Origin of the sequence: Clostridium perfringens, from assembly GCF_016027375.1 — a bacterium.
Classification (GTDB): Bacteria; Bacillota; Clostridia; order Clostridiales; family Clostridiaceae; genus Sarcina; species Sarcina perfringens.
This window is the reverse complement of sequence record NZ_CP065681.1, coordinates 437754-542500: the sequence shown is the minus strand read 5'-3', so window position 1 is coordinate 542500 and position 104747 is coordinate 437754. Positions and strand designations below refer to the sequence as shown.

Sequence of the window (104747 nt, the reverse complement as noted above, 5' to 3'; positions counted from 1 at the left end):
GTTAATCTATCTAAATAACCTTTTCCAAGTTCTAAATTTACTCCTAATATTTCAAATTCTTTTGAAATTCCACCTAACTCCTCAGCTGATTTCATATCAAAAGCAGTTACTTTAGCTCCTAGTTTAACTAAAAACTTTATAAGAGGTATGTTACTTACCCCAATTCCTACAACTGCTACATTTTTTCCCTTTATAAATTCTTTAAACTCATTAAAGTCTCTCTTCATTTTGTGGCCTCCAAAATTTTTACCAATATTAATAATGGTTCTTTATAAATTGTATCCCATTTCTTTCTAATTATAACACTATGGAATTTTCCATTCCATATTATTATAACTTATTCAGAATTCTTCTATTTTGTTCTAGTGATGATTTTCTAAAAATATTCATGTTATAATAAATTATTAATCTATTTTTAACTATATTGTTTAAAAGAGCTTGTTAAATTATAATTATTAATTAATAATTATTTTAGGATAAAAAGAGTAATTTTTAATATCTAAAATCCTTATACCCAGATTAATTAGGAGGATTAATATGAATACTATTATACAAAAAGCAAAAGAAACTCATGAACTTTCAAGAGATGAAATTATAGCATTATTAAAAGATGATTCTATAAATGATGAACTTTTTAAAGCTGCTGATGAAGTTAGAAAAAAATACCTTGGTGATGAAGTACATTTAAGAGGACTTATAGAATTCACTAATATATGTAAAAGAAACTGTATGTATTGTGGACTTAGAAGAGATAATAAAAATCTTAATAGATATAGACTTTCTCACGAAGAGATTATAGATTTTGCAAAAAAAGCCGTTGGTTATGGATATAAAACCTTGGTTCTTCAAGGCGGTGAAGATGATTATTATACTGTTGAACGTTTGGTTCCTATAGTTAAAGATCTTAAAGCCTTAGGAGTTGCTTTAACATTAAGCATAGGCGAAAGACCTTTTGAAGAATATGAAGCCTTAAAAAAAGCTGGTGCTGATAGATTCCTTTTAAGAATTGAAACAACAGATAGAGAATTATATGAAGAACTTGATCCAGGTATGAGTCATGAAAATAGAATTCAATGTCTTAAAAACTTAAGAAAACTTGGATATGAAGTTGGAAGTGGCTGTCTTGTTGGTCTTCCTGGTCAAAAAATAGAATCCTTAGCTGATGATATTTTATTTTTCAAAGAACTTGATGTAGATATGAATGGTATAGGACCATTTATTCCAAATGAAGATACTCCACTAAAAGATGCTGAAGGTGGACAATTTGAACTAGCCTTAAAAGTAATGGCTATAGTTAGATTACTTTTACCTGATATAAATATTCCTGCTACAACAGCTATGGAAACATTAAATAAACAAGGAAGAGTAATAGCTCTTCAATGTGGAGCAAATGTAGTAATGCCTAACGTTACTGAAGGTGAATATAGAAAACTTTATGCCTTATATCCAGGTAAAATATGTACAGGCGATACACCTGCTCATTGTAGAGGATGTATCTCTGGAAAAATTAGAGGTATAGGTAGAATAGTTTCTGACGGACCTGGATTTAGAGCTAATGGATTTAAAACTAAAACTCGTTAATAAAATATAATATAACCAATATTTATAAAACTCTAGAACAATTTAGTAAAATCTAAATTAGATTCTAGAGTTTTTTATTTAGAGTTAAATAATAATTTCTTTTCCTGCACAAGCTTAATCTCATCACCAATTTAATGCTTAGCTCTTTTAATTACATAAAAAAACTGTAGGAAAATTTATTTTATATAAACTTCCTACAGCCTTATGAATTATTTAATTCAATATTAAAATTAATTACTTTTTAATTATTTTTACAAAATTCATCTATAGCATGAGCAACCTTTTTACTATTTGCAACTGCCTCAACTACAGTCTTAGGCCCACTTACCACATCTCCTGAAGCAAAAACCCCATTAAGTGTTGTTATTCCCTTTTCGTCAGTTACTACTAAGCCATATTTATCTGTTGAAAGATCTCTACTACTAGATACTATATTAGTTCTAGGAGCCTGACTTATAGCAACTATTATTGAATCGCATTTAAACACACCTTCACTACCTTCTAAGGTTTTAAATGATACTCTTCCATCCTCAGAAATTACTCTCTCTGTTTGTATGTATTTTACTCCATCCTCATAAATCTCTAAAGGAGACTTATAAAGTTCAAATTTTACGCCATCTTCCTTAGCCTCTTCTATTTCAACCTTAGTAGCTGGCATATCTTCAAAGCTTTTTCTATAAAGCACATATGTATCTGCACCATTTCTCTTCGCAGTTCTAGCAGCATCCATTGCAACATTTCCAGCCCCAATTACAACTACTCTCTCTCCAAGATTATATGATTTTGGTGCTTTTAAATAATCTATAGCATAGTGAACATTGCCTAAAGTTTCTCCCTTAACATTTAAAGTCTTAGGATTCCAAACTCCAGTTGCTATAAATATCGCTTTATAACCATCACTTTTTAACATATCTAAAGTTATAACTGTTCCTATTAAAGTGTTAGGTCTTATTTTAACATTTAACTTAAGAAGTGCCTCTTCATATTTATCTATTATATCTCTAGAAAGTCTAAATTCTGGTATTCCATATCTTAATACTCCACCAATTTTATCATTTTCATCAAATATTGTTACTTGATATCCCTTTTTAGCTAATATAAATGCAGCTGTTATTCCCGCAGGACCTCCACCTATTATAGCAATTTTATCTTCTAAAATAGTATCTTGAGTAAGTTCTAGATTATCTAAAAACTCTTCTGATATTTCTCTCTCTATTTCACTAAAGTTTACTGGTGTTTCCTTTATTCCTTTTATACAATTCCCCTTACATTGATTTTCATGAGGACATACTATGGAACAAACTACTGATAAAGGATTGTTTTCAAATAAAATTTTCCCAGCCTCTTTTATTTTATCTTCTTTAAATAATCCTATTACCTCTGGAATAGGTGTACTTATTGGGCAATTAGCCTTGCATCTTGGATTTTTGCACATTAAGCATCTTAAAGCTTCTTCTTTTAAGTTTTGCTCATTTACTGTCATTTTTAATAAACCCCCTGATTTCTTAACAACCTATAAAAATTCTTCATTGTTTCATAATATAATATATTATCAAAATAATTTAATAAAGTCATTTATTTAAAGATTAAATATTTTCCTATAGGAATACATTTAGCATCTGCACCATGTCCAAGGTCTCTTGTTTTTAATATTGGAATATTAATTTCTCCTATAACTCTCTTTAATATTTCTACTATATCAGGCTTTAAATTCTCTCTTTCCATTTCAGTAAACTCACCTAATATTATTCCTTTTACCTCATTAAAAACACCTAAGTTTTTATATTGAGTTATATAGGTTACCATCTTAGCTGAATTTCCACTAAAACTTTCTAAAAATAATATTTTATCTTTAAAATTAGGCATATATTTTGTACCTGCTAATTTTAATAAACATCTTATATTACCACCAACAACTATTCCTTCAAGATAACTTCCATTTATCCATTTATAATCTAAGTTAAATATATCTTCTTTTCCTTCTATAAAAGAAGCCTTAAAATTTTGCATTTGCTCTTCTTTAAATTTACCAATTAAATTTCTTAATTGATAATTATAAGTGGTTATATCACACTGAGAATATATAGCATTAAGCAATACTGTTAAATCACTATATCCAAAGAAAGGTTTAGGATTTTCTTTTATTAAATTAAAGTCTAAAAAATCTAGGACTTCATTAGCTAAGTCTCCACCAGAAATATCAAAAATCATTTTTATATCTTTATCTAAGAATAATTTTTCTAAGGCTCTAGCTTTTTCTTCTCCTGTCCCACTAAAAAGATTATATTCTTTTGCATATAGTGTATCTCCTTCAACCATATCTATATATAAACTTTTTAAATTAAGTTTTAATTCCTCTATTATGTTTTTATTTTTTATGCTAAGTCCATTTGAACAACTTATTATCCCTATTTTATCTCCTTTATTTAAAAAACTCATACTCATAGCAACCTCCCAAATAAAAATAATTATTATATATAATACCACTTATTTTCATAAATTTATCTATTTTAAAATATTATTGATTATAATTAATTTTTTAAATCCTTCAAAATAAATATATACTTTAAAAACTTATGAAAAAGGATGAAGAAAATTCTTCATCCTTAAAATTAAAATTATTTATTTATACTTTCTTTAACTAATTCAAGAACCACTTTTGATATTGTTCCTAAATCTTCAATTTTCATATGTTCCTCTAAAGTATGAGGCTTTCTTTCACCACTTGAAAGATTGACAGCCTTTATTCCATTACAGTTAAATATATTTGTATCACTTCCACCACCTGAGGCTTTAGTTTCTCCATTTATTCCCAACTTTTTAAATGCTCTCTTTGCATGTAAAACTATATCTTCATTATCATCTATAACAAAAGCACCATACATTCTATTTACTTCTATATTAACTTCTCCACCAAATTTTTCAGCAGAAGCTTTAAAAGTTTCTACCATATGTTTTGTTTGAGCATCTAATTTTTCTGTAACGGTACTTCTTGCTTCCGCATCTATTATTACTTCAGGACAAACTACATTATTAGCAACTCCTCCTGAAATTTTTCCTATATTAGCAGTAGTATCTTTATCTACTCTTAAAAGTTTCATGTTTGCTATAGCATCTGAAGCTATGGAAATTGCACTTATTCCATCTTCAGGTGAAACTCCAGCATGTGCAGGTTTTCCCTTTATAGTAACCTTTAAAGTATCATGAGCAGGTCCTATTGTAGTTATAAATCCTGGGTCTCCACTTGTATCAAAAAGGAATGCTTTTTTTGCACTTATTTTTGAATAATCTAAATTTTTAGCTCCTAAAAGACCTGTTTCTTCAGCTATTGTAAATACAACTTCTATATTAGCATGGTCTATGTTGTTTTCTTTTATTACTCTTAAAGCTTCAACTATAGCAGCTATTCCACCTTTATCGTCTCCACCTAATATAGTTGTCCCATCACTATATATAACTCCATCTTTTATTATTGGCTTTATTCCTTTACCAGGTTTAACAGTATCCATATGACATGCAAAAAGAATAGTTTCTCCTTCTACATTACCTTTTAATTTAGCTATTAAGTTTCCTGTATTTGAACCTATTTTTTCTCCACTGTTATCAAATTCAACTTCTAATCCAGCTTCCATTAAATCCTTTTCTAATCTTTTAGCAAAATTACCTTCTTCATAAGTTTCGCTATCTATTTGGATATAATCTAAAAAACTTTCTAAAACTCTTTTTTCATTTATCATAATATTTTAGTCTCCCTTAAAGCATTTTAATAAATTTCATATAAAATTATATCACGAAAAATACATTTGTCCGTAATTGTAAAACAAAATTCATAACTATGTCCTTTAGTACTTTAAAATCATAAATAAAAAAAACTTATAAATATATGTGGAATATATTTATAAGTTTTTATTTTTACTTTTAAACTAGAATTCTAAGCTCTTTTCTATTATAGCTCTTACATCTTCTATTTTAACTCTTTGTTGTTCCATGTTATCTCTGTCTCTTACAGTTACACATCCATCTTCTAAAGTATCGAAGTCAACTGTTATACAGAATGGAGTTCCTATTTCATCTTGTCTTCTATATCTCTTACCGATACTTCCTGTTTCATCATAATCAACATTGAAGTGTTTGCTAAGTTCTGCATATACTTCATCAGCTTTTTCTGATAATTTCTTAGAAAGTGGTAATATAGCAGCCTTAAATGGTGCTAAAGCTGGGTGTAAGTGCATAACTGTTCTTACATCTACTTTTCCATTAGCTCCTTCTAATTCTTCCTCATCATAAGCTTCAACTAAGAATGCTAATGCAACCCTGTCTGCTCCTAATGATGGCTCTATAACATATGGTACATATTTTTCATTTGTTGTTGGGTCTAAGTAAGTCATGTCTTGACCTGAGTGTTCAGCATGCTTATTTAAGTCATAGTCTGTTCTATCAGCTATTCCCCAAAGTTCTCCCCATCCAAATGGGAATAAGTATTCTATATCTGAAGTAGCATTTGAGTAGAAGCTTAATTCTTCTTCTCCATGATCTCTCATTCTTATGTTTTCTTCTTTCATTCCTAAGTTTAATAGGAAGTTCCAACAACTATCTTTCCAGAAGTTGAACCATTCTAAATCAGTTCCTGGTTTACAGAAGAACTCAAGCTCCATTTGTTCGAACTCTCTAGTTCTGAAAGTGAAGTTACCTGGAGTTATTTCGTTTCTGAAAGATTTACCAATTTGAGCTATACCAAATGGTACTTTCTTTCTTGTAGTTCTTTGTACTGATTTAAAGTTTACGAATATACCTTGAGCAGTTTCTGGTCTTAAATATACTTCGTTTTTACTGTCTTCAGTTATTCCTTGGAAAGTTTTAAACATTAAGTTGAACTTTCTTATATCTGTGTAGTTTAATTTTCCACATTTTGGACAAACTATGTTATTCTTAGTTATGTAGTCCATTAACTCTTCATTGCTCCATCCATCAGCTGTAGCAACTTCTGCTCCGTTTGCAGTCATATGATCTTCAACTAATTTATCTGCTCTGAATCTAGCTTTACATTCTTTACAATCCATTAGAGGATCTGAGAATCCACCAACGTGACCTGATGCAACCCAAACTTCTCTATTCATTAATATAGCTGAATCTAATCCAACATTATATTTGCTCTCTTGAACAAACTTTTTCCACCAAGCTCTTTTTACGTTATTTTTGAATTCAACTCCTAGTGGGCCGTAATCCCATGAGTTTGCAAGTCCACCGTATATTTCTGAACCTGGGAATATAAATCCTCTGTTTTTACATAAGGCTACTATTTTATCCATAGTTTTTTCTACTGCCATTACAATTACCTCCATTTATATTAAATAACTTATTTTATATTAATTCTTCACTTTATAAAGAACTTTAAACTTCCTTGAGAAATATTTCTAACAGTTTTATTCACTGCTAGAAATACTCATCTAGATTAACAGCCTAAGGGCTTTATATAAATAAAAAAAGCCATTACATTCAAAGGGACGAAATAAAATTCCGCGGTTCCACCCTTTTTAGCAAAAGCTCATCTCTCAAAATAATTGTACTCAAAAGCTCCCTTCATTTTAAACCTTTAATAACTTTCACCAACCGTTATCTCTCTAAAAAAGATTTTAAAATTACTCTTCTTCATCATAGTACATATTTAGTTATACTCTTAATTTTATCAAAACTAAATTATATGTCAATAAAAAAAGAATTTATAAACATACAAAAGCTTATATATTTATAAATTCTTTCTTAATTAATTTTAGATAAAAAAAATGGCTCCTCGGAGAGGACTCGAACCTCCAACCTATCGGTTAACAGCCGAGTGCTCCACCATTGAGCTACCGAGGAACATTTACAAATTTATTATATCATATTTCAAATAAAATACAATAGTTTTTTTAAGTAGATTTTAAAAATAATCTAGAATTTTTTTAAGCTTTTTCTCTTCAAATAAAATAAAAAAATAGAAGTCTACTTTTTAGTAAACTTCTACTTTATATAAACTATTTTTGTGGTTTCATTGTTGGGAATAATATAACGTCTCTTATTGATGAAGAGTCAGTTAAGAACATTATCATTCTGTCTATTCCTATTCCTAATCCACCTGTTGGAGGCATACCAGTTTCTAAAGCACTCATGAATTCTTCATCTAACATGTATGCTTCATCATCTCCGTATTCTCTTTCTCTAGCTTGTTGTTCAAATCTTTCTCTTTGAACTATTGGATCGTTAAGCTCTGAGTATGCGTTACATACTTCTCTACCATATACAAATCCTTCAAATCTTTCAGTAAACATTTCGTTTCCTCTTTTCTTTTTAGTAAGAGGTGAAATTTCTACTGGATAATCTACTAAGAAAGTAGGTTGGATTAATTTATCTTCACCATATTCTTCAAATAACATATTTAGAACTTCACCTTTAGTAACCTTATCTAATGGTTTAGGGAATTCTAAGTTTTTCTCTTTAGCTATAGCTTGAGCTTCTTCATCACTCTTAATTTCGTTGAAATCTATACCAGCAAATTCTTTAACTGCATCAACCATAGTAATTCTTCTCCATGGTGGTGTGAAGTCTATTTCAGTTCCTTCATAAGTAACTTTAGTTGATCCATTTACTTTCTCACAAACATAAGCAATCATGTTTTCCATGATTTCCATCATGTCATTGTAATCAGCATATGCTTCATATAACTCTATAGCAGTGAATTCTGGATTATGTCTTACTGAAACCCCTTCATTTCTGAAGTTTTTACCCATTTCATAAACTTTTTCAAATCCAGCAACTATTAATCTCTTTAAGTATAACTCAGTAGCAATTCTTAAATACATATCTATATCTAAAGCATTGTGGTGAGTTATGAAAGGTCTAGCAGCAGCTCCACCAGCTATCGGTGAAAGAATTGGTGTGTCAACCTCTAAGAATCCTCTATTATCTAAGAATTCTCTTATTGCTTTTACTATTTGTGATCTCTTAATAAAAGTATCTTTAACTTCTGGGTTTGTTATTATATCAACTTCTCTTTGTCTGTATCTTAAGTCTGGGTCTTTTAAACCATGCCATTTTTCTGGTAATGGTTTTAAAGATTTACAGATTAATTCAAATGAAGTTACTTTTACTGAAACTTCACCCATTTTTGTTTTAAATACTTCTCCAGTTGCAGCAACCCAGTCACCTAAATCGAAAGTTTTAAATTCCTTTAAAGCTTCCTCTCCAACGTTATCAATCTTAATAAATAATTGAATTTTTCCTGGTAAATCTGCTAAATCAGCGAATACTACTTTACCTTGACCTCTTTTTGACATAAGTCTTCCAGCAACTTTTACTTCTTTACCTTCTAACTCTTCAAAATTATCTTTTACATCAGCAGAAGAGTGTGTTCTCTCTACCTTGTATACATCAAATGGGTCCTTACCAGCTTCTTGTAATTCAACAAGCTTTTGTCTTCTTAACATCTCTTGTTCACTTAATTGTTCTTCTGCTTCGTGAATATTTATTTCCTCATTTGACATTTAAAAATCCCTCCATCTATATTATCTATCTTCTTATTCCAAGAACTTCGAACTTAGTAGTTCCTCCTGGTACTTCTATCTCTACAACATCTCCAACTTTTTTACCCATTAACCCTTCACCAACTGGTGATTCATTTGATATCTTAAAGTTCATTGGATCTGCTTCTGCTGAACCAACTATTGAATACTCAACTTCTTCATCAAAATCAAAGTCCATAACCTTAACGATTGATCCAACTGTAACTATATCTGTTGATATTTCTGACTCATCAACAACAACAGCATTTTTAAGCATGTTTTCTAACTGAATTATTCTTCCTTCAGTGAAAGCTTGCTCATTTTTAGCTTCATCATATTCTGAGTTCTCACTTAAATCTCCGTATCCTAAAGCAACTTTTATCTTTTCAGTTATTTCTTTTCTTTTTACTGTTTTAAGATATTCTAATTCATCTTCTAATTTTTTAACACCTTCATATGTCATTATATGTTTCTTTTCGCTCATTTTCTTTCTCCCCTTTGAACATATTATTATAATATCATATTTAAACTTAACCTGTTAATATACAATTCATAAAAACTTTAAGATTATTAAGCCTAATTATTCAAATTATTATAATTCCTAAAGATTATTATGTCAAACTATATATTATATAAGATAGAATACACTAAATAAAAAATCATTATTTAGCTTTAATTCTCACCTTTATTTGTATAAATTAAACATCTAATATTTTACTGATGCTTTATTATATCCAGTTATATCCCCATTTATGATAAATATTATAAATCATTTTTCATTAAATATTCTTTATACTCATTAAGGATACCCATAATCTTCTCTGGATCAGCTTCTAAATTAAGCCTATTCTTAACTTCAGTACAATTATTTAATCCTTTTATATACCAAGCTGCATGTTTTCTCATTTCTCTTACAGCCTTATACTCTCCATCATATTTAAGTGATAAATTATAGTGTCTTATACACATATCTATTTTTTCTTCTGGAGTAGGCATATAAACCTCTTCTCCATTTAATTTCTGAACTATTTGCTTGAAGATCCATGGGTTTCCCATACTTCCTCTTGCAACCATAATTCCATCACAGTTAGTTTGATTTTTAAGACTTAAAGCATCCTCCGCAGTAAATACATCTCCATTTCCTATAACAGGAATATTAACTGCTTCCTTTACTTGTCTTATTATATCCCAGTTAGCTTTTCCTTCATACATTTGAGCCCTAGTTCTTCCATGTACAGCAATGGCATCTACTCCTGCTTCTTCCATGATTTTAGCAAACTCAACAGCATTTATATTTTCTTCATCAAAACCCATTCTAAACTTAACTGTTACAGGCTTTGTTGCAACTTTTTTTATGCTACTCATGATCTCATAAGCTAATTTAGGATTTTTCATTAAGGCTGAACCTTCACCATTTTTTACTATCTTAGGTGCAGGACATCCCATGTTAACATCTATTATACATATATCATCATTTGTATTAAAATGCTTCTCAGTGACATAAGCCATTATCTCTGGATCATTTCCAAACATCTGACAAGATACCGGTTTTTCTTCATCTGCAATTCTCATTAATTCTTTTGTATTTTCACTCCCATAGTACAATGCCTTTGCACTAACCATTTCAGTGCAAACAATTCCTGCACCCATCTCTTTACATAATCCCCTAAAAGATATATCTGTAACCCCTGCCATAGGTGCTAAGAAAACATTATTTTCTAAAACTATGTTTGATATTTTCATTACTTTCTACTCCTTGTTTTTTTCGTAAAGAATCTTAAGCCCTTCTAAAGTTAATTTACGATCTACTTCATCAATTACATCCGTTTCGCTATAAACAAGTTTAGCTAGCCCTCCTGTAGCTAATACAAATGGTTCCTTTTCTCCTAAGTCCATCATTTCCTTTTTCATACGTTTAACTATATATTCAACTTTTCCAATATATCCATAAATTATTCCAGCTTGCATACTTGTAACTGTATTTTTACAAATTACACTCTTTGGTTTTTCAAGTTCTATTCTTGGAAGCTTTGCTGCTCTCTCAAATAAAGCATCTGCTGAAATTTGAATTCCAGGACATATATTTCCACCTAAATAATCTCCCTTTTCAGTAATGGCACAGAATGTTGTTGCTGTTCCAAAATCTATTATTATCATAGGTTTTTTATGCTTTTCAAAAGCAGCTACAGCATTTACTATTCTATCTGCTCCAACCTCTTTAGGATTATCATATTTTATATTAATTCCAGTTTTTATTCCAGGCCCTACTACAATAGGTTCTTTGCAGAAACATTTTCTAACCATGTTTTCTAAAGAATGCATTATATTAGGAACTACTGAAGAAATTATTATTCCTTCAACCTCTTCTGGATTTAATTTTGCTTGATTAAATAGTTGCATAACTTGTATTGAATATTCATCTGATGTTTTCTTAGAATCTGTAGATATTCTCCATGATGCTATGTATTTTTCATTATCATGAATCCCTAAAACTATATTTGTATTACCTACATCTATTAATAAAATCATGTGTTTTACACCACCTTAATATAATTAAAGACAGCTAATAAAGCTGTCCGGAAAATACCATGTACCCTTTATATAACAATATTAATTTTAACAACTACTATACATTTGTCAAGCAATTACAATTACTAGTTTTTAAATAAAAAAAGGCTTATATGACTATTTTTTTAACAGTGTCATATAAGCCTCAAAATTATCTAAACATTTAGAATAATCCTACTATTTCTCCATTGTCTTTTATATCCATTCTATTAGCAGCAGGAACTTTAGGTAACCCTGGCATTGTCATAACATCCCCTGTTAAAACAACTATGAATCCAGCTCCATTTGAAACTCTAACCTCTTTAACAGTTATATCAAAGTTTTCAGGTCTTCCTAAAAGACTTGGATTATCTGATAATGAATACTGTGTCTTAGCCATACATATTGGAAGCTTATCTAAATTAAATTTCTCAATTTCAGCTATTTGTTTAAGAGCTTGAGGAGTATAGTTTACTCCTTTTCCGCCATATATAGTTTGAACTATTTTTAATATTTTATCCTTTATTGATTCTTCTGAATCGTAAATCATCTTAAAGTTTGAAGGCTCAGTTTCCATTGTTTTTATAACTTTATTAGCTAAATCAATTCCGCCTTCTCCACCTTTTTCCCATACTTCTGTTAAGCTAACTTCTACTCCTATATTTTTGCAGAAGTCTTCTATAGCTTTAACCTCTTCATCTGAATCAGTTATAAACTTATTTATAGCAACAACAACTGGTACTCCATAAGCTTTTATATTTTCTATTTGCTTTTCTAGGTTTTTCATTCCTTTATTTAAAGCATCTACATTTGATATGTTTAATTCATCTTTCTTTACGCCACCGTGATGTTTTAAAGCTCTTATAGTAGCTACTAAAACTACACAATCAGGATTTAAATTTCCGTATCTACATTTTATATCTAAGAATTTTTCTGCACCTAAATCTGCTCCAAAGCCAGCCTCTGTTATAGTTATATCACTCATTTTTAAAGCTGTCTTAGTTGCTATTATTGAATTACATCCATGAGCTATATTGGCAAATGGGCCTCCATGAATTATTGCTGGAGTATTTTCTAAAGTTTGAACAAGGTTAGGTTTTATGGCATCTTTCATAAGTAAAGCCATAGCTCCTTGAACTTCTAATTCCTTAGCATAAACAGGCTCTCCATCTAAGTTATATGCAATTAAAATATTTCCCATTCTCTCTTTTAAGTCTTCTAAATCACTAGCCATACATAATATAGCCATTATTTCTGATGCAACAGTGATCATAAATCCATCTTCTCTTAAGAATCCGTTTATTTTACCACCCATTCCAACAACTATATTTCTTAAGGCTCTATCATTCATATCCATAACTCTTTTAAATACAATTCTTCTTGAATCTATTCTTAATAAATTACCTTGATGAATATGGTTATCTATAGCTGCACATAAAAGATTATTAGCTGAAGTTATTGCATGCATATCCCCTGTAAAATGAAGATTTATATCTTCCATAGGAACTACTTGAGCATATCCACCACCAGCTGCTCCACCTTTTATTCCAAATACAGGGCCTAATGATGGCTCTCTTAAGGCTATAACGGTATTTTTTCCTATTTTATTTAACGCTTGTCCTAATCCTACTGTAACAGTAGATTTTCCCTCTCCTGCTGGCGTTGGATTTATAGCTGTAACTAAAACAAGCTTACCATCCTTATTATTTTCTAGTTTTTTTATTGCATCTAAAGATATCTTACATTTATATTTTCCATAAAGCTCAATATCATCTTCTCCAAGACCTATTTTTTTAGCAATATTTATTATTGGCTCCATTTTAGCACTTTGTGCTATTTCAATATCATTTTTCATAATTCCGCACCTCATTCCAAAGTAATCTACTTAATATTATACCCATAATTTATTAAAAAACAAAGAGTTTTATCGAACATTTTTATATATTTTATAAAAATTGTTCGTATTATTAAAATATCTTTAGTGAAATTATAATATAAAATAATTCTTAATTAAATAATAATTATAAAAAAAGAGGTACTTAAGTACCTCTTTTAACTATGAGTTTTTAAATATTTCTCTAAACTCATCACCATCAATTTTTTCTTTTTGAAGTAACACATCAGTTACTGCATTTAATTTACTTATATTTTCTCTTAATATAGATTCTGCTCTATTATAAGCTTCATCAATTAATTTCTTGATTTCTTCATCTATTTTAGCGCTAGTTTCTTCACTTATGTTACTACTCTTTCCAATGTCTCTACCTAAGAATACTTCGCCACCATCGCTATTACCAAATGATATAGGTCCAATAACATCACTCATTCCGTATTCCATAACCATACTTCTAGCAATGTGACTAGCTCTATCTATATCATTTTTAGCACCGGCACTTATATCTCCAATAACTAATTTCTCAGCCACTCTTCCACCTAAAAGTTCAACCATCTTATCCTTAAGCTGTTTCTTAGATGTGTGAGTTCTATCTTCCTCTGGTAAATTCATTGTGTATCCTGCAGCCATTCCTCTTTGAATTATACTTATTTCATGAACTGGATCTGCATACTCTAGAACATTACTTACAACAGCATGACCAGATTCGTGAACTGCAGTGATTCTTCTATCATATTCACTAACAACTCTACTCTTCTTCTCTGGCCCAGCTATTACTCTTGTTATAGCCTCTTCAATGTCTGCCATATCTATGCTACTTTTGCCACCTCTAACCGCTAATAATGCAGCTTCGTTAGTTAAGTTTTCAAGATCTGCACCACTAAATCCTGGTGTCATTTTAGCTAAAACTTTTAAATCTACATCTTCTGATAGATGTTTATTTCTTGTATGAACTTTTAGTACTTCTTCTCTACCCTTAACATCAGGTGCACCTACTAAAATTCTTCTATCAAATCTTCCTGGTCTTAATAATGCTGGATCTAAGATATCTGGTCTATTTGTAGCAGCTATCATAATTATTCCTTCATTAACTCCAAAACCGTCCATCTCAACTAGTAATTGGTTTAATGTTTGTTCTCTTTCATCATGACCGCCACCAAGTCCAGCACCTCTTTGTCTACCAACAGCATCTATTTCGTCTATAAATATAATACATGGAGCATTTTTCTTAGCTTGCTCAAATAAATCTCTTACTCTTGAAGCACCAACTCCAACAAACATTTCAACGAAATCTGAACCTGATATACTAAAGAAAGGAACACCAGCTTCTCCTGCTATAGCTTTTGCAAGAAGTGTCTTACCTGTTCCTGGAGGCCCTACTAAAAGAACTCCTTTAGGTATTCTTGCTCCCATTTCTATATATCTCTTAGGTTGTTTTAAGAAATCAACAATTTCTTCTAATTCACCTTTTTCTTCATCAGCTCCAGCAACATCTTTGAACGTAACTTTCTTTCCGTCTAAATTAGCCATCTTAGCTTTACTTTTACCGAAATTCATTACTCCTCTATTTCCACCACTGTTTTGAGCTTGCTGTGTGAACATAAATAAACCAAAGAATATCACACCTATTATAAGTATTGTTGGAAGGAAACTAATCCAAATACCCATATTATTAGGTGGATTATACTTTATTTCAGTTTCTACCCCTTGAGTCTCTTGTAAAAGATTGTCTAACATCTTATTTGAAACATATGAAGTAAACCTCTTACCATCTTTAAAAACCCCATCAACTGACATTTTATCTTCTTTTATGGTCATTGTTTCAATTTTATTTTCTACATATGCTTCTTTAAATTCAGTATATGATATTACTTTTCCTTGAGTTCCATTTCTATAAAAAGCAAATGCAAACATAAGCACTACAGCAAAAATAGCTATATAAGTAATCATACTTTGTAATTTTTTCATCTCTATGCCCCCCTCTCTGACCATCATTTTTAATGAATTTTAACATAAGAAATAGTATTTTACAATATTTTGAATTACTTATTATAAATTTCTTCTTTTAAAGCACCGATGAATGGTAAGTTTCTATATTTTTCAGCATAGTCTATTCCATATCCAACTATGAATTCATCTGGTACATCAAATCCTTTGTATTTTGCTGAAACATTTGAAGTTCTTCTAGCTTCTTTATCTAATAGAGCAACGATTTCTATACTTGCTGCCTTTCTAGCTTTTAAATATTCTAAAAGATAGCTTAAAGTTGTTCCTGTATCAACTATATCTTCAACTATAAGAACATGCTTATTTTCTATATCACTATCTAAGTCTTTTAATATTCTAACAACTCCTGAAGTTTGAGCTGAGTTGCCATAACTTGAAACAGCCATAAAATCTATTTCACATGGTATGCTTATATTTTTAATAAGGTCTGAGGTAAATAATACTGAACCTTTTAATATACCAACAACTAATAAATCTTTTCCAGCATAATCTTTACTAATTTCTTCAGCCATCTCTTTTACACGTTTAGCTAATTGTTCTTCTGAATATAAAACTTTTTTAACATCATCTTTTATGTCTCTTATCATAATTAATTTTCCTTTCCTTTAAAAGTAATTTTAATTACCTTTTTAGTTTTATTTGTAACTTTAAATGTTTCACTAACATTAGATCCTACAATCCATGCTATTTCATTATTAAATAGCACTAAGGGTATAAAATCTCTTTCTTCTTTAGGTATTTTATTATTTATAAATATATCTTTTAGCTTTTTGCTACTCTTCATTCCTAAAGGAATTATTTTATCTCCATTTTGTCTAAATCTAATATCTATATTGGAAATTTTATCATAATCAAAAGACTTTATAAATCTATCTTTTGAAAATTTTTCACCTTTTTTTAAATCTTCTACTATTAATTCATAATTTCCTAAAATATCATCTTCTATTACAACTTTTTGATTTTTATCTAGTTCATCTTTAATATTTTCTAAATTTAAAACTTTATTCTCTTTAACCTTTTTGCTATCTACTAATTTTATTCTTATATCTCCATATTCATTTAAAGCAATTACCCCATTAGTTATGTTAATTTGCTTTCCTGTCCCTTTATCTTTTAAGGCAATTATGTCCTGTATATGTTTTAATTCAAAGTTATTATGTTTAGAACTTACTTCAAATAATGCCTTTTTTATTATTCTTGTTAATAGAGCTTCCTTTTCATTAAAGGCTTCTTCTTTAATAAGAATGCTGCGATTTTCCTTTGTACAAAGTTTAGGAAATCTCTTTTCCACTTCTTCTTGTATAAACTCTACATCCTTACTACAGCTATAAGCTAATCTATTTAAAGTAGCAACTATATCTGGATTAAAATTCTCTTCTATAAATGGTATTGCCTTAAGCCTTATTTTATTTCTAGAATATATTTCTTCTAAATTAGTTTCATCTATTCTAGGATTTAAATTATTTATTTCACAGTATTCTTCTATTTCTTTTCTTCTTAAAATCAATATAGGTCTTATGAAAATACCATCTCTAACTGGTTTAATTCCAACTAACCCTTCTATGCCAGTTCCTCTTAAAGCTCTCATAATAAGAGTTTCTGCTTGGTCATTAGCATTGTGTGCTATAGCTATTTTATCTAATGAATATTCATTTTTTAGTTCTTCAAAGAATTTATATCTCTCTTCTCTTCCAGCCATTTCTGTAGAAATGTTTTGTTCTTCACTTATCTTATTTATATCTACTCTTTTTACAAAACATTTTATATTTAAATTCTTACAAAGTTCTTCTACATAAGCTTCATCTTTTAAAGCGCTTTCTCCTCTTAAACAATGATTCACATGGGCTGCATATACTTCTATGTGTAATAATTCCCTAAGTTCACTTAAAATATGTAGTAAACATACTGAGTCTGGACCACCTGATAAAGCTACTAAAACCTTATCTCCACTTTTAATCATGGAGTTTTCCTTTATAAAATCTATAACCTTTTTCTTCATTGTAACTCACTCCATAAATATTATATTTTGCCCTAATATTATAACACATAAAAAATCCATTATGTTCTTAAAAAAGTTCGTATAATTAATTTTAAATAATAAATCTAATTATTTACTTAAAAATAAAAGAAAGTGCATAAGAACTTTTCTTTTAAATAAAATCTACACACAAAACAATTTATAGATTTTATTTAGTTCTTATACACTCTCCTTTTCTTAATTTATTGCAAAAACCTTAGATACAACTACTGTCATATCATCCTTAGCCTTTCCTCCACTTAATTCCTTTGCTTTTTCTAAAATAGCTATTGATAAATCCTTAGGTTGTCTATACTTAGTATTCTTTAAAAATTCAATTAACCATGTAGTATCAAAACTTCCATCATTTTTAACATCTAAAATACCATCACTTATACTAACTATTACATCCCCATTACTTACTTGCTTTTCAACAGTATCTACATCTGGTTCTTCTAAGACACCAAAAGGAAGTGTATTTGAATTTATAACCTCTACCTTATTTCCTCTCTTTATAAAGCTTTCTATAGCTCCAACTTTCATAAACTTAGCATTTCCAGTATATAAGTCTATCTTATTCATATCTAATGTAGAAAACTTTTCATCTTCACTAAACTTTATACTCATAATTGCATTAACTGCATCAATAGCTATTTTTTCATCAAAACCAACTTCCATAAATTTTTCTATTATTTCTACTGAAACTTTACTTTCAAGTCCTGCTTCAGGTCCTGATCCCATGCCATCTGATATTACAGTTATATAATTACCATCCTTTGTTCTACCATATGAATATGAATCTCCAGTGAATTTTTCTCCCTCTTTAGTAGCAACTGCTACATGGGAATTAATATGATATTTAGGCGCTTCTTCAATAACAATCTCACACATATTATTTTTGCTATTTATATTACACCCTTCACTTCCAATACTCATATTTTTTCCTATGGTCTCGCTTATTATAGGAAGAACTGTTTTTATACATGTTTGAGATCCCATACAATTTTCCATTTGCATCTTAATTTTAATTCTTCCATTTTTATCGTTATAACATATTAAGCTTCCAAAATTAATGCCATACTTTAAAAGAGATTTTTTTATACTTTTTTCTACATCAGTACATAGATGCAGTTCATTTCCAAACTCGTCAACTATTTCACTAATTGTAACTGACATATTGTTTATATGATTAGATAAGATTTTTCTTCCCTCTCCTAATCTACTCTTTAAGGTTTCATTTACCATATAGATATTCATTATGTCCTCTAGATTTTTAACTAAGGCATATTTCTTTATGCATTTTTTCTCAAGCTCATGAGGAAAAGCACCTGAATTATTTTCATAATTTCTTATTAAATCTGAAAAAGCATTATAAGTTTGATGAAGTTCTCTCTTCCAACACATATATCTCATATCACAGTCACTACAAGTTCTATCTGATAAATTTTCAACCAATGCATTCCCCTTATTTTTTATAGCTAATTTATCATTACCAACTAGATTATTTAATGACTTACCCATTATAGATAAAACTTCAGTAAAATCTTTTAATCTTTCAGTTAACTCATCTTTAATCTCAGCAAATCTAACTTCACTAAAATGCCCAACCTTTTTATCCTTGTTTATTTCTAAAGAAATTTTATTGTATATTTTTTTAGGAATTAAAAGAAATATTCCTGTTCCAACTAAGGCTTCTATAAATGAAATATTATTAAAAACTCCAGAATATAAAGTTACTATTATAAAAATTATGTTAAATGATAAGGCTGTAAAAAGTTTTCCTGACTCTCTAAATATCCCGGCAACTAAGCCACAAGCTCCATAAATAGCTATGCTCTCCATAAGATTCCCTGTAGCAAAACCTAATATTATACCCATAGTTATACCTGCTCCAGCACCCATATTAGTATCTGAAATAAAGGCTAAAGCTATAATAAAAAGTATAGCTGCTATATTTCTAAAACTAATATCATTTATTGATAGAGTTCCAATTCCAACTATTAATAAACATATAAATAGTTCTATACTTACAATTTCATCTATTGAAAAAAAATGTTGAGTATTTATTTCTTCTATGCACTTTAATGTATAGCTCACAACATAATATATAGGAAAAACTAAGGCTGTCACTGAAATCGCACCTATTAAGTGTAAAATTATATCTGAACTTCCTACTAAAACTCCATAAACAAACAATCCTGAAAATACAATAATAAAACTTGCTATATTTCTAGCCTTTTTATTTAGTTTACTCATAGAAATTATGGTAACTATAGTTGATATTATTATGTAAGCCGAAAAGTTGCTAACCTTATTAAACAAGGTAATGTACCCTAATATAACTCCCAAACTTGATGATAATATATATTTTCTTTCATAATTTGTTATTGCAATTAAATATGCTAATCCAAATGGAGCTAATACTTGAACTACTCCAAAAGTCATATCTAAATACACTCTACTTATTAAAAGACCTGCAACCATAGCCATAATAAGCCCAATGCTAGAAGCTTCTATTTTCATATTATTTTTTACATTTTCTGAATCCTTTGCTCTTTTGTAATTATCAATTTTAACTCCATATTGCATATTTATCCTCCTAACCTTCTATCTTTATCAACATTATAGCAAGATTTACAGGAAAAATTTGTAAATATATAGATTAAGCTTTTATTTTTTTAAGACATAATAAAACAAAAATTTTATGGAATTTATATTTTTTATATAAGATTTATAATTTAATTACCATTTAATTGGAAATAAATAAGTTGACATGAATTTTAAGAAATATATTATCTTTTTTAGACTTTACTAAAAACACTTTTTGTTGAATAAAGTATGTTTTTATCTACAAAAAAGATAATTATATATTAAAGAAAAATAAAAAACTCATCTTATTTTAAGATGAGTTTTGGTGCCGAAGACCGGAATCGAACCGGTACGATGTGTTAGCATCGCAGGATTTTAAGTCCTGTGCGTCTGCCAGTTCCGCCACTTCGGCATATATTAAGTTTAAATGGTAGCGGGAACAAGATTCGAACTTGCGACCCTTCGGGTATGAACCGAATGCTCTAGCCAGCTGAGCTATCCCGCCATGTGGTTGCGGGGGCAGGACTTGAACCTACGACCTTCGGGTTATGAGCCCGACGAGCTACCAGCTGCTCCACCCCGCGATATTATTGGTGCCGAAGACCGGAATCGAACCGGTACGATGTGTTAGCATCGCAGGATTTTAAGTCCTGTGCGTCTGCCAGTTCCGCCACTTCGGCATATATTAAGTTTAAATGGTAGCGGGAACAAGATTCGAACTTGCGACCCTTCGGGTATGAACCGAATGCTCTAGCCAGCTGAGCTATCCCGCCATGTGGTTGCGGGGGCAGGACTTGAACCTACGACCTTCGGGTTATGAGCCCGACGAGCTACCAGCTGCTCCACCCCGCGATGTTATGGTGCCGAAGACCGGAATCGAACCGGTACGGTGTGTTAGCACCGCAGGATTTTAAGTCCTGTGCGTCTGCCAGTTCCGCCACTTCGGCATGTCATCGTGTTTCCCAACGACAAGATTTATTATACATAAGCACAAGCATACTGTCAACATATTTTTTAAAGTTTTTTATAAAATTTATTATAAATATTAATAAACCCTCATGAAATCTAAGGTTTAGTTAAAAAAAATCATAAAAAAACTCCATAATCTCATATGATTTTTTAGAAAAAACTAAAAAACATAAAAAAATTAAGCTTAAAAATAATTAAAATAAAGAAATATTTTTATTATAATCTATATTTTATTATTGAAATTCTATTTTAAATAAGTATTAAATTATACAAAGACAAAATATAAAAGCTAAATTTAAAATCCCTTAGATATGCTCCAAGGGATTTTAAGAAATATTATATTGATTTTCTTTTTCTTTGTTTTACATCTTGATGTTTTTTTACATCTTGAAGTCTTTCTTCACTATCCTTTAAAAACTTTGACATTATATCTTCAAAGTTTTGTTTTGGCTTAGCTTTCTTTTCATTATTCCAATCAAAATCTGCAGGTTTAACAGATTTCTTCTTTGGTGGCATAGCTTGCTTTATTGATAAGCTTATTTTGCCTTTATCATCAACTGATATTACTTTCACTTTAACTTTGTCATCTTCTTTAAGATGCTCTCTTATATCTTTAACATAAGTATCTGCTACTTCAGATATATGAACTAAACCTGTCTTTCCTTCCACTTCAACAAACGCACCAAAGTTTGTGATGTTAATTATTCTACCCTCTAATATGTTTCCTGCCATTAAGGTCATGTTTAAAAGTTTCCTCCTTAAATTTATAAATAAAATATATGTTATTTTTAATAATAACCTTATTTATTCTGATTGTTTTTTACTTCAGAATTATTTTGCTTGTCTTGAGGTGAATCTGAGTTAGTAATAACCTTCTCGCCATTCTTAATCATACCTAATCTTTCTCTAGCCATTCTCTCTATGTATTCGTCTGTTGAAGATTGGTTTACCTCATCTTGTAACTTCTTATTTTTATCTTGAAGCTCATTAAGCTGAGTTTGCTTGGCTTCTATGTCTTTGTGTATTTTGTTCATTGTAAGTTCTTGTCTAACATAAGAAATAACCAATATAGCAATTAATATAATTATTACCATATTTTTTAAATTCATTCTTTTTTTCACTCTTATACCCCCATACTTGCAACGGTACGATATAAGTCTATTGTAAACACTATTATAGCTTAATTCAAGCAATTTTTACCTTATGAATTAACTTTTTAATTTGTGAATGTATTTTTAAATGCATATCTTATATTTTTGAATATTATTCTCAGATTCTTTAATAGTATAGCTAGAATTTTATGTTGTATTCTTCTAAAATATTTAGATAATGTTTTTAAATAAATAACTAAAGTTATCCCCATAAACACATATACATACACACCTATAAGGGCATAATTATATTTTAGTAAAAATACAAATACAATTAAACTACACCATATCCAAAATAATATATCTTCAATTGTTATTAATATTTTATTTTTGCAAACACCTCTAAATTCTCTATAAATATCAAACAAAAATCCAATTATTATTCCAGATAATATTGCAAAAATAACAATTTTAAATTGAATATTTATATCTAAAAGCATATCTCCCACCTATTTAAATATTTTAGAAAGTAAATTTATATTTCTTTTACGCTTATTTTTTTTATTTAAATAATCAATATTACTTATAAATCCTCCTATTATAACCTCCCCATTTTGAACATCTAATTTATTCATCTTTAACTCAGATCCCTTTATTAATAATGGACCTAAATCTGTTTTTAAACTTATTTTTTCTTCATCAAAGTTTATAACTTCATTTACACCTGTAATAGATAAAATTTTTCTATTTTCTAAAGATAAACTGCTAGCACCTTGTATGGTTTTATTTTCACTTTTTTTATCAGTCATAAGAAAGCCTCCTATGTAAAAAAATATTTTCCCTAACTTATGATTATTCATCTTTACACAAAAAAATGACTAATATAATCTTTTAAATTATATTAGTCATTTTTAATAATAAAGCTTTAAGTAAACCATATTATTCTTTATCTTCTTCGCCTTCTAATATCTCATACATCTCTTTAGCATTTTCTTTTCTAACATGCTCAGCAATGTTTATAACTCTTGCTTTTAAAGTTCTGTTTCCAAATAATATTTCTATTATATCCCCTTCTTTTATATCATTTGAAGGTTTTGCAACTTTTCCATTTATTATTACTCTTCCACTTTCACAAGCTTCCTTAGCAACTGTTCTTCTTTTAATTATTCTAGAAACCTTTAAATATTTATCTAATCTCATAGGATATCCTCCTTAATCTTAAAGAAACTTCATTAATAGATAAAAAAGCCCGAGAAATAACTCGGGCTTTTTTAAAGTTAAATTAACCAAACTTAAAATATCTAAAATTAAGCGTTAACTCTTTCTTTTAACTCTTTACCTGGCTTGAATACAGGAGCTATTGAAGCAGGTATTTTTATAACTTCTTTAGTTCTTGGGTTTCTTCCTTCTCTTTCAGCTCTTACTCTAGTTTCGAAAGTTCCGAATCCAACTAATTGAACTTTGTCACCATTTTCTAAAGTTTCGCTAACGCTTTCTATGAATGCTTTTAAAGCTAATTCAGCATCTTTTTTAGTTAAGTTGCTTTTTTCAGCCATGCTTGTTATTAATTCTGCTTTATTCACTTTTACATCCTCCTTAAAATTCCAGTTAGTTTACTGCAATAATTGTTTACCAGTTATCCAAATGAACTAGTATCAACTTATATTATCATAATATATATTTCTTTCTTTGTATAGTCAATACTTTCAATTTTTGCCCTAAAAATACTGATATTTTTGCATTTTTTTTAAAATTTATGCTTTTTTTCATTTTAACAAGCCATAAATTAGTAAAAACACTTATTTTTCACTTGTTTTAGCCTCTTCCCATAGTTTATCCATCTCTTCTAAGGTCATATCTTTTAAATTCTTATTGTTTTTTATTGCTTCATTTTCAATATAAGAGAATCTCTTTATAAACTTTTTAATTGTTTTATCTAAAGCTAATTCTCCATCAACTTCTAGGAATCTTGCTACATTTATACAAGCAAAAAGTAAGTCACCTACTTCACCTTCTATTATTGACTTATCTTCACAATTATAAACCTCTTTTATTTCATTTAATTCTTCTTTTACTTTATCCATAGCACAATTTACATCATCCCAGTCAAAACCTACCTTTTTAGCTTTCTTTTGAACCTTATAAGCTCTTGTTGCAGCTGGAAGAGATTTAGCTATGTTTTGCATTTCTTCTGTTAAAGTTTTAATACCTTTTTCTTCTTTCTTAATTTCATCCCAATTTACTAAAACTTGCTCTGAGGTATTTGCTTCTTCATTTCCAAAGACATGAGGATGTCTATTTATCATTTTATTTGATATTCCACCTATTACATCCATAATATCAAAATATCCATCTTCCTTACCTATAGAAGCATGGAATACGACTTGAAGTAAAACATCACCAAGCTCTTCTATTAAAGCATCCTCATCCTCATTTTCAATAGCATCTATCACTTCATAGCATTCTTCTAAAAGAGCACTCTTTAAACTCTCATGAGTTTGCTCTCTATCCCAAGGACATCCACCTGGATTTCTTAAAGTTTCTATAATATCTAATAAATCTTGAAAATCTTTTTTATTTCCTAAATCCTTAGGTATATATATTGAAGTTAAATAATCTATATCTTCTTGCCAATCTAATTCATATAAAGGTATTTTTCTTATACTCTCTAAGCCTTCAACTCCAGCCGCTCTTACAAATATTATTTCAGTATCATCTTCATATCCTTCTAAAAGTCTTAACTTAACCTCTGAAGCTATGAAATTATTATAAACTTGAGTTATTATAGTTCCAACACGCTTATCTAATATTTGATTTTTCATGTCAAAGGCATCAATTATTTTTACACCCTCTATTGGATCTACTTGCAAAGCTTCCATCATAGCATCTACAAAGCTAACTGCTGGCAAAACTTCATACTGAATATTATTTTCTTTACATAATTCAATTAAATTAATTACTGATTTTTCTGCCACTAAAGGATGACCTGGCACTGCATATATTAAATCCTCATCATCCTTAATTTTAGTTATTAAATCCTCTGCAATATATTTATATACATCATCAAAGCTATCATATTTTTCATATGCATGATCATATGATTCAAACTTAATTCCTTCATCTTTTAAGAAATCCACTGTAGGATGTTTTTCTGTTCTAAAATATATATTTTTATTGTTTTTTAATTCTTTTAAAGCACCTATTGTTAATGCTTCATAGGCACCTGGCCCTAGACCCATTATCTTAAGCATTCTATATTCTCCTTCGCAACTTATAAAAATTAATTTCTTAGTCGTCCCTTTATTTCTTCTACGCTAAAAATTTTAAGTACAAACAATGATATCATATATATAATAATACCCACAAATACAGCTATTAAGCAAGATATACTGTTACTTCCACTATATTTTAAAGCTTGTGTATATAAATATAAAACTGTACCAATCATTAAAATTGATGCGAAGATAGGCTTTATTATTACATCTTTTATATTAGGAGCGTATTTAAATCTCTTAGCCATATATATTAAATTTAATATTAATACCACAGAATAAGATATTATTGTTGCTATTACAGCACCATAAATATTTAAAGATCTTATAGGTATTAAATTCATAGTTAATACCACTTTTAATATACACCCTATAAAAAGATGAAAAACAGGTCTATAATAATATCCCATTCCTTGTAATATGGATGTTGTTATCTGCGTCCCAACTAAAAATGGAACACTAATTGATAAATATTTTAATATCATAAAGCCATCAGCTTTTCCTGGAAACAAAAGATTCATTATAGGTTCTGCCATAAAAAATAAACCTAAAAAACATGGGATAGAAACTATCATGCATAATTTCATTGTAGTATCTATTTTTTGTTTAACTTGTACCTTATCTTTAAGAATATATAATTCAGAAATTATAGGTATTATTGAGGCAGCTAATGCAGTAGCTAAGGTCATAGGAATATTGGTAAACACAGTAGCTTTCCCTGTAAGCTGAGCATATAAAACTGTGGCCTCTTGGCCAGTAAACCCAGCTTGTAAAAGCTTTTGAGGAACTAAGACAGAATCTATAACCCCCATAACACTTCCTACGGCAGCACCTATAGATATAGGAAGAGCTATATTTATTATTTCCATAAATATTTTATGACTACCTTTTATCTTACCTAGTTTAAAACTATTTTTTATCTTTCTATATTTAGGAATTAAATATAAGGCTGCTACAAAGGCTCCAGCTACTGCTCCAAAGGATGCTCCCCCTGCTGAGTATTCAATTCCTTTATCTATCAATATATAAGCTAATCCAACACCAACTATAACTCTACCTATTTGCTCTAGTATTTGAGATATAGCTGTTGGAGTCATATTCTGAAATCCTTGAAAAAAACCTCTAATAGGGGTTATTATTCCTATTAATGTAGGAGCTAAACAAATTCCTAGTATAGAATAATAGGCCTTATCATCCCATTTTAAAAATGGTAAAAGAAATTTACCACCTACAGCTAAAAAGATGCTTGTCCCTATTCCTAGTAAAACCATTACCTTTAAAGCTTCTTTTATTACCTGAAAACTTTCCTCATACTTTCCTAGAGCATTTTTTTCAGATACTAATTTAGATACTGCTATAGGTATACCTGCTGCAATGGCAACAAAAAGCATATATAAGGGATAGGTCATTTGATAATATCCTAAACCTTCATCTCCTATTAACATTATTAATGGCCATCTAAAAAATAAACCAAGAAACTTGGCTAAAATACCAGCACAAGCAAGTACAAGACTACCTTTTATAAGGGATTGTTTCTTCATAAAATACCTCCAAATTTAAATTAACCAAATTATATTAAAATACTATAAAAAGTGCGTGGATTTAATATTACTTAATTTAAGTAAGGATTTACTTTCTCTAAATTAAGTCTCATTTTATATTATTTTAAATTCAGAGGTATTATTACTATTTAAAATACAAATATTTAATTATGATAGCTTTATTGTTCCATTTGTTTGCCTAAGAATGCAGCTGCTGTTTCTGCTAGTTTTTGTTCAACCTCTCCTAAAGCTTTACCTTCTTTAGAAAGTATAACTACAGACCCTATAGCATCACCCTCAGCTAATATAGGTGCTATAACCTGCCCACTATATTTACTTTCATCATCGTCACTATGGATTGGTATTAAGTTTTTATTAGTAGCACTTAATACTACTGATTTTCTCTTATCCATTATATCTTCTAACTCATCACTTATTTTTCTTTCTAAAAACTCTTTTTTAGAAGTTCCACTTACAGATATAAATGCATCATTATCTGATATCAGAATTATGTGTCCTGTAGATTGTTGTAGAGCTTCAGCATATTCCTTTGAAAAATCTGTTAGTTCCCCTATTGGTGAGTATTTTTTTAATATTACTCCACCATCTCTATCAGTAAAGATTTCTAAAGGATCCCCTTCTCTTATTCTTAAAGTTCTTCTTATTTCCTTAGGTATTACAACTCTACCTAAATCATCAATACGTCTTACTATTCCAGTAGCTTTCATTTATATGTACCTCCCTGTATAAATACTAATCACTAATCTTTGTCTACACTAATAGTATTTAATTTATTTGAAATTTTATGCATATTGATTATATTTATGTCATCTTTAAATTTAATAGCCAATTTAAGAAAATATCTCTTAAAAAACTCTAAAAAAAGACTTATGGAATAACTTCCATAAGTCTTAATAAAACTATTTGCTTATTTTTAAACCTTCTTGTAATTTATCATCATAAACTTTAACATTTAAATCTTTTTTCCATTGATCCATATCAGCTTTAAATTTCTCTGAATCTTTTTGTTGTTTTAAAATTTGTATTATTTGTGATTTAACCTCATCAAATGGTAACTGTGCTCCTTTTTCATAAGTAGCTCCAGCTTGAATTATATGATATCCAAATTGAGTTTTTATAGGCTTAGATATTTCTCCTTCTTTTAATGGTTTTAATCCATCTACAAACTCTTGAACTAATCCTGAGTTTTCTGCAGGTACTACTCCTAAGTTTTCTGCTATAGGTTTCTTATTCTCTGATTTATTATTTTCATATTTTGTAAATAAATCATTGAATGTTGTTTTTCCTGATTGAATTTCATCATAAGCTTTTTGAGCTTCTTCTTCATTTTCAAATAATAAGTGTTTTGTAAGAACTCCAGAATCCTTAGCTACAAACTGTTGTTTATTCTCATCATAGTATTTTTGTGCATCCTCATCAGTTACCTTTACATCTTTAATAATATAATCTTGAACGGCTTGATTTATAACTTGATTTTTTATTACATCTTTGAATGTATCTTCTGTATATCCTTCAGCCTCTAAAGCTTTATCAAAATTATCTCCCATTCCTTTTTTGATATTCTCAAATTGCTCATCTACTTTTTTCTTAATCTCTTCTTCTGATGGTTTTATTCCTAATTTATCAGCTTCGATTCCTAAAACTTTGTCAGTTACTAAGCCCTGTACTACACTTTGTCTTTGTTGTAATATTTGTTGTGCAACTTGAGGGTCATCCATATATTTATCACCATATTGGCTTTTCATTTGAGCAAAGACTCCTTTTAAATGTGAATCAACCTCTCCTAAAGTTATTTTCTCTCCGTTAACTGTAGCTACAGTCGTCTTATCAATAGCGGCTTGAGTTTTTTCTACCATATTACACCCAACAGCACTAAACATTAAAACTCCCACTAGTGCAGATGCGACTATTTTTTTTACACTTACCATTCTAATACCTCGCCTTTCTCCTATTAAAATTTACATAATATTCTAGTCAAATTCTATTTTAGTATATCAATGTTACAGTAATATTTCAATTTATAAATTATTAATTATTTAAAGCTATTAACTTATCTAACATCTCTTTAAAAGTAGATAAAACATCTTCTTTTTTCTTGTCCTTCACTCTATATAAAATTGTTGGTTTATCTCCAAATTCAATTAATATATCATCTTTATATTCTTCTAAAAGTACTTTAAATATTCTCTTATCTGTTCTTTCTCTACTTTCAAATATAAATATTACATCTTCATTCTTTTCTTTTATTTCTTCAATATTTAAAAGTTTAGCTTTACTTTTTATATAAGCTATGTCCATAAGATTATAAACTGTATTTGGTATATTAGAAAATCTATCTTCTAATTCCTCTCTAACATATTCATAATCCTCTTCATTTTCTATAGCAGCAATTTTCTTATATACTTCAATCTTTTGAATTTCATCTTTTATATAACTTGAAGGAATAAATGCATCCACTTTTAAATCTACAGTTGTCTCTACTGGCTCTCTTTCTATTTCACCCTTAACAATTTTTATAGTGTCTTCTAACATTCTACAGTATAAATCATATCCTATAGCCGCCATATGCCCATGCTGAGCTGATCCCATCATATTTCCAGCTCCTCTTATTTCAAGGTCTCTCATGGCTATTTTAAATCCTGATCCAAGCTCTGTAAAATCTTTTAAGGCTTTAAGTCTCTTCTCCGCTACCTCAGTTAATACCTTATCTCTTTGATATAAGAAATATGCATAAGCAACCTTGTTACTTCTACCAACTCTTCCTCTTAATTGATAAAGCTGAGAAAGTCCCATTTTATCTGCATCATTTACTATCATTGTGTTTACATTTGAAATATCAATTCCTGTTTCTATTATGGAAGTACATACTAAAACATCATACTTTCTTTCCATAAAGTCTATCATTTCAGTTTCTAACTGTCTCTCTGTCATTTGTCCATGAATTACAGTTGCCTTACACTCTGGAACAAGTTCTTGTATATAATTAGCTACCTCTTGAATACTTTCAACTCTATTATGAACAAAATAAACTTGACCATCTCTATTAATTTCTCTTAAAATTGCATCTCTAATAAGTTGATCATTTTGTTCTACAACATAGGTTTGAATAGGATATCTATTCTCTGGTGGAGTCTCTATTACAGAAATATCTCTTACTCCTGTAAGTGACATATGAAGAGTTCTAGGTATTGGTGTTGCACTTAAAGTAAGAACATCAACATTCTTCTTAAAACTCTTAATCTTTTCTTTTTGAGCCACTCCAAATCTTTGTTCTTCATCCACAATAAGAAGCCCTAAATCCTTAAACTGAATATCCTTAGAAACAAGTCTATGAGTTCCTATTAATATATCAACATTTCCTTCTTTTAAAGCTTTTAAAGTTTCTGTTTGTTGCTTCTTAGTCCTAAATCTACTTATCATATCAATAGTTATAGGGAATCCTGCAAATCTTTTTTTCATATTCTTATAATGTTGCTCTGCTAATATTGTTGTAGGAACTAAAAATGCTACTTGCTTTCCTTCCATTACGGCCTTAAATGCGGCTCTAATGGCAACCTCTGTTTTTCCATATCCAACATCACCACAAAGTAATCTATCCATAACTTTGTTTGCTTCCATATCACTCTTTATATCTTCAATAGCTGATAATTGGTCTGGTGTTTCTTCATATGGAAATTCATCTTCAAATTGCTTTTGCCATTGAGTATCCTTTGAGAATTTATATCCCTTTACAGTAGATCTCTCAGCATATAATTTTACTAAGTCACCAGCTATGTCATTTATGGATTTTCTTACCTTAGCCTTAGCTTTTTGCCACTCATTTCCTCCTAATTTACTTATCTTAGGAGAAGCACTATCTGATCCAATATATTTTTGAACTAAATCTAATTGTTCAACTGGCACATATAATTTATCACCTTTTGAATATTCAATGTCTAAATAATCTCTTTTATGTCCTTGAACTTCTATTTGTTTTATTCCTTTATAGACACCTATACCACTATTTACATGAACTACGTAGTCTCCTGGCTTTAACTCAGCAAAACTCTTAATTTTAGATACACCTTTTGATTTTTTTCTCTTAGTTTTTTTAGCTCTTTTACCCTCACCAAAAACACTCTTATCTGATATTAAACAAAGTTTTATATCTGGGTACTCAAATCCTTTATTCTGCTCTCCAAATGTTATTACAACTTCTCCATTATTTATTTCATCAACTTCGTCTTTATATACACTTTCTATCTCTAATTCTCTTAAAGTGTTTACTAATCTTTCTCCCCTTGGTCTTGTTCCTGAAAGTATTAAAGTTCTAAATCCATTTTTCTTATTCTCTTTTATATCATCTATAAGCATATCAAGTTGACCTTGATATCCACTTTTAGTACTTTGTTTCACTTCAACTTTGTTTAAGGATTCTATAAATCCACCATCTCCAAAAGGAGCTAGATTTATTACTTTATTTCCCTTAAATGATTCTTCTACCACCTCAGCACTTAAGCTTAAATTAATTTGAGAAGGTAATATGCTTCCTCTTTCTAGGAAGGCTTCATAGTTTTCAGTAAACTCAAATACAGTACTTTCTAACTTTCCCTTACATCTTTTAGCGTCATCAATTATAAAGGTATAATTATTTAAATAATCAAATAATGTTGCTGGTTTATCAAAGAAAAATGGGAGATAACTATCTATAGTTTCAAAGCTCCAATTTTCTTGTAATGATTCTATATTTCTTTCTATTAATTTTCTAAGTCTCTCTTTTATTTCCTTATCAGAAACTTTGTTTTCAAAGTCAGAAAGTTCTTTTCTCATCTTTTCTATAGCATGTTCTATAGTTTCTTTACTTAATATAACTTCCTTAGCAGGGAATATTTCTGCCCTCTTTACCTTTTCTATACTTCTTTGTGACTCCACATTAAAAGTTCTAATAGAATCAACTTCATCTCCAAATAACTCTATTCTAAAAGGATTAGCAGAATTAGGAGGAAATACATCTAATATTCCTCCTCTTAATGAAAATTCACCTTTTCCTTCAACTGTCTCTAATCTTTCATAACCTGATTCAATAAGTTTATGAGAAATCTCTTTAAAATCGACTTCATCTCCAACTTTAATTTTTAATATATGACTTTTATAAAGCTCCTTAGGTGTATAAGTTGCTGCAAAAGCATCTATAGAAGTAACTATAATTTTTTTAGTGCTTCTTAGCATTTCCTTTATAACCTTTAACCTTGCCCATCTTAAATCACCAGAAATAGCATCTATATTGTAAAACACAATCTCTCTTGAAGGTAAATAATACACATTAGGTAAGTAAAAAGATAAATCCTCATATATATTTCTAGCTTCAATATCATTATGCGTAACAACAACTATAGGCTTATCTGATTCCTCATATATACCATTTATAAAATATGATTTTCCCGAATCAGATAAACCATTTATCATTACTGGATAATTTCCGCTTTCCATAAAGGATTTAACCTTTTGAAAAGCCTCACTATTTAATAAGGGAGCCATTAACCCCTGTAACCTCAATCTAAACACCACCATTCTAAAATAAATAAACTATTCTATATTAACTCCATTAAATTTATTCATTGATTCCTTAGCATCATTTTTTACAATTTCAACTATTGCATCACTTACTACTGGAATAACCTTTTCTATATGTTCCCTATCTTCCTTTGAGAATTTTCCTAAAACGTGATTTACTAAGTTATCTTTAGGTTGTCCTACACCCACTTTAACCCTTGGGAATTTATCTCCGCCAAGATTTTGTATTATGCTCTTGATTCCATTATGCCCACCAGCACTACCTTTTTCTCTTATTCTTAATCTTCCTATATCTAAACTTATATCATCATAAACTACTATTATTTCATCATCTTCTAACTTATAAAAGTTAGCAAGTTCTCTTATACTTTCTCCACTTAAATTCATATATGTTAAAGGTTTTAATAAAATAACCTTTTTATTCTCTATAAATCCTTCACCGCAAATACCTTTAAATTTTTCCCTATTTACATCAATATTATACTTATTTGCCATATAATCAATTACATCAAATCCAATGTTATGTCTAGTTTGCTCATATTGTTTTCCCGGATTTCCTAATCCAACTATTAAAATCATATTAACCTCCATGTTGATTAAATTCTTAATTTTTAATTAAATCATTCTTTAATTATACTTTTACTATTAATATAAAACAATAAAAAACCCCTCACTAAATTATGTGAAGGGTTATATTCTTTTAATCAATTTAAAGTTACAGAAATATCCTTTGTGGTATCTCCTCTTATAACTTTAAGTTTAATTATGTCACCTACAGAATGTTTTTTCAATAAGTCAGCTAAGCTTTCTATATTCTTAACCTTCTCATTATCAGCTTCAACTATTATATCAGTTGGTTTTATTCCTGCATTAAAGGCATTGCTACCTTTATCAACATCTTCTACATAAATTCCATAAATATTGCTCTTTTCATCTGCAACAGTAGATCCTGTAACTCCTAAGGTTACGCTTGCAGTTACGCCACCTTTTCTTATTATAGAATCTGCTATTCTTAAAGCATCATTTATTTCTAAGGCATAATATATTCCTGGTTTAGAAAATTTATTAGTAAAATATAAACTATTTATACCAATAACAACTCCATTATAGTCACATAATATACCACTATTATTATCTGAATTTATTAAAGAATTAGTTTCTATAAGATCAAAGACCTTAGAATCAGAATGACCTTCTTCTCCTACGCTTGTTTTCTTTATAGGCGCACTAACTATTCCATTAGATACAAAACCTACAGGTTCCTCACTTGTTGTATTTCCTAAGGTAGCAACTTTTTCGCCTATTTCTAGAACCTCTAATTCTGATGTTGAAATACTTTTTAATCCATTAGCCCCTATTTTTAATACTGCAATGTCAGTATCCTTATCAAATCCAACAATTCTAGCCTCAAAAGGACTTATATCATTACTTGATATTTTTACATAGACTTTTGAAAAATCCTTTATTGCACTATAACTAGTTATTATGTATCCATCTGTTCTTATGATAGATCCAGAAACATTTTTACCATCATCTTTTCCTATAGCTAAGTTATTACTATCATCACCGATTGTAACTAAACTACATCCTGATTTATTTACTAAATTAGTTATATCATATCTACCATCTTTTATTTCATTTAAAAGATTTGCTTTTTGCTCTTTCATGGTTAAATCTTTAGTATAGTGTTTAAAGGCAATAAAACTCACTAAAACAACTAGAATAACAAAACTAATTAACTTTAATAAGCTCTTTATCCAAAACCTTTTTTTATCCTTTTTAATAACTATATTGTCATAGTTTTTTTCATTTACTCCATGGAGATCCTTCCCCTTTTTAGAGTTCTTAAAAAAATTCCCCATAAAGACCCCCTATGCAATACTTATTTAACTTTAGTTAAAGTAAAATTAAATCTAACACCTTTTATTTCACCATTTTTATCTTTGACATTTTCAGCCCAAATATCTTCTTCTAGTTGCAGTATTATATTTCTCACAATAGATAATCCTAACCCTGTACTAGTTTTATTACTTCTTGCCTTGTCAACTTTATAAAATCTATCCCAAATATGAGTTAAATCATATTCATCTATTCCTTTACTAGTGTTAAATATGCTAACAATAATCTTACTTCCCTTTGTTTTAGTTGATATTTTAACTTCACCATTTTCATCACAGTATTTTATAGCATTATCAACTAAATTAGTAACAACCTGTATTAATCTATCATTATCTCCATAAACATATAATTTTTCGCTCTCTAAGAGAACTTCAATTTTTATATTTTTACTTGCAGCCTTTTGATTCATCTTTAATACAGTTGTCTCTATAATTCTATTTAATTCTAACTCACTTATATTAAACTCTAGTTTTCCAGCTTGCATAGCAGATAAATCTAGTAAGTCATTTATAAGTCTAGTTAATCTACTTATCTCATCATTTACTATAACAAGATAATATTCTTCTTTATCTTTAGGAATAACTCCATCTAATATGGCAGTTATGAAGCCCTTAATCGATGTCATTGGTGATCTTAACTCATGAGATACATTAGATATAAATTCCCTTCTATTTAGTTCTGCCTCCTCAATAGAAGTTGCCATTATATTAAATGATTCAGCTAACTCACCGACCTCATCATCATAAGAAACATTAACTCTATTTCCAATTTCTCCGTTAGCAATCTTTTTAGTAGCATTATTTATAACTTTTAAAGGTTTTATGATTATCTTTTTTGAAATAAAATATATTGCTAATCCAGAAAAAATTATAGCTATAGCTACACACATCCATACAATTTGATTAATTCTAACAAGAGAATCTGATAAAGCACTCAAAGGAGTAACTATTGAAACAGCGCCTGTAAATACCCCCTTGTAGAAGATAGGTTTAGAATATATAAATTCATTTTTTTCTTCTGCTCTATAGGAATATTTTCCTTTAATGTTTTCATATCATTATCATCTATTTTTGTGCGTTTTAAATAATCATATTTTTCATTAGAAACTGAATATATGTAACCATAACTATCAATTAAATAAATATCTGCTTTTAATGAATCTCCTATAAATGATATAGATTTATCTAATTCACCTAAAGTAGTTTCACTATTCATAAATGAATTTACAACTTGTTCTATAACTTCCTCTTCTCCAGATAAAGTTTTTAATCTTTCTTGATAATATTCTTCTCTAAACAAGCTAGAAAGTATTATACCTACAATAAAGAAAGTAATGCATATTGTTACGCTTAGTGTTAAGATTAACTTTGGAACTAAGCCACGACATCTCATTATTTCACCTCAAATTTATACCCAACACCCCAAACAGTTTCAAGTTGCCAGTCTTCTCCACCGTTTAATTTTTCTCTTAATCTCTTTATGTGAACATCAACAGTTCTTGAATAACCTGGGTAATCATATCCCCAAACTTCACATAATAATTGATCTCTTGTGAAAACTTTATTCTTGTTGCTTGCAAGATAGTGTAAAAGTTCAAACTCTTTAGGTGGAGTCTTAACTTCTTCTCCATTGTATATAACTTTATATGAGTTAGCATCTATAGTTAAACCTGGGAAGTTTAATACTACATTATCTGGCTCTTCTCCTGAATATCTTCTCATAACCGCTTTTACTCTAGCTAATAATTCTTTTGGTTCAAAAGGTTTAACTACATAGTCATCTGCACCGATTTCTAAAGCTAATACCTTATCAAAAGTTTCTCCTTTAGCAGTTAACATTATTACTGGAACGTTACTATCTTTTCTTATCCACTTTAATACTTCCATTCCATCAATTCCAGGTAGCATCATATCTAATACAACTAGGTTAGGGCTAAAGTTAACAAATTCTTCTTTAGCAGCCTTTCCATCATGAGCTACTTTAACGTTATATCCTGTAGTTTCTAGATACATTTTTATGACTTCACATATATTCTCATCGTCGTCTACAATTAAAATCTTTCCTAATAAACCTTCCATAAAATTCACCTCTTAAAATCCTTTCTGTAACTATTCTACATTTGTCCTTATTTTATGCAGTTTTATACTTTAAAAACATGAAATATTTTCATTTAACATATTATTAATGTATATAAATAAAGTGTAAAACATTTATTGATTTTTATCAATTTATAATTAACAAAATTATTTTATTTTTACATTTTAATCAAATTTAAACGTTTTTGTTTAAAAAAAAGTTTCAATTTTTAGTGATTTTATAAAAAAAAGAGCGACATATGCGCTCTTTTTTTTAGTCTTGGAATAATCCACTTAATGGTTCATCATCATAAATTCTATTTATTGCATCTGCCATAATTGGTGCAACTGATAATGATTTAAACTTATTTAAACCTTCTCCCTCTGGAAGAGCTATAGTATTTAACATAACTAACTCTTCAATAGCACTGTTATTTATTCTTTCAAATGCAGGACCTGATAATACTCCATGAGTACAACAAGCATATACATTTTTTGCTCCTAAATCTTTAAGAGCATTAGCTGCATTAGTTATTGTTCCTGCAGTGTCTATCATATCGTCTATTAAGATACAAACTTTGTCCTTAACATCTCCTATTATATTCATTATTTCAGATACATTTGCTTTTGGTCTTCTTTTATCAATTATAGCTATTGGAGCATTAAGTTTATCTGCAAACTTTCTAGCTCTAGTTACTGAACCTAAATCTGGTGAAACAACAACTACATCATCTCTATCAGCTAATCCTTTTTCAACAAAATATTTTGCTAAAATTGGTGAGCCTAATAAGTGATCTACTGGTATATTAAAATAACCTTGAATTTGTGCTGCATGTAAATCCATAGTAAGAACTCTATCTGCACCCGCTGCTGTTAATAGGTCAGCTACTAACTTAGCTGTTATTGGATCTCTTGACTTAGCTTTTCTGTCTTGTCTAGCATATCCATAGTAAGGTATAACAGCATTTATTCTTCCTGCTGATGCTCTTTTAAAGGCATCTATCATTATTAATAACTCCATTAAGTTATTATTTACAGGACTACAAGTTGATTGAACTATAAATACATCGCAACCTCTAACAGTTTCTTTTATATTTACTGATATTTCTCCATCACTGAAAGTACCAACTTCAGCTTTACCTAGAGGAATGTTTAGCGCCTTTGCAATCTCTCTAGCTAATTCTGGATGAGAATTACCTGTAAATATTTTTATGTTTTTTGAATGATTTTCCATTTAGTGAAGACCTCCTTAAAATTAAACCTAGCCTTTGGCATTTGTATATTTAATGCTTATTTAAGCTTTTTTCTTTCAACCCAGCCCTCTATGTTTTGTTGTTTAGCTCTTGCTATTGCTAAACTTCCTTCTGGAACCTCTTTAGTTATTGTTGATCCTGCAGCTATATAAGTATTATCTTTTACTTCTACAGGTGAAACTAAATTAGTATTACATCCTATAAATGAATCATCACCTATGATTGTTTTGTGTTTTTTCTTTCCATCATAGTTAACTACAACTGTACCGCATCCAAAGTTACATCTTTCTCCAACTTCAGCGTCTCCAATGTAAGTTAAGTGTGATACCTTTGTATTATTTCCAATTGTTGATTTTTTAATTTCAACAAAATCACCAATTCTAACGTGTTCTCCAATATTACTTTCTGGTCTAACATAAGCAAATGGTCCTACAGTTGTTTCATCACCTATTTTACTATCTAAAATAACTGAACTTTGAATTTCAACACCATTTCCTATTGTACTATTGTTAATTCTTGAATTAGGATATAAAACACAATCCTCTCCAATTACTGTTTTTCCTTCTATAACATTACCTGGATAGATTATAGTGTCCTTACCAATAACTACTTCTGGTTCTATATATGTGTTTAGAGGATCTATTATAGTAACTCCATTATCTAAATGAGTTCTATTTATTCTATTTCTCATTATGCTTTCAACTTTAGCAAGCTCAGCTCTTGAATTAACCCCTAAAGTTTCTTCAAAATCTGTGATCATTGCTCCAACTTTCTTGTTCTCTTTCTTTAATATTTCTATAACATCTGTTAAGTAATATTCTCCTTGAGCATTATCATTTGAAAGTTGTTCTAAAGAAGTTAATAAACTTTCTATATCAAAACAATACATTCCTGCATTGATTTCTTGTATTTTTATTTCTTGTTCATTACAATCTTTATGTTCTACAATTTTTTCAACTGATTCACCATTTCTAACTATTCTTCCATAGCCAGTTGGATTTTCTATCACTGATGTTAACAGTGTAGCTGAATTCTTTTCATTGATATGTGTATCAACTAAATTCTTAACAGTTTCAGGCTTTATTAAAGGAGCATCTCCTGTAAATATAGCTACTACTCCTGTTTTTCCTTCTAAAAAGTCTTTTGCACATTTAACAGCATGGCCAGTTCCTAACTGCTCTGCTTGTAAAGAATAACTAACATTTCTTGATGTAGTTCTTTCTTTAACTAATTCAGCACCTTTTCCTATTATTACATTAACATCATCTATCTCTGCATTTCTCATAGCATCAATAACATGATTAACCATTTCTTTTCCACAAGCTTTGTGTAGAACTTTTGGTAACTTAGATTTTATTCTAGTTCCTTGACCTGCTGCTAATATTATAGCACATTTATTCATAAAAACACCTCTTTGTGATACTCATTTTATTATATAAGCTATACTATTTAAATTTAATCTCTTATTTTTTTCAGAAATCTTCAAATTTCTCATTTTCAATTATATGTTAATAAATTACTTATTTCAATAATAACTTATTAATGCCATTTACATGGAATTTATTATGTTAGACAAAAAAATAAAAGGAAGATATCTTCCTTTTATTAAAATTATTCTTGCACATCTAAGTTTTTAACCTTTTCATATTCATCAAGAATAGCTTTTTGAATTTGCTCTCTAGTTTCTGTATTTATAGGATGAGCTATATCCTTAAACTCTCCATCTGGTGTCTTTCTGCTAGGCATTGCTATGAAAAGTCCATTTTGTCCCTCTATAACTTTAATATCATGTACTACGAATTGATTTTCAAAAGTTACTGAAACTATGGCTTTCATTTTACCTTCTGCAGATATTTTTCTAATTCTTACATCTGTAATATTCATTATGGTACACCTCCAGTTGTTGTTATTATGTATATTCTATGAAAAATATAGAAATCCTTCTTTTTTTCATATTTTTTGTAAATTATTCTTTAACACAACAACTGTAGAAATTACATAGATGGTACCATTTTCACTCCATCCTCATTTATCTCAACAATATCAATTAAAGATACATAATCTTTTGTTATTTTGTTTGTTGATAATTTATTGTCTATTAATACTCCAATTCCCATAAGCTCAGAATCGAATTCTTTTAATAAATCAACTAAACCTTTAGCAGTTCCGCCGCCTCTCATAAAATCATCTATAAATATGCATTTGCTTCCTTGCTTTAATGATTTTCTAGATAAACACATTTGTTGTATTTTGCCTGATGTTCCTGAAACATAGTTTATTGAAACTGTAGATCCTTCTGTTACTTTACTATCTCTTCTTGCTGTTATTAATTGTACTCCTAAGCATTTAGCTACTTCGTAAGCTAATGGAACTCCCTTAGTTTCCACAGTTATCACATAGTCTATATCCATATCTTGAAAATAAGATGCTAATATAATAGAAGCTTTACTTATTATACTTGGATTAAACATTATATCAGTAACATATAAAAAATTACCTGGAACAACTCTATTGCTTTCACTTGCAATATCACATAATTCTTCTAAAAACTTTCTTTTTTCTATTTCTCCTACTTCTGGAATATATCTTATTCCACCAGCAGCACCAGCTATTGTCTCAACTTTTCCCATAGAAAACTTAGATAACACTTCTCTAACAATAACTATATCTTCACTTATAGTTGATTTAGCTGCATTTAAAAGATCTGAAAACTTATTTAATCCTATTATTTTATTAGGATTTTCTATAAGAACTTTTGTTATAATCGATACTCTACTATTTCTACTTAACTTCTCCATATTAATCACCTGACCTATATAAATTTCCCAGTATATATTTTCCACTTATAATTCATATTTTATTCTTTATAAAACACATATATTTTTATAAATATTTTTCTTCTTATTCTGCATTTAAAATAATTATAACAAACTTTGTTAATACTGTTAACCGGTTATGTATCACTCATTGCGAATTTTAAGACTTTTTTCTTGATAATTATTAAGTTATTCTATAATAACTATATAAATATTTGTCAGTTATTTTTAGCACTAAACTAAATAAATTTTCATAAAATGATTTTAAAAAGAATTTTTTTGTGTGCTTTTCCAAAAAAGTGTATATAATTATTAGTGTATATAAGTAAAGGAGTTGATATCTTGTCTTTCGATTTATTAAAAGATATTAATAAAAAAGTTCATTTCATAGGAATTGGTGGAGTTAGTATGAGTGGCTTAGCTGCTGTATTACTTAACGCTGGTTACAAAGTTTCAGGATCTGATTCAAAAGAATCAGAAATTACTAATAGATTAAAAGAAGAAGGTGCAAAAATATACATAGGTCACAGTAAAGATAATTTACAAGATGTTGATGTAGTTGTATATACTGCAGCAATACCTAGCGATAACCCTGAAATAATTAAGGCTAAAGAGGATAATCTTATTTTAATGGACAGGGCTGAATTTTTAGGACAAATTATGAAAGGTCATAAGTTCAATGTTGCTGTCTCTGGAACTCACGGAAAAACTACTACTACTTCAATGATTTCTCATGTTGCCCTTAGTGCAGATCTAGACCCTACAATATTAGTTGGTGGAGATTTAGATATTATTCATGGAAACTTTAGAGTTGGAAACAGTGAATACTTTATAACAGAAGCTTGTGAATATAAACAAAGTTTCTTAAGATTCTTCCCTTATGTTGGAATAATATTAAACATAGATGCAGACCATCTAGATTTTTATAAGGACATAAACCACATAAAAGATACATTTAAACAATTCGTTAGACTTATACCTAATGATGGATATATCATAGGAAATGCTGATGATGAAAAAGTTATGGAAGTTCTTGAAGTAGCTAAATGCAATGTATTAACTTATGGAATTAATAATGGGGATATACAAGCTAGAAATATAGAGTTTAATGAAAAAGGTTGTGCTACTTTTGATGTATTTAGAAATGAAGAAAAACTTCTTTCTCTTTCTTTAAATGTACCTGGTATGCATAATGTATCAAACTCATTATCAGCTGTATGTTTAGCAGAAATATTCAATATAAACGCTGATGCAATAGTATCAGGACTTTCATCTTTTGGAGGAGCTCATAAAAGATTCGAATATAAGGGTACTAAAAATGATATAACTGTTATTGATGATTACGCTCACCACCCTGTTGAAATAAAAGCTACTCTAAGCACAGCTAAAAAAATGAATCACAATAAAATAGTTTGTGTATTCCAACCACATACTTACACAAGAACAAAAACTCTTTTCAATGATTTTGTTAAATGTTTTGATGATTGTGATGAGCTTGTTTTAATGGATATATACGCAGCTAGAGAAAAAGATTTAGGTGAAATAAATTCAAATCAATTAGGAGATGCTATAAGAGCTCATGGGGTTAAATGTACAAATGTACACTCTCATGAAGAAGCATTAGAATATGTAAGTACTAACTTATCAAAAGGTGACTTACTTTTAACAGTTGGAGCTGGTGATGTAGTTAAAGTTGGTGAACTTTTTTTAAAGTAAATTAATTTAAAGACTATTTTATTAAAAAATAGTCTTTTTTTATTTGCATTCTTCTAAAAATAATGTTATCATTTACATATAGTGATTCTCTCTTTGTACATTTTTGTGTAAGCGATAACACAAAAATTTAAATTGAATCTCTTTATTGGAAAATATTTGTTTAATTATTTTTCTAGTTAATTTATAATAATGTACAAGGGGGGTGAATGAAATGTCTGTAACAATAAATAATATCGCAAAAGAAGCAGGAGTTTCTTTAGCTACAGTTTCTAGAGTTATAAATAATTCTGGATATGTTAAAGATGAAACTCGTGAAAAGGTTATGAAAGTTATAAATAAATATAACTATACTCCTAGTGCTATTGCTAGAAGTCTTTCCAAAAGTATCACTAATACTATTGGAGTTATAGTTCCTGATATTACAAACCCATTCTTTGGATCAATAATAAAAGGAATAAGTGATGTTGCAGAAGTGCATAATCTTAATTTGATTCTTTGTGACTCTAGCGAGAGTATCGATAGGGAAATAAAGGCTATTAAAACATTAAAAGAACAAAGAATTAGAGGAATTATAATTTGTCCAACCTCTGTTGAAAATGATTTAAATAGCGAGTACTTAAAAGCTATTACAAATTTAGGCATACCAGTCATATTAGTTGATGGCAGTCTTAAATATCATAATTTTAACGGCGTTTTTGTGGACAACATTAAAGGTTCTTATGATGCTATAGAAGCTTTAATTAAAGCTAATCATACTGATATAGCTATAATTACTGGTCGTATGACATCTAAACCAGCTCAGGACAGATTATTAGGATATGAAAAAGCATTATTAATGAATAATATTCCTATAAATAATGACTTAATCTTTTATGGAAATTATGAAGAAGAAAGTGGATATGAATGCACTAAGAAAATCTTAGCTATGAAAAATAGACCTTCAGCCATTTTTGTATGTAATAATCTTATGACCTTAGGTTGCTTAAAAGCTTTAAGAGAAGCAAACCTTGAATTATCAAAAGATATTTCATTAATTTCCTTTGATAATATACCTATATTAGATACACTAGGTATAAATCTTAGTCACATAAATGGTCCAACTAGAGAACTTGGAGAGATTGGTATGAATTTACTAATAGAATCTTTAAATAATGACTCTAAAAAAGAATTAAATAGTATAATAATAACTCCTGAACTTGTTTTGAAAGGTTCAGAAAAGTTAATAAAATAATTTCAAGTTTAATTTAGAATTTTATACATTTTAAAGTAAGCGTTACCACATACTAGAAATATTCCACAATTAAAATCATTACTAAAATAAAATTTCATTGAAGAGGTGTAGAGTTATGGATTTATCAAACAAAATTAAAGCAGCTGCTGAGTACATAAAAGGTAAAAGTAAATATAACCCAACAATAGGATTAATATTAGGATCAGGATTAGGAGCTATAGCTGATCAAATAGAAGATGCTGAATATTTCCCATACAACGAAATTCCAAACTTCCCTGTATCTACAGTTGAAGGTCATGCTGGAAGATTAGTTATAGGAAAATTCCAAGGTAAAGAAGTTGTTGCAATGCAAGGAAGATTCCACTACTACGAAGGTTACTCAATGCAAGAAGTTACTTGCCCAGTAAGAGTAATGAGATTATTAGGAGTTGAAACTTTAGTAGTTACTAACGCTGCTGGAGCAGTTAACAAAGATTATACTCCTGGAGATTTAATGATAATATCAGACCACTTAAATTTATCAGGATCAAATCCTTTAATAGGTAAAAACTTAAATGAATTCGGTACTAGATTCCCTGATATGTCAAATGCATATGATAAAGATTTAAGAGCACAAGTTAAAGATATAGCTAAAAATTTAGGAATAGAAGTAAGAGAAGGTGTATATGCTATGTTTAGTGGCCCAACTTACGAAACTCCTGCAGAAGTAAGAATGGCTAGAATATTAGGAGCAGATGCAGTTGGTATGTCAACAGTTCCTGAAGTTATAATAGCTAACCACAGTGGAATGAAAGTTATAGGTGTATCATGCATGACTAACATGGCTGCTGGTATCTTAGAACAACCACTTAACCATGAAGAAGTTATGGAAACTTCAGCTAAAGTTAGAAAGACATTCATAGAGTTAATGACTAACATTATAAAAGAGATTTAATAAAAAGTTAAATTAATATATTTCTTAACTTTTGTTAAATATAAAACTAGTATAAAAACATAAGAAAAGGAGAATAAATGTGGATAGGTTTATTGGTGTAATCGGTCTTATTTGTATTATTGGTATAGCTGTTCTTTTTTCTGAAAACAGAAAGAAGATCAACTGGAGATTGGTTGGAACAGGTCTTTTATTACAAATTATTTTCGCTTTATTAATCCTAAAAGTTCCTGCCGGTAGAGCAGTATTTGAATGGATTAGTAGCGGAATAACTAAGTTATTAGATTTTACTAAAGAAGGTAGTTCATTTTTATTTGGATCATTACTTGATACAGACAAATTCGGTGTAATATTTGCTCTACAAGTATTACCAACTATTATCTTCTTCTCATCATTAATGAGTGTACTTTATCATTTAGGTATAGTTCAAGTAGTAGTTAAAGTTATTGCTAAGGGTGTTGCTAAAGTATTAGGAACAAGTGGTGCTGAAACTTTCAGTGCAGTTGGTAATATCTTTTTAGGTCAAACAGAGGCTCCTCTACTAGTTAAACCATACATAAAGAACATGACTAGATCAGAAATATGTGCAATCATGATAGGTGGTATGGCTACTGTTGCCGGTGGTGTTATGGCTGGTTATGTAGCTATGGGTGTTAACGCTGGTAACTTATTAGCAGCATCAATCATGGCAGCCCCTGCTGGATTAATATTAGCTAAAATATTAGTTCCTGAAACTGAAGTTCCTGAAACTAAAGGTGGCGCAACTTTAGAACTTAAAGTTGAAAGTGAAAATGTTATTGAAGCTGATGCAAACGGTGCTTCAGAAGGTTTAGGATTAGCTTTAAACGTTGGTGCTATGCTTCTTGCATTCGTTGCTCTTATAGCTATGATCAATGCTTTATTTGGAGCAATAGGTGGAATATTTGGTGCACCTTGGTTAAGCTTAAACTGGATTCTTGGTAGATTATTCTCTCCATTAGCATTCATAATGGGAGTTCCAACTAAAGACGTTTTCGTAGCTGGAGACTTACTAGGAATTAAATTAGCAGTTAATGAATTCTTAGCTTACTCACAATTATCAAACTACATAGCAAGCGGAACTTTAGAACCTAAGACTATAATGATATTAACTTATGCTCTTTGTGGATTCGCTAACTTAAGTTCAGTTGCTATACAATTAGGTGGTATCGGTGGATTAGCTCCAGAAAAGAAACCAACTATAGCTAAGTTAGGATTCAAAGCACTTTTAGGTGGTGTATTAGCTACTTGTATGACAGCTACTATAGCAGGTATCTTATTTAGTGCTTAATAATTAGAAAAATTTAAATTACTTAAAAATAAAAGAACATTCTTCAATTGAAGAATGTTCTTTTTATTTAAACTATTATTTTATAATAACTAATTCTTTGTTTAAGTGATTTAATCTTTCACAACCATCTTCAGTTACTAAGACTAAATCCTCTATTCTTACTCCCATATCTCCTTGAAGATATATTCCTGGTTCTACTGAGAAAATCATACCTGGTTTAACTTCATCAGTATTAGTTGATCCAACATCACCAAAATCATGAGTTTCTATTCCTATTGAATGACCTGTTCTATGAGTGAAATACTTGCCATAACCTTTATTTTCTATAACATCTCTAGCAGCTTTATCTATATCACAGAATCTAACTCCTGGTTTAATCATATCTATAGCTTTTTTATTAGCTTCTAAAACTGTATTAAATATTTCTTTTTGATGTTCTGTTGGCTCACCAAAGAATACACATCTAGTCATATCTGAACAGTAATAATCTTTTCTACATCCAGTATCTATTAGAACTCCCATACCTTTTTCTAATTTTTGTTCTCCTGACTCTGCATGTGGATCTGCTGCATTAGCTGCAAAAGCAACGATTGGTTCAAAAGAATATCCTTGACACCCATATTCAGCATAACCTTTTCCTAAAACTTCTACTACTTCTTTTTCAGTCATGCCCTCTTTTAAACTCTTTATTGCTTTTTCTACTACAATATCATTTATTCTTGAAGCTTCTTTCATTAAAGCTATTTCTTCATCATCTTTTCTCATTCTAACTCTATCAACTATAGGAGATCCATTAACAAATTTCTTTGCTGAATTTCTATCTAATAATTGAATTAAGAAATGTGCCTTCCAATCCTTATCTATTCCTAATACTTCTTCATGATCTATTGTCTTATCTAAGATGTCTATTGGATTCATAGTATCGTTGTACCATAAAATATCAACACCTAAGTCCTCATTTATTGGGAATAATTCATTTACTATAAACTTTTGTTCACCCTTTGTATTTAAGTAAAGTGTTATCATTCTTTCTCCAGGTGATATCCACTTACCTGTTAAATAAAATATTGATGCAGGTGAAGAAACTAACATTTGAGGTATATCATTTGCCTTCATAGCTTCTAAAATTCTTTTTACTCTTCCTTCTTTCACCTTGATCGCTCCTCTCTAATAGTTAAAATTCATTAAATAAATTATATCATAATTTCAAATTATCTAATAATATACATTTATTTGTAATATTTATTTTTTTATTTTGTCCACTAAATTGTTATATAATATTTATAGTAAAATTTTTTAACAAATAGGAGGTCTTTAAATTGAGAATAGCAGTAATATCAGATATACATGGAAACTTATATGCCTTAAGAGAAGTTTTAGAAGATATAGATAACCAAAATATTGATTCTATAATATGTTTAGGAGACTTAGTTGGTTATGGACCTCATCCTAATGAAGTAATAGCTCTTATAAAAAGAAGAAATATTTTATGTTTAAAAGGAAACTATGATGCTTCTGTTGTGGATAATGATTATACATACATTAGAGACACAGATATAAACTCATTTTCTCTTCCTTGGACTGTAGAAGAACTAAGAACATCTAATAGATACTATTTAGATAACTTACCTGATGATCTTTCAATGAATGTTTGTGGAAAATCAATAAAATTTGTCCATGGTAGTCCAAGAAAAATAAATGAATATTTAAGTGAAGATTATTCTGAATTAGATGAGATAATGGATGAGCTTAAGGAAGATGTGTTAGTTTGTGCTCATACTCATATTCCATATGCTAAAAAAATAGGTAATAAGGTTATTATAAATGATGGTAGTGTTGGTAAACCTAAAAACGGTAAACCTCATGCTACTTACGTTATATTAGATTTTTCAAATGAATTTAAATTAAAGGTAGAAATGAAAACTGTTCCTTATGAATTTAGAAGAACTATGAAAGATATGGAATTAAAAAACTTCCCTCAAAAGTTAATATACTCTTATGAATTTGGTAAAGAATAAATAAAAAGCTAGATTAAACTTAAACTACTATACTTCAATAGATGAGAATTTTAATTTTTTTGTGTAAAAACTTTATAGAATTCTCTCTTTAAATTTTATAATAAGTAGTTCATAAGTGAATCTAGCTTTTATTTTTTTAATAATCATTTAAACTACAAGTTAAGACCCCTGCAACTTTTAAATTTTTTAAATGAGATTTATCATTCCCATAAACCTCTTTATATTCTCCAGTTAAATCACATCCTACTTTTATGTTTTTTTCTTGCCATTTATCTACATCAGTTAAATCATATACTGTCCCAAATACTGCTATATAAGGTGGCTTTCCATTCTTTCCATTATAATTACTAAGTTCATTTATATTAAATTCCTTAGAACCCGTATCCTTCACTAAAGGCTCTTTTTTTAACATAACAGTTCCAACTATAGGAAGCTTAGATAATACGCCTTCATCTGCATTATGACATCCATTAAATTCTTTAGTAATATCAACTCCTAAATTCACTGAATTATGTGGACTTTTTTTAAAAACAGCTTCATTTGTAACATCGTATATTATGCCATTAACTGCTATATAAGCAGGGTTCCCATTTTTTCCATCATATTTTGATAATTCCTTTAAAGTTAACTCCTTAAGATTGCGTTCAATATGTTTTCCCCTTTGACTTTCATTGAAATCATGTAATATTGCTACTTCTTTAGCATCCTTTAAAAGCTCCTTATCCCCTCTGTAATAAGTTTTAAATTCTTCAGTAATATCAGAGCCTAATCTTAATTTTGTCCCATTAAATAGCTCCAAAACTGATAAATTGGTTATATCATAAACTATTCCTTCAATAGCTACATATGCTAAACTTCCATTCTCTCCATTATATTTTTTAAGTTCTTCTGAACTCATTATTTTTAGTCTTTGTTGTGGGTAATACTCTTCCACTCCATTCATAATTTCAGCTTCCTCAGGTTCTGCTAAAAGCCCTACCATAGGAATATCTCTTAATATAGATTCATCTCCATCATTTAATTCATCAAAGGCCTCTGTTACATCACTTCCAAGTTTTAAACTGTTATAAGGACTTTGTTTAAACAATTCTATATTTGAAATATCATATATAATACCATCTATAGAAATATAGGCTGGATTTCCATTTTCCCCATTAAAATTTGCTAATTCCTCCTTTGTCAGAATAAGCATAGTATTACTCTCTTCTCTTATATAGTCCCTTTGAAATTCTTTAAAAATATCTTCTATTTGTTCTTTATATGTTTTAGCTTGATTATTTCCTTTAGATAAAGTCATTAAATGTTTCAATTTATTTATTTGCTCAAACTTTTCTTCAAAAAAATTGCACATAAAAACTCCTATATTACACACTATATCTATATATTTCTATGTGGTTAATATTGCAAATGTTAATGTTTTATTGTAAAATCATTATTAATCGAACTAAATACGATTTTATTTACTATGAAGAGAAGAGTAAACTTAGGAAGTAACTCTCAGCGAGCAGATTATGGTGTGAGTTCTGCAGTGTATCCTATTTTGAAGAACATCTCTGAGTTTCTAACCGAAATCCTTTTTAGGAGAGTAGACTTAGACGGTTTCAGGCCGTTATACTTGAAGAACATTTTTGTGTTCATAAAGCCGGCTATTTTATAGCAATTTGGGTGGTACCGCGAATAATGCCATTCGTCCCATTAATTATGTGGATGAAGGGCTTTTTTATTTGGAATAAAACTTAATTAGGAAAGAGAGGAAATAATAATGAAAGATGTAGTTTTAGTAAAAAGTCTTTACAGAAACACTAGTGAATATAGTGATAAGAAAGTAAAAATCTCAGGTTGGATAAGAACTTTAAGAGCATCAAATGCTTTTGGATTTATAGAAGTTAACGATGGTTCATTCTTTAAAAACGTTCAAGTAGTTTTTGATAGCGCTAAGATATCAAACTACAAAGAAATTTCTAAATTACCTATAAGTTCATCAATATCAGTTATAGGAACTTTAGTTGAGACTCCAGATTCAAAACAACCATTTGAAATTCAAGCAGAAGAAATAATAGTAGAAGGAATGTCAGATTCAGATTATCCTCTACAAAAGAAAAGACATACTTTTGAGTACTTAAGAACAATAGCTCACTTAAGACCAAGAAGTAATGCTTTCTCAGCTACATTCAGAGTAAGAAGTGTTGCAGCTTACGCTATCCATAAATTCTTCCAAGATCAAGGATTTGTTTACACTCATACTCCAATATTAACTGGTTCAGACTGTGAAGGTGCTGGAGAAATGTTTAGAGTAACAACTTTAGACATGATGGCTCCTCCTATAGCAGAGGAAGGTGGAATTGACTTCTCACAAGACTTCTTCGGAAAAGAAACTAACCTTACAGTTTCAGGACAATTAAACGCTGAATGTTTTGCTTTAGCATTTAGAAATATCTATACATTTGGTCCTACATTTAGAGCTGAAAACTCAAACACAGTAAAACATGCTGCTGAGTTCTGGATGATAGAACCTGAAATGGCTTTTGCTGATTTAATAGATGACATGGAAGTTGCTGAAAACATGTTAAAATATGTTATAAAATACGTTATGGATGAATGTCCAGAGGAAATAGCTTTCTTCAACCAATTTGTTGACAAAGGCTTATTAGAGAGATTAAACCATGTTGTAAACTCAGAATTCGGAAAAGTTACTTATACTGAAGCTGTTAAATTACTTCAAGAATCAGGTAAAGAATTCGAATATCCTGTTGAGTGGGGAATAGATCTTCAAACTGAACATGAAAGATATTTAACAGAGCAAATATTCAAAAAACCTGTATTTGTAACTGATTATCCAAAGGATATTAAAGCATTCTACATGAGATTAAATGAAGACGGAAAAACAGTTGCTGCTATGGACTGCTTAGTTCCTGGAATAGGAGAAATCATAGGTGGTAGCCAAAGAGAAGAAAGACTTGATGTCTTAAAAGCTAGAATGGCTGAATTAAACTTAAATGAAGAAGATTACTGGTGGTATTTAGAACTTAGAAAATACGGTGAAACTGTTCACTCTGGATTTGGTCTAGGTTTTGAAAGATTAATCATGTACATTACTGGAATGGCTAACATAAGAGACGTAATACCATTCCCAAGAACTACTGGTACTGCAGAATTCTAAAATGGTCTGTATCAAAATATAACAAATAAAACTTACAAACATATTCTGAGAATTACTAGATTTCGCTAAGAATTTATAATTATTACTCCGAAGATATTACTAAAACTTCGAAACTTGCTACGCTTCGAACAGTCTCAGTTTTTTAACGTAATATCTTCTCCGTAATAATTTAAATTCTAAAGCTTATCTAGATATTCTCTTCATACTGTTTGTAAGTTTTATAAAAAGTTATTTTGATACACATATTTTTTATTTATTAACTATTAGCTTTTAAAATTAATAAAGGTTATAATCTTAATTCTTACTTTTTATCTTATTTACATCTTCTATTAGCTAATTCATATAAAGTTCTAACTCCTGCACCTGTTCCTCCAGCTGGACAATAATCTCCTTTTTTCTCTGAGAATGCTGGGCCAGCTATATCTAAGTGTAACCAAGGTTTATTTTGAACAAATTCTCCAATAAATAATCCTGCAGTTATTGTTCCTGCATACTTTCCACCTATATTTTTTAAATCTGCTATGTTAGATTTTATAAGCTTACCGTAATCTTCAAAGCTAGGCATTTGCCATACCTTTTCTCCAGTCTCATAAGAAGCTTCTCTTAGCTCTCCATAGAATTCATCCTTATTAGTTATTACGGCTGTAACATCCTCTCCTAAGGAAACTACAGCAGCCCCAGTTAATGTAGCCACATCGATTATCTCACTAGCCTTTTCTTTTTCTATAGCATAAGTTACAGCATCTATTAAAGTAAGTCTTCCTTCAGCATCTGTATTTAATATTTCTATAGTCTTTCCTGCCATTGAACCTATAATATCCCCTGGCTTATAAGCATGACCTGATATTAAGTTTTCACAAGCAGCTACCACGGCTATTACATTTATTTTTAAATTTCTTTTAGCTATGGCACTTATTGCTCCTATTACAGAAGCAGCTCCACCCATATCAGCCTTCATTGTTACCATTCCAGCATTAGTTTTTAAAGAATATCCACCTGAATCATATGTTAGTCCCTTTCCTACTAAGGCTAACCTTTGATCCATATTATCCTTATCTCCAAAGTATCTCATAACTATAAGTCTAGGTAAATTATCTGATCCTTTTCCTACTGATAAGAAAGATTCCATTTTTAATTCTTCTATTTGATTTTCATTAAATACTTCAACTTCAAATCCATATTTAGAACCTATGTTTTTAACCTCTTTAGCTAAAGTTTCTGGATACATATTATTAGCAGGTTCATTTACTAAATCTCTTGCTAAACAAGTAGTCTCTGAAAGAATAATAGCCTCATCAATAGCTTTCTCGCAAAGCTCTACCTCTTCTTCCTTTATATTGTGTCCACCAATATGAACTGTAACTTCAATCTCTTCTTTTTTATCACTCTTATATTTATTAAATGAATATGATCCTAAGGCTAATCCTTCAACCATTGCTTTTAATGTATTTTCTAATCCAATAGCCTCTACTGAATCAAACCTTAAAAATACACTTTTACTTTTTAATCTCTTAATCTCATTTACAGCTTTACCAAAAGCTCTTCTAATTTTTTCTTTAGTTATCTCTGTCTCTTTTCCAAGACCTAATAATATAATATCTTGTATATTATCCTCAGTTGTTCTAGTTATATTAAATATTTCTCCATAAGAGCCTTTAAATTGTTCTTTTTTCTTAAGTATATTTATCTTATTGTTTATTTCTTCATTAGGTATATTCGTTTTTTCTTCAAAATATGGGATTAATAATGCATCTGTCTCTGTACACTTTGATTTTTTCACTAAAAAATTATACATTTATTTTCCACCTCTTTAAATTTTTATAATTAATATATCACACTTACCTTTAATAATCTATCTTTAATATATACCTAATTTATAAAAAAATATGTAACCTAGATTACCAAATCAATATAAGAAAAAAAGCTTAACTAAAAAGTTAAGCTTATGCTAATCCAATAATAGATAATATACGTTCTCTAACATTATTTCTATCACTACTTATCTTGTTTAAAAAAGAAATACGCTCTTCTTTGTTTTTGAAAGCTCCTTTTGGAATTGAAACATAATCAATTGAAGATATAAATAAATATATATTCTCCTTAAAAGAAAATACCTCTCTTATAATTTTCCAAGGATATATTCTCTCTACTGCTCCTTCATTATATTCAATTCTTATTCCATTTCCTAAAATCTCTACTTTACAGTTACCAAACATATTTTTATTTTCTAAGAATCTAACCTTCTCTTCTATATCACGCTCTATTATTTTTTTATTTTTAATATTACATACTATAGAAAAAATAAACCATGCTAATAATGTAACAAAATAAAAACTATTGTTTAAATCTTTGCTGGCTTTAATAAAAACCATGGTCATTATAAATACAAATACAGCCCCTATGATTTCAAACAAAGTCCAAAAGAAAATTTCTCTGCTTATAAACTCTTTTCTACATTTTACAAATTCATTTTTGTTTAAAACAAATTCCAACATATGCGCTTTCTACTCCCCTTAAGCATTTAATCTCCACTTTCCCAAAATTTATATAAATAATTTTACCATAGCTTTTTTAAATAAACTATTATGAACATATTACAATTGAAATTTATTAAAATTTTAATCTTAAAATTCTAGTTCAATTACTTTTCCTTCTTTTAGACTTTCTTTAACATTTATTATTCTTTGATTTGAAGAACCTCTAAATTTTAATCCATCTTCTTTTTTATTTATATCAAATTTTCCATCAACTAAAACATCAATGTTTTCTAAGTATTCTTTCCACTTATTAAATTCATTAGCATGTTCTAATAGATATTCAAATTTATAACCTGTATAACTCCAAATATTTAATCCTAATTCTCTTGCAGCTTTAGCAATATATATAAATTTATTAGCTTGTTCTAGTGGATCTCCACCACTAAATGTTACTCCATCTATAAATGGATTATCAGCTAAATCCTTTATTAATTCATCTATGTCTCTTTCTTCTCCACCATTAAAATCATGAGTATCTGGATTGAAACAACCTATACAATTATGTTTACATCCTTGTGAAAAGAAAACTCTTCTTATTCCAGGACCATTTACTAAGCTCTCATAGGCTATTCCTGATAATCTAATAGTATTACTCATAGAAAATTACCTCCTATATTATTTATATGTTCCTTTTTTTAAAATTATCTGTTTAAAAATGCTAACTATTGTTAATCATTAAAATAAGTATTAATTAGGGGGTACAAAATGACTAATCAAAACTTATTTTTAGAAATAGAAAAGCACTTATTAGAGGATGTTAAACCATCCATATTCTTAAATAAAATTAAAGAGGAAGAATCATTTAAAAATTCTTCTTTTAATATTTTCAACCAACTTAATAAGGAAAATCAAATCCACCAATCCAATCCTTGGACCCATACATTAAATGTAGTAGACCTAGCTTCAAAATACAAAGATTTATCTAATAACTCAAAAGCTTTTATGTGGGCAGCCTTATTCCATGATATTGGAAAAATAAGAACTCTAAACCCAATCCATGATAGAATTGGAGGAGAAATAACAAGAAGATTCCTTAGAGAATATAGTGATGATACTTACTTAAACGAAAAAATTATATCTCTAGTAAAGCATCATTCTGCACCTATATTTATTATTAATAGAGTCTCCTATAGCATAATAGATTTAATAAACACGGCAGATATTCATGATGTTGCCTTATTATCACTATGTAATAGGCTGGGAAACCTAAGTTCTAAAAATAATGACTTAGAGAAAAATCTTTTAGATAGTAATAAATTTCTTAAAATCATGTCTAGTAAAACCTGCTTACCATTAAAAGAAATAATAGTATAAATAAAAGGTTATATTAATAGAATCTTATTTTGAAACTATTAATATAACCTTTTTTATTTATACTGTAATTAAATTATTATCAGATTCATCTTCTTCAATATCACTTATAACATTCTTTATCCATTTTCCCGATTTTAATCTTACTGCTTCGAAGATTATCTTTAAGAATTCCTCTGTACAAATTAAGAAATATACTCCATATACAGGTAAAGAAAATACTGTAGCTCCAAGGAAAGCCATTGGTACAGCATAAAGCCATATTGTTCCACATTGTACTAACATAGAGTAAGTAGTATCTCCACCACCTCTAAATACACCAACAATCATAACCATATTAAAAGCTCTTATTGTAAAGAACAATCCTATTATTCTTAAAACTTTAACTGTATCTAAATAAGTTCCTTCACTTACATTAAAAGGCTTTAATGCTAATGGTGCTGTTATCCATATTAAAATTCCTAAAATAAATCCTACTAAAACAGCTATTACAGCTATATCCTTAGCGTATTCTCTTGCTATTTCTTCCTCATTAGAGCCAATTTTATTCCCTATCATTATAGAGGAAGCTGTAGCTAAACCTATTAGTAATACCATAAACATATTATTTAATGTGGTAGCAATCTGCATGCTAGCAACAGCGTTTGTTCCTATTCTAGCATAGGCTATTGAATATGCAGTCATACCTAAAGACCATACTATTTCATTTACTATAACTGACCAAGATGTTCTAAAGTATATTTTTACAAAATTTAAATCAAAGGACATAAGCTCATTTAATCTTGATGCCACCTTATTCTTTCTAAAATAAACAAAGGAAACTATAAATATCATCTCTACTAATCTTGCAATAGTGGTTGCTAAAGCTGCTCCATTAACTCCCATAGGCTCAAAGCCTAAATTTCCAAATATAAGTACCCAGTTTAAAAATGCATTTATCAAGACTCCAACTATACTTGCATACATAGGAACACTAGGTTGCTCTGTACTTCTTAAAGCTGAAGAATAAGCTTGAGTAAAATTAGTAAATATACAACTTACAGAAACAATCTGTAGATATTTAGCTCCTAATTCTATAACATTTAAATCATTAGAAAGAATCTCCATAATTTCATAAGAAAAAAATCCAGATCCTAAGGCAAAAAGAGTTGAAACTATAAGTCCAATAGATATATCTAGTCCCAAAACTTTTTTAATATTTTTCAAATCTTTTTTTCCCCAAAACTGAGACATGAAAACACTAGCTCCAGCATTTATCCCAAGAATACATAAGGTAAAAATAAATATATATTGGTTAGCTAACCCAACTGAGGCTATTGACTCTTCTCCTAGCTTTCCTACCATTAAATTATCTACTAGATTTAATGACGATGTAATGAAACTCTGAATTGTTATAGGAACAGCCATCATTATCATAGTAGGTAAAAATTCCTTGTTCTTAAAACCTTTCATGAAATTTAATCCCCCTTTTAAAAAAATACAAAAAAATAAAAGCAAATGGGTAGTCTTTAGCCGCCCATCTGCTTTTAAATCCTATTAATTGTCTAATAAATCTACTTCTTAGTCAATATAATCTTTCTCTTATTTACATTTCTTTAAAATATTTAGGCTCAAAAATTTTAAATTTATCAGATTTTTACTAGAATTTCACTAAGATTTTATTGTATAATATACATCTCACTAAAGTTTTTAGTGAAAGTACACCAAATTACTAACAATAATACGTTCAAAAATTTATCCACAGAATAATTTTTTGAAAAATATCCACAGTTGTTGAATTTAAAAATAATCCACAGGTAAATTAAGTTCTATTTGCCTGTGGATTATTTTGAATTTATATAATTATGGATAATTTTAATTTTTCTTTTAACTCTTCTGAACAGAAGGAAGCTTCCACACTATTTAAATAAATCTTTTTATAATCTTCAAAGTCTATATTAAATGTCTTATGTACATTTTCAAATTCTTCAGTAAGATTTATATTAGAAACTGTTCTGTTATCTGTACTTAAATTAACTCTTATATTATCTTTATGATATTTATAAATAGGATGCTCCTCATATTTATTCACACCCTTTGTGTCTATATTGCTCTTAGGGCACATTTCTAATGTTACTCCTTTTTCTTTTACTAAATTATAAGCCTCTTCATCATTAAATATAAATAAGCCATGCCCTATTCTCTCTGCACCTAGAAGCTCTATGGCATCTCTAACATTTTTGCCATAACCAGTTTCACCAGCGTGTATTGTAACTCTAAAACCTGATTCTCTTGCTAATTTCATCACTTCTTCATAAGGTTTCACAAAGTTTTCTAATTCACCACCAGCTAAGTCTATAGCAACAACACCTTTTCCTATGAAGTTTTTCCCCTCTTCAATTACCTCATATACACTATCTATAGAATGATGTCTTAAACAAGATAGTATTACATTACCTTTTATGTCATAAAGCTCTTCAGCTTTTCTTATTCCCTTTATTACACTCTCTATTACTTCTTTTTGAGTCATCCCCTTTTCTAAATGCAATAATGGAGCAAATCTTATTTCTATGTATTTTACATTTTCCTTACTTGCATCTTCCATAAGCTCAAAAGCAACTCTTTCTAAGTTCTCAGCTCTTTGTAATAGTCTTACTGGAAGAGCAAATCTATTTAAATAATCTTCTAGTGAATTACAGTCTTCTGGAATAACTAATAATTCTTTTACCTTATCATATTCATAGCTATCTAGCTTAACTCCCTCTTTTTTAGCTAACTCAATAGCAGTCTCCACTCTTAAGGATCCGTCTAAATGGCAATGTAATTCTATCTTTGGTAAATTCAATAAATTCATTTATATTTCCTCCCCGAATTAAATATTTATATTAAAACTAAAATTTCTAGTATTGAATAAAGAATTTATATATCCTAAAAAAGGTTCAAAAAAAAATTCTTGATTACGAAGAAAGCAAATAGGCTTTCTTCGTAATCAAGAATTCTCGGTTCTTGGTAGAAACCTCTAATCCATATCATTAGAGTTATACGAAGCAAAATTTATTTTTTATTTATTTTACCATATAAAAATTTATAGTCAACAATAAATTATTAACAAAACTTGAAATGATTTTTAAAGTAAAATAAAAATCTATGCACATGTATTAAATTTTTATCTAATTAAGATAATATATAAAATACATTGCATAGATTTTTCTATAAACTTATATAAATAATTTCATTGAAAATATTAAACACAGTGATAAGCTTTTTTATTTCCTTCTAAGTGAGAACGTCTATCTTCTCTCTCTTCATATTTTCCTGGACCAAATCTTTCATCAAGACTTAAGTATCCAGTAACCCTTGATATTCCTTGAATATCTTGGCATCCACATTTAGTACATTTGCACTCATTGTTATGAAGATATGTTCCACAATTTTTACAATATCTTATATGGAAGTTAATCCCCATATAACTTATATTAGTTTCTTTGTAAGCATAGTTAACTATTTTCATTATAGTTTCTGCATTTGGACAATCATCAACTTCTATATAACTGATATGTCCACCATTACATAATTTATGATATGGTGCTTCAATATCTATCTTATTTTTTATTGATATTGGACAGTAAACAGGAACATGGTAACTATTTGTATAGTAATCCTTATCTGTTACTCCTTTAATTATTCCAAAGGCTTTTTTATCTTGCTTTATAAATTTACCTGATAATCCTTCTGCTGGAGTAGCATAACAGCTCCAGTTTAATCTAGTTTCCTCAGTTAATCTATCACAATATTCTCTTATTCTTTCAACTATTTTTATTCCTAATTCTCTTGAAGCTTCATCTTCACCATGATGCTTTCCAGTTAAGGCTATTAAAGTTTCTGCAACTCCTATAAATCCAATTCCCCAAGTACCTTGTTTTAAAATTGGTTCTATTGAATCATCTGGACCTAAGTTTTCAGCACCTTTCATTAATCCTTGACCTGCAACAAAAGGTAAATCCTTAACTTTTAAGTTTTTAAGAACTCCATATCTGTGCATTAAAGATTCTTTAGCTATTCTTAATCTATCATCTAATAACTCAAAGAATTTATTAATATCTTTTTTAGCTAATATTCCAAGTCTAGGAAGGTTTATAGTTGTAGGAGCTATATTTCCTCTTCCCTTACATCCTGGTTCACCATTAACATTTTTCATAAGATAAGTTCTACATCCCATAGTTGCTGGCATATATCCCTTATCATAGTATTCCTTATTAAAGTCCGCATCGATATTCATGAAGGTTGGATTCATTCTCTTAGCTGCTACTCTGCAAGCTAATTCATATAAATAGAAATATGGATCCTCTACTTCTCTATTTACACCTTCTTTTACTCTAAAGATTATGTTAGGGAATATTGGTTGTTCTCCTCTTCCTAATCCTTTTTCGTATTCTAATAAGAATATTTCACAAACTAAAGCAGCATCTTCATTGTATGGAATTCCTAAGTTTAATGAACTAAAAGGAACTTGAGATCCTGCTCTTGAATGCATAGTGTTTAAATTATAAACAACTCCTTGCATTGCTTGATGCACTCTTTCTCTTAATTTTTTCTCTACTAGTTCATCTAACTTAGCTCCTTCTAAGCCTAATCCTATGTATTCTTCTCTTATCTCTTGCCTTGTAGGTTCTACAAAAACACTCATATCATTATCAAAGTCTGGATGTGATTGTCCTCCAAACATATCATTTTGAGTTGATTGTAATAAAATACATGATAATTCCGCTGCTGTCTCTATTCTTCTTGGTGCCTTAATAGTTCCGTATCCAGTGTTAAATCCACTTTGTAATAACTCACCAGTTGGTATGTGTAAGCAGTTAGTAGTTAAATTGTAACTATCTAAGTCATGATAATACACATCTCCATTTTCATGAGCTTTTGCTAATTCTTTAGGCATTGTAGCTAAGTTATACCATTTGTTAGATTCTGAAGCTATTCTTAAAAGCTTTGATGAGAAGTTATTTCCTACATTAGCATTATCTCTATCAGTCTCTACTCCGATCTTACTTATAGCTTTCATTAAGTCTGATTTTATTTCTCTAACTTTAGTTCTTTCAGTTCTATATGCCTTATATGCTGTTGCTACTTGGTTAAAACCATTATCCATTAAAGCCTTTTCTACTAAAACTTGAATTTCTTCAACAGTGACATCTGTCTTACCTGACATTTCAATATAATTAATTACCTTTTGTATAGTATCTAAAACTTGGCTTTCCCTTATTGCAATACCAACTTCATTGGCTGCTCTCTTTATTGCATTTGCTATTTTATCCGCATTAAACCTAGATTCTCTACCGTCCCTTTTCACAACATGTAGCATTTTCAATTCCTCCACTCCACTATATCTTGTACTCGAATCATTATACTCTACTATTAATAGTTATGCTAATTTTAAAAAATCCTTATACTAAAAAAAAGACTTATTATCTCCCTCTTTCCTTCTTTTTCTTAGCCTATATTCAATTTTTCTTTAGTTGACATTGGCAAAAACTTATTCTTATCTTCTCCATAAGATGAATAATATTCCATATAATGTAACATAATAAATATATGAAAAGTAATTCATAGGAGGAGTTTAAATGAAGAAAATAGCATTAATTGCTTTTCAATTAATATTAAGTTTATTAGTTGGATTCATATTTGGAAATTTAATTATGCCTTTAAAAACATCAGAAAAAATAGATACCTTAAAAGAACTAAAGCCAATAGATTTAACAATGAATGAAGAAAATCCCTATGACTTTGATATGGAAGAGTTATCTTTAGAAACCCTTAGCCCATACACAGGAAAGATATTAGAATCAGATTCAATAGATAATATTCCTTTTATGTGTATAATTGAAAATTCTAGAGCAGCTCGTCCTCAAAGTGGACTTTCAGAAGCAGATATAGTTTATGAAACCATGGCCGAGGCAGGAATTCCTAGATTCTTAGCTGCATTTTATGAAAATTCTCCTGAGGTTATTGGGCCTATAAGAAGTGTACGTCCTTATTTTTTAGATATTTCTAAGGAACACGACCTACCTTTTGCACATTGTGGTGGAAGTGCAGAAGCTCTAGCTACAATATCTAGTGACAAATCCTTAAATAGTATAAATGAAATTAAAAACGGAAGTGCTTTTTGGAGGGATAATACAAGAAAAGCCCCTCACAATCTTTATACTTCAGCTAAAAATATAAGAAAGTTCATTTCTGATAATGGATATGAGTATTCTAAAAACAATACATTAAGTTTTAAAGATAATTCTCTATTAAATTCTTCTAACTATATATCTGAAATAAAACTTAATCTAAGTGACTATTACAAAACCTCTTATAAATATGTAGATGGCTTTTATGAAAAGTATATGGATGGAGAGCTTGCTATAGATAAAAATACCAACTCGCCTCTTAAATTTAAAAATATAGTGGTTCAAATAACTGATATGTCACTTCAATCTGATAATACTCATTTAGATATTGATTTAACAGGTACTGGAGAGGGCTATGTTTTCTCTAATGGAAGAATGGAAAAAATTCATTGGGAAAAAGAAGACTCTAATAGTAAAACCACATTAAAAGCTGAAGATGGCACTCCAATTTACTTATCTAGAGGTAACACAATTTGGAATATAGTAGATAAAAATTCTTCTTTATCTTTTAATTAAACCCTCAATTAAGTTCATAAGTAAACCGTTTTCTTAAAGAATAATCTGTTTTAATATATTATTAACAGATTATTCTCTCTTTGTACCATTATCAATATTGATAATGGTATCAGTATTGATATATAATTCAGTTAAAGCTAAACTTAATTCTCATTAATTTCTATAAATGTTGAATTATTCGGTTTGCTATTTAATTCACTAAATAGAATATAAATTATTATTTTATTTAGTAAGTATAAAATGATTGGGGGCATATAAAATGCAAAAAATTGCTATAATAACAGACAGCTCTTGTGACTTAACTATAGATGAAATAAAAGAATATAATTTAAATATATTACCTTTAAAGATAATATATAAAGACAGAGAATATAATGATATTTTTGATATAAAACCAATTGATGTTTACGAAAACTTACATAATGAAGTGCCAACAACTTCTCTATGTAGTCCTGACTATATAAATTCAGTATTAGATAAATTAGAAGCTGAAGGATATACTCACTTAATAGGTATATTTATATCTAGCTCATTATCAGGTACATTCAATGCTGCTAGATTAGTTATTGAAGAACGTAGTTCTTTTAAATCTTACTTATTTGATAGTAAAATAATAGGTTATCCTTTAGGTTCTATAGTTATAAAAGCAGCTGAATTTGTTAAGGAAGGAAAAAGCTTTGAAGAAATAATTGAAGCTCTTCCAAGTATAAGAGAAGCTACAACTGGATTTTATACTCTTAATACCTTAGAATATTTAAGACGTGGTGGAAGAATAGGTAAGGTTGCAGGAACAGTTGGAGATTTACTTCACCTTAAACCAATAATATCAGTTGATGAACATGGTGCTTATACAACAATTGCTAAGGCAAGAGGAAGAAAACAATCCTTGAAAAAACTTGCTAGCATAATTTTAGAACATCTTGATGAAGGTAAATGCAATGTAGCTATCCTTAATGGTATGGCGGAAGAGGAAGCTAATCAAGTTCTTGATTCCATAAGTTCTCATCCTAACTTATTAAAATCTCAAGTAAGAGCTATAGGAGCTGCTATGGGTGTTCACGCTGGCCCTGGTATGGTGGGTGTTTCAATTCAAAAGGAAATTTAGCTATGTATAATGATGAATTTATAAAAGCTGAAGAAAAACGCCTTTATGATGAATACAAAAAACAGGTAGCCAATTTAAAAAAAGTACAAAAAGAAAAAGATGCTGTAGGACAAGTCTTCACTAAGGGCCTTCTTCCTATATACGCATTATATATTCTTAGTATTCAACCTACTAACGGAAACGATTTAGCTCAGAAAATTGGTGAACAAACTAATGGGCTTTGGTTTCCTAGCACAGGTGGAATATATCCCTTACTAAAGAAATTAGAAAAACAAGGCTTTGTAACTGGCTCTTGGGATGATCCTAAAAGAAAAATACAAAAAGTATATTCTTTAACCCCAGAAGGTTTTAAAGAGTTTGAAGAAAAAAAACATTTATTAAAGCCTAAAATAAAAGAAGCCTTAGAAGTCTTTAAAATAATATATTCACATCTTTATAACTAAAGAAGATTCTAAAAGATTATATAATCTTTTAGAATCTTTTAATTTTAATTATTATTCAACTGAAATAGCTGCTACTGGACAACTACCCTCAGCTTCTTTTGCTGCTTCTTTACTATTTTCAGGAACTTCCTCAACTATTGTATGAGCTTTTCCATCATCATCCATATCAAAAACTTCTGGTGCTATTGTTGGACATAATCCACATCCAATACATGTATCTTTATCTACATTGGCTTTCATAATTATTGCCTCCTTAAAATTTTATATTAACAATATCATTATTCCCTAAATTTTAATTTATATTACTTTATAAATAAACTTAATTAAAAAAAATAAAAAAAATGAACCAAAATAATATAACTATTTTGGTCCATTCTTTTATTTATACTAATATAATCCTTCAAAGATTAATGAATATAATGGATTTTCAGCCACATATTCTTCAGCTTTTCCATTTTCTAAAGCTTCAGTTAAGTCTAAGTTTATTGGTAATTCTCCTATTAGAGGAAGTCCTAAATATTCAGCATGCTCTTCTGAAGATTTCTTGCTAAATACTCTCATCTTCTTACCACACTCACACTCTATGTAAGCCATGTTTTCAACTACTCCTCTTACCTCAACATTCATCTTATGAGCCATAGTAACTAATTTTTTAACTATCATTGATACCATGTCTTGAGGTGTTGAAACTATTACTAATTCCTTTATAGGGAATGTTTGCATTACTGTTAATGTTATGTCACTTGTTCCTGGTGGCATATCTATTAATAAGTAGTCTAATTCTTCCCAATCAGTATCTTTAAACATTTGGTTTAATACTCCTGTAACCATTGGTCCTCTCCAAATTACAGGATCATCTTCAACTTCCATAAGTAAGTTCATTGATATAACTTTTATTCCTAGCTCAGTTTTTACTGGAACAAATTTAACTTGCTTACCTTCACTATCCATGGCAACTATATCTGCTCTTTTTTCATTTATCCCAAAGAATCTTGGCATTGATGGTCCTGTTATATCAGCATCTAATACTCCAACTTTATATCCTTTTTTAGCTAATTGAGTAGCTAATATTCCAGTAACAGTTGATTTACCAACTCCACCTTTACCACTTATAACACCTATAACATTTTTAATATTTCCGTAGTTAGTTCCTAATTTTGCTGGTACTGATGAACTACATCCTCCATCTTTACTAGCTGAACTACATTTGTCTTTATTTGCACAACTTGCACAACTTCCCATAAGAAAAATCCTCCATTCTGTTATCTATCCCATTCCTTTTGAACATCTTTCCAACTATCATAAACATTGATGTCCCAAGAGTTCTTATAAACTCCATCTACATAGAATTTTTTCTCTGAATGAGTTAATCTGTTTTCAATGGTTATTACAGTTCTAAACATAGTAGATGTATAACCATAATTTCTTACAGTAACTATTATATCAAAGTCATCTCTATTATGGTTCATTATTGAAGCATTTGGAACTACTTTTTTTACATCTTTTTCAAAATCTTCAATATCTGATGATAACATATATTTTGTACAATCTCTATCTCCAAGTATATCAATACCAACTTTGGCATTATCTTTGTTTAGTTCATCTTTTTCTTTTTTCATTACTTCAAGTATTGAAGTATAGTATATTTCATCAAAAGCTCTAGGTTTTCTTATTGCCTGCATATTTTGCATTAAATAGTTATCTAATCTCTTAGATATTCTATAAAAGTGATCTCCATCATAGAAATTACCTTCTCCATTATTTTTTACACCTGTTACATAATAGAATTTCTTTTCTTCATCACCAACATGTATTTCAAAAATATAATCTGGAGGTAAATCTGTCTTTTTGCTAACAACCTCAGCCTTAGATAACATACTGTATATATTATCTATTACTGACTTTTCTTTTACTAAAAACCTAAAACCAGAATCTCTTGTACTTTGAATAACTATTTTATCAACTCTATTTTCTTTTATATATTCAAAGTCATTATTATTACTCCCAACAAATTTGGAGCTTATATCTTTAGCTGAACATCCAGCAATGCCTAATCCTAAAACTAAGCAAAGTATTACTAGAATTAATTTCTTATTTTTCACTTGTTTCTTTTCTCCCTTTTAATTTATTTATATTATATAGTAATATACCCCCTATTAATATAAATATTGATATAAATTGAGATGTTGATAATGATCCTACGCTACCTCTAGGATCATTTCTTAAAAACTCTACAAAGAATCTACCTATACTGTATATTATCATATACATGCTCATAGTTTTTCCTTTTTCTTTGTTTTTATTTCCATACCATAGTAAAAATAAACCTAAGGCAAAATCAAAAATTGACGAAAAGATTTGTGTTGGATATAATGGTATCCCTGCTGGAGCTAATGAATCAGCTGGAAATATAATTCCTATAGAACTTGTAGTTTCAGCCCCATAACAACATCCTGCAAGTAAACATCCTATTCTTCCAAATCCTTGAGCTAAGGCTAAACCTGGTACTACTAAATCTGCAAGCTCTAATACATTCCACTTATTCTTTAAAGAGCATAGAGCGATTCCTAAGGCTCCTCCTATTATGGCTCCATAAATTACAAAGCCATTTCCAAAATCTCTAAATATTAAACTTGGATCTTGCATAACTGTTTTCCACTCAGTTATTATATAGAGTATTTTTCCTCCTAAAATCCCTGAAATAACAGTTAAGATAGTAGCATTAAAAAGCTTATCTTCGTTATAGCCTCTTTGAGTTCCTCGCTTTAAGAATAATAATGTTGCACAGATTATACCTAATCCTATCATAAATCCATAGCTATAAATCTTAAGTCCAAAGATTTCCCCTAAAACACTCCTCATAAACTCCTCCAATATTTATTTGTAAATTTAAAAGAGAAGCATATTATTATGCTTCTCTTTTAAATTTAATTATAATACTTCTATTAAAGCAAATCAAATTTTCTACTCCCCATGCTCTATACTATCAATTATGGCTTTATATATTATTGAATAATCTTCTTTTTGCTTACTTTCACTTGCACTAAATAATACCTTTATTATTTTATTTTCTCCCAACTTTTTATAATAAACGGTATTAACGTAGGTTATTCCCTTTTGATTTTTTTCTTTAAAAACTACCTTCTTTACTAATTCATCATTAAGACTTTCATCAGATACTAAATAGTCACTTATATCATTCTTACTAATAAGCTCTTTTTCCTTCTCAACCATCTTTTCTAAATCATCATTTGAATTTAAAATCTGCACATATCCCCATAAGCCCATAGTGTCACTTATAAAACTATTATCATAAATAATATAATTTCCTGGGTATTTTTTTTCTTCAACGTCCCAACTATCAGGTAACTTATAGGTTAAAAGACCATCTAGGGCGGTATATGTACTTAGCCCTTCAATATTATTATTTGTTAATGCAACTTTTTTTATATTTCCAGTAAACATATTTTCACCAGTTACTAATATTATCATAAGCAAAACTAATATTAGGGTTATACCAAATTGTTTTTTATTCAAAAAATCACCTCTTTTCATCTTTTAGGAAAGTCTATATTTAAAATATATTCAGCAACTAAGTAAAAATTACTAAATAGAGTATTAATATTACATAAATAAAAAACTGTTTATATAGAAATAAAATCTATATAAACAGTTTTTCTCTTGATTATTTCATAGGGATAACTACAGATGAGTTTTCAAAATCATAGAACATTATCCAATAGCCATTTTCTCTATCTCCATATCTGTCCCATGTAACGAAACCAGTTCTACCACCGTATGGTTGATCTTTTCTATCCTTAGTTCCTGGAATAGCATATAAAATATATTTTATATCTCCATCCTTATCACACTTTACACCAAAGAAGAAATGACCTGCTTTGCTTATATAAGGATAGTAATTAATCATAGGATAATACATCATTGTGTATTTATTATAGTTTGACATATTACACATATCATCGAAGTTTCTAACATCAACCTTATACCATGCACATCTTTTTATATCCTCTGCAAATTTAGGAACCTTCTTACATCCTTCTAAAGCTCCCATTAAAACTTCACCTATAGGACAATCAAAGTCAACTTCATAAGTTTTTTCTTCTTTCTCCTTACAATCTCTAAGTTTCATTTGCTCTATTTCATTTTCGTACTCTGCAAATCTTCTACCTAGCTCATAACGTTCTCCATCATAAGGATCATATTCTCTTTCTAAATCTATTTTACTTATAAATCTATCACACTCTTGTAATTTTGATCTATAATCCCAATTATCATTGCGGTGATATTTTTCCTTATAGCAGTCTTTATAACCTTCTATTTTCTTTTCTTCATGCTTATCTTTATCCGTATCTTTATCCTTATATTCTTTATGCTCTTCATGTTTATCTTTACAATCATCATCTACTTCATATTTATCTTCTTTCTTATATTTGTCCTCTTTATCATCTTTATCTTTTTTATCCTCTTCACATTTTTCTTCATGCTTCTCTTCTTTATCATGGTGCTTGCACTCTTCTTTGTCTTTTCCTCTACAGTCATCTTTTTTCTCTTTATATTCTTCTTTTAAATGCTCTTTGCAATCATCTTTATCCTCTTTGTCTTCTTTATCCTTGCAATATTCTTTTTTACATTCCTTTTCTTTATTCTCTTCTTTTAAATAATCCTTGTCCTTTTCTTTTAGATACTCTTTATACTTATCTTTTTCCTCTTTGTCTTTCTTGTCCTTATAATAATCTTTATCATCATTATATTTTTCCTTATCCTCTTTCATGTTAATAGGACATTCTTTTTTCATTTCGTCTTCTTTATTATTTTTATCGTAATGAGACTTTTCTTTGCCTGATATCATCTTAATCTCATAATTTTTCCAATTATCCTTTGGCATTTGGTTATTTAAAAATCCACACATAAAGAATACTGTTCTACCATTAATATTTTTTCCTATAGCAGCTCCTACTATATTCTCATAAGATACATTTAAATCTCCTATGTTGATAGAATCATATTCTAAACTCATTTCTGCCTTTCCTTGTTGATTTATGTTCATTGGACCAAGATTTATATTCTTCTTAAAATCTTTCTTGTTACAAATAAGCATCATATAACAATCTTTGTATTCTTTCTTTAAGTTTTGAGCGTAAAAAGAAACTTTACATTTATCATTCTTAGTTTCTATCTTGGCATATCCAGTTAAAGGCTTATCTGAAGCCATAGAATGCCCCTTTTCATCTTCTTGTAATATTATAAAAGTTCTATATGATTTATTATGTGCCAATTCTCTGGTCCCTCCAATATAATTTTATTCTCTACAGTATATGAGAGAACAAAAAAAAAGAGAATAAAAATTTAAAAATTCTTATTCTCTCTAAATATTCTAGTTATTCATATATTTATCTATTGCATCTGAAAGAGCACCAAACTCTGCTAAGCTTAAAGTCTCTCCTCTTCTCTTAGGATCTATTCCAGCCTCTTCATAAGCCTTTTCCATTAATTCCTTAGGAAGTTTTACATTTTTAGTTGCATTCCATAAAGTTTTTCTTCTCATGTTAAATGCATGTCTAACAATTTCAAAGAATAATTTTTCATTTTTAACCTTAACACTTGGCTCTTCTAATCTTTCTAATCTTATTACTATAGAATCAACCTTTGGTCTTGGTATGAAGCATGAAGGTGGTACCTTTCTAACTATTTTAGTATTACAGTAGTATTGAACTAAAATTGATAAAGCACCATAATCTTTACAATTAGGCTCTGCATTCATTCTTTCTGCTACTTCTTTTTGTATCATTATAGTTAATGATTTAAAGTTATATCCACCTTTTAATAAATTTACTATTATAGGAGTAGTTACATAATAAGGTAAGTTTGCAACTAACTTAACGCTTTTTTCATCTCCTATAATTTCATTAAAATCAACTTTTAAGGCATCATTATGTATTAATTGAAACTTTGGATTATCTCCAAGCTCAGCTGTTAATATTGGAATAAGTGAACTATCTAATTCAATAGCAACAACTCTCTTTGCTCTTTTAAGTAATTGTACAGTAAGAGTACCAACTCCAGGTCCAATTTCTATTACTAAATCATCTTCACAAACATCTGCTCCATTTACTATATCTCTTGGAACAGAATCATCAATTAAAAAGTTTTGTCCTAAGCTTTTTGAAAATCTAAAATTATACTTCTGAACAAGCTCCTTTGTCTTTATATCTTTTATTTCGTTTATATCCATCCACTACTCTCCTATATCATCTTTTCTATCTTTTCTATCTTTTCTATAGCTTTAACAAATTCTTCTTTTGTTATGCCATAGTTATTTAATCTTGAAAGAACTTGGTTTGCATTTCCATAACCGATTCTTAATTCTTTACCAAGTAACTCTCTTCTCACTTTAGCCTTTGGATCTGCTGATAATCCAAAGTATATTAGATCTTGTATTGTAAATTCTTCTCTTTTTTCTTCTAAAGTTATTTTTGCATTTTCTAAGGCTCTAATTATAGCCTCTGGTGACGCATTCTCTACGCCTATGTTTCCATCCTTAGCTCTAGTTCCTTCTGCTCTTCCTATGTAAGCATGCTTAACGCCTTTAACTCTCTTTGATATTATTGATCTTATCTTTTCTCCAGCAAAGTCTGGATCAGTAAATACAATAACTCCCTTTCTTTTTTGAGCTTCTTTTATTCTCTCTATAACCTTTGCATTTATTCCGAATCCACCAACAGCTATGATTTCAGCATCTATAGCTTTCTTAACTGCTGTTATATCGTCTCTACCTTCAACTACTATAACTTCTTTAATCAAGGTTAAAACTCCCTTTCTTATTATATGTACTATATTTAATTTACCTATATCTCATTTAACTGTCAATAAAATGCTTTAATACAAAATAAATAGAGGGTCTAAAAGAATACTCTTTTAGAATCCCTCTCTTAGTATTGGTATTACCATTCACCAGGATAAGCTATTATATAAAGATTAACATTTCTTCTTCCCCACTGTTTACATTCAGGTGCTGAATTTAAGAATAAATCTATTATATTATTTTTTATAGCTCCACCAGTGTCTTCTGCTACTGCATAGCCATATCCTTCTACATAAACCTTAGTTCCTAAAGGTATTACTCTAGGGTCAACAGCTATTGTACTTAATCCATTTGGATCTCTCTTAGGTACAGTTCCCGTAGCTGTTATTCCATCTCCAGAATAGGCAGTAGCTTCTACTACCATTGCTTTTTTATAATTTATATTATCGTTTCCTCTTGAAAGAACTAATTTCTCCATAGTTCCTTTAACCACTACTTCATCTACTGGTTCTTTAACAACTTTAGATTCTACTACTTCTCTAGATACTTCTTTTCCATCTTCCATAACTAACTTCATAGTTATTTCCTTTTCTCCAGCAGAACCCTCTTGAGTAGTCTTTTTAACTCCACTCTCTAAGTTATCATCTTCCTTTACTACAGTTTCAAAGTCTATTGGCTCTTTTTCAACTATGGTTTTCTCTTCAACTCTTGTAATCTTTATTTTCAAATCCTTTGATAGTTCTGTTTCTAATGAAGGCTCTACCTTGTCTAAATCATTTAGATTAATTCCTTCTTTAACCAGCATATTCTTTACTGAATCTTCCGCAGAATCTATCTCTATATTTTTTCCATCAACCATTACTTCTACTGGAACTGCCTTCTTAATGCTTATTACATCATTATCAGCAATCTCGCTTGTTAAACTTGGTTCTATTTTATCCTTGTCAGATAAGTAAATTCCTTGTTGACTCAAAACTGCTTGTACATTTCCTTTAAATGTGGCAACCTCTAAATTTTCACCATCTAAGTTTATGGTTATATTCTTATGTGCTGTAACTAAAACTGCTATAAAACTTACTAAAACTAAACTAAATACTCCTAATACAATTTTTCCATTTTTCGAGGCAACCTTCTCTTTCAATGCCTTAATTATTTTTTTCATATAATCTTCCCCCTTTTAGGCAAGAGTCATTTCGACATTATATATTACCTTTTCAAGTATGTCAAATCTGATGACTCCTAAAATTTATACTTTTAGTTGTAAATTATAATAAATAATTGACCTCTGCTTATACAGGGATTTGGTAAATAACGGTTGATTTATATTTAAAAAAGTACACTATATTATATTAGTGTACTTTCCATGTTATTACATTTATTTTTCTTTAGTTTAGTTATGGTTATATTAAATTTTGAATAATCTCTTTTTATTGTTTAATAAGATTTCATTCATTTCTTCCCCTGAAATTCCTCTTATTTCACTCATTTTATATATGATATATTCAATATAATCTGACTTGTTTCTTTTGCCCCTAAAAGGAACTGGTGTCATAAAAGGACAGTCAGTCTCAACTAGCATTCTTTCAGCAGGTATTTCTCTACAAACATCTACTAATTTTTTAGCATTTTTAAATGTTAAAACTCCTGTAAATCCAATGTAATATCCTAATTTAATGCACTCTTTTGCAAATTCAACTGAACCTGAAAAACAATGTACTACTCCAATTACATTTGGAAACTCCTTCATAATTTCTAAAGTGTCTTTATGAGCATCTCTATCATGTATAACAACTGGTAAATTTAATTCATCAGCCAATTTCATTTGTGCTCTAAAAACTTCTTTTTGAACTTCTCTTGGAGGATTTTCTTCCCAATAATAATCTAGTCCTATTTCTCCAATGGCTTTAACCTTTTCATTCTTAACAAATTCTTTTATTTCTTTTACAACATCCTCATTAAATTCATCTGCATTTTCTGGATGTATACCAACTGCGGCATAAAACATATCAAACTCTTTTGCAAGTTCAACTGATTTTCTTAATCCATAAAGATCAGATCCACAATTTAAAACCCCAATAACTCCATTTTCTTGTAGTTCTTTTATTACATTTTCTCTATCTTCATCAAAACTATCTGAGTCATAATGTGCATGTGTATCAAATATTTTATATTTCATAATTTTCTCCTCTGAATTTTACATATAAATTGTAGATAAAAGTGGTGATAGAATTCCTAGAATTCCTCCTAATAAAGCTCCTAACCAAGTTATTGCCTTAAGTTCTTTATTAGCTATTCCAATTATGATTTCCTCTGCATAATCCACTTCAAAAGCATTTATCTGTTCTTCTACTATTGAGGAAATATCCACAATTTCTAGTACTTTAGCTGATTTATTTTCCACAAAATCATTATATAAATTATCTAAAATACTCATAATACTATTTTCTAAGTTTTGTTTATTATAACATATATCATTTAAGGAATTTTGTAAAAATTTATCAAATACCTTTTCAATCATTTTACTTATTTCACCAGATAATTGGTTATTATTAACAATTTGAGAAATCATTGAATCTATATTATCAATTAGAATATTTTCATAGTCATTGAATAACACTTTTATAATTTCTTCATAACTATTAAAAGAAGAAATTTTACAATTTAGTTTACTTATTATAGAATCTATATTTTCTTCTGTATTTAATTTTTTTGAAATCTTATCTCCTAAAGCATCTGATATTACCTCTAGCTTTTCTTCTCCAACATTATTTATTACATCACTTACTTTTTTCTTCATACTTTCATGTACAAAAGCTAAAGCCGCATCACATATATACTCTTTATTTTCTTCTTCACTTAAAGATTTATCAACTAATGAAACTAACTTTCCATATATTACATCTCCACTTAGAAACATTGATACTATAGATGGTATATTATCATTTATTGCACTTTTTATCTTATGTGAAACCTCATCATCTCTAAGAAGATTTTTTATTATATCCACAAAGGTATCTTTTTGAGATTTTACATATTCTTCTATATAAGGTTTAATATTTTCTGGAATTACTTCCTCAATAGTTAAATCTTCTTTTCCTAAAGTTTTTACTTCTTTAAGAAGAGCTTTTCCTATTATGTCTCTTGTTTTTTCTTCCTCTAAAGTATTTATTATTACTTCTCTAAATTTATTGCTATTTATAAAATCAATTATCTTTTCAGGCTCTTTATTTAGTCTTTCTTTAATAGAATCTACTATATAAAATTTAACCTTATTTTTAAACTCCTCTTCCTGAATTGATTCTAAAATAGTCTTAGCTATATTGTCTATCATATTTCCCTTTAGAGCATAGTAATTTTCCCCTAAAGTATTCTTTAATGAATTCTCTAAAGTTGAATTGCTATTGATAATTTGATTAATTTTTTCTTTAGCAACCTCATTAAATTTTGCTTTTATTTTATCATCCTTTAAAGCCTTGCTTAAGCTATCTGAATTTAGTAAATGAGTTCCTACAGTTTCTCCAACCTTATTAGCTATTCTACTTTTTTCCTTAGGTATTAACCCTGGTGTAAAAGGAAGTTTCATGCCAAAGATATACTTTGCTTCTCTTGGCCTAAATAACATTTTTATAGCAAGCCAGTTTGTTATGTAGCCTATTACTGCTCCAATTAAGGCTCCTATAATATAAATTTTCATCTATTTTCACTCCTATCAATTTAAAATTCACTTAAATAGTGTAAAATATTATATATTTATATTAATATAATACTACTTATTTTTTAAGGGTGGTGAATAAAATGGATTTTAAAAAATTATCTAATATAAAAGAGTGTAGGTTATTTTCCCACTTCAGCGATCAAGATATTCAAGAATTATTAAGCTCTGGTTTCGCTTCAGTAAAATCCTATTCAAAGGAAGACTTACTGTTTTCTGAAGGAGAGTATTGCGATTTTTTAAGTGTAGTTATAGAAGGGAAAATAGAAATTCAAAAATTAGATTCTAACGGAAACATATTAGTGGTTGCAACCTTAAATAGAGGAAATGTTTTTGGGGAAAATCTTCTTTTTGGAGATAGGAACTTTTACCCAATGTCTGTTGTAGCTAAAGAAAATTCTCAAGTTTTACATATAAAAAAGGATTATATATATAAACTATGCTCTTCAAATGAAGCTTTTTTAAGAGAGTTACTTAGAATTCTTTCAAATAAAGCTCTTAATCTAAGTTCTAAACTTAAACAAGTGACAATGAAATCTATTAGAGAAATGATTTGCAATTACTTATTAAAAAAATATAACAAAGAAAAATCTACAACTATAAAGTTAGAGTTTTCAAGAAAGGACTGGGCTGACAAACTTGGAGTCCAACGTCCTTCATTGTCTAGAGAACTTATGAAAATGAGAGATGCAGGGCTTATAGACTTTTCAAAAAACATAATAGAAATAAAAGATTTAGAAGGGTTAAAAGGTTATTTACTTTAAATCAAATGTTAATATTTTTGTACACTTTTTGACACATAAATGCCACATAAGAAGCTTAATATAATAATTGTAACGTAGCTAAAACACTAATTTAATTTTACCCCTTAAATGGCCCTTGAATAGTTTGTCCCCCTTACGCAAATGTCAAGGGCTATTAAGTTTAATTAATTTAAAAAATTTCTATATAATAATTCCTAACCTTAAACCTTAAGATGTAGAATAAGCCTTGTTTCTAATGTTAATAGAAGCAAGGCTTATTTTATTTATATCTTTTTATTCTTTAATCTATTTAGTTCTTCTATAGCAACTTTCTTGTCTATTTTATCAAATAAAAATTCAACTCTATTAACTCTTATATTCTTCCTCTCTTTAAAGCTCCACTTTATATCCTTTATACCTAAAAACATTTTTATTTTCTCACAAGTAAAAGGAATTATAGGATTCATTAAATCAGTTAAAGCTACTAATATTTGAGAACAAATATACAGTACCTCTTCACATTTTTTCTTGTTATTATTTATTAAAATCCAAGGTTTATTTTTATCAAAGAAATCATTTCCCTGTTTTATAAGATTAAATATTTCTTTTACTCCCGATTTAAATTCTCCCTCTTCAAATTTATTACCTACAGAAGCATAAGTTCTTCTTATTATGTTTTTCCATTGAAGAGGAAGTTCTTCTCCCTTTATTTCCCCATTAAAGTTTTTCTTTATAAAGGTTAAAACCCTATTTGTAAAGTTCCCTATTTCTCCTACTAATTCATTATTATTTGCATTTATAAAATCTCTCCAAGTAAAGTCAGAATTTTTCTCTTCAGCACCTCTACTTATTAAATAATATCTAATAGAATCTATATTATATCTTTCCATAATGTAAGGAACCCATATGGCCCAATTTCTATTGGTAGAAAAAGTTTTTCCTTCTAAGGTTAAATATTGAGAAGAGAATATTCTAATTTCACTTTTCTCTAATCCAATGCCAGAGAGCATTGCTGGAAACATTGTTGTGTGAAAGGGTATATTTTCCTTACCATGAACTAGGTATATTCTACTTTCTTCATTATTCCAATATTCTTCTAAAGATTGTCCTTTTTCCTCTATAACTTTCTTAGATGCAGTAACATAGGCTAACAGTGCATCAATCCAAACATAAACTCTTTTATCTTCAAAGCCTTCTATAGGAACTTCTATTCCCCAATTAATTTCTCTTGTTAGAATCTTATCTCTTAGCCCACCCTCTAAATATCTCTTAGTTATTTTAATGGCATTTTCTCTCCAACTCTCTTCTTCATCTAATATATTTTGAATATAATCTTGAAAATAAGATAATTTAAAGAAAAGATTATTAGAACTTCTAACTTCAACTTTACTATTACATTCATTACAAAGTCCTTCTTTAATCCCAAATTCATCTAAGGTATCACAGCATTTTGGACAATAAAATTCTTCTGTTTCTTTTTCATATATAAATCCCTTATTATAAAGGCTTTTTATTATATATTTCACCTGCTCTTCATGATACTCACTATCTGTTCTTGTAAATATATCAAAGGAAAATCCTAATTTATTAAAGCACCTAACAAATTCCCTATGGTACTTATTTATAAGCTCTTCTGGTGACTTATTAATCTCCTTGGCTTTATTTAAAATTGGAGATCCATGACAGTCAGATCCTGAAACAAAAATAACTTCATCACCCTTAGCCCTATGATACCTTGCCAATATATCACCTGCCATCCAAGATGAAACTCTTCCTATATGAAGTGAGCCGTTGGCATAAGGCCAAGCATTACCTATAATTACTTTCATTTTATTAGCCCCCTTAAAATGCTTCTATCTACAATATTATGATACAAAAAAACTCTTATATTCCACAATCTAGTATGAATATAAGAGTTTTTTAATTTTACTATCTTACTTGGCTTCCAGTTAACATTTCTCCTGGGTTAACTAATAGAAGTTCTGAATCATCTGAAGGTGCTGCTGCAAGTATCATACCTTGAGATAATTCTCCTCTTAATTTAACTGGTTTTAAGTTAGCAACTAATACTACATACTTTCCAACTAACTCTTCTGGTTTATAGTATTGTGCTATTCCTGAAATAACCTGTCTTTCTTCTCCACCTAAATCAACTTTAAGTTTTAATAACTTTTTAGCTTTTTTAACTGGTTCACACTCTAATACTTTAACTACTCTTAAATCTATCTTGTCAAAGTCATCTATAGTTATTTCTTCTTTTATTGGATTTTTAACTAACTCTTCGTTAGCTGGCTTAACTGGAGCTGGTTTTAAAGCTTCAAGTTCTGCTAAATTTTCCTCAACATCTATTCTTGGGAATATAACATCACCCTTAACTACTTTATCTCCTGCAACTGTTCCATTAAACTCCTTTAAACTTTCCCAAGTAGTAACTTTAGTGTTTAATTGAGCATCTATTTTTACACTTGTTTCTGTTAAGAATGGTGAAATCATTACTGAAACAAATCTTAAAGTTTCTAATAAGTTATATAAAACTGTTCCTAGTCTTTCTTTCTTTTCTTCATCCTTAGCAAGTATCCAAGGAGTTGTTTCATCTATATATTTGTTAGCTCTGCTTATTAAAGTCCATATACTTTCTAAAGCTTCTGGAATCTTTAATGCATCTATGCTAGCTTCAACTTTTCCTGGAGTAGATAAAGCTAAGTTTATTAATTCATCATCAATAGCTTCCTTGCATGTTGGTGCTTGAATAACTCCATCAAAGTATTTATAAACCATAGCTATTGTTCTTGATAATAAGTTACCTAAGTCATTAGCTAAGTCTGTATTTACTTTCTTTATAAATATTTCATTGTTGAATAATCCGTCTGAACCAAATGGTATTTCTCTTAATAAGTAGTATCTTACAGCGTCAGCTCCAAACATGTTAACTAAAACTACTGGATCAACAACGTTACCTTTTGATTTTGACATTTTTCCTCCATCAACAAGTAACCATCCATGACCAAATACTTGCTTAGGTAATTCTAATCCTAAAGCCATTAACATTATTGGCCAGTAAATTGTGTGGAATCTTAAAATATCTTTTCCTATTAAGTGAACATCAGCAGGCCAGAACTTTTTGTATAACTCTTGGTCTTCTTGACCATATCCTAAAGCAGTTATGTAGTTTGATAATGCATCTATCCAAACATAGATAACATGCTTTTCATCAAAGCTTACAGGTATTCCCCAAGTAAAGCTTGTTCTTGAAACACAAAGATCTTGTAATCCTGGTCTTAAGAAGTTATTTAACATTTCATTCTTTCTTGATTCTGGTTGAATGAAATCTGGATGTTCTTCTATATACTGAATTAATCTATCAGCATATTTGCTCATTTTAAAGAAGTAAGCTTCTTCCTTAGCTTTTTCAACTGGTCTTCCACAATCAGGGCAGTTTCCATTTACTAATTGAGTTTCTGTCCAGAATGATTCACATGGAGTACAGTAAAGCCCTTCATAAGAATCTTTATATATATCTCCTTGATCATATAACTTTTTGAAAATCTCTTGAACAGCTTTCACATGATAATCATCAGTTGTTCTTATAAATTTGTCATAGCTTATATTCATCATTTTCCAAAGATCTTTAATTCCTGCAACTATTTCGTCAACATGCTCCTTTGGAGTAATTCCCTTTTCATTAGCTATTCTTTCTATTTTTTGACCATGCTCATCTGTTCCTGTTAAGAACATTACTTCGTGACCTGTAAGTCTTTTGAATCTTGCTATAGCATCAGCAGCCACAGTTGTATAAGTATTACCTATGTGTAGATTTGTTGATGGGTAATAAATAGGCGTTGTAATATAATATGGTTTTTTACACATTATTTTTTCCTCCTTTATTCTTACTTATTATTGTTTCCAATATTTCAAAAATATAAAAAACCCCTATGGGAAATCCCATAGAGGCGTTAATTACGCGATACCACTCTATTTCATATTTATGTCACCATAAATATCTCACTAAGTAACTCCTAAGTTTAACTTATTTTATTACTCTGCAATATAACGGTTGCCACCGTACTTTTCTAAAATTAAAATTCTCAAAAAGTCTGCTCCAAGTCCATCTTCATAAAGTCTCATGCATCTGGCTCTCACCTACCCCAGCTCTCTTTTATACAATCTTCTTTATTACTCTTCTCTTCATTGCATTTTCTCACTTAATTTTAATTATATGATTAGTTTTATATTAATGTCAATCGTTTTTATTTTTGAATTCTTTAAAATTCTTGTTAAGTCATAATTTGTATTAATATAAAAATGTTATATACTATCTATAATAATATATAAATTGTTTGGGAGGTATTATTTAAATGAAAGGTTTAGCCCTACCTAAAATAGGTGCAAGAAACTTAAAGACAGCTTTGGCTGTAACTTTATGCATAGGATTTTTTGAGCTAATACACAGACAATATCCTTTTTATGCTTGTATAGCCGCTGTAATCTGTATGAAAGATACTGTTGAAAACTCATATAAAATGGGAAAAAGCAGAATGATTGGTACAATAACTGGTGGACTTGTTGGCTTAGCTTTAACTTTTATAGCTTTAAACTTTAACCTTACAAGATTCTCAGGAATAATAACAGGGATTGGAATAGTTATAACCATTTATCTACTTAATGTTTTTAACAGAAAAGGGTCTGTTTCTATAGCATGTATAGTATTAATAGCAATTATGACAAACTTACATGGTAAAGCTCCATATGCCTATGCAATTGATAGAATTATAGATACTTTTATAGGTATAATAATTGCTCTATTAATAAATAACTACATATATAAATATGAAAATAAGGTAAAAAAAGATTTAGAAAATATAGAAGAAAAAATCTCTAGACTTGAAAAAGAAGTTAAAGATGATATAAAAAATCTAGAAGAAAATAAAAAGAACTAATGTAAAAAACTAATATGATTTAGGAGGGAAATATTTGTTTAAATTTAACCTGCAAACTATAGGTGCTAGAAACCTTAAAACTTCTCTTTCAGTATTTATATGCATTATAGTATTTGAACTATTAGGCCGTTCTAGTGCCTTTTTTGCTTGTATTGCAGCAATGATGTGCATGCAAGATACAGTTGAAAATTCATATAAAATGGGAAAAAACAGAATGCTTGGTACCTTTTTAGGTGCTATTGTTGGTTTATTATTAACAGCCATATTTAATGTATTAAGTATTCAACACTTTATTGTTTATGCTCTTTTAACAGCCATAGGTACAACTATAGCCATTTTTTTATGTATTTTATTTAATTGTAAAGGAGCAATAAATAGTGCATGTATAGTTGTTTTTGCCATAATGACAAACTTAAAGGGTGTTGGCTCATATGACTATGCTTTTAATAGAATCCTAGATACATTTATTGGGGTAATAATAGCTATTATAATTAACAGACTTGTCTACCCTTACCAAAAGAAAACTGAAGAGAAAACAAATTAATATATTTAACTAAAAGGGGCTGTATCAAAATATAATAATAAAACTTACAAACATATTCCGAGAATTACTAAATTTCCTCTTCATACTGTTTGTAAGTTTTATAAAAAGTTATTTTGGTACATGTCCTTTTTAATTGCTAACTACTTTGTCATCTACTTTTTTACCAAATATCATTGTTAATATGAATAAAGCTACTAAGGATAAAGGTAGTACTATGAAAATACTTAATCCTAAACCAGCTGGAATATATCCAAATAATACAGTTACTATTCCTACAAATACTGCATACCATATTTGAGTTCTAACATGTTCTATATGATCGCATCCTGCACCTGTTGAGGAAAGTATTGTGGTATCAGAAATAGGTGAACAATGATCTCCAAAGATAGCACCTGTTAATACTGCTGATGTGCTTACTATAACAAAATTCCATTCTGGATTTATTGCAAAGGCTAATGGAATTGCAAGTGGCATTAATATTCCCATTGTTCCATAAGCTGTACCTGTAGCAAAGGCTATTATTGAACCTAAAATAAATATTATTGCTGGTAATAAAAATGCTGGTATTGCATCTGATAATACTCCTACTAAATAAGAAGCAGTTCCTAATTCTTTAATTACAGAACTTAAAGACCAAGCTAATATAAGAATTACTCCTGTTATTAAAAGTCCTTTCATTCCTTCAATCCAAATTCCTATTCCTTCTGAAATAGTAAATATTTTTCTACCTACTCCTAATATAAGAGCTACTATAGTTGCTAATAAAGCTGATTGGAATAAAACTACTGAAGCATCTGCATTTGAGAATGCTGCTTGTATTCCAGCAAAACTAAAAGGTGTATTGTTCATAAGCTCTATTATTGCTAAATCTTCTCCACCCATTATAGTTACCCATCCACTATAATAAAATCCTATTAAAGATGATACTATTAAAACTCCAATTGGAATTATTGCATTCCAAACACTTAATTTAATTCCTTCTATAGGTTCTAAATCTTCACTATCAGATGAAATTTCTGTAGTAGATAAAACTTCTCCTCTTCTAGCTCTTCTCTCAGCTTTAAGCATTGGTCCAAATTCTCTTAAAGTTATTGCTGATATAACAACAAAAGCTAAAATTAATATATTATAAAATCTATATGGTATTGTTTCTAAAAATACTCCAAAACCATCTGCTTGTATTCCTACACTTTTTAAGGCATCTCCAATTAATCCAACCTCTAAGCCTATCCAAGTTGATATTATTGCTAACCCTGCAATTGGAGCTGCCGTTGCATCTATAACAAAGGCTAATTTTTCCCTTGAAACTCCTAATTTATCTGTAACTGGTCTCATTATTGGTCCTACAATTAATGAATTAGCATAATCATCAAAGAAAACTGCTAACCCTAAAAGCCAAGTTGTAAGTTGTGCACTCTTAACAGTCTTAGCCTTTCTTGCTAAAGCCTCAGCTATTGCCTTTGCTCCTCCCATTTTAGCTACTAAATGAATCACTCCTCCAATAACTAAAACCTGAAGAATTATCCCTGCATTCCAAGGATCAGCTAAGGAATTTAAAGCTCTATAAGTAAAATCAATAAATCCTTGAGTTAAAGCTGTAATTATATTAAATCCATTTAATTGAAGCATTATACATCCTGTAATTGTTCCTATGAATAAAGAAACTACAACATTCTTAGTTAAAAAAGCTAATACAATTGAAACTAATGGTGGCAGCACTGTCCACATTCCAAACTTAGCTGAGTTTACCGCCGCAGCATCTTCAGCAGCAAAGACTAAGGTTGAGCATAACATTGTCATTGCAAAAACCGTTAGAAAAACTTTAAATCTAGTTTTATTTCCCATTATAAATTCCCCCTTAAATATGCAGTGAATTAATTTACAGAGGTGTTCCCTTATTTTCTCTTATTATAAAATTTCTGCAAAAAAGACCTTAGGCTTGATCAACCTAAGGTCTTAATACTTAATAAAATCACTTTTGCAAATAAACTTTTATTTATTTAATTCCCTAAGATGATAGCTCTCCACATTTTGTGACAGTGTTGTATATATTCTATACAACCCCAGCATTTAGCCTTAAAGTATTAGCCAAAAACTTCGGCGATAATCCCTTTCCTAAAACTTCTACGCTACTTAACTCCATTTTAGTAATCTTGATTCTCGCGCCTCTACCTCTTTTTAAATTATTCACTTTTAATTATTATATTGTATACATTTATACAATATAACTATGTTTCTTTCAAGTATTTAATTACTTTATTAACCATTTATTAAAAAAAGCCTGATTTTATTATGGAAATCAATAACCACAAACCAAAAATTCCTGATACTATAAACCCTATTAATCCTAAAATAGGAACCCCTTGAAAAGTAGGTCCAGTTTTAGCATTAACTATTAATGAAGAACCTATAATCATACATCCAACTATTAAAGAGAATGCTACTCTATTTACCATTCTATTTAAATCTGTAAGTGGCTTATCTAAGCCCTTCATTTCAAATTGCAACTTAGCTCTTCCCTTAGTTAAGCTATCCACAAGCTCTGAAAATTTAGTAGGAATTTCTATGCTCTTAGAGGCAAACTTATAGGCTTCAGTTATAAGTTTATCCTTGTTTAAACTTTTTAACATTTCCTCTTTATTTCTTTCCTTTACATAAGGATAAATACATTCCATAATTTCTAAATCTGGATCTATTTTAGCTATAACCCCTTCTAATATAACTATGGATCTTACTAAAGCAACTAATTCTCTTGGAAATTGAATATTATTTCGTTCTGCAATCTCAAAGATTTCTTTAAATAAATCTGATATCTTTATTGTCTTTAAAGATGCATTTATATATTTTGAGACTATATTTTTTAAATCATCATATAATATTGAATATTCAACTTTTCCTTTTTTTATGCCTATGGCATTTACAAAATCAACTAAGGTATCAATATCCCCTAAAACCATAGCAATCATGGCCTTATTAAGCCAATTTCTTAAATTGGCTTCTAAAGTTCCAACTAAGCCAAAATCTATAAAGTATATTTTGCCTTCTCTTATAAATAAATTTCCTGGATGGGGATCACCATGAAAAAATCCATCTTCTAATACCTGTTTAAAAAATGAGTTTGCTAATTTGTTTGCAATATCTTCAAAATCATATCCTTCTTCTTTTAAAATATTAAAATCTGTTACTTTATAACCATCTATATATTCCATGGTAAGGATTTTCTTAGAAGTAAGCTTATCAATAATTATAGGTGCACCAACACAGGCTACATTTTTATTAAGCTCTCTAAACCTTTTAGTATTCTTTGCTTCCTTTTCGAAATCAAGTTCCTTTAAGGTAGCATCTTCAATTTCCTTAAAAGCTTCAACTGGATTAACTAAGGTATTCGTTATATGATTAGATGTTAATTTGCTAAGTCTTCTTAATATGCTTAAATCAAGCTTCATTTTTTCATCTATTTTATAATGCTGAACCTTAACTACTACATCCCTTCCATCTATTAATTTAGCTCTATGAACCTGTGCAATTGATGCTGACGCTAATGGAGTTTCACTAAACTCTAAGAAATATGTATTTATATCTGTCCCAAAAGATTCATAAAATATTTCCTTTACCTTATGAAAGTCTGTTATTTCATTATTATCCTGTAACTTTTCCAACTCTTCAATATAAGCTTTAGGAAGTAAATCTGGTCTTGTACTCAATATTTGTCCAATTTTAACAAAGGTTGCCCCTAATTCTTCTAAAGCCTCTCTAAGTGCTTGAGGCCTTGGCTCAGCCTTTTTACTATTAGGCAACTTTGATGAAATTAAAAAGTCAAAACCATAATAAGTAAATACCCTAATTATTTCTTTCAACCTTTTTGCACTCTGTCCCTTACTCATAAATTCACCTCCTATAAGATAATAAAATAATAAACTATAAAAACTCTACAAGGCACTGAAAAGCTTAATCATACTAGCTATTTACATAGCTATAAATTCTACTCTTCATTTCCCTTGTAGAGTTCTATTATTTTATAGCCTAAATTTCTTCTTCATTTAATTTAGCTTCTAATACGGCTATTCTTTCTTTTAATTTATTTATTTCTTCTAAAGTAGATTTATTAGCTTCCTCAAACATAACTCTAAAATCTTCTTTTGTTAAAGGATTCATGTTGTCTAACTTAGTTATTATTTCGCTAGTTGCTTCAGTAGTTTTTTCTTGCATATCTCTTTTTAATTCTTCAGATAAAACTTTACCATCTTCAACAGTTATTTTCCCCTTAGCAACCATATCTTGTATAAAAGAATCTGTTTTTTCATAAGCAGTAGCTGCAGTTCCAATTCCAGCTAAGACAGCTTTTTTTAATTCATTTATCATAAAATCATCTCCTAAACCATAGTTTGCTCTTTAATTTTTATTACATTTTACTCTTAATTTCTTCAAATTTAAAGCTTATTATTCTTAAAATAATGTTAATTATAAAATTATCTATTACTCATGAACTTTTCTATATCTTCTACAGACTTGATGCATTCTTTTGTTAGAACTTCACAGCCATCTTTAGTAACTAAAACATCATCCTCTATTCTTATTCCTATAGCTTCTTCTTCAATATATAATCCTGGCTCTACAGTATAAACCATACCTTCTTCAAGAATGATATCTCTCTTACCAACATCATGAGTGTCAAGACCTAAACTATGTCCTATTGAGTGGAAATAATACTTTCTATAATCCTTTTTGTCTTCTATAAGACCTAATCTTACACAAGCTTCAGCTAAAAGATTATTTGCTTTGTCATTTATTTCATAGAATCCAACCCCTGGTCTAATAGCGTTTATTATCTCTTCATTTACTTTTAAAACTTCTTCATAAACCTCTTTTTGTCTCTTAGTAAACTTACCATTAGCAGGGAATGTTCTTGAAATATCTCCATTATAATAATTTACTTGAGCACCTAAATCAAAAAGAATTAAGTCTCCATCTTTTATTTCACTATTATTATCAACATAGTGTAAAGTAGCAGCATTTACTCCAGCAGCTGCTATAGTTTTAAAAGCATAATCTTTAACTCCATTTTGTTTTAAATAAAAGTCAAAATATGCTTCTAATTCATATTCTTTCATTCCAGGCTTACATTCTTTCATTAAAAGTTCTACACCCTTAGCTGTTATGTGAGCAGCCTTCTTTATTTCTTCTACTTCTTCTTTACATTTAATTTGTCTTAAAGAAGCTATATCAGAATAAACATCTTTTATAACTACTTGAGGATATCTCTCCTTAATTTCCTTTGCAAAACTTTGACTTTTACTCATTTCTTCATCAAATGAAACTCTTTCTAAATCTAAATAAAGATTTTCTGCAATTCCATTAGTAAAAATCATATTTAAATCACTTTTAAATTCTTCTAAATATTTTATATTTTCTATGCCAGATACTTCTTTAGCCTCATAATCTCTTATAGTTTTTCCAGTCCATCTTTCTTGCTCTAAATTTGGCTTTAGTATATAAAGGACTTCATCAACCACACCATTTATTTTCTTTATCATTAGTATATGCTTTTCTTCATCTACTCCTGTTAAATAATAAAAGTTTCTGTTTGGAGTAAATGGAAAATATTCATCTGCTGTTTTTCTTTTAGCCTCTCCTGCAAATAAAACTAATAATGAATTGTCTTCTAGTTTCTTTAATAAATTCTCTCTGTTTTTAGTAAAAACTAAACTTTTCATCTTAATCCCTCCAATTCCTATTTATTAAATTTTACCATATATAAGATTTAAAATCTTAACAAATAGTACATCTTTACATATTTTTATAGAAAAAAATACTCACTAGATTATCTAGTGAGTATTTATTATTATCTTATTTCAAAGCTATTAAACTCTGTCTTTTTTACCTTCGAAAGCATTGATGTACATTTGCTTGATTTCACTTATTAATGGGTATCTTGGGTTAGCACCAGTACATTGGTCATCGAATGCATCTTCACTCATTTTTTCTAATGTAGCGTAGAATGATTCTTTTGAAACTCCACAATCAGCTATTGTTGCAGGGATTCCAACTGTTTTCTTAAGGTTATCTATAGCCTTGATTAAGTTATTAACTTTTTCTTCTTCGTTCTTTCCACCTAATCCTAAGTAGTCAGCGATTACTGCATATCTCCATTTAGCATTTGGATATTTGTATTGTGGGAATGCAGCTTGTTTTCTTGGGTTGTCAACAGCGTTGAATCTTATTACATGGTCTATTAAGATTCCGTTAGCAACTCCGTGTGCTATATGGTGTTCTGATCCTAATTTGTGTGCCATTGAGTGACATACTCCTAAGAATGCGTTAGCGAATGCCATACCAGCCATTGTTGAAGCATGAGCCATTTTTTCTCTTGCTTTTATGTTTGTAGTACCTTCAGCGTAAGCTTGTGGTAAGTATTTAAATATTAATCTTATAGCTTCTAAAGCTAATCCATTAGTGTACTCTGATGCTAAAACTGAAACGTAAGCTTCTAAAGCATGAGTTAATGCGTCTATACCTGATGCAGCTGTTAATCCTTTTGGCATGTTCATCATAAGCTCAGCATCTATGATAGCCATATCTGGAGTTAATTCATAATCTGCTAATGGATATTTTACTCCTGATTCTTCATCAGTTATAACTGCGAATGGTGTTACTTCTGAACCAGTACCAGCTGATGTTGGAACTGAAATCATCATAGCTTTTTGACCCATAGTTGGGAATGGGTAAACTCTCTTTCTTATATCCATGAATCTCATTGCTAAATCTTCAAAAGCAACTTCTGGATGCTCATACATTACCCACATAATCTTAGCTGCGTCCATTGGTGAACCTCCACCAAGAGCTATGATTGCATCTGGTTGATAGCTTCTCATTGCTTCAGCACCTTTTTTAGCACATGCTAAAGTTGGGTCTGGAGTAACTTCTGAGAATACTCTGAAATCTACACCTATTTCTTCTAAAACACTTGTTATTTTATCAACATATCCTAGACTAGCTAATACGTTGTCTGTTACTATAAATACTTTTTTCTTGTTTAAATCTTTTAATTCTCTAAGAGCAACTCCTAAAGCACCATATTTGAAGTAAACTTTTTCTGGAACTCTGAACCAAAGCATATTTTCTCTCCTCTCAGCTACACTCTTAACATTCATTAAGTGTTTAGGACCAACGTTTTCTGAAACTGAGTTTCCACCCCATGATCCACAACCTAATGTTAATGATGGTGCTAGCTTGAAGTTATATATATCTCCAATAGCTCCTTGAGTTGATGGCATGTTTATTATTGTTCTACCAGTTTTCATAGTTGCACCGAATTTTTGAACTCTATCTTGTGATTTCATTGTATCAGTGTATAAAACTGAAGTATGTCCGAATCCACCAAGTTCAACTAATCTTTCAGCTTTAACTAAAGCTTCTTCGAAGTTAGCTACTCTGTACATTCCTAATACTGGTGATAATTTTTCATGTGAGAATGGTTCTTCTAATTCAACTGACTCAACTTCACCAATTAAAACTTTAGTATCCTTTGGAACCTTAACACCTGCCATGTCAGCTATTTTCCATGCTGATTGACCAACTATGTTAGCATTTAAGTTACCATTTATTAAAATTGTTTTTCTTACTTTATCTATTTCTTTATCTTTTAAGAAGTAAGCTCCTCTATCAGCGAACTCTTTTCTTACTTCATCATAAACTTTATCAACAACTAATACTGTTTGCTCTGATGCACATATAACTCCGTTATCGAAAGTTTTTGATAATAATATTGAGTTTACTGCCATTTTTAAGTGAGCTGTTTCATCTATGATTGCTGGTGTATTACCTGCTCCAACCCCGATAGCTGGTTTTCCTGATGAGTAAGCTGCTTTAACCATTCCTGGACCACCAGTAGCTAGTATGATATCAGCTTCTGCCATTAATACTTGTGACATTTCAACTGATGGCTCATCTATCCATCCGATTATATCTTTTGGAGCTCCTGCTTTAACAGCTGCTTCTAAAACAACTCTAGCTGCCTCTATTGTTGAGTTTTTAGCTCTTGGATGTGGTGAAAAGAATACAGCGTTTCTAGTCTTTAATGATATTAAAGCTTTGAATATAGCTGTTGATGTTGGGTTTGTAGTAGGAACGATTGCTGCTACAACTCCTATTGGCTCAGCTATTTTAGTGATACCAAATGATTCATCTTTTTCTATAACCCCACAAGTTTTTTCATCTTTATATTTATTGTATATGTATTCTGCAGCAAAATGGTTTTTTATAACTTTATCTTCAACTATACCCATTCCTGATTCTTCAACAGCCATTTTTGCTAATCTGATTCTTTCATTATTAGCTGCTACTGCTGCTTGTCTAAATATTTCATCTACTTGCTCTTGAGAGAATTTTGAGAACTCTTTTTGAGCTGCTCTAACTTTCTCTAATCTAAGCATTAATTCATCTACATTTGTTACTTTCATGATACCCACCTCATTATAGATTAGTTTCTTATTTTCATAATATATGTAAAAATTAATTAAAAGCATTTAGTTAAGTTTTTAACTTTAATAAAATTCCATTTAAGAACTTTTTTTCATATCTTTTTTTGTTTTTAAGCGATTTAACTGCTCTGTAAAGTTTTTTACCAACCTTACGAGATTATAATACCATCTTTCAAAATCAAAATCCAGACTTTTTTTTACATTTCTTACATTTTATCGACAAAAATTCGTTATTTTTTTAACTATTTTGTGATTTTTTTATCAACTTTAAATATTTACATTTTAGTTAAACGATTTCTGTAATATTTTGGATTATTTCTGAGGTACTTTCATATTTAAATTAAATTATCTTTTGTGCTTCTTTTTTCCTTAATATTATGTTGCTATTTTTTTATTATTTTATTCATTTAAAGTCCAAAAAACATACTTACTACTAATACCGCCATTATAATAGCAGTTATATCAGCCATTAAAGCCGCCCAAAATGTATGTCTTATTTTCTTTATTCCAACAGCCCCAAAGTAAACAGTTATGGTGTAAAATATTGTTTCTGTTCCTCCCATTATTACAGAAGAAATTAATCCTTCCCTTGTATCTGGTCCTAAGGTATTTATTAATTCTGTATATACTCCTAAGGCTCCACTTCCAGATAGAGGTTTAATTAGTACTAGTGGAACAATATCCTTTGGTAATCCTATTAGAGAAACTATTGGCTCTAAAAGATTATTTAAATAATTAAGTAAATTAGCATCTTTAAATATTCTTATGGCAATCATCATAGCTAATAAAGCAGGAAAAATTTTAACGCATACCATTAGTCCTTCTTTTGCCCCTTCTAAAAACCATTCATAAACTTTTCTTCCCTTAAACATTCCATAGACTATTATTAAAAGAAATATTATTGGAATTATGTTATTTGCAATCAAAAGTATCCCTCCTAAAAGTATCTCTGCAAGATTTTACAGCATATAATTCCTACACAGCAGGCAGTAAAAGTACATATAATAGCAGGAATTATTATACTTGCAGGTTCACTTGAGCCAGCAGCTGCCCTAATTGATATAACTGTAGATGGAATTAACTGAATACAAGCTGCATTTATAACTAAAAATAATGCCATATCATTTGATGCCCTTCCATCCTTTTCTTTATTTATCTTGTTTAATTCGCTCATAGCCTTAATTCCAAGGGGAGTAGCTGCATTAGATAGTCCAAACATATTAGCAGTTAAGTTCATAACTATGGCTCCCATAGCCTCGTCACTATGAGAACTCTCCTTAAAGATCTTTTTTAATATAGGATTTAATAATTTTGCAACCTTATATGTTAACCCACTATTTTCTGCTATCTTCATTACTCCACACCAAAAACACATAATTCCTACTAAGGAAATTATAAATTTCACAGCACCTTCAGAAGATTCTGTTAAGCCAGTTGTAATCAACTCTCCCTGGCCTGTCATTATGCTAAAAATCAATCCTAAGGCTATAATTGCAAACCATATATAATTAATCATCTCTCCTCCTAAATCATAAGTAATTTCTGTATAATATATGCCTTGCATAGTTAGAATAGTAGTGTTACCATAAAACTACAAAGAACGAATTTACTTAAAAGGAGAATTTTTTATATGAACGAAAAAAATTTAAAATTAGCTCAACAAGATATAGATGAAGTTTTAAAAACTGTAGAAGAACTTGAAGTTCAAATAGATGATTTAAGTAAAGATGATTTAAAGCAAAAATTCGTTACTCTAACAGAGAAAGTAAGAAAACTTGAAGATTTATTAAAAGACGAAGGTATTATATAAAAGAAAGCTGAGTTTAGAAATTTCTAAACTCAGCTTTTTTTAAATCGCTTTTTCATCTTCTATACTATCTTCTTTTTTAAACTCTTTAATTATGAATAATCCAGTTATTATTGTAGATAAGAAGTCTGAAACTGTACCCGCTAACCAAACTCCTGTTAAACCTAATCCTGCAATCTTAGGTAAGACTAATGTTAAAGGAATTAAAAGTATAACCTGTCTTAATAAACTTAAAAAAGTTGCTAACTTAGCTTTACCTATTGATTGGAAATAGTTAGATCCTATTATTGATATACCTATTATAGGCATCATAAATAAATATATTCTTAATCCTGGAACTCCTATTTCTAAAAGTTTAGGGTCTGAATTAAACATACTTATTACTAAGGCTGGGAATGCTTGAATTAATATTCCTCCTAAAACAAGTATTGTTGTCGCTGCTATCATAGCTAACTTAACTGTTTTTTGAGCTCTTTCATACTTCTTAGCTCCATAGTTATATCCAATTATAGGCTGCGAACCTTGGTTTATACCAAATATAGGCATTAAAAATATCATTGCTATTGAAGAAATTGCCGCCATAGCTCCTATAGCTAAGTCTCCTCCATACATTCTTAGTGCATTGTTAGCTATTACCTGAACTACACTTGCAGCCATCTGCATTGAAAACGGAGCTACACCTATAGCTAAAACTATCTTAACTAATCTCCAATCTAATTTAAGAGTTTCAAATTTTAATTTTAAGTTTGATCCTCCTAATGTATAATAATAAAGCATTATTAATGTAGTAACTATTTGAGAAATTACTGTAGCTAAAGCTGCACCTTTTATCCCTAAGTTAAATACAAATATAAATACTGCATCTAATATTACATTTATAATACATCCAAGTACCATTACTGCAGCTGACATCTTTGGATTTCCATCTGCTCTAATTGTACTATATAAAGAGAATGACATTAAATTAAATATAGTTCCTAAAAGTATTACATTTATATATTCCTTCGCATAAAAAATTGTAGCCTCACTTGCTCCAAATAAGTGTAGAATACTGTTTGCAAATACAATTCCAATAATAGTTAAAACTAAAGATATTATAGTTATTAAGACCACAGAGTTTCCTAATATTTTCTCTGCATCTTTTCTTTTATTTTGCCCAAATTTTATAGAGATGTTTGCAGTAGCACCAATCCCTATAAGCATTCCAAAACCAAGTAATATAGACATAATTGGCATAGTTATACCAACTCCAGTAATGGCCATTGGCCCAACGCCTGGAATATGTCCAATAAATATTCTATCAACAATATTATAAAGTGCATTTACAAGCATACCTATAATAGCTGGCACCGAATACTTGATCAAAAGCTTTAATTCTGATTCTTCCCCTAATAATTTTTGATCCTTCATAAGCCTCTCCTCCTTTAAATCTATATTTCTTAAATATATACTAACTTTTCTATTATACATTAATTTTAATTTTTTAGTCAGTGAAATTTTAAAAATAAAAAACTATATAGGAAATCAAACTTTTTCTCTCCATAAATTTAACTATCTATAGATAAATAAATTTGACTCTTATATAGTCTTTAAAAATCTTAAACCGTTACTTCTTTATATATTAAATTTCCACCTATTAAGGTAAGAGCTGTAATAATATTTAAAACTAGTGAAAATATTATTATTGATAGGACACTTTGATTTAAAAACATTGCAAAGGTCATTGTAAAAAAGTTAATTATAAAAACTAAAGCAAACTGCTTTAAAAGAATATCTAAAAAATTATTTTTTACTAATAAAAAACTTTTTCTTATGCTTTCTATTACATTTATATTTTCAAATATAGAACATTGCATAGCTATTACAAAAAAGATTGATATTACTATTCCTAAAGGTGCAAATATGCTTGAGCCTAAAGAAACAGCAAAGTTTTGTATAAGGAATACTCCTAGAGGAAATAAAGGGTTTTTAAAGGCTGATTTTATAGTCTCAATCCAAGATAACTTTTCACCTCTAATAAAATTGTTAGCTAACTTTATTATAGCTATTGATGAGAATCCTAAGCTGAATATACCAATTACGGAAAATATAGCATTTCCTCTCCCTATAATAGTAGGAAGTGCAAAAAGCACAGATATTATTGCTATATCGCCTAAATTTTTAATAAATATGTTAAATACAGATTTTAAAAATTGTCCAACTGATAATTTTTTATTGATATTTTGATCCATAAAAATCCTCCAATCAAAATTTATATTAATAATTATCATATCAAAATTAGTATAAGTTTTGCTTGAGTTCATTTTAATTTAACACTTTCTGTATATTTGGTTTACATATTTTTTATACTCCAAGATAAAATAAGTATAATCCAACTAATATTATAATTGTTCCTAATATATTTTTTAATACTCTTCCTATCTTTTTACCGTTTTCAGAGTAGGCTATTTTCTCAACTAATCCAAAGGATGTTCCAGCTAAAATTATTAAAACACTATGACCTAATGAATACATTAAAAGCATTATCATTCCTATAACTAAGTTGCCACTAGCAGCTATAAAGGCTATTATTGCTGCCATTATAGGTGTTGCACAAGGAGATGCTAATATTCCACTTAATATTCCTAAAAAGAAGACATCTAAAATTCCCTCTCTTCTTTTAGTGATTTTACAAGCCTCTTTTTTATCTCCAAATAAATTTATTACATCAAGAACTTGTAGCCCTGATCCTATCATAATAAAAGCCAATATTATATACCAAAACTTCCCTGCACCTAAAAAGGCTTTTCCTATTAAGGCTGTAAGTAAGCCTATTACAGTAAATGTTATTCCAAGTCCAATTGAAAATATCAGTGAACACTTAAAAGCTTTCTTATTATCCTTAACCTCACTACCTTGAACATATCCTATTAATAATGGAATAGATGAAAGGGTACATGGACTAAAAGAGGCTACTACTCCTGCAAAGAATGATAGTATTATGGCTAAAAATATATTATTAGATATGACACTATTAAAATAAGCTAAAAATTCCATATTCTATTTAACCCCCAAAGAATTTAAAATGGTTTCTATATTATTCTTTCTCATAAGCCCTTGATGAACATAGAATTTATTACCTTCTTTATCTAAAAACACAGTAGTTGGAACAACATTAGCATCATATTTATATGCTAAATCTATATTTTTCTCCTCTTCTAATCTAGCATAGTAAATATTAAATTTTCCTTCTCTTTCTTTTGAAACATAACTTAACTCTTTTTGCATTTCGACACAATAAGGACAAGTATCTGTTTTAAACATTATTATTGTTGGTATGCCCTCTTTTGCTTCTTCTAAATTTTCAACCACATTAATTGACTGAAAATTTATTTGCTTTATTCCCTCAATATAGTTTTTTCCAATATATATACCTATTAGGGCGAAAAGAATTAAGCCTAATATTATTAATTTTCTCTTATTTTTCACCTCCAACTCCTCCCTTACTAAAATTTAAATTTTTCCATAAATAAAAAAAGGTAACATAATTTAATCTTATGTTACCTAATGATTATGCATTTTTTATGCATTAATTACTTACAGCTATCTCTCTCTATTAAATCATGATCTAATACAAAATGATCTTGATCTAAAGGTTTATTATTTATTATTTTAATTAACATTCTCATAGCTATTGATCCCATATCATACATTGGTTGTGATACAGTAGTTAATTTTGGATAGAATACATGTGCTAAATCTATGTCGTTAAATCCTATAACGCTAACTTCTTCAGGAACCTTTATTCCTTTATCTCTTAAAGCGTTTATAGCACCCATAGCTATTTCATCTGAAGCACAGATTATTCCTTCTATTTTTTGACCATTTTCAAGCATTGCTAAAATAGCATCATATCCAGTCTTAACTTTTAAGTTTTTAAAGTAAGTTAATTCTTCTTTCATTTCTATTCCAGCATCTTTTAATGCAGCTTGGTATCCTTTGTATCTTTTACCCCAAGCATTATTTAAATCACCTTCTACACCTATGAAAGCTATGTTTTTCATACCTTTATCAATTAAATGATTAGTAGCTTCATATGTAGCTTTTTCATTATCTATAGTTACACTTGGGAACTTACCATTTTGCTCATCATTTTCAACTAAAACTGTTTTTAAATCTAATTCATTTATTAAATTTAAAGTTTCTTCTCCTAGTGATGAACTCATGTAAAGAACACCATCAACCATTTTTTCCTTAAGAACTCTTAAGTATTCTTTTTCTTTTTCTAAATCTAAGTCTGAATTACATAACATTACATTATATTTATATATGTTAGCTACGTCCTCAGCACCTCTAACTATTTCAGGATATATTTGGTTTGATATATCAGGTACTAATATACCTACAGTTCTTGTTCTATGTGTTTTTAAACTTCTTGCCACTATATTAGGTCTATATCCTAGTTTTTTTATAGCTTCTAAAACTTTTTTCTTAGTTTCTTCGTTTACAACGTCTATGTCATTTAATACTCTTGAAACTGTTGCTATTGACACTCCAGCTTCTCTAGCAACGTCTTTAATTGAAGCAGCCATCTAACTCAACTCCTATACTCTAACTTATTACCTATCTATTTCTTAATACTTCAATATTATAATGATAACTTTACATTTATACAAGGAATTTATGTATATTTCTGCAATTTGGTCAAATTCCTTTTAATTTTTTTTCAAAAAAACGTTTTCTTATTAATAATTGTAATAAAATTCAAATATTAATTCAATGCAAATATTATTATATATTATAAATTTTTCTAAAATAATTGAATTATGTTGTATAATCAAATATATTATTACTTATTGATATATTAACCATACTTTTAAAAATTTATAATAAATAAAAGAGAATTTCTAGGAGGAAACTTTAATGTATAAAGATATAGATATAACAGAATCTATAAAATTAATAGATGAAAATAAAGATTTACTAATTTTAGATGTAAGAACTGAAGAAGAGTATAAGGAAGATGGATATATTAAAAATGCCAAACTTATTCCTTTAGGAAGATTACTATTCTCTATAGATGAACTTGATGGATATGAAGATTCACCAATACTTGTTTACTGTAGAAGAGGTTCTAGAAGTATGCAAGCTTGTGAAATTTTAGAGGATAATGGCTTTACAGAACTTTATAATATGATGGGCGGATTTTCAAAGTTAGTTAATGAAGGACCAAAAGAACTTTGGAATAAATAAATTACATAAAAAAAGAGAGCAATAACTTGCTCTCTTTTATTTTAATTAAGCTCTTTTTGAAACAGCCATTTTTAATATTTCACCATTTACTTTAGCTTCTGAGTAATCAGCATCTCCGTTATAAACAATTTCTTCAGTTAAAGTTTCTTTCTTTATAACATCTTCAAATTTCTTGATTACATCTAAAAGCATATCATTTTCAGCTACGTAAAGAGTTATCTTATCAGCAACCTCAAATCCACTTTCTTTTCTCATGTTTTGGATTTTTGATATGATTTCTCTTACATGACCTTCTTCTCTTAATTCATCAGTTATAGTAGTATCTAAAACAACACCAACTGATCCTTCTCCAGCAAATGCGAATCCTTCTAATCCTTGCATTGTTACAAGTAAGTTTTCAGCATTTAATTCTATTTCATTTCCATCTACAGTGATAACTTCTACTCCACCATTTTGGATTTTTTGAGCTAATTCCATTTGGTTTCTTGAAGCTATTTCTTTTCTTATAGCTGGTATTAACTTACCATAAGCTCTTCCTAAAACAGGTAGGTTAGGCTTAATTTCGAAGTTAACATATTTAGAAAGGTCAGCTCCTAATTCTACTTCCTTGATGTTTAACTCATCTTTAATTATGTCTCCATAATAATCTGGAAGCTCTGAAGTTGAAAGAAGCATTTTTGAAAGTGGCTGTCTATTCTTGATGTTAGCACCGTTTCTAGCACTTCTTCCAAGTTTAACTATCTTATAAGCTAAATCCATTTTTTCTTCTAATTTTTTATCTATAGCCTTTTCATCAACTTCTGGCCATGCTCCTAAGTGAATACTTTCTAAAGCATTTTCATCTAAGTTAACTACTAAGTTTTGATAAATTTCTTCTGTTATAAATGGTACGAATGGAGCTGCAACTTTACATAAAGTTACTAAAACTCTGTATAAAGTAGTGTATGCACCTATCTTGTCATCAGTTAATTCTTCTGACCAGTATCTAGCTCTATTTCTTCTTACATACCAGTTTGATAACTCATCAGTAAACTCTTCTATTTCTAAAGCAGCTTGAGTTATTCTATAATTATTTAAATGATCGTCTACATCCTTAACTAAAGTATTAAGTTTTGACATTATCCATTTATCCATTACGTTATCTGATACGAAATCTTTGTAGTCTAATGGATTGAAGCTGTCTAACTCTGCATATAAAACATAGAATGAGTAAACATTCCATAATGTGCTTAAGAATTTTCTTTGAGTTTCAGCAACATCTTCTATTGAGAATCTAGTTGGTAACCATGGAGCACTTGCAGTATAGAAATGCCATCTTGTAGCATCAGCACCTTGTGAATCAAGTACTTCAAATGGATCAACTACGTTACCCTTAGATTTTGACATCTTTAAGCCCTTCTTATCAAGAACGTGACCTAAAACTATACAGTTTTCAAATGGATTTCTATCAAATATAGCAGTTGATATTGCTAATAATGTATAGAACCATCCTCTTGTTTGGTCAACAGCTTCTGATATGAATTGAGCTGGGTAGTTAGCTTCAAATAATTCTTTGTTCTCAAATGGATAGTGATGTTGAGCAAATGGCATTGATCCTGAATCAAACCAACAGTCTATAACCTCAGCTGTTCTTTTCATCTCTTTATTACAATGAGGACAATTTAAATGAACTTTATCGATATATGGTTTATGAAGTTCTATATCTTCTGGAACATTTATTCCTTTAGTTTTTAACTCTTCAATGCTTCCTATACATTCTCTGTGTCCGCATTCACATTCCCATATTGGAAGTGGAGTTCCCCAGTATCTATCTCTTGAGATACCCCAATCTATAACATTCTCTAAGAACTTACCAAATCTACCGTTCTTGATGTTATCTGGGTACCAATTTATTTTTTCATTGTTAGCTAAAAGTTTGTCTCTTAAAGTTGTCATTGCAACAAACCAGCTTTCTTTTGGATAGTAAAGAAGTGGTGTGTCACATCTCCAACAATGTGGATATGAGTGAGTATGCTTTTCAGCTTTAAATAATTTATTTTGTTCTTTTAAGTAATCAACTATTTGTTGGTCACATTTCTTAACGAATTTTCCAGCCCATGGAGTTACTTCTTCTACAAAGTTACCACTTAAATCAACTAAGTTTAAGAATGCTAATCCATTTTGCTTTCCTATTAAGTTATCGTCCTCACCATAAGCAGGAGCTATATGAACTATACCAGTACCATCTGATAAAGTTACGTAGTCACCATGAACAACTACGAAAGCTTTTCCTTCAGTTGGAGTTACGAATGGTAATAATTGCTCGTATTCCATACCTAATAACTCTTCACCTTTGAACTCTCTAACTATTTCAAATCCTTCTCCTAAAACCTTAGGTGCTAATTCTTTAGCTAAGATGAAGATTTCATCACCTTCAGCTTGCTTAGCTTCTACATAGTCATAAGCTTTATTTATACATAAAGCAACGTTTGAAGGTAAAGTCCAAGGAGTTGTTGTCCAAGCTAAGAAGTACTTATTATCTTCTCCTTTAACTTTAAACTTAGCTACAGCAGTTAAGTCCTTAACATCCTTGTATCCTTGTGAAACCTCGTGTGATGATAAACTTGTTCCACATCTTGGGCAGTAAGGCATTGTTTTATAACCTTTGTATAAAAGTTTTTTATCCCACATTTGTTTTAAAGCCCACCATACTGATTCTATGTATGGATTGTGGTAAGTAACATATGGATTCTCCATATCTACCCAATAACCTATTTGCTCAGTCATTTTTTCCCACATGCTAACATATGTGAATACACTATCTTTACACTCAGTTACGAATTTCTCAACACCGTAATCCTCTATTTGAGGTTTACCTGAAATTCCTAACTTCTTCTCTATTTCAAGCTCAACTGGAAGTCCATGAGTATCCCATCCAGCTTTTCTTATAACTTTATATCCCTTCATAACTTTGTATCTTGGGATTATATCTTTCATAACTCTTGTTAATACGTGACCTACGTGTGGTTTACCATTAGCTGTTGGAGGTCCGTCATAGAAAGTAAAGTATTCACCATCTTGATTCATATCAAAGTTCTTTTTTATTATGTTTTTTTCTTTCCAAAGGTCTGCAACTTCTTTTTCTACGCCTACAAAACCCTTAGGTAATTCAACTTTTTTATACATATTGAAACCCCTTTCCTTCTCTTGTTTAATATTTTAATTATTTACTTATAATTGATTATTTAGCCATACTTCTTTAAGTAAAATAAAAAAAACTCCATCCTAAAAGGACGAAGTTATATTCGCTATACCACCTAAAGTTCAAACCTATCTATATGATTCAATTATAAATATTAAAATTTTACGTTTTTATGATAGGTAATTAAAAGCACCTATAATGCTCGCATCCTGTAACGTGGATATACGGGATAACTTAATAAGAATATATTCCTTTCAGTCTCCAACTCCCAGGTGATTTTCCTTAAATATACCTATAGTTTCACACCAACCAACTACTCTCTGAATAAGGTTCTATATAAGTACTTGCCCTGTTCACAGTCTTTAAAGAAATTATATAATAGCACTTTTAAAAAGTCAACGAAACAAATCCATATATTTGAAAGCTTTCATTAATTATTTAATTTGCTTTTATAATAAAAATTCTATTTTTGTACAACCTAATATTATAAGTTAAGACTTATATATCAAATAATAAAAATTAATAAATAATTTTTATTATTTAATGTTGACTTTTCTTATCAGTTAACTTATAATTAAATCATCAAATACATTCCATTCCCTTTTGTTAATCGTGCTGTTTTACTTTGATATAATTAGGAGGAAAATAGTATGAATGATAACAATAATTTAAATCAACAAGTAATTGATAAAATGACTAAAGTTTGTATCTGCAGAGCAATCTCAAGAGCAAAGATAAAGGAAGCTATCAAAAATGGTGCACACACAGTAGAAGCAGTAGCTGAAAAAACTGGTGCAACTAAAGGTTCTTGCAAAGGTTGCAGATGTAGAGACAAAATTGAAGAATTAATTGAAGACAACCAATAATTCTTTTAAGCAAAACTTATTTACTGTTTTAATTTTGTATCTCCCTAAAAGAGTACCCTTGGGTACTCTTTTTTACTTTTACATAATATTTATTTTGTATTGAAAATTAAAAAAATAAAAAAGCCTGTATCAAATTTAAAATTATTTTGATACAGGCTCTTTTTATTTAAATTTCAAATTCATTTAATTGTAAATTTTTAGACCAACTACTATAGTTTCTAGGATATCCTTGATTTGTAAGTGTTCCTACATAATAAAACTTCTTTAAATCAAAGCAGTTATTTTTAACAACTTTAAATCCTTTTAAAAGGTAATGTAATCTGCTTTCATACACCTTTCTAATATCTTTAGACGTTGGCTCTCCCCAAGCAAATATTATGTGAGAACTATTTATTAGACTTTCAAATATTATTAAGTCATTTTTTAAGTATTCTCCATTCTCAATAAATCCATCATTTCCACATAGGAATAGCTCGCCTTTGGTATTATAAACTTCTTCTAGCACATCCTTGCTATATTCAATAACAGGAAATAGGAATACAAAACTTATTTCTTTTATTATTCCAAGTTCATCCTCATTATTCATTAAATATTTTATAGCCTTATTTAACTCTTTTTTTAAATCTTCAGCATTATGTGATTTTGGAGCCCTAGTAATAACTAATATATTACTTTCTCCTTCTTCATTAATAGTAAAAGTAACCTTAAAGCCTCTTCCACTTTCATGATCTAATAAAATATTTATATTATTTTGATTTTTACAATACTTTTGCATAAGCGCTCCCCTTTTTACCAACTCTCGTTCCTTAGACTCAATATATTAGTATTAAGTATATTCTAACTTTAGTTTAGTATATAATCGAATCTTTAGAAATTCTACAAATTTATATAAATTTAATTTATTCACCTAAATAATATCTTATCTAAGAAAATAAATTTTATTTATTCTTTTTGTTTTCTTCTATTTGTGCTGCTAACTCATTAAGATATTCCCATCTCTCATATTTAAAGGCTAATTCTTCTTCAACTTTCGCTTTTTCTTCCATTAGTTCTTGAAGTCTACCATACTCTGATGCATGTTTTGCCATTAAAGAATCTAATTCTTCTATTTTTTCTTCAAGAGTCATTATTTCTTCATCTATAGTTTCAAATTCTCTTTGTTCTTTAAATGAGAATTTTAATACTTTGCCCTTGTTTTTATTTTTATCCACAGATGGCTCTTTTTTATTTTTATCCACAGCCACTTCTTTTTCTTTATTGTTAACAACCTCTTCTTCTTTGCTTAGAAGATAATCCCCATAGTTTCCAGTATAAATATCTATTTTTCCATTTCCCTTATAAGAAAATATCTTATTACAAATTCTATCTAGGAAATATCTATCATGGGATACAGTTATGACAACTCCACCAAAGTCATCTAAATAATCTTCTAATCTATTTAAAGTTTCAATATCTAAATCATTTGTAGGCTCATCTAGTAAAAGCACATTAGGGGCTTCCATTAGAACTCTTAAAAGGTGAAGTCTTCTTCTTTCTCCTCCAGATAACATACCTATCATTGTCCACTGAAGTGTTCCATCAAATAAAAACTTTTCACACATTTGTGATGCTGTTATTCTTTCACCTGTGGCAGTTTGTAAATACTCTCCTGCTTCTTTTATGTAATCTATAGCTCTCATCTCTGGATGCATATGTGTATCTTCCTGTGAGAAGCAAGCTATTTTTACAGTTTCACCTTTTATTATTTCTCCACTATCTGGTGCTACTTTTCCTTCAATCATTCCCATAAGTGTTGATTTACCAATTCCATTAGGTCCTACAATACCTATTCTATCACTTCTTAGTACTATATAGTTAAAATCATCAACAATCTTTTTATCACCAAAACTTTTATTTAGGTGTTCTATCTCTATTATTTTCTTTCCTAATCTTGTTCCCATAACAGAGATTTCTATATTTTCATTTTCAATAAATCCTTCTTGATTTACTAATTCATCAAATCTTTGAAGTCTAGCTTTCTGCTTAGTAGTTCTAGCCTTTGCACCTCTTCTTACCCAAGCTAATTCTTTTCTCATAAGATTTTGTCTTTTTTCCTCACTGGCTTTTTCTATGGCTATTCTCTCCATCTTCTTTTCTAAGAAAACAGAATAGTTTCCATCATAGCTAAATAATCTACCTCTATCTAATTCTAATATTCTGTTTGTTACTCTATCTAGGAAGTATCTATCATGAGTAATCATTAAAAGAGCGCCTTTTCTACTATTTAAGTATTCTTCTAACCAACTTATAGTTTCATTATCTAAATGGTTAGTAGGCTCATCTAGTATTAATAATTCACAAGGAGTTATTAAGGCAGCTGCAAGCATTATTCTCTTCTTTTGTCCTCCAGAAAGATTTCCTACTTTTTCTTCAAAATTAGTTATTCCAAGCTTAGTTAAAACATTCTTTGCTTCACTTTCCATATCCCAAAGATTTAAAGCATCTATTTTTCCTTGAAGCTTTATTAATCTTTCAGAATCACTATCTTTAACTTCACCCTTATCTATTTTTTCAAGTAACTCTTCGTATTCTCTTAATATTCTCATTTCCTCTGAGTTACCCTTAAAAACTTGCTCTAAAACAGTAGCATTATCATCATAATCTGGTGTTTGAGCAAGATACTCTATTCTTACTCTATTTCCCTTTGTTACTGTTCCTTCGTCTGGTTCTTCAACTCCAGCAACTATTTTTAAGAAAGAAGATTTTCCAGTTCCGTTAACTCCTATAAGACCAATCTTCTCTCCTTCATTTATTCCTAAAGATACATTATTAGCTAAAATTTTTTCTGAATAGCTCTTACTTATATTTTCAAGAGTTATTAAATTCATCGATTATCCATCCTTTTCAAAACAAATCTTATTTTCATTATAATATAAACTCAAGTTTCTTCCAAAACTAAAATAAGAGCTGCATCAAATAATCTAATTTAATTATGATGCAACTCCTTATTAAAATTTTCTATATATTATTTATAGGCTTCATTCTTTTAGCTAACATTTTTATTGGCATTATTGTTATCACTATAGCTGTTAATAAACTTTCAACTCCTGCACTACTTGTATTATAAATTATTGAATAGATCCATAAATTCATTCCTGGAGGAGCATATTGACCAAAGAAAATCACTCCTGATATTATGCTTACAAAAGTACTTATACTACCAGCCATAAGTGAGCCAAAGAATATTTTATATTTCTTATCTATTTCAAATGATCCCGCTAGTCCTAAAGCCATATTTGACAGTATGTAATCAAGTAAAAATTGTACTGGGTGTACTATAAAAGCTCCGTTTAATATTTTCAAAAGCCCAAATATCAATCCTCCTGTAACTCCAACAGTTCTTCCATATACTAATGATAAAAGCATTATTGGAAGCATAGAAAAGAAAGTTATTCCACCACCTTGAGGATATCTAACTAAAGGTATCATATAAAGCACATAAGAAATAGCTACACTTAGTCCAATCATGATAATTTCTCTTGTTGTAATTTTATGTTTTCTTAAATCTAATATGTATAAACCTAATATTAAAATTCCAATTAAAGCTACTAAATAAACACTCATTATTTTTCACCTTCATCATACGCCATATTCCAAAAATCAAGTTCGTACAAACTAGCTCTTTTAAATATATCTATTAATCTTTTTTGTTTTTCTTCAGATAAGTTTGAACATTTTTTATCTACGTAAGCTAACCACTCATCTGTAAACTTATCAAATCCATCAGAAGCATACTCATCAATCCAAGGTTTAAAGAAATTCCCCTGTAATTTGTTAGAGTATTTTTTTGAAATATATTTTCCTATATAGCTATAACTCCATGTACATGGTAAAGTTGCAATAGCAATCTCATCTAAATCTCCGGTTAACGCTATTGCTTGCATATAGCTTGTATAACTTATAGTAGTACTCTTATATTCTCTTTTCTCTGCTTCTAATTCTGATATACCAAATCCTTTTAAATATTCTATATGTACCGCTGTTTCATCCTCCATAGTTCCCTTTGTTGAATTATAAAAGAATTTCATTTCTTCCATAGTTTTAGCTTTAACTACTCCAGCACAAAAAACTTTAGCATATTCTTTTAAATAAAGGTAATCCTGAACTAAATATTCTCTAAATTTATTCTTATCAAGAGTTCCTTCTCCAATTTCCTTTATAAATGGGTGATCTAAATACTTCTCCCATATAGGCATTGCTTCTTTTAATAATTTTTCTGTAAATCTCATATTCTATATCTCCTTTAATCTTATGATTAAACCTAATAGCCCAAATAAGAATTACCTCAAAGTTTTATAAAACTCTAACTAAAAACTTCATACAATTTTTAGTTTATAATCATAGCCTGTTATAATATGTCTAATAAAAAAATAAAAGCTACATCCATGTAGGATGTAGCTTAATTTATAAAAAGTCATAATAATCTAACCATATAAAATACTATTATAAAACTTTCTACAGGCTTTCCTACGCTGGTATTATCCAGATCAGGTTTAAGGGTTAATAACGAAATGTTATCTCTCAGCCAAAGGCACCCCTAGCTATAAAGTCTATAATTATTATATATATTTTTCCTAATAAATTCTAGTTATATTTTAAATTAAGTATCTATTTTAGATGTGTATTGATTTTTACCCATAAATTTTTTATAGTTTAAAACCTCATATAAAAATTATTCCAATAATCTCTATTTTGCATCATCATTTCTCTAAGCTCTTCGTCATTACCATACTCATCATACCACTTTTCTAAAATTTCATAGGCAATGCCATGATATAATAAACTTCCTATAACAAAGGGCTTAGCTGGTACATCACTTAGAGACATTATGGTTACACCTGTTCCTATGGTTCCATATATAATAGCTCTCTCTGGAGTAACAAAAGATTTCGCCTTCTTTTTAAAGTCAGTATCTCTTATGTATTTCTTTAATCTTTTAGGTGTAGGAATAACTATAGCTTTTATCATTTTTTTCAATCCTTAAAATTACTCTTATTAGAAATATATATTAAATATTATCTTATTATTCTAAAGTACCAATTTATTTTTCTTAAATGCATTTTAAACCTATTGGAAAGCCTAGAATATGTTATAATCTTATAAGAATTATTTTGGAAGGAGCTATTTAAATGGCGAGTAAGTTTTATTTACACAAAGGTAAAAACAAAAAAGCTGAACAAGGCAGACCTTGGATATATATTGATGAAATAAACGAATATGATGGAGATTATGAAAACGGAGATATAGTTGAAGTTTACAATCATAAAGGTTATTTCTTAGGAAAAGGCTAT

91 protein-coding genes, 8 tRNA genes, 3 riboswitches and 4 other annotated features (2 of these 106 cut by a window edge) are annotated in these 104747 nt (G+C 29.3%); of the genes, 18 read left to right on the top strand and 81 right to left on the bottom strand.

The genetic code is table 11. The features are described 5' to 3' along the window. Positions 1–227: the 5' portion of a UDP-N-acetylmuramoyl-L-alanine--D-glutamate ligase gene (murD, locus tag I6G60_RS02740; RefSeq protein WP_003470204.1), read on the bottom strand. The gene continues 1150 nt to the left of window position 1, outside the view; the window shows 227 of its 1377 coding nt (coding positions 1–227); the start codon lies at positions 225–227; its stop codon lies beyond the left edge, outside the window. Positions 228–537: 310 nt separating this feature from the next. Between murD and hydE the strand changes: the two genes are divergently transcribed. Continuing rightward, positions 538–1581, top strand: coding sequence for a [FeFe] hydrogenase H-cluster radical SAM maturase HydE (hydE, locus tag I6G60_RS02735; protein ID WP_049039360.1), 1044 nt, complete (start codon positions 538–540; stop codon positions 1579–1581). Positions 1582–1822: 241 nt separating this feature from the next. On the opposite strand, the gene I6G60_RS02730 is transcribed toward hydE, so the two are convergent. The 41 genes from I6G60_RS02730 to purR all read right to left on the bottom strand — a co-directional run bounded on the left by I6G60_RS02730 (position 1823) and on the right by purR (position 40645). Further along, the gene (locus tag I6G60_RS02730) at positions 1823–3064 is read right to left on the bottom strand and encodes an NAD(P)-dependent oxidoreductase (RefSeq protein ID WP_057232181.1); all 1242 of its coding nucleotides are present in this window, start codon (positions 3062–3064) and stop codon (positions 1823–1825) included. 92 nt (positions 3065–3156) lie between these two features. Next, positions 3157–4026, bottom strand: a complete 870-nt coding sequence (locus I6G60_RS02725; protein WP_078209983.1) for a S66 family peptidase — start codon at positions 4024–4026, stop codon at positions 3157–3159. A 173-nt stretch (positions 4027–4199) separates the two neighbouring features. Then, complete coding sequence (locus I6G60_RS02720; protein WP_049039358.1) at positions 4200–5318, bottom strand: M20/M25/M40 family metallo-hydrolase; 1119 nt, start codon at positions 5316–5318, stop codon at positions 4200–4202. A gap of 186 nt (positions 5319–5504) precedes the next feature. Continuing rightward, positions 5505–6908 carry a glycine--tRNA ligase gene (locus I6G60_RS02715; protein ID WP_003450306.1) on the bottom strand — a complete coding sequence of 468 codons (1404 nt, stop codon included), beginning with the start codon at positions 6906–6908 and terminating at the stop codon, positions 5505–5507. A 170-nt stretch (positions 6909–7078) separates the two neighbouring features. Then, positions 7079–7246 (bottom strand) — a binding site (T-box leader). A gap of 119 nt (positions 7247–7365) precedes the next feature. Then, a tRNA-Asn gene (locus tag I6G60_RS02710) sits at positions 7366–7440 on the bottom strand. 155 nt (positions 7441–7595) lie between these two features. Continuing rightward, the gene (gene lysS / locus I6G60_RS02705; RefSeq protein WP_057232183.1) at positions 7596–9101 is read right to left on the bottom strand and encodes a lysine--tRNA ligase; all 1506 of its coding nucleotides are present in this window, start codon (positions 9099–9101) and stop codon (positions 7596–7598) included. 25 nt (positions 9102–9126) lie between these two features. After that, a complete protein-coding gene (gene greA, locus I6G60_RS02700; protein WP_003450338.1) occupies positions 9127–9603 on the bottom strand; it encodes a transcription elongation factor GreA in 477 nt (158 codons plus the stop codon). 278 nt (positions 9604–9881) lie between these two features. Further along, positions 9882–10862, bottom strand: a complete 981-nt coding sequence (dusB, locus tag I6G60_RS02695) for a tRNA dihydrouridine synthase DusB (protein WP_003459360.1) — start codon at positions 10860–10862, stop codon at positions 9882–9884. A gap of 6 nt (positions 10863–10868) precedes the next feature. Then, positions 10869–11648 carry a type III pantothenate kinase gene (locus tag I6G60_RS02690; protein WP_003450343.1) on the bottom strand — a complete coding sequence of 260 codons (780 nt, stop codon included), beginning with the start codon at positions 11646–11648 and terminating at the stop codon, positions 10869–10871. A 202-nt stretch (positions 11649–11850) separates the two neighbouring features. After that, positions 11851–13521 carry a formate--tetrahydrofolate ligase gene (locus I6G60_RS02685; RefSeq protein ID WP_003459368.1) on the bottom strand — a complete coding sequence of 557 codons (1671 nt, stop codon included), beginning with the start codon at positions 13519–13521 and terminating at the stop codon, positions 11851–11853. Between the two features lie 201 nt (positions 13522–13722). Then, positions 13723–15528 (bottom strand): ATP-dependent zinc metalloprotease FtsH, encoded by a 1806-nt coding sequence (gene ftsH, locus I6G60_RS02680; RefSeq protein ID WP_003479284.1) that lies wholly within the window; start codon positions 15526–15528, stop codon positions 13723–13725. 74 nt (positions 15529–15602) lie between these two features. Beyond that, complete coding sequence (hpt, locus tag I6G60_RS02675; protein WP_003459345.1) at positions 15603–16154, bottom strand: hypoxanthine phosphoribosyltransferase; 552 nt, start codon at positions 16152–16154, stop codon at positions 15603–15605. Positions 16155–16156: 2 nt separating this feature from the next. Further along, the gene (tilS, locus tag I6G60_RS02670; protein WP_049040127.1) at positions 16157–17566 is read right to left on the bottom strand and encodes a tRNA lysidine(34) synthetase TilS; all 1410 of its coding nucleotides are present in this window, start codon (positions 17564–17566) and stop codon (positions 16157–16159) included. 216 nt (positions 17567–17782) lie between these two features. After that, positions 17783–20173: a stage II sporulation protein E gene (spoIIE, locus tag I6G60_RS02665; RefSeq protein WP_049040128.1), complete on the bottom strand. Its 2391-nt coding sequence runs from the start codon at positions 20171–20173 to the stop codon at positions 17783–17785. Positions 20174–20496: 323 nt separating this feature from the next. After that, positions 20497–20585, bottom strand: a tRNA-Leu gene (locus I6G60_RS02660). Between the two features lie 16 nt (positions 20586–20601). Beyond that, positions 20602–20678 (bottom strand) — tRNA-Met (locus I6G60_RS02655). A 3-nt stretch (positions 20679–20681) separates the two neighbouring features. Beyond that, positions 20682–20757: transfer RNA gene (locus I6G60_RS02650), tRNA-Met, on the bottom strand. Positions 20758–20764: 7 nt separating this feature from the next. Further along, a tRNA-Leu gene (locus tag I6G60_RS02645) sits at positions 20765–20853 on the bottom strand. A gap of 16 nt (positions 20854–20869) precedes the next feature. Continuing rightward, a tRNA-Met gene (locus I6G60_RS02640) sits at positions 20870–20946 on the bottom strand. A 3-nt stretch (positions 20947–20949) separates the two neighbouring features. Then, a tRNA-Met gene (locus I6G60_RS02635) sits at positions 20950–21025 on the bottom strand. 6 nt (positions 21026–21031) lie between these two features. Further along, positions 21032–21120: transfer RNA gene (locus I6G60_RS02630), tRNA-Leu, on the bottom strand. A 358-nt stretch (positions 21121–21478) separates the two neighbouring features. Then, positions 21479–21883, bottom strand: a complete 405-nt coding sequence (locus I6G60_RS02625) for a S1 domain-containing RNA-binding protein (RefSeq protein WP_003450336.1) — start codon at positions 21881–21883, stop codon at positions 21479–21481. A gap of 59 nt (positions 21884–21942) precedes the next feature. Beyond that, positions 21943–22263 (bottom strand): FtsB family cell division protein, encoded by a 321-nt coding sequence (locus I6G60_RS02620; protein WP_057232185.1) that lies wholly within the window; start codon positions 22261–22263, stop codon positions 21943–21945. 95 nt (positions 22264–22358) lie between these two features. Next, a complete protein-coding gene (gene yabQ / locus I6G60_RS02615; protein ID WP_003467923.1) occupies positions 22359–22733 on the bottom strand; it encodes a spore cortex biosynthesis protein YabQ in 375 nt (124 codons plus the stop codon). A 9-nt stretch (positions 22734–22742) separates the two neighbouring features. Further along, positions 22743–23042 carry a sporulation protein YabP gene (gene yabP, locus I6G60_RS02610; protein WP_003479288.1) on the bottom strand — a complete coding sequence of 100 codons (300 nt, stop codon included), beginning with the start codon at positions 23040–23042 and terminating at the stop codon, positions 22743–22745. Positions 23043–23172: 130 nt separating this feature from the next. After that, complete coding sequence (locus I6G60_RS02605; protein ID WP_003450572.1) at positions 23173–23433, bottom strand: RNA-binding S4 domain-containing protein; 261 nt, start codon at positions 23431–23433, stop codon at positions 23173–23175. A gap of 107 nt (positions 23434–23540) precedes the next feature. Continuing rightward, positions 23541–23816, bottom strand: coding sequence for an HU family DNA-binding protein (locus I6G60_RS02600; protein ID WP_003450698.1), 276 nt, complete (start codon positions 23814–23816; stop codon positions 23541–23543). Positions 23817–24032: 216 nt separating this feature from the next. Then, entirely contained in the window at positions 24033–25484 is a 1452-nt protein-coding gene (yabN, locus tag I6G60_RS02595) for a bifunctional methyltransferase/pyrophosphohydrolase YabN (RefSeq protein ID WP_057232187.1), read from the bottom strand. A 29-nt stretch (positions 25485–25513) separates the two neighbouring features. Continuing rightward, positions 25514–27046, bottom strand: coding sequence for a putative polysaccharide biosynthesis protein (locus I6G60_RS02590; RefSeq protein WP_003467866.1), 1533 nt, complete (start codon positions 27044–27046; stop codon positions 25514–25516). 179 nt (positions 27047–27225) lie between these two features. Further along, on the bottom strand, positions 27226–27774 hold the full coding sequence (gene spoVT / locus I6G60_RS02585) for a stage V sporulation protein T (protein ID WP_003472465.1): 549 nt from the start codon (positions 27772–27774) through the stop codon (positions 27226–27228). Between the two features lie 192 nt (positions 27775–27966). Then, positions 27967–28995 (bottom strand): peptidylprolyl isomerase, encoded by a 1029-nt coding sequence (locus tag I6G60_RS02580; protein WP_003479293.1) that lies wholly within the window; start codon positions 28993–28995, stop codon positions 27967–27969. A gap of 100 nt (positions 28996–29095) precedes the next feature. Continuing rightward, entirely contained in the window at positions 29096–32602 is a 3507-nt protein-coding gene (mfd, locus tag I6G60_RS02575) for a transcription-repair coupling factor (RefSeq protein ID WP_057232190.1), read from the bottom strand. A 30-nt stretch (positions 32603–32632) separates the two neighbouring features. Continuing rightward, positions 32633–33199, bottom strand: a complete 567-nt coding sequence (gene pth / locus I6G60_RS02570; RefSeq protein ID WP_003450588.1) for an aminoacyl-tRNA hydrolase — start codon at positions 33197–33199, stop codon at positions 32633–32635. Between the two features lie 125 nt (positions 33200–33324). Beyond that, positions 33325–34482, bottom strand: coding sequence for a S1C family serine protease (locus I6G60_RS02565; RefSeq protein ID WP_003462949.1), 1158 nt, complete (start codon positions 34480–34482; stop codon positions 33325–33327). Between the two features lie 20 nt (positions 34483–34502). After that, positions 34503–35456, bottom strand: coding sequence for a HAMP domain-containing sensor histidine kinase (locus I6G60_RS02560; protein ID WP_223932479.1), 954 nt, complete (start codon positions 35454–35456; stop codon positions 34503–34505). An 8-nt stretch (positions 35457–35464) separates the two neighbouring features. Next, positions 35465–35911 carry a hypothetical protein gene (locus I6G60_RS15240; protein ID WP_223932480.1) on the bottom strand — a complete coding sequence of 149 codons (447 nt, stop codon included), beginning with the start codon at positions 35909–35911 and terminating at the stop codon, positions 35465–35467. Beyond that, positions 35911–36597: a response regulator transcription factor gene (locus tag I6G60_RS02555; protein ID WP_011010926.1), complete on the bottom strand. Its 687-nt coding sequence runs from the start codon at positions 36595–36597 to the stop codon at positions 35911–35913. The genes I6G60_RS15240 and I6G60_RS02555 overlap by 1 nt, the downstream gene beginning before the upstream one ends. A gap of 271 nt (positions 36598–36868) precedes the next feature. Next, entirely contained in the window at positions 36869–37828 is a 960-nt protein-coding gene (locus I6G60_RS02550) for a ribose-phosphate diphosphokinase (RefSeq protein ID WP_003456820.1), read from the bottom strand. Between the two features lie 56 nt (positions 37829–37884). Continuing rightward, positions 37885–39249, bottom strand: coding sequence for a bifunctional UDP-N-acetylglucosamine diphosphorylase/glucosamine-1-phosphate N-acetyltransferase GlmU (glmU, locus tag I6G60_RS02545; RefSeq protein ID WP_003456738.1), 1365 nt, complete (start codon positions 39247–39249; stop codon positions 37885–37887). 209 nt (positions 39250–39458) lie between these two features. Then, complete coding sequence (spoVG, locus tag I6G60_RS02540) at positions 39459–39731, bottom strand: septation regulator SpoVG (RefSeq protein WP_003450704.1); 273 nt, start codon at positions 39729–39731, stop codon at positions 39459–39461. A gap of 110 nt (positions 39732–39841) precedes the next feature. Next, entirely contained in the window at positions 39842–40645 is an 804-nt protein-coding gene (gene purR / locus I6G60_RS02535; RefSeq protein ID WP_003456678.1) for a pur operon repressor, read from the bottom strand. Positions 40646–41005: 360 nt separating this feature from the next. On the opposite strand from purR, the gene murC reads away from it, so the two are divergent. From murC to I6G60_RS02515, 4 genes are all read left to right on the top strand, one after another. Then, a complete protein-coding gene (gene murC, locus I6G60_RS02530; RefSeq protein WP_138329865.1) occupies positions 41006–42379 on the top strand; it encodes a UDP-N-acetylmuramate--L-alanine ligase in 1374 nt (457 codons plus the stop codon). Positions 42380–42590: 211 nt separating this feature from the next. Continuing rightward, a complete protein-coding gene (locus I6G60_RS02525) occupies positions 42591–43610 on the top strand; it encodes a LacI family DNA-binding transcriptional regulator (protein ID WP_111744328.1) in 1020 nt (339 codons plus the stop codon). Positions 43611–43725: 115 nt separating this feature from the next. Beyond that, positions 43726–44544, top strand: a complete 819-nt coding sequence (locus I6G60_RS02520) for a purine-nucleoside phosphorylase (RefSeq protein ID WP_003456857.1) — start codon at positions 43726–43728, stop codon at positions 44542–44544. A 79-nt stretch (positions 44545–44623) separates the two neighbouring features. Next, complete coding sequence (locus I6G60_RS02515) at positions 44624–45850, top strand: NupC/NupG family nucleoside CNT transporter (protein ID WP_197925570.1); 1227 nt, start codon at positions 44624–44626, stop codon at positions 45848–45850. Positions 45851–45925: 75 nt separating this feature from the next. Here the strand turns inward: I6G60_RS02515 and I6G60_RS02510 are convergent, their stop codons facing one another. Next, on the bottom strand, positions 45926–47002 hold the full coding sequence (locus tag I6G60_RS02510; protein ID WP_003456773.1) for a M24 family metallopeptidase: 1077 nt from the start codon (positions 47000–47002) through the stop codon (positions 45926–45928). Between the two features lie 167 nt (positions 47003–47169). Between I6G60_RS02510 and I6G60_RS02505 the strand changes: the two genes are divergently transcribed. After that, positions 47170–47868 carry a metallophosphoesterase family protein gene (locus I6G60_RS02505; RefSeq protein WP_003456816.1) on the top strand — a complete coding sequence of 233 codons (699 nt, stop codon included), beginning with the start codon at positions 47170–47172 and terminating at the stop codon, positions 47866–47868. Positions 47869–48004: 136 nt separating this feature from the next. Here I6G60_RS02505 and I6G60_RS02500 read toward each other — a convergent pair whose 3' ends face one another. After that, a complete protein-coding gene (locus I6G60_RS02500) occupies positions 48005–49219 on the bottom strand; it encodes a cytochrome b5 domain-containing protein (RefSeq protein WP_110035103.1) in 1215 nt (404 codons plus the stop codon). A gap of 105 nt (positions 49220–49324) precedes the next feature. Beyond that, positions 49325–49566, top strand: a binding site (T-box leader). A 64-nt stretch (positions 49567–49630) separates the two neighbouring features. On the opposite strand from I6G60_RS02500, the gene asnS reads away from it, so the two are divergent. Then, entirely contained in the window at positions 49631–51028 is a 1398-nt protein-coding gene (asnS, locus tag I6G60_RS02495) for an asparagine--tRNA ligase (protein WP_003450738.1), read from the top strand. Positions 51029–51341: 313 nt separating this feature from the next. On the opposite strand, the gene I6G60_RS02490 is transcribed toward asnS, so the two are convergent. The 3 genes from I6G60_RS02490 to nrdG all read right to left on the bottom strand — a co-directional run bounded on the left by I6G60_RS02490 (position 51342) and on the right by nrdG (position 54162). After that, entirely contained in the window at positions 51342–52823 is a 1482-nt protein-coding gene (locus I6G60_RS02490) for a leucyl aminopeptidase (RefSeq protein ID WP_003456695.1), read from the bottom strand. Between the two features lie 148 nt (positions 52824–52971). Further along, positions 52972–53523, bottom strand: coding sequence for a YcxB family protein (locus I6G60_RS02485; protein ID WP_003456686.1), 552 nt, complete (start codon positions 53521–53523; stop codon positions 52972–52974). A gap of 129 nt (positions 53524–53652) precedes the next feature. Continuing rightward, a complete protein-coding gene (gene nrdG, locus I6G60_RS02480; RefSeq protein ID WP_003450666.1) occupies positions 53653–54162 on the bottom strand; it encodes an anaerobic ribonucleoside-triphosphate reductase activating protein in 510 nt (169 codons plus the stop codon). 108 nt (positions 54163–54270) lie between these two features. Here nrdG and I6G60_RS02475 point away from each other — a divergent pair, with 108 nt between their 5' ends. After that, positions 54271–54879 carry an HD domain-containing protein gene (locus tag I6G60_RS02475; protein WP_003456742.1) on the top strand — a complete coding sequence of 203 codons (609 nt, stop codon included), beginning with the start codon at positions 54271–54273 and terminating at the stop codon, positions 54877–54879. Between the two features lie 57 nt (positions 54880–54936). On the opposite strand, the gene I6G60_RS02470 is transcribed toward I6G60_RS02475, so the two are convergent. From I6G60_RS02470 to I6G60_RS02460, 3 genes are all read right to left on the bottom strand, one after another. Beyond that, positions 54937–56328 (bottom strand): MATE family efflux transporter, encoded by a 1392-nt coding sequence (locus I6G60_RS02470; protein WP_110035102.1) that lies wholly within the window; start codon positions 56326–56328, stop codon positions 54937–54939. A gap of 382 nt (positions 56329–56710) precedes the next feature. After that, on the bottom strand, positions 56711–57709 hold the full coding sequence (gene add / locus I6G60_RS02465) for an adenosine deaminase (protein ID WP_110035101.1): 999 nt from the start codon (positions 57707–57709) through the stop codon (positions 56711–56713). Between the two features lie 112 nt (positions 57710–57821). Then, a riboswitch (purine riboswitch) is annotated at positions 57822–57921 on the bottom strand. A gap of 178 nt (positions 57922–58099) precedes the next feature. Then, entirely contained in the window at positions 58100–60217 is a 2118-nt protein-coding gene (locus I6G60_RS02460) for an anaerobic ribonucleoside triphosphate reductase (RefSeq protein ID WP_197925568.1), read from the bottom strand. Positions 60218–60476: 259 nt separating this feature from the next. Here I6G60_RS02460 and I6G60_RS02455 point away from each other — a divergent pair, with 259 nt between their 5' ends. From I6G60_RS02455 to I6G60_RS02445, 3 genes are all read left to right on the top strand, one after another. Next, the gene (locus I6G60_RS02455) at positions 60477–61544 is read left to right on the top strand and encodes a DUF3048 domain-containing protein (protein ID WP_197925566.1); all 1068 of its coding nucleotides are present in this window, start codon (positions 60477–60479) and stop codon (positions 61542–61544) included. A gap of 259 nt (positions 61545–61803) precedes the next feature. After that, positions 61804–62649, top strand: coding sequence for a DegV family protein (locus tag I6G60_RS02450; protein ID WP_003456808.1), 846 nt, complete (start codon positions 61804–61806; stop codon positions 62647–62649). Positions 62650–62651: 2 nt separating this feature from the next. Next, complete coding sequence (locus tag I6G60_RS02445; RefSeq protein ID WP_003450702.1) at positions 62652–63092, top strand: PadR family transcriptional regulator; 441 nt, start codon at positions 62652–62654, stop codon at positions 63090–63092. A gap of 51 nt (positions 63093–63143) precedes the next feature. Here I6G60_RS02445 and I6G60_RS02440 read toward each other — a convergent pair whose 3' ends face one another. The 11 genes from I6G60_RS02440 to I6G60_RS02390 form a co-directional block, all read right to left on the bottom strand. Next, entirely contained in the window at positions 63144–63332 is a 189-nt protein-coding gene (locus I6G60_RS02440) for a ferredoxin (RefSeq protein ID WP_003450562.1), read from the bottom strand. Between the two features lie 147 nt (positions 63333–63479). Next, positions 63480–64334, bottom strand: coding sequence for an Mrp/NBP35 family ATP-binding protein (locus I6G60_RS02435; RefSeq protein ID WP_057258192.1), 855 nt, complete (start codon positions 64332–64334; stop codon positions 63480–63482). A 20-nt stretch (positions 64335–64354) separates the two neighbouring features. Continuing rightward, a complete protein-coding gene (locus I6G60_RS02430) occupies positions 64355–65194 on the bottom strand; it encodes a hypothetical protein (protein ID WP_003456826.1) in 840 nt (279 codons plus the stop codon). Beyond that, the gene (locus I6G60_RS02425; RefSeq protein WP_057258193.1) at positions 65184–65954 is read right to left on the bottom strand and encodes a prolipoprotein diacylglyceryl transferase; all 771 of its coding nucleotides are present in this window, start codon (positions 65952–65954) and stop codon (positions 65184–65186) included. The genes I6G60_RS02430 and I6G60_RS02425 overlap by 11 nt, the downstream gene beginning before the upstream one ends. Before the next feature lie 102 nt (positions 65955–66056). Then, positions 66057–66629, bottom strand: a complete 573-nt coding sequence (locus I6G60_RS02420) for a hypothetical protein (RefSeq protein ID WP_003450740.1) — start codon at positions 66627–66629, stop codon at positions 66057–66059. Between the two features lie 148 nt (positions 66630–66777). Beyond that, positions 66778–68388, bottom strand: a complete 1611-nt coding sequence (locus I6G60_RS02415; protein WP_110035099.1) for a hypothetical protein — start codon at positions 68386–68388, stop codon at positions 66778–66780. A gap of 99 nt (positions 68389–68487) precedes the next feature. Next, a complete protein-coding gene (gene rsmA / locus I6G60_RS02410) occupies positions 68488–69345 on the bottom strand; it encodes a 16S rRNA (adenine(1518)-N(6)/adenine(1519)-N(6))-dimethyltransferase RsmA (protein ID WP_003450598.1) in 858 nt (285 codons plus the stop codon). Positions 69346–69356: 11 nt separating this feature from the next. Further along, on the bottom strand, positions 69357–69914 hold the full coding sequence (gene rnmV, locus I6G60_RS02405) for a ribonuclease M5 (RefSeq protein WP_110035098.1): 558 nt from the start codon (positions 69912–69914) through the stop codon (positions 69357–69359). Positions 69915–70054: 140 nt separating this feature from the next. Continuing rightward, the gene (locus I6G60_RS02400; protein WP_003456850.1) at positions 70055–71077 is read right to left on the bottom strand and encodes a ubiquitin-like domain-containing protein; all 1023 of its coding nucleotides are present in this window, start codon (positions 71075–71077) and stop codon (positions 70055–70057) included. A gap of 243 nt (positions 71078–71320) precedes the next feature. Continuing rightward, on the bottom strand, positions 71321–72091 hold the full coding sequence (locus tag I6G60_RS02395) for a TatD family hydrolase (RefSeq protein ID WP_197925565.1): 771 nt from the start codon (positions 72089–72091) through the stop codon (positions 71321–71323). Between the two features lie 18 nt (positions 72092–72109). After that, complete coding sequence (locus tag I6G60_RS02390; RefSeq protein ID WP_003462961.1) at positions 72110–73609, bottom strand: DUF445 family protein; 1500 nt, start codon at positions 73607–73609, stop codon at positions 72110–72112. Positions 73610–73710: 101 nt separating this feature from the next. Here I6G60_RS02390 and I6G60_RS02385 point away from each other — a divergent pair, with 101 nt between their 5' ends. Further along, a complete protein-coding gene (locus I6G60_RS02385; protein ID WP_003456830.1) occupies positions 73711–74391 on the top strand; it encodes a Crp/Fnr family transcriptional regulator in 681 nt (226 codons plus the stop codon). A gap of 263 nt (positions 74392–74654) precedes the next feature. Here the strand turns inward: I6G60_RS02385 and I6G60_RS02380 are convergent, their stop codons facing one another. Together I6G60_RS02380 and metG are read right to left on the bottom strand one after the other, a co-directional pair. After that, positions 74655–76199: a methionine--tRNA ligase gene (locus I6G60_RS02380; RefSeq protein ID WP_003456732.1), complete on the bottom strand. Its 1545-nt coding sequence runs from the start codon at positions 76197–76199 to the stop codon at positions 74655–74657. A 100-nt stretch (positions 76200–76299) separates the two neighbouring features. Then, on the bottom strand, positions 76300–78237 hold the full coding sequence (gene metG, locus I6G60_RS02375; RefSeq protein ID WP_110083364.1) for a methionine--tRNA ligase: 1938 nt from the start codon (positions 78235–78237) through the stop codon (positions 76300–76302). A gap of 76 nt (positions 78238–78313) precedes the next feature. After that, positions 78314–78568: a binding site (T-box leader), on the bottom strand. A 157-nt stretch (positions 78569–78725) separates the two neighbouring features. Here metG and I6G60_RS02370 point away from each other — a divergent pair. Beyond that, positions 78726–79307 (top strand): FUSC family protein, encoded by a 582-nt coding sequence (locus tag I6G60_RS02370; RefSeq protein ID WP_003482466.1) that lies wholly within the window; start codon positions 78726–78728, stop codon positions 79305–79307. A 34-nt stretch (positions 79308–79341) separates the two neighbouring features. Further along, positions 79342–79851, top strand: a complete 510-nt coding sequence (locus I6G60_RS02365; RefSeq protein ID WP_003456858.1) for an FUSC family protein — start codon at positions 79342–79344, stop codon at positions 79849–79851. A gap of 129 nt (positions 79852–79980) precedes the next feature. Here the strand turns inward: I6G60_RS02365 and I6G60_RS02360 are convergent, their stop codons facing one another. The 7 genes from I6G60_RS02360 to I6G60_RS02330 all read right to left on the bottom strand — a co-directional run bounded on the left by I6G60_RS02360 (position 79981) and on the right by I6G60_RS02330 (position 89847). After that, a complete protein-coding gene (locus I6G60_RS02360) occupies positions 79981–81696 on the bottom strand; it encodes a Na+/H+ antiporter NhaC family protein (protein WP_003456822.1) in 1716 nt (571 codons plus the stop codon). A 164-nt stretch (positions 81697–81860) separates the two neighbouring features. Beyond that, positions 81861–82030, bottom strand: a riboswitch (Lysine riboswitch). Between the two features lie 91 nt (positions 82031–82121). Next, positions 82122–83735, bottom strand: coding sequence for an ABC1 kinase family protein (locus tag I6G60_RS02355; RefSeq protein ID WP_003463008.1), 1614 nt, complete (start codon positions 83733–83735; stop codon positions 82122–82124). A gap of 139 nt (positions 83736–83874) precedes the next feature. Beyond that, complete coding sequence (locus I6G60_RS02350) at positions 83875–84213, bottom strand: phasin family protein (protein ID WP_003456770.1); 339 nt, start codon at positions 84211–84213, stop codon at positions 83875–83877. A gap of 107 nt (positions 84214–84320) precedes the next feature. Further along, entirely contained in the window at positions 84321–85565 is a 1245-nt protein-coding gene (locus I6G60_RS02345; RefSeq protein ID WP_003456838.1) for an aminopeptidase P family protein, read from the bottom strand. A 147-nt stretch (positions 85566–85712) separates the two neighbouring features. Beyond that, positions 85713–88310, bottom strand: coding sequence for a bifunctional acetaldehyde-CoA/alcohol dehydrogenase (gene adhE / locus I6G60_RS02340; RefSeq protein ID WP_003450602.1), 2598 nt, complete (start codon positions 88308–88310; stop codon positions 85713–85715). A gap of 428 nt (positions 88311–88738) precedes the next feature. Continuing rightward, positions 88739–89257 (bottom strand): spore maturation protein, encoded by a 519-nt coding sequence (locus tag I6G60_RS02335; protein ID WP_003479331.1) that lies wholly within the window; start codon positions 89255–89257, stop codon positions 88739–88741. An 11-nt stretch (positions 89258–89268) separates the two neighbouring features. Next, entirely contained in the window at positions 89269–89847 is a 579-nt protein-coding gene (locus I6G60_RS02330) for a nucleoside recognition domain-containing protein (protein ID WP_003456692.1), read from the bottom strand. Between the two features lie 114 nt (positions 89848–89961). Here I6G60_RS02330 and I6G60_RS02325 point away from each other — a divergent pair, with 114 nt between their 5' ends. Then, positions 89962–90141 carry a hypothetical protein gene (locus tag I6G60_RS02325; protein WP_003450573.1) on the top strand — a complete coding sequence of 60 codons (180 nt, stop codon included), beginning with the start codon at positions 89962–89964 and terminating at the stop codon, positions 90139–90141. Positions 90142–90180: 39 nt separating this feature from the next. On the opposite strand, the gene I6G60_RS02320 is transcribed toward I6G60_RS02325, so the two are convergent. From I6G60_RS02320 to I6G60_RS02300, 5 genes are all read right to left on the bottom strand, one after another. After that, positions 90181–91548 carry an MATE family efflux transporter gene (locus tag I6G60_RS02320; RefSeq protein WP_003472484.1) on the bottom strand — a complete coding sequence of 456 codons (1368 nt, stop codon included), beginning with the start codon at positions 91546–91548 and terminating at the stop codon, positions 90181–90183. A gap of 188 nt (positions 91549–91736) precedes the next feature. Further along, entirely contained in the window at positions 91737–92369 is a 633-nt protein-coding gene (locus I6G60_RS02315) for a hypothetical protein (protein WP_025648445.1), read from the bottom strand. Between the two features lie 112 nt (positions 92370–92481). Next, on the bottom strand, positions 92482–93174 hold the full coding sequence (locus tag I6G60_RS02310; RefSeq protein WP_057258203.1) for a cytochrome c biogenesis CcdA family protein: 693 nt from the start codon (positions 93172–93174) through the stop codon (positions 92482–92484). A gap of 3 nt (positions 93175–93177) precedes the next feature. Beyond that, the gene (locus I6G60_RS02305) at positions 93178–93606 is read right to left on the bottom strand and encodes a thioredoxin family protein (protein ID WP_003473610.1); all 429 of its coding nucleotides are present in this window, start codon (positions 93604–93606) and stop codon (positions 93178–93180) included. A 104-nt stretch (positions 93607–93710) separates the two neighbouring features. Then, the gene (locus I6G60_RS02300) at positions 93711–94709 is read right to left on the bottom strand and encodes a LacI family DNA-binding transcriptional regulator (RefSeq protein ID WP_003450596.1); all 999 of its coding nucleotides are present in this window, start codon (positions 94707–94709) and stop codon (positions 93711–93713) included. 331 nt (positions 94710–95040) lie between these two features. On the opposite strand from I6G60_RS02300, the gene I6G60_RS02295 reads away from it, so the two are divergent. After that, positions 95041–95370, top strand: a complete 330-nt coding sequence (locus tag I6G60_RS02295) for a rhodanese-like domain-containing protein (RefSeq protein WP_003462958.1) — start codon at positions 95041–95043, stop codon at positions 95368–95370. A gap of 45 nt (positions 95371–95415) precedes the next feature. On the opposite strand, the gene ileS is transcribed toward I6G60_RS02295, so the two are convergent. Next, positions 95416–98535, bottom strand: coding sequence for an isoleucine--tRNA ligase (gene ileS / locus I6G60_RS02290; protein ID WP_011591160.1), 3120 nt, complete (start codon positions 98533–98535; stop codon positions 95416–95418). A 100-nt stretch (positions 98536–98635) separates the two neighbouring features. Then, positions 98636–98917 (bottom strand) — a binding site (T-box leader). A 284-nt stretch (positions 98918–99201) separates the two neighbouring features. Here ileS and I6G60_RS02285 point away from each other — a divergent pair. Beyond that, positions 99202–99417 (top strand): (2Fe-2S)-binding protein, encoded by a 216-nt coding sequence (locus I6G60_RS02285; protein WP_003456903.1) that lies wholly within the window; start codon positions 99202–99204, stop codon positions 99415–99417. 166 nt (positions 99418–99583) lie between these two features. Here I6G60_RS02285 and I6G60_RS02280 read toward each other — a convergent pair whose 3' ends face one another. The 5 genes from I6G60_RS02280 to I6G60_RS02260 form a co-directional block, all read right to left on the bottom strand. Continuing rightward, positions 99584–100192, bottom strand: coding sequence for a DUF1643 domain-containing protein (locus I6G60_RS02280; protein WP_003467949.1), 609 nt, complete (start codon positions 100190–100192; stop codon positions 99584–99586). Positions 100193–100355: 163 nt separating this feature from the next. Further along, on the bottom strand, positions 100356–102284 hold the full coding sequence (locus I6G60_RS02275) for an ABC-F family ATP-binding cassette domain-containing protein (RefSeq protein WP_110035095.1): 1929 nt from the start codon (positions 102282–102284) through the stop codon (positions 100356–100358). Positions 102285–102414: 130 nt separating this feature from the next. Further along, a complete protein-coding gene (thiT, locus tag I6G60_RS02270) occupies positions 102415–103020 on the bottom strand; it encodes an energy-coupled thiamine transporter ThiT (RefSeq protein WP_110035094.1) in 606 nt (201 codons plus the stop codon). Further along, on the bottom strand, positions 103020–103685 hold the full coding sequence (gene tenA / locus I6G60_RS02265) for a thiaminase II (RefSeq protein WP_110035093.1): 666 nt from the start codon (positions 103683–103685) through the stop codon (positions 103020–103022). Before tenA ends, thiT begins: the two co-directional genes overlap by 1 nt. A 218-nt stretch (positions 103686–103903) precedes the next feature. Beyond that, a riboswitch (TPP riboswitch) is annotated at positions 103904–104005 on the bottom strand. A 104-nt stretch (positions 104006–104109) separates the two neighbouring features. Continuing rightward, positions 104110–104424: a hypothetical protein gene (locus tag I6G60_RS02260; RefSeq protein ID WP_003456890.1), complete on the bottom strand. Its 315-nt coding sequence runs from the start codon at positions 104422–104424 to the stop codon at positions 104110–104112. Positions 104425–104585: 161 nt separating this feature from the next. On the opposite strand from I6G60_RS02260, the gene I6G60_RS02255 reads away from it, so the two are divergent. Beyond that, positions 104586–104747, top strand: the 5' end (the start) of a protein-coding gene (locus tag I6G60_RS02255; RefSeq protein WP_011591162.1) for a class I SAM-dependent rRNA methyltransferase. The gene runs 1014 nt beyond the window's last position; the window shows 162 of its 1176 coding nt (coding positions 1–162); its start codon is at positions 104586–104588; its stop codon lies off the right edge, out of view.

Coding starts and splice junctions, on each gene's coding strand:
- hydE (WP_049039360.1), top strand. CDS start 538: ATGAATACTATTATACAAAAAGCAAAAGAAACTCATGAACTTTCAAGA.
- I6G60_RS02730 (WP_057232181.1), bottom strand. CDS start 3,064: ATGACAGTAAATGAGCAAAACTTAAAAGAAGAAGCTTTAAGATGCTTA.
- I6G60_RS02725 (WP_078209983.1), bottom strand. CDS start 4,026: ATGAGTATGAGTTTTTTAAATAAAGGAGATAAAATAGGGATAATAAGT.
- I6G60_RS02720 (WP_049039358.1), bottom strand. CDS start 5,318: ATGATAAATGAAAAAAGAGTTTTAGAAAGTTTTTTAGATTATATCCAA.
- I6G60_RS02715 (WP_003450306.1), bottom strand. CDS start 6,908: ATGGCAGTAGAAAAAACTATGGATAAAATAGTAGCCTTATGTAAAAAC.
- lysS (WP_057232183.1), bottom strand. CDS start 9,101: ATGTCAAATGAGGAAATAAATATTCACGAAGCAGAAGAACAATTAAGT.
- greA (WP_003450338.1), bottom strand. CDS start 9,603: ATGAGCGAAAAGAAACATATAATGACATATGAAGGTGTTAAAAAATTA.
- dusB (WP_003459360.1), bottom strand. CDS start 10,862: ATGAAAATATCAAACATAGTTTTAGAAAATAATGTTTTCTTAGCACCT.
- I6G60_RS02690 (WP_003450343.1), bottom strand. CDS start 11,648: ATGATTTTATTAATAGATGTAGGTAATACAAATATAGTTTTAGGGATT.
- I6G60_RS02685 (WP_003459368.1), bottom strand. CDS start 13,521: ATGAAAAATGATATTGAAATAGCACAAAGTGCTAAAATGGAGCCAATA.
- ftsH (WP_003479284.1), bottom strand. CDS start 15,528: ATGAAAAAATTACAAAGTATGATTACTTATATAGCTATTTTTGCTGTA.
- hpt (WP_003459345.1), bottom strand. CDS start 16,154: ATGATAAGAGACATAAAAGATGATGTTAAAAAAGTTTTATATTCAGAA.
- tilS (WP_049040127.1), bottom strand. CDS start 17,566: ATGAAGAAAAAGGTTATAGATTTTATAAAGGAAAACTCCATGATTAAA.
- spoIIE (WP_049040128.1), bottom strand. CDS start 20,173: ATGCAATATGGAGTTAAAATTGATAATTACAAAAGAGCAAAGGATTCA.
- I6G60_RS02625 (WP_003450336.1), bottom strand. CDS start 21,883: ATGACCTTAATGGCAGGAAACATATTAGAGGGTAGAATAATTAACATC.
- yabQ (WP_003467923.1), bottom strand. CDS start 22,733: ATGCTTTTAGATATAAATATTCAATTTAAAATTGTTATTTTTGCAATA.
- yabP (WP_003479288.1), bottom strand. CDS start 23,042: ATGACTGATAAAAAAAGTGAAAATAAAACCATACAAGGTGCTAGCAGT.
- I6G60_RS02605 (WP_003450572.1), bottom strand. CDS start 23,433: ATGAGATTAGATAAATATTTAAAGGTTTCTAGAATAATTAAAAGAAGA.
- yabN (WP_057232187.1), bottom strand. CDS start 25,484: ATGCTTAAGATAATGGGTCTAGGGCCAGGTGCCTATGAAGCATTAACA.
- I6G60_RS02590 (WP_003467866.1), bottom strand. CDS start 27,046: ATGAAGAAACAATCCCTTATAAAAGGTAGTCTTGTACTTGCTTGTGCT.
- spoVT (WP_003472465.1), bottom strand. CDS start 27,774: ATGAAAGCTACTGGAATAGTAAGACGTATTGATGATTTAGGTAGAGTT.
- I6G60_RS02580 (WP_003479293.1), bottom strand. CDS start 28,995: ATGGTAAGTGTAAAAAAAATAGTCGCATCTGCACTAGTGGGAGTTTTA.
- pth (WP_003450588.1), bottom strand. CDS start 33,199: ATGATTTTAATAGTTGGATTAGGAAATCCGGGAAAACAATATGAGCAA.
- I6G60_RS02565 (WP_003462949.1), bottom strand. CDS start 34,482: ATGGGGAATTTTTTTAAGAACTCTAAAAAGGGGAAGGATCTCCATGGA.
- I6G60_RS15240 (WP_223932480.1), bottom strand. CDS start 35,911: ATGAGATGTCGTGGCTTAGTTCCAAAGTTAATCTTAACACTAAGCGTA.
- I6G60_RS02555 (WP_011010926.1), bottom strand. CDS start 36,597: ATGGAAGGTTTATTAGGAAAGATTTTAATTGTAGACGACGATGAGAAT.
- I6G60_RS02550 (WP_003456820.1), bottom strand. CDS start 37,828: ATGGAAAATCATTCAAAAAACATAAAAATATTTACAGGTAATTCTCAT.
- glmU (WP_003456738.1), bottom strand. CDS start 39,249: ATGAATAAATGTGCTATAATATTAGCAGCAGGTCAAGGAACTAGAATA.
- spoVG (WP_003450704.1), bottom strand. CDS start 39,731: ATGAATATTACAGATGTAAGAATTAGAAAAATATCTGCAGAAGGTAAA.
- purR (WP_003456678.1), bottom strand. CDS start 40,645: ATGGAGAAGTTAAGTAGAAATAGTAGAGTATCGATTATAACAAAAGTT.
- I6G60_RS02525 (WP_111744328.1), top strand. CDS start 42,591: ATGTCTGTAACAATAAATAATATCGCAAAAGAAGCAGGAGTTTCTTTA.
- I6G60_RS02520 (WP_003456857.1), top strand. CDS start 43,726: ATGGATTTATCAAACAAAATTAAAGCAGCTGCTGAGTACATAAAAGGT.
- I6G60_RS02500 (WP_110035103.1), bottom strand. CDS start 49,219: ATGTGCAATTTTTTTGAAGAAAAGTTTGAGCAAATAAATAAATTGAAA.
- asnS (WP_003450738.1), top strand. CDS start 49,631: ATGAAAGATGTAGTTTTAGTAAAAAGTCTTTACAGAAACACTAGTGAA.
- I6G60_RS02490 (WP_003456695.1), bottom strand. CDS start 52,823: ATGTATAATTTTTTAGTGAAAAAATCAAAGTGTACAGAGACAGATGCA.
- I6G60_RS02485 (WP_003456686.1), bottom strand. CDS start 53,523: ATGTTGGAATTTGTTTTAAACAAAAATGAATTTGTAAAATGTAGAAAA.
- nrdG (WP_003450666.1), bottom strand. CDS start 54,162: ATGAGTAATACTATTAGATTATCAGGAATAGCCTATGAGAGCTTAGTA.
- I6G60_RS02475 (WP_003456742.1), top strand. CDS start 54,271: ATGACTAATCAAAACTTATTTTTAGAAATAGAAAAGCACTTATTAGAG.
- I6G60_RS02470 (WP_110035102.1), bottom strand. CDS start 56,328: ATGAAAGGTTTTAAGAACAAGGAATTTTTACCTACTATGATAATGATG.
- add (WP_110035101.1), bottom strand. CDS start 57,709: ATGAATTTATTGAATTTACCAAAGATAGAATTACATTGCCATTTAGAC.
- I6G60_RS02460 (WP_197925568.1), bottom strand. CDS start 60,217: ATGCTACATGTTGTGAAAAGGGACGGTAGAGAATCTAGGTTTAATGCG.
- I6G60_RS02455 (WP_197925566.1), top strand. CDS start 60,477: ATGAAGAAAATAGCATTAATTGCTTTTCAATTAATATTAAGTTTATTA.
- I6G60_RS02450 (WP_003456808.1), top strand. CDS start 61,804: ATGCAAAAAATTGCTATAATAACAGACAGCTCTTGTGACTTAACTATA.
- I6G60_RS02445 (WP_003450702.1), top strand. CDS start 62,652: ATGTATAATGATGAATTTATAAAAGCTGAAGAAAAACGCCTTTATGAT.
- I6G60_RS02440 (WP_003450562.1), bottom strand. CDS start 63,332: ATGAAAGCCAATGTAGATAAAGATACATGTATTGGATGTGGATTATGT.
- I6G60_RS02435 (WP_057258192.1), bottom strand. CDS start 64,334: ATGGGAAGTTGTGCAAGTTGTGCAAATAAAGACAAATGTAGTTCAGCT.
- I6G60_RS02425 (WP_057258193.1), bottom strand. CDS start 65,954: ATGAGGAGTGTTTTAGGGGAAATCTTTGGACTTAAGATTTATAGCTAT.
- rsmA (WP_003450598.1), bottom strand. CDS start 69,345: ATGGATATAAACGAAATAAAAGATATAAAGACAAAGGAGCTTGTTCAG.
- I6G60_RS02400 (WP_003456850.1), bottom strand. CDS start 71,077: ATGAAAAAAATAATTAAGGCATTGAAAGAGAAGGTTGCCTCGAAAAAT.
- I6G60_RS02395 (WP_197925565.1), bottom strand. CDS start 72,091: ATGAAATATAAAATATTTGATACACATGCACATTATGACTCAGATAGT.
- I6G60_RS02390 (WP_003462961.1), bottom strand. CDS start 73,609: ATGAAAATTTATATTATAGGAGCCTTAATTGGAGCAGTAATAGGCTAC.
- I6G60_RS02385 (WP_003456830.1), top strand. CDS start 73,711: ATGGATTTTAAAAAATTATCTAATATAAAAGAGTGTAGGTTATTTTCC.
- I6G60_RS02380 (WP_003456732.1), bottom strand. CDS start 76,199: ATGAAAGTAATTATAGGTAATGCTTGGCCTTATGCCAACGGCTCACTT.
- metG (WP_110083364.1), bottom strand. CDS start 78,237: ATGTGTAAAAAACCATATTATATTACAACGCCTATTTATTACCCATCA.
- I6G60_RS02370 (WP_003482466.1), top strand. CDS start 78,726: ATGAAAGGTTTAGCCCTACCTAAAATAGGTGCAAGAAACTTAAAGACA.
- I6G60_RS02360 (WP_003456822.1), bottom strand. CDS start 81,696: ATGGGAAATAAAACTAGATTTAAAGTTTTTCTAACGGTTTTTGCAATG.
- I6G60_RS02355 (WP_003463008.1), bottom strand. CDS start 83,735: ATGAGTAAGGGACAGAGTGCAAAAAGGTTGAAAGAAATAATTAGGGTA.
- I6G60_RS02350 (WP_003456770.1), bottom strand. CDS start 84,213: ATGATAAATGAATTAAAAAAAGCTGTCTTAGCTGGAATTGGAACTGCA.
- I6G60_RS02345 (WP_003456838.1), bottom strand. CDS start 85,565: ATGAAAAGTTTAGTTTTTACTAAAAACAGAGAGAATTTATTAAAGAAA.
- adhE (WP_003450602.1), bottom strand. CDS start 88,310: ATGAAAGTAACAAATGTAGATGAATTAATGCTTAGATTAGAGAAAGTT.
- I6G60_RS02330 (WP_003456692.1), bottom strand. CDS start 89,847: ATGATTAATTATATATGGTTTGCAATTATAGCCTTAGGATTGATTTTT.
- I6G60_RS02325 (WP_003450573.1), top strand. CDS start 89,962: ATGAACGAAAAAAATTTAAAATTAGCTCAACAAGATATAGATGAAGTT.
- I6G60_RS02320 (WP_003472484.1), bottom strand. CDS start 91,548: ATGAAGGATCAAAAATTATTAGGGGAAGAATCAGAATTAAAGCTTTTG.
- I6G60_RS02315 (WP_025648445.1), bottom strand. CDS start 92,369: ATGGATCAAAATATCAATAAAAAATTATCAGTTGGACAATTTTTAAAA.
- I6G60_RS02310 (WP_057258203.1), bottom strand. CDS start 93,174: ATGGAATTTTTAGCTTATTTTAATAGTGTCATATCTAATAATATATTT.
- I6G60_RS02300 (WP_003450596.1), bottom strand. CDS start 94,709: ATGGCTGCTTCAATTAAAGACGTTGCTAGAGAAGCTGGAGTGTCAATA.
- I6G60_RS02295 (WP_003462958.1), top strand. CDS start 95,041: ATGTATAAAGATATAGATATAACAGAATCTATAAAATTAATAGATGAA.
- ileS (WP_011591160.1), bottom strand. CDS start 98,535: ATGTATAAAAAAGTTGAATTACCTAAGGGTTTTGTAGGCGTAGAAAAA.
- I6G60_RS02285 (WP_003456903.1), top strand. CDS start 99,202: ATGAATGATAACAATAATTTAAATCAACAAGTAATTGATAAAATGACT.
- I6G60_RS02280 (WP_003467949.1), bottom strand. CDS start 100,192: ATGCAAAAGTATTGTAAAAATCAAAATAATATAAATATTTTATTAGAT.
- I6G60_RS02275 (WP_110035095.1), bottom strand. CDS start 102,284: ATGAATTTAATAACTCTTGAAAATATAAGTAAGAGCTATTCAGAAAAA.
- thiT (WP_110035094.1), bottom strand. CDS start 103,020: ATGAGTGTTTATTTAGTAGCTTTAATTGGAATTTTAATATTAGGTTTA.
- tenA (WP_110035093.1), bottom strand. CDS start 103,685: ATGAGATTTACAGAAAAATTATTAAAAGAAGCAATGCCTATATGGGAG.
- I6G60_RS02260 (WP_003456890.1), bottom strand. CDS start 104,424: ATGATAAAAGCTATAGTTATTCCTACACCTAAAAGATTAAAGAAATAC.